This window comes from Helicobacter anseris (assembly GCF_003364335.1).
Lineage (GTDB): Bacteria > Campylobacterota > Campylobacteria > Campylobacterales > Helicobacteraceae > Helicobacter_H > Helicobacter_H anseris.
On record NZ_NXLX01000001.1, the window covers coordinates 57,672 to 173,014 of the forward strand.

The 115,343-nt window shown below is 32.2% G+C and carries 118 protein-coding genes, 4 tRNA genes and 2 pseudogenes (2 of these 124 cut by a window edge); 75 read left to right on the forward strand and 49 right to left on the reverse strand.

All coding sequences use genetic code 11. The features are described from left to right. Both CQA57_RS00275 and CQA57_RS00280 read left to right on the forward strand, forming a co-directional pair. A protein-coding gene (locus CQA57_RS00275; RefSeq protein WP_115578234.1) for an FAD-linked oxidase C-terminal domain-containing protein crosses the window boundary here: on the forward strand, window positions 1–1,278 show its 3' portion. 108 nt of this gene lie to the left of the window's left edge; 1,278 of the gene's 1,386 nt are visible here — the last part of the coding sequence; the start codon falls outside the window, past its left edge; it ends in the stop codon at window positions 1,276–1,278. Beyond that, on the forward strand, window positions 1,279–2,235 hold the full coding sequence (locus CQA57_RS00280; RefSeq protein ID WP_115578235.1) for an A/G-specific adenine glycosylase: 957 nt from the start codon (window positions 1,279–1,281) through the stop codon (window positions 2,233–2,235). Between the two features lies 1 nt (window position 2,236). Here CQA57_RS00280 and CQA57_RS00285 read toward each other — a convergent pair whose 3' ends face one another. The 3 genes from CQA57_RS00285 to CQA57_RS00295 are packed head-to-tail and all read right to left on the reverse strand — an operon-like array spanning window position 2,237 to window position 4,336. Further along, window positions 2,237–2,821, reverse strand: coding sequence for an RICIN domain-containing protein (locus tag CQA57_RS00285; RefSeq protein ID WP_115578236.1), 585 nt, complete (start codon window positions 2,819–2,821; stop codon window positions 2,237–2,239). A 9-nt stretch (window positions 2,822–2,830) separates the two neighbouring features. Then, window positions 2,831–3,646, reverse strand: a complete 816-nt coding sequence (locus CQA57_RS00290) for a cytolethal distending toxin subunit B family protein (RefSeq protein WP_115578237.1) — start codon at window positions 3,644–3,646, stop codon at window positions 2,831–2,833. A gap of 9 nt (window positions 3,647–3,655) precedes the next feature. Beyond that, window positions 3,656–4,336 carry an RICIN domain-containing protein gene (locus CQA57_RS00295; protein WP_115578238.1) on the reverse strand — a complete coding sequence of 227 codons (681 nt, stop codon included), beginning with the start codon at window positions 4,334–4,336 and terminating at the stop codon, window positions 3,656–3,658. A 181-nt stretch (window positions 4,337–4,517) separates the two neighbouring features. Between CQA57_RS00295 and CQA57_RS00300 the strand changes: the two genes are divergently transcribed. Further along, window positions 4,518–5,090: a hypothetical protein gene (locus CQA57_RS00300; protein WP_115578239.1), complete on the forward strand. Its 573-nt coding sequence runs from the start codon at window positions 4,518–4,520 to the stop codon at window positions 5,088–5,090. A 3-nt stretch (window positions 5,091–5,093) separates the two neighbouring features. Here the strand turns inward: CQA57_RS00300 and CQA57_RS00305 are convergent, their stop codons facing one another. Together CQA57_RS00305 and CQA57_RS00310 are read right to left on the reverse strand one after the other, a co-directional pair. Further along, the gene (locus CQA57_RS00305; RefSeq protein WP_115578240.1) at window positions 5,094–6,761 is read right to left on the reverse strand and encodes a DUF4435 domain-containing protein; all 1,668 of its coding nucleotides are present in this window, start codon (window positions 6,759–6,761) and stop codon (window positions 5,094–5,096) included. A gap of 18 nt (window positions 6,762–6,779) precedes the next feature. Then, window positions 6,780–9,243, reverse strand: a pseudogene (locus CQA57_RS00310) (hypothetical protein). Window positions 9,244–9,374: 131 nt separating this feature from the next. On the opposite strand from CQA57_RS00310, the gene CQA57_RS00315 reads away from it, so the two are divergent. Next, on the forward strand, window positions 9,375–10,355 hold the full coding sequence (locus CQA57_RS00315) for a Gfo/Idh/MocA family protein (protein WP_115578241.1): 981 nt from the start codon (window positions 9,375–9,377) through the stop codon (window positions 10,353–10,355). Here CQA57_RS00315 and CQA57_RS00320 read toward each other — a convergent pair. Genes CQA57_RS00320 through thrC form a run of 8 tightly spaced genes read right to left on the reverse strand, consistent with a single transcriptional unit; the run spans window position 10,338 to window position 17,377 of the window. Beyond that, entirely contained in the window at window positions 10,338–11,084 is a 747-nt protein-coding gene (locus CQA57_RS00320; RefSeq protein WP_115578242.1) for a hypothetical protein, read from the reverse strand. The genes CQA57_RS00315 and CQA57_RS00320 overlap by 18 nt on opposite strands. Then, a complete protein-coding gene (gene coaBC, locus CQA57_RS00325; RefSeq protein WP_115578243.1) occupies window positions 11,081–12,283 on the reverse strand; it encodes a bifunctional phosphopantothenoylcysteine decarboxylase/phosphopantothenate--cysteine ligase CoaBC in 1,203 nt (400 codons plus the stop codon). The genes CQA57_RS00320 and coaBC overlap by 4 nt, the downstream gene beginning before the upstream one ends. After that, window positions 12,280–12,870 carry an HP0838 family lipoprotein gene (locus CQA57_RS00330; RefSeq protein ID WP_115578244.1) on the reverse strand — a complete coding sequence of 197 codons (591 nt, stop codon included), beginning with the start codon at window positions 12,868–12,870 and terminating at the stop codon, window positions 12,280–12,282. Before CQA57_RS00330 ends, coaBC begins: the two co-directional genes overlap by 4 nt. Continuing rightward, complete coding sequence (locus CQA57_RS00335; RefSeq protein WP_115578245.1) at window positions 12,870–13,559, reverse strand: LPP20 family lipoprotein; 690 nt, start codon at window positions 13,557–13,559, stop codon at window positions 12,870–12,872. Before CQA57_RS00335 ends, CQA57_RS00330 begins: the two co-directional genes overlap by 1 nt. A gap of 56 nt (window positions 13,560–13,615) precedes the next feature. Beyond that, window positions 13,616–14,467, reverse strand: a complete 852-nt coding sequence (locus CQA57_RS00340) for an ATP-binding cassette domain-containing protein (protein WP_115578246.1) — start codon at window positions 14,465–14,467, stop codon at window positions 13,616–13,618. Then, window positions 14,464–15,144, reverse strand: a complete 681-nt coding sequence (modB, locus tag CQA57_RS00345; RefSeq protein ID WP_115578399.1) for a molybdate ABC transporter permease subunit — start codon at window positions 15,142–15,144, stop codon at window positions 14,464–14,466. Before modB ends, CQA57_RS00340 begins: the two co-directional genes overlap by 4 nt. 8 nt (window positions 15,145–15,152) lie before the next feature. Beyond that, on the reverse strand, window positions 15,153–15,872 hold the full coding sequence (gene modA / locus CQA57_RS00350) for a molybdate ABC transporter substrate-binding protein (protein ID WP_115578247.1): 720 nt from the start codon (window positions 15,870–15,872) through the stop codon (window positions 15,153–15,155). Window positions 15,873–15,931: 59 nt separating this feature from the next. Further along, the gene (gene thrC, locus CQA57_RS00355) at window positions 15,932–17,377 is read right to left on the reverse strand and encodes a threonine synthase (protein ID WP_115578248.1); all 1,446 of its coding nucleotides are present in this window, start codon (window positions 17,375–17,377) and stop codon (window positions 15,932–15,934) included. A gap of 144 nt (window positions 17,378–17,521) precedes the next feature. Here thrC and CQA57_RS00360 point away from each other — a divergent pair, with 144 nt between their 5' ends. Further along, complete coding sequence (locus CQA57_RS00360; protein WP_115578249.1) at window positions 17,522–18,094, forward strand: DedA family protein; 573 nt, start codon at window positions 17,522–17,524, stop codon at window positions 18,092–18,094. Window positions 18,095–18,167: 73 nt separating this feature from the next. After that, window positions 18,168–18,668: a flavodoxin gene (locus CQA57_RS00365; protein ID WP_115578250.1), complete on the forward strand. Its 501-nt coding sequence runs from the start codon at window positions 18,168–18,170 to the stop codon at window positions 18,666–18,668. A gap of 36 nt (window positions 18,669–18,704) precedes the next feature. On the opposite strand, the gene CQA57_RS00370 is transcribed toward CQA57_RS00365, so the two are convergent. The 10 genes from CQA57_RS00370 to pyrF form a co-directional block, all read right to left on the reverse strand. After that, a complete protein-coding gene (locus CQA57_RS00370) occupies window positions 18,705–19,379 on the reverse strand; it encodes a hypothetical protein (RefSeq protein ID WP_115578251.1) in 675 nt (224 codons plus the stop codon). A 15-nt stretch (window positions 19,380–19,394) separates the two neighbouring features. Then, window positions 19,395–20,102, reverse strand: coding sequence for a DUF3943 domain-containing protein (locus tag CQA57_RS00375; protein ID WP_245941818.1), 708 nt, complete (start codon window positions 20,100–20,102; stop codon window positions 19,395–19,397). A gap of 50 nt (window positions 20,103–20,152) precedes the next feature. Further along, a complete protein-coding gene (gene aroC / locus CQA57_RS00380) occupies window positions 20,153–21,235 on the reverse strand; it encodes a chorismate synthase (RefSeq protein ID WP_115578252.1) in 1,083 nt (360 codons plus the stop codon). Then, window positions 21,232–21,894 (reverse strand): ribonuclease III, encoded by a 663-nt coding sequence (rnc, locus tag CQA57_RS00385; protein WP_115578253.1) that lies wholly within the window; start codon window positions 21,892–21,894, stop codon window positions 21,232–21,234. Before rnc ends, aroC begins: the two co-directional genes overlap by 4 nt. After that, the gene (gene rnhA, locus CQA57_RS00390; protein WP_115578254.1) at window positions 21,869–22,318 is read right to left on the reverse strand and encodes a ribonuclease HI; all 450 of its coding nucleotides are present in this window, start codon (window positions 22,316–22,318) and stop codon (window positions 21,869–21,871) included. The genes rnc and rnhA overlap by 26 nt, the downstream gene beginning before the upstream one ends. Continuing rightward, a complete protein-coding gene (locus CQA57_RS00395; protein ID WP_115578255.1) occupies window positions 22,315–23,346 on the reverse strand; it encodes a tetratricopeptide repeat protein in 1,032 nt (343 codons plus the stop codon). Before CQA57_RS00395 ends, rnhA begins: the two co-directional genes overlap by 4 nt. Next, window positions 23,346–24,176 carry a peptidylprolyl isomerase gene (locus CQA57_RS00400; RefSeq protein WP_170126786.1) on the reverse strand — a complete coding sequence of 277 codons (831 nt, stop codon included), beginning with the start codon at window positions 24,174–24,176 and terminating at the stop codon, window positions 23,346–23,348. Before CQA57_RS00400 ends, CQA57_RS00395 begins: the two co-directional genes overlap by 1 nt. 65 nt (window positions 24,177–24,241) lie before the next feature. Then, window positions 24,242–25,435: an Opr family porin gene (locus CQA57_RS00405; protein ID WP_147288331.1), complete on the reverse strand. Its 1,194-nt coding sequence runs from the start codon at window positions 25,433–25,435 to the stop codon at window positions 24,242–24,244. Window positions 25,436–25,443: 8 nt separating this feature from the next. Then, the gene (panC, locus tag CQA57_RS00410; RefSeq protein ID WP_115578258.1) at window positions 25,444–26,274 is read right to left on the reverse strand and encodes a pantoate--beta-alanine ligase; all 831 of its coding nucleotides are present in this window, start codon (window positions 26,272–26,274) and stop codon (window positions 25,444–25,446) included. Continuing rightward, window positions 26,262–26,963, reverse strand: coding sequence for an orotidine-5'-phosphate decarboxylase (pyrF, locus tag CQA57_RS00415; RefSeq protein ID WP_115578259.1), 702 nt, complete (start codon window positions 26,961–26,963; stop codon window positions 26,262–26,264). Before pyrF ends, panC begins: the two co-directional genes overlap by 13 nt. Window positions 26,964–27,159: 196 nt before the next feature. Here pyrF and CQA57_RS00420 point away from each other — a divergent pair, with 196 nt between their 5' ends. Genes CQA57_RS00420 through CQA57_RS00445 form a run of 6 tightly spaced genes read left to right on the forward strand, consistent with a single transcriptional unit; the run spans window position 27,160 to window position 32,275 of the window. Continuing rightward, window positions 27,160–27,804, forward strand: a complete 645-nt coding sequence (locus tag CQA57_RS00420; RefSeq protein WP_115578260.1) for a carbonic anhydrase — start codon at window positions 27,160–27,162, stop codon at window positions 27,802–27,804. A gap of 5 nt (window positions 27,805–27,809) precedes the next feature. Beyond that, window positions 27,810–28,607, forward strand: a complete 798-nt coding sequence (gene kdsA, locus CQA57_RS00425; protein WP_170126792.1) for a 3-deoxy-8-phosphooctulonate synthase — start codon at window positions 27,810–27,812, stop codon at window positions 28,605–28,607. Continuing rightward, on the forward strand, window positions 28,604–29,068 hold the full coding sequence (ribH, locus tag CQA57_RS00430; protein WP_115578262.1) for a 6,7-dimethyl-8-ribityllumazine synthase: 465 nt from the start codon (window positions 28,604–28,606) through the stop codon (window positions 29,066–29,068). Before kdsA ends, ribH begins: the two co-directional genes overlap by 4 nt. Before the next feature lies 1 nt (window position 29,069). After that, window positions 29,070–29,465, forward strand: a complete 396-nt coding sequence (nusB, locus tag CQA57_RS00435; protein ID WP_115578263.1) for a transcription antitermination factor NusB — start codon at window positions 29,070–29,072, stop codon at window positions 29,463–29,465. Window positions 29,466–29,467: 2 nt separating this feature from the next. Further along, window positions 29,468–31,261, forward strand: coding sequence for a mechanosensitive ion channel family protein (locus CQA57_RS00440; protein ID WP_115578264.1), 1,794 nt, complete (start codon window positions 29,468–29,470; stop codon window positions 31,259–31,261). Between the two features lie 51 nt (window positions 31,262–31,312). Further along, entirely contained in the window at window positions 31,313–32,275 is a 963-nt protein-coding gene (locus tag CQA57_RS00445) for a hypothetical protein (RefSeq protein ID WP_115578265.1), read from the forward strand. A 123-nt stretch (window positions 32,276–32,398) separates the two neighbouring features. On the opposite strand, the gene CQA57_RS00450 is transcribed toward CQA57_RS00445, so the two are convergent. The 7 genes from CQA57_RS00450 to CQA57_RS00480 all read right to left on the reverse strand — a co-directional run bounded on the left by CQA57_RS00450 (window position 32,399) and on the right by CQA57_RS00480 (window position 36,630). Further along, a tRNA-Arg gene (locus CQA57_RS00450) sits at window positions 32,399–32,475 on the reverse strand. Between the two features lie 23 nt (window positions 32,476–32,498). Next, window positions 32,499–32,575 (reverse strand) — tRNA-Arg (locus CQA57_RS00455). A 41-nt stretch (window positions 32,576–32,616) separates the two neighbouring features. After that, a tRNA-His gene (locus CQA57_RS00460) sits at window positions 32,617–32,693 on the reverse strand. 24 nt (window positions 32,694–32,717) lie between these two features. Next, a tRNA-Pro gene (locus CQA57_RS00465) sits at window positions 32,718–32,795 on the reverse strand. Between the two features lie 64 nt (window positions 32,796–32,859). Continuing rightward, on the reverse strand, window positions 32,860–35,025 hold the full coding sequence (gene feoB / locus CQA57_RS00470) for a ferrous iron transport protein B (protein ID WP_115578266.1): 2,166 nt from the start codon (window positions 35,023–35,025) through the stop codon (window positions 32,860–32,862). Window positions 35,026–35,071: 46 nt separating this feature from the next. Beyond that, window positions 35,072–35,890: a S1-like domain-containing RNA-binding protein gene (locus CQA57_RS00475; RefSeq protein WP_115578267.1), complete on the reverse strand. Its 819-nt coding sequence runs from the start codon at window positions 35,888–35,890 to the stop codon at window positions 35,072–35,074. Between the two features lie 2 nt (window positions 35,891–35,892). Continuing rightward, window positions 35,893–36,630, reverse strand: coding sequence for a disulfide isomerase (locus CQA57_RS00480; protein ID WP_115578268.1), 738 nt, complete (start codon window positions 36,628–36,630; stop codon window positions 35,893–35,895). 92 nt (window positions 36,631–36,722) lie between these two features. On the opposite strand from CQA57_RS00480, the gene kdsB reads away from it, so the two are divergent. The 28 genes from kdsB (at window position 36,723) to CQA57_RS00620 (ending at window position 65,824) form a co-directional block, all read left to right on the forward strand. Next, window positions 36,723–37,439, forward strand: a complete 717-nt coding sequence (kdsB, locus tag CQA57_RS00485) for a 3-deoxy-manno-octulosonate cytidylyltransferase (RefSeq protein WP_115578269.1) — start codon at window positions 36,723–36,725, stop codon at window positions 37,437–37,439. A gap of 58 nt (window positions 37,440–37,497) precedes the next feature. Next, a complete protein-coding gene (locus CQA57_RS00490; protein ID WP_170126787.1) occupies window positions 37,498–38,526 on the forward strand; it encodes a hypothetical protein in 1,029 nt (342 codons plus the stop codon). Window positions 38,527–38,534: 8 nt separating this feature from the next. Then, window positions 38,535–39,683, forward strand: coding sequence for an MFS transporter (locus CQA57_RS00495; RefSeq protein WP_281270369.1), 1,149 nt, complete (start codon window positions 38,535–38,537; stop codon window positions 39,681–39,683). 62 nt (window positions 39,684–39,745) lie between these two features. Continuing rightward, a complete protein-coding gene (locus CQA57_RS00500; protein ID WP_115578271.1) occupies window positions 39,746–41,926 on the forward strand; it encodes a TonB-dependent receptor domain-containing protein in 2,181 nt (726 codons plus the stop codon). 44 nt (window positions 41,927–41,970) lie between these two features. Further along, a complete protein-coding gene (locus CQA57_RS00505; RefSeq protein WP_115578272.1) occupies window positions 41,971–42,435 on the forward strand; it encodes a phosphoribosyltransferase in 465 nt (154 codons plus the stop codon). Next, window positions 42,425–43,750 (forward strand): 30S ribosomal protein S12 methylthiotransferase RimO, encoded by a 1,326-nt coding sequence (rimO, locus tag CQA57_RS00510; RefSeq protein ID WP_115578273.1) that lies wholly within the window; start codon window positions 42,425–42,427, stop codon window positions 43,748–43,750. Before CQA57_RS00505 ends, rimO begins: the two co-directional genes overlap by 11 nt. After that, entirely contained in the window at window positions 43,722–44,729 is a 1,008-nt protein-coding gene (tilS, locus tag CQA57_RS00515; RefSeq protein WP_115578274.1) for a tRNA lysidine(34) synthetase TilS, read from the forward strand. Before rimO ends, tilS begins: the two co-directional genes overlap by 29 nt. Before the next feature lie 108 nt (window positions 44,730–44,837). Then, complete coding sequence (gene ccoN / locus CQA57_RS00520; protein ID WP_170126793.1) at window positions 44,838–46,292, forward strand: cytochrome-c oxidase, cbb3-type subunit I; 1,455 nt, start codon at window positions 44,838–44,840, stop codon at window positions 46,290–46,292. A 10-nt stretch (window positions 46,293–46,302) separates the two neighbouring features. After that, window positions 46,303–46,986: a cytochrome-c oxidase, cbb3-type subunit II gene (gene ccoO, locus CQA57_RS00525; RefSeq protein ID WP_115578276.1), complete on the forward strand. Its 684-nt coding sequence runs from the start codon at window positions 46,303–46,305 to the stop codon at window positions 46,984–46,986. A gap of 18 nt (window positions 46,987–47,004) precedes the next feature. Further along, complete coding sequence (locus tag CQA57_RS00530) at window positions 47,005–47,196, forward strand: cytochrome c oxidase, cbb3-type, CcoQ subunit (protein ID WP_115578277.1); 192 nt, start codon at window positions 47,005–47,007, stop codon at window positions 47,194–47,196. A gap of 12 nt (window positions 47,197–47,208) precedes the next feature. Further along, the gene (gene ccoP, locus CQA57_RS00535; RefSeq protein ID WP_115578278.1) at window positions 47,209–48,072 is read left to right on the forward strand and encodes a cytochrome-c oxidase, cbb3-type subunit III; all 864 of its coding nucleotides are present in this window, start codon (window positions 47,209–47,211) and stop codon (window positions 48,070–48,072) included. Between the two features lie 9 nt (window positions 48,073–48,081). After that, a complete protein-coding gene (locus CQA57_RS00540; protein WP_115578279.1) occupies window positions 48,082–48,282 on the forward strand; it encodes a DUF4006 family protein in 201 nt (66 codons plus the stop codon). A 115-nt stretch (window positions 48,283–48,397) separates the two neighbouring features. Continuing rightward, a complete protein-coding gene (locus CQA57_RS00545; protein WP_115578280.1) occupies window positions 48,398–48,997 on the forward strand; it encodes a hypothetical protein in 600 nt (199 codons plus the stop codon). After that, window positions 48,994–49,563, forward strand: coding sequence for a hypothetical protein (locus CQA57_RS00550; RefSeq protein ID WP_115578281.1), 570 nt, complete (start codon window positions 48,994–48,996; stop codon window positions 49,561–49,563). The genes CQA57_RS00545 and CQA57_RS00550 overlap by 4 nt, the downstream gene beginning before the upstream one ends. Next, window positions 49,550–49,843, forward strand: coding sequence for a hypothetical protein (locus tag CQA57_RS00555; protein WP_115578282.1), 294 nt, complete (start codon window positions 49,550–49,552; stop codon window positions 49,841–49,843). The genes CQA57_RS00550 and CQA57_RS00555 overlap by 14 nt, the downstream gene beginning before the upstream one ends. Next, entirely contained in the window at window positions 49,840–50,238 is a 399-nt protein-coding gene (locus CQA57_RS00560) for a hypothetical protein (protein ID WP_147288332.1), read from the forward strand. The genes CQA57_RS00555 and CQA57_RS00560 overlap by 4 nt, the downstream gene beginning before the upstream one ends. Next, complete coding sequence (locus tag CQA57_RS00565; RefSeq protein ID WP_115578284.1) at window positions 50,239–50,589, forward strand: hypothetical protein; 351 nt, start codon at window positions 50,239–50,241, stop codon at window positions 50,587–50,589. A gap of 1 nt (window position 50,590) precedes the next feature. After that, window positions 50,591–51,550 (forward strand): type IV pilus twitching motility protein PilT, encoded by a 960-nt coding sequence (locus CQA57_RS00570; RefSeq protein ID WP_115578285.1) that lies wholly within the window; start codon window positions 50,591–50,593, stop codon window positions 51,548–51,550. Further along, the gene (locus tag CQA57_RS00575) at window positions 51,540–52,547 is read left to right on the forward strand and encodes a glycosyltransferase family 4 protein (protein WP_115578286.1); all 1,008 of its coding nucleotides are present in this window, start codon (window positions 51,540–51,542) and stop codon (window positions 52,545–52,547) included. Before CQA57_RS00570 ends, CQA57_RS00575 begins: the two co-directional genes overlap by 11 nt. 370 nt (window positions 52,548–52,917) lie before the next feature. Next, the gene (locus tag CQA57_RS00580; protein ID WP_115578287.1) at window positions 52,918–56,283 is read left to right on the forward strand and encodes a helicase-related protein; all 3,366 of its coding nucleotides are present in this window, start codon (window positions 52,918–52,920) and stop codon (window positions 56,281–56,283) included. Next, a complete protein-coding gene (locus CQA57_RS00585) occupies window positions 56,276–59,203 on the forward strand; it encodes an Eco57I restriction-modification methylase domain-containing protein (RefSeq protein ID WP_115578288.1) in 2,928 nt (975 codons plus the stop codon). The genes CQA57_RS00580 and CQA57_RS00585 overlap by 8 nt, the downstream gene beginning before the upstream one ends. Next, window positions 59,196–60,422 (forward strand): GNAT family N-acetyltransferase, encoded by a 1,227-nt coding sequence (locus CQA57_RS00590; RefSeq protein WP_115578289.1) that lies wholly within the window; start codon window positions 59,196–59,198, stop codon window positions 60,420–60,422. The genes CQA57_RS00585 and CQA57_RS00590 overlap by 8 nt, the downstream gene beginning before the upstream one ends. Next, window positions 60,400–60,774, forward strand: a complete 375-nt coding sequence (locus tag CQA57_RS00595; protein ID WP_115578290.1) for an ASCH domain-containing protein — start codon at window positions 60,400–60,402, stop codon at window positions 60,772–60,774. The genes CQA57_RS00590 and CQA57_RS00595 overlap by 23 nt, the downstream gene beginning before the upstream one ends. Next, window positions 60,767–61,792, forward strand: a complete 1,026-nt coding sequence (locus tag CQA57_RS00600; protein WP_115578291.1) for a hypothetical protein — start codon at window positions 60,767–60,769, stop codon at window positions 61,790–61,792. The genes CQA57_RS00595 and CQA57_RS00600 overlap by 8 nt, the downstream gene beginning before the upstream one ends. Window position 61,793: 1 nt before the next feature. Next, the gene (locus CQA57_RS00605) at window positions 61,794–62,258 is read left to right on the forward strand and encodes a GNAT family N-acetyltransferase (RefSeq protein ID WP_115578292.1); all 465 of its coding nucleotides are present in this window, start codon (window positions 61,794–61,796) and stop codon (window positions 62,256–62,258) included. Between the two features lie 134 nt (window positions 62,259–62,392). After that, a complete protein-coding gene (locus CQA57_RS00610) occupies window positions 62,393–62,710 on the forward strand; it encodes an STAS-like domain-containing protein (RefSeq protein WP_115578293.1) in 318 nt (105 codons plus the stop codon). Window positions 62,711–62,762: 52 nt separating this feature from the next. Then, complete coding sequence (locus CQA57_RS00615) at window positions 62,763–63,404, forward strand: hypothetical protein (protein WP_147288333.1); 642 nt, start codon at window positions 62,763–62,765, stop codon at window positions 63,402–63,404. 137 nt (window positions 63,405–63,541) lie between these two features. Beyond that, window positions 63,542–65,824: a pentapeptide repeat-containing protein gene (locus CQA57_RS00620; RefSeq protein WP_115578295.1), complete on the forward strand. Its 2,283-nt coding sequence runs from the start codon at window positions 63,542–63,544 to the stop codon at window positions 65,822–65,824. A 57-nt stretch (window positions 65,825–65,881) separates the two neighbouring features. On the opposite strand, the gene CQA57_RS00625 is transcribed toward CQA57_RS00620, so the two are convergent. Continuing rightward, window positions 65,882–67,831 (reverse strand): DUF1561 family protein, encoded by a 1,950-nt coding sequence (locus CQA57_RS00625; RefSeq protein WP_115578296.1) that lies wholly within the window; start codon window positions 67,829–67,831, stop codon window positions 65,882–65,884. 132 nt (window positions 67,832–67,963) lie between these two features. Here CQA57_RS00625 and CQA57_RS00630 point away from each other — a divergent pair, with 132 nt between their 5' ends. Continuing rightward, window positions 67,964–68,533: a DJ-1 family glyoxalase III gene (locus CQA57_RS00630; protein WP_115578297.1), complete on the forward strand. Its 570-nt coding sequence runs from the start codon at window positions 67,964–67,966 to the stop codon at window positions 68,531–68,533. Between the two features lie 33 nt (window positions 68,534–68,566). On the opposite strand, the gene lon is transcribed toward CQA57_RS00630, so the two are convergent. Both lon and CQA57_RS00640 read right to left on the reverse strand, forming a co-directional pair. Then, window positions 68,567–70,957 carry an endopeptidase La gene (gene lon, locus CQA57_RS00635; RefSeq protein WP_115578298.1) on the reverse strand — a complete coding sequence of 797 codons (2,391 nt, stop codon included), beginning with the start codon at window positions 70,955–70,957 and terminating at the stop codon, window positions 68,567–68,569. 8 nt (window positions 70,958–70,965) lie between these two features. After that, entirely contained in the window at window positions 70,966–71,610 is a 645-nt protein-coding gene (locus CQA57_RS00640; protein ID WP_115578299.1) for an outer membrane protein assembly factor BamD, read from the reverse strand. Between the two features lie 169 nt (window positions 71,611–71,779). Here CQA57_RS00640 and fliW point away from each other — a divergent pair, with 169 nt between their 5' ends. Continuing rightward, the gene (fliW, locus tag CQA57_RS00645; protein ID WP_115578300.1) at window positions 71,780–72,202 is read left to right on the forward strand and encodes a flagellar assembly protein FliW; all 423 of its coding nucleotides are present in this window, start codon (window positions 71,780–71,782) and stop codon (window positions 72,200–72,202) included. Continuing rightward, entirely contained in the window at window positions 72,195–72,980 is a 786-nt protein-coding gene (proC, locus tag CQA57_RS00650) for a pyrroline-5-carboxylate reductase (protein WP_115578301.1), read from the forward strand. The genes fliW and proC overlap by 8 nt, the downstream gene beginning before the upstream one ends. Here the strand turns inward: proC and CQA57_RS00655 are convergent. Then, on the reverse strand, window positions 72,977–73,867 hold the full coding sequence (locus CQA57_RS00655; RefSeq protein WP_115578302.1) for a PDC sensor domain-containing protein: 891 nt from the start codon (window positions 73,865–73,867) through the stop codon (window positions 72,977–72,979). The genes proC and CQA57_RS00655 overlap by 4 nt on opposite strands. 140 nt (window positions 73,868–74,007) lie before the next feature. On the opposite strand from CQA57_RS00655, the gene mraY reads away from it, so the two are divergent. From mraY to CQA57_RS00745, 18 genes are all read left to right on the forward strand, one after another. Continuing rightward, window positions 74,008–75,075, forward strand: coding sequence for a phospho-N-acetylmuramoyl-pentapeptide-transferase (mraY, locus tag CQA57_RS00660; RefSeq protein ID WP_115578303.1), 1,068 nt, complete (start codon window positions 74,008–74,010; stop codon window positions 75,073–75,075). Next, on the forward strand, window positions 75,072–76,304 hold the full coding sequence (murD, locus tag CQA57_RS00665) for a UDP-N-acetylmuramoyl-L-alanine--D-glutamate ligase (protein ID WP_115578304.1): 1,233 nt from the start codon (window positions 75,072–75,074) through the stop codon (window positions 76,302–76,304). The genes mraY and murD overlap by 4 nt, the downstream gene beginning before the upstream one ends. A gap of 2 nt (window positions 76,305–76,306) precedes the next feature. After that, entirely contained in the window at window positions 76,307–76,912 is a 606-nt protein-coding gene (locus tag CQA57_RS00670) for a Crp/Fnr family transcriptional regulator (RefSeq protein ID WP_115578305.1), read from the forward strand. Further along, window positions 76,903–77,568, forward strand: a complete 666-nt coding sequence (locus tag CQA57_RS00675) for a hypothetical protein (protein WP_115578306.1) — start codon at window positions 76,903–76,905, stop codon at window positions 77,566–77,568. Before CQA57_RS00670 ends, CQA57_RS00675 begins: the two co-directional genes overlap by 10 nt. Beyond that, a complete protein-coding gene (locus tag CQA57_RS00680) occupies window positions 77,558–78,205 on the forward strand; it encodes an outer membrane beta-barrel protein (RefSeq protein ID WP_170126788.1) in 648 nt (215 codons plus the stop codon). Before CQA57_RS00675 ends, CQA57_RS00680 begins: the two co-directional genes overlap by 11 nt. Before the next feature lie 7 nt (window positions 78,206–78,212). Then, window positions 78,213–79,103 carry an outer membrane beta-barrel protein gene (locus CQA57_RS00685; protein WP_115578308.1) on the forward strand — a complete coding sequence of 297 codons (891 nt, stop codon included), beginning with the start codon at window positions 78,213–78,215 and terminating at the stop codon, window positions 79,101–79,103. A 44-nt stretch (window positions 79,104–79,147) separates the two neighbouring features. Beyond that, entirely contained in the window at window positions 79,148–80,551 is a 1,404-nt protein-coding gene (locus tag CQA57_RS00690; protein ID WP_115578309.1) for a M23 family metallopeptidase, read from the forward strand. Then, window positions 80,548–81,096, forward strand: coding sequence for a septum site-determining protein MinC (locus tag CQA57_RS00695; protein WP_115578310.1), 549 nt, complete (start codon window positions 80,548–80,550; stop codon window positions 81,094–81,096). The genes CQA57_RS00690 and CQA57_RS00695 overlap by 4 nt, the downstream gene beginning before the upstream one ends. Then, entirely contained in the window at window positions 81,093–81,980 is an 888-nt protein-coding gene (gene lpxC, locus CQA57_RS00700; protein ID WP_115578311.1) for a UDP-3-O-acyl-N-acetylglucosamine deacetylase, read from the forward strand. The genes CQA57_RS00695 and lpxC overlap by 4 nt, the downstream gene beginning before the upstream one ends. Beyond that, window positions 81,973–82,440 (forward strand): hypothetical protein, encoded by a 468-nt coding sequence (locus CQA57_RS00705; protein WP_115578312.1) that lies wholly within the window; start codon window positions 81,973–81,975, stop codon window positions 82,438–82,440. Before lpxC ends, CQA57_RS00705 begins: the two co-directional genes overlap by 8 nt. Before the next feature lie 20 nt (window positions 82,441–82,460). Beyond that, window positions 82,461–83,345: a homoserine kinase gene (gene thrB / locus CQA57_RS00710; protein ID WP_115578313.1), complete on the forward strand. Its 885-nt coding sequence runs from the start codon at window positions 82,461–82,463 to the stop codon at window positions 83,343–83,345. A gap of 13 nt (window positions 83,346–83,358) precedes the next feature. Continuing rightward, on the forward strand, window positions 83,359–83,631 hold the full coding sequence (locus CQA57_RS00715) for a DUF448 domain-containing protein (RefSeq protein ID WP_115578314.1): 273 nt from the start codon (window positions 83,359–83,361) through the stop codon (window positions 83,629–83,631). Continuing rightward, the gene (infB, locus tag CQA57_RS00720) at window positions 83,616–86,144 is read left to right on the forward strand and encodes a translation initiation factor IF-2 (protein ID WP_115578315.1); all 2,529 of its coding nucleotides are present in this window, start codon (window positions 83,616–83,618) and stop codon (window positions 86,142–86,144) included. The genes CQA57_RS00715 and infB overlap by 16 nt, the downstream gene beginning before the upstream one ends. Window positions 86,145–86,147: 3 nt before the next feature. Further along, window positions 86,148–86,489: a 30S ribosome-binding factor RbfA gene (gene rbfA, locus CQA57_RS00725; RefSeq protein WP_115578316.1), complete on the forward strand. Its 342-nt coding sequence runs from the start codon at window positions 86,148–86,150 to the stop codon at window positions 86,487–86,489. 14 nt (window positions 86,490–86,503) lie between these two features. Continuing rightward, a complete protein-coding gene (locus CQA57_RS00730; RefSeq protein ID WP_115578317.1) occupies window positions 86,504–86,944 on the forward strand; it encodes a ribosome maturation factor RimP in 441 nt (146 codons plus the stop codon). Between the two features lies 1 nt (window position 86,945). Continuing rightward, the gene (gene panB / locus CQA57_RS00735; protein WP_115578318.1) at window positions 86,946–87,731 is read left to right on the forward strand and encodes a 3-methyl-2-oxobutanoate hydroxymethyltransferase; all 786 of its coding nucleotides are present in this window, start codon (window positions 86,946–86,948) and stop codon (window positions 87,729–87,731) included. Then, window positions 87,731–88,723, forward strand: coding sequence for a Holliday junction branch migration DNA helicase RuvB (ruvB, locus tag CQA57_RS00740; RefSeq protein ID WP_115578319.1), 993 nt, complete (start codon window positions 87,731–87,733; stop codon window positions 88,721–88,723). The genes panB and ruvB overlap by 1 nt, the downstream gene beginning before the upstream one ends. A gap of 70 nt (window positions 88,724–88,793) precedes the next feature. After that, the gene (locus CQA57_RS00745) at window positions 88,794–89,975 is read left to right on the forward strand and encodes an NAD(P)/FAD-dependent oxidoreductase (protein ID WP_115578320.1); all 1,182 of its coding nucleotides are present in this window, start codon (window positions 88,794–88,796) and stop codon (window positions 89,973–89,975) included. Between the two features lie 14 nt (window positions 89,976–89,989). Here CQA57_RS00745 and CQA57_RS00750 read toward each other — a convergent pair whose 3' ends face one another. Genes CQA57_RS00750 through CQA57_RS00775 form a run of 6 tightly spaced genes read right to left on the reverse strand, consistent with a single transcriptional unit; the run spans window position 89,990 to window position 95,000 of the window. Beyond that, window positions 89,990–90,781: an enoyl-ACP reductase gene (locus CQA57_RS00750; protein ID WP_115578402.1), complete on the reverse strand. Its 792-nt coding sequence runs from the start codon at window positions 90,779–90,781 to the stop codon at window positions 89,990–89,992. Then, window positions 90,781–91,662 (reverse strand): 4-hydroxy-tetrahydrodipicolinate synthase, encoded by an 882-nt coding sequence (gene dapA, locus CQA57_RS00755; RefSeq protein WP_115578321.1) that lies wholly within the window; start codon window positions 91,660–91,662, stop codon window positions 90,781–90,783. Before dapA ends, CQA57_RS00750 begins: the two co-directional genes overlap by 1 nt. After that, the gene (locus CQA57_RS00760) at window positions 91,662–92,969 is read right to left on the reverse strand and encodes a M16 family metallopeptidase (protein WP_115578322.1); all 1,308 of its coding nucleotides are present in this window, start codon (window positions 92,967–92,969) and stop codon (window positions 91,662–91,664) included. Before CQA57_RS00760 ends, dapA begins: the two co-directional genes overlap by 1 nt. Beyond that, the gene (locus tag CQA57_RS00765) at window positions 92,966–94,018 is read right to left on the reverse strand and encodes a quinone-dependent dihydroorotate dehydrogenase (protein ID WP_115578323.1); all 1,053 of its coding nucleotides are present in this window, start codon (window positions 94,016–94,018) and stop codon (window positions 92,966–92,968) included. Before CQA57_RS00765 ends, CQA57_RS00760 begins: the two co-directional genes overlap by 4 nt. Window positions 94,019–94,068: 50 nt before the next feature. Beyond that, entirely contained in the window at window positions 94,069–94,590 is a 522-nt protein-coding gene (locus tag CQA57_RS00770; protein ID WP_115578324.1) for a gamma carbonic anhydrase family protein, read from the reverse strand. Beyond that, window positions 94,575–95,000: a DUF411 domain-containing protein gene (locus CQA57_RS00775; protein ID WP_115578325.1), complete on the reverse strand. Its 426-nt coding sequence runs from the start codon at window positions 94,998–95,000 to the stop codon at window positions 94,575–94,577. The genes CQA57_RS00770 and CQA57_RS00775 overlap by 16 nt, the downstream gene beginning before the upstream one ends. Window positions 95,001–95,140: 140 nt before the next feature. On the opposite strand from CQA57_RS00775, the gene fliP reads away from it, so the two are divergent. Genes fliP through glmU form a run of 3 tightly spaced genes read left to right on the forward strand, consistent with a single transcriptional unit; the run spans window position 95,141 to window position 99,205 of the window. Further along, on the forward strand, window positions 95,141–95,854 hold the full coding sequence (gene fliP / locus CQA57_RS00780; protein ID WP_245941819.1) for a flagellar type III secretion system pore protein FliP: 714 nt from the start codon (window positions 95,141–95,143) through the stop codon (window positions 95,852–95,854). A 10-nt stretch (window positions 95,855–95,864) separates the two neighbouring features. Then, complete coding sequence (gene ppk1, locus CQA57_RS00785) at window positions 95,865–97,895, forward strand: polyphosphate kinase 1 (protein ID WP_115578327.1); 2,031 nt, start codon at window positions 95,865–95,867, stop codon at window positions 97,893–97,895. After that, window positions 97,895–99,205 (forward strand): bifunctional UDP-N-acetylglucosamine diphosphorylase/glucosamine-1-phosphate N-acetyltransferase GlmU, encoded by a 1,311-nt coding sequence (glmU, locus tag CQA57_RS00790; RefSeq protein WP_115578328.1) that lies wholly within the window; start codon window positions 97,895–97,897, stop codon window positions 99,203–99,205. Before ppk1 ends, glmU begins: the two co-directional genes overlap by 1 nt. 17 nt (window positions 99,206–99,222) lie before the next feature. On the opposite strand, the gene argS is transcribed toward glmU, so the two are convergent. Genes argS through CQA57_RS00810 form a run of 4 tightly spaced genes read right to left on the reverse strand, consistent with a single transcriptional unit; the run spans window position 99,223 to window position 103,086 of the window. Next, window positions 99,223–100,800 (reverse strand): arginine--tRNA ligase, encoded by a 1,578-nt coding sequence (gene argS, locus CQA57_RS00795; protein WP_115578329.1) that lies wholly within the window; start codon window positions 100,798–100,800, stop codon window positions 99,223–99,225. Next, on the reverse strand, window positions 100,800–101,105 hold the full coding sequence (gene tatA, locus CQA57_RS00800) for a twin-arginine translocase TatA/TatE family subunit (RefSeq protein ID WP_115578330.1): 306 nt from the start codon (window positions 101,103–101,105) through the stop codon (window positions 100,800–100,802). Before tatA ends, argS begins: the two co-directional genes overlap by 1 nt. A gap of 50 nt (window positions 101,106–101,155) precedes the next feature. Beyond that, entirely contained in the window at window positions 101,156–101,767 is a 612-nt protein-coding gene (gmk, locus tag CQA57_RS00805; RefSeq protein ID WP_115578331.1) for a guanylate kinase, read from the reverse strand. Beyond that, window positions 101,767–103,086, reverse strand: a complete 1,320-nt coding sequence (locus CQA57_RS00810; protein ID WP_115578332.1) for a hypothetical protein — start codon at window positions 103,084–103,086, stop codon at window positions 101,767–101,769. The genes gmk and CQA57_RS00810 overlap by 1 nt, the downstream gene beginning before the upstream one ends. 75 nt (window positions 103,087–103,161) lie before the next feature. On the opposite strand from CQA57_RS00810, the gene CQA57_RS00815 reads away from it, so the two are divergent. Continuing rightward, the gene (locus CQA57_RS00815; RefSeq protein ID WP_115578333.1) at window positions 103,162–103,683 is read left to right on the forward strand and encodes a phospholipase D-like domain-containing protein; all 522 of its coding nucleotides are present in this window, start codon (window positions 103,162–103,164) and stop codon (window positions 103,681–103,683) included. Here CQA57_RS00815 and CQA57_RS00820 read toward each other — a convergent pair. Next, window positions 103,680–104,333 carry a GyrI-like domain-containing protein gene (locus tag CQA57_RS00820; protein ID WP_115578334.1) on the reverse strand — a complete coding sequence of 218 codons (654 nt, stop codon included), beginning with the start codon at window positions 104,331–104,333 and terminating at the stop codon, window positions 103,680–103,682. The genes CQA57_RS00815 and CQA57_RS00820 overlap by 4 nt on opposite strands. Then, window positions 104,320–104,766: a GatB/YqeY domain-containing protein gene (locus CQA57_RS00825; RefSeq protein WP_115578335.1), complete on the reverse strand. Its 447-nt coding sequence runs from the start codon at window positions 104,764–104,766 to the stop codon at window positions 104,320–104,322. The genes CQA57_RS00820 and CQA57_RS00825 overlap by 14 nt, the downstream gene beginning before the upstream one ends. A gap of 76 nt (window positions 104,767–104,842) precedes the next feature. Between CQA57_RS00825 and flgH the strand changes: the two genes are divergently transcribed. Genes flgH through pseI form a run of 5 tightly spaced genes read left to right on the forward strand, consistent with a single transcriptional unit; the run spans window position 104,843 to window position 108,590 of the window. Further along, window positions 104,843–105,538 (forward strand): flagellar basal body L-ring protein FlgH, encoded by a 696-nt coding sequence (flgH, locus tag CQA57_RS00830; RefSeq protein WP_115578336.1) that lies wholly within the window; start codon window positions 104,843–104,845, stop codon window positions 105,536–105,538. After that, on the forward strand, window positions 105,539–106,222 hold the full coding sequence (gene pseF, locus CQA57_RS00835) for a pseudaminic acid cytidylyltransferase (protein ID WP_115578337.1): 684 nt from the start codon (window positions 105,539–105,541) through the stop codon (window positions 106,220–106,222). 37 nt (window positions 106,223–106,259) lie between these two features. After that, window positions 106,260–107,102 carry a hypothetical protein gene (locus CQA57_RS00840; RefSeq protein ID WP_147288334.1) on the forward strand — a complete coding sequence of 281 codons (843 nt, stop codon included), beginning with the start codon at window positions 106,260–106,262 and terminating at the stop codon, window positions 107,100–107,102. Continuing rightward, entirely contained in the window at window positions 107,099–107,587 is a 489-nt protein-coding gene (gene pseH, locus CQA57_RS00845; protein WP_115578339.1) for a UDP-4-amino-4,6-dideoxy-N-acetyl-beta-L-altrosamine N-acetyltransferase, read from the forward strand. The genes CQA57_RS00840 and pseH overlap by 4 nt, the downstream gene beginning before the upstream one ends. Next, a complete protein-coding gene (pseI, locus tag CQA57_RS00850; RefSeq protein ID WP_115578340.1) occupies window positions 107,568–108,590 on the forward strand; it encodes a pseudaminic acid synthase in 1,023 nt (340 codons plus the stop codon). Before pseH ends, pseI begins: the two co-directional genes overlap by 20 nt. Here pseI and fur read toward each other — a convergent pair. Next, a complete protein-coding gene (gene fur, locus CQA57_RS00855; protein WP_115578341.1) occupies window positions 108,568–109,035 on the reverse strand; it encodes a ferric iron uptake transcriptional regulator in 468 nt (155 codons plus the stop codon). The genes pseI and fur overlap by 23 nt on opposite strands. Window positions 109,036–109,715: 680 nt before the next feature. On the opposite strand from fur, the pseudogene CQA57_RS08330 reads away from it, so the two are divergent. From CQA57_RS08330 to carA, 5 genes and pseudogenes are all read left to right on the forward strand, one after another. Further along, a pseudogene (locus CQA57_RS08330) lies at window positions 109,716–109,997 on the forward strand (methyl-accepting chemotaxis protein); the annotation flags it as partial. 54 nt (window positions 109,998–110,051) lie between these two features. Continuing rightward, window positions 110,052–110,504, forward strand: a complete 453-nt coding sequence (locus tag CQA57_RS08335; RefSeq protein ID WP_245941823.1) for a CZB domain-containing protein — start codon at window positions 110,052–110,054, stop codon at window positions 110,502–110,504. Window positions 110,505–110,513: 9 nt separating this feature from the next. Further along, complete coding sequence (locus tag CQA57_RS00865) at window positions 110,514–112,433, forward strand: transglycosylase domain-containing protein (protein WP_115578403.1); 1,920 nt, start codon at window positions 110,514–110,516, stop codon at window positions 112,431–112,433. A gap of 72 nt (window positions 112,434–112,505) precedes the next feature. Then, window positions 112,506–113,054 carry a DUF507 family protein gene (locus CQA57_RS00870; RefSeq protein WP_115578342.1) on the forward strand — a complete coding sequence of 183 codons (549 nt, stop codon included), beginning with the start codon at window positions 112,506–112,508 and terminating at the stop codon, window positions 113,052–113,054. Further along, window positions 113,054–114,172 (forward strand): glutamine-hydrolyzing carbamoyl-phosphate synthase small subunit, encoded by a 1,119-nt coding sequence (carA, locus tag CQA57_RS00875; RefSeq protein WP_115578343.1) that lies wholly within the window; start codon window positions 113,054–113,056, stop codon window positions 114,170–114,172. The genes CQA57_RS00870 and carA overlap by 1 nt, the downstream gene beginning before the upstream one ends. Here the strand turns inward: carA and CQA57_RS00880 are convergent. Both CQA57_RS00880 and CQA57_RS00885 read right to left on the reverse strand, forming a co-directional pair. Further along, window positions 114,162–114,449: a hypothetical protein gene (locus CQA57_RS00880; protein ID WP_115578344.1), complete on the reverse strand. Its 288-nt coding sequence runs from the start codon at window positions 114,447–114,449 to the stop codon at window positions 114,162–114,164. The two genes, carA and CQA57_RS00880, sit on opposite strands and share 11 nt — an antisense overlap. Further along, window positions 114,450–115,343, reverse strand: the 3' portion of a protein-coding gene (locus CQA57_RS00885) for an NFACT family protein (RefSeq protein ID WP_115578345.1). It continues 429 nt past the right edge of the window; the window shows 894 of its 1,323 coding nt (coding positions 430–1,323); the start codon falls outside the window, past its right edge; it ends in the stop codon at window positions 114,450–114,452.

Sequence of the window (115,343 nt, forward strand, 5' to 3'; positions counted from 1 at the left end):
AGTTTTGAACCTCAATGTGTTATCTTTCCGAAAAATGAAGAGCAAATCTCTAAGATTCTTTGTTATTGTAATGAAAATTTTATCCCAGTAGTGCCTCGCGGTGCTGGTAGTGGTATGAGTGGGGGTGCTATCTGTGCAAATGGTGGTGTGGTGCTTGCAATGGAAAAATATTTCAATCAGATTTTAGAAATTGATGAAAAAAATCTACTTGCAAGAGTGCAGCCTGCAGTTATCAATAAAACCTTTCAAAATGAAGTAGAAAAAGTGGGATTGTTTTATCCCCCAGATCCCGCATCTCAAGATTTTAGCACACTAGGTGGCAATGTGAGTGAAAATGCTGGAGGTATGCGAGCAGTAAAGTATGGCATTACAAAAGATTATGTTTTGGCACTTCGAGCAGTTTTACCAAATGGTGCGATCATTCAAACAGGAAAAAAAACCATTAAAGATGTTGCAGGTTATAATCTTAGTGGCCTTTTGTGTGGAAGCGAGGGGACATTAGCAGTTATTACAGAAATTACACTCAAACTGCGAGTAAAACCTAAATTTACTCAAATGATGCTAGGACTTTTTGCAAGTATTGATTCTTGTATGCATGTAGTATATAAGATTTTATCAAGCGGGGTTACACCTGTGGCAATGGAGTTTTTGGATACCTTGACATTAAAAGCTGTGCAAAAAAAAATGCATAGAGTTTTTAGAGATGATGCTAAGGCTATTTTGATTATTCAAGTTGATGGAGAAATCCCTGAAATAATGGATTATCAGATTCAAAAGATTCAAGAAATTTTTTCACAAAATGAGTGCTTAGAATCTCATATCGCAAAGAATACAACAGAGGCTCAAGAAATTTGGGCTATGCGTCGCAACGCTTCACAAAGTATCAGTATTTATGGCAAAAAAAAGCTAAATGAAGATATTACGGTGCCAAGAGGGAATCTCCCGTCTTTGCTTAAAGGTATAGAAGAGATTGGTAAAAAATATGGTTTTAAAATTGCTTGTTTTGGGCACGCTGGGGATGGCAATGTGCATACAAATGTGATGGTAGAAAATCCGCAAGATAATGCAGAATTAGAGAGAGGGTATCAAGCGGTTGAAGAGATTTTTAGGTTGGCAATTAAATTAGAGGGGACTTTGAGCGGAGAGCATGGAATAGGGTTGAGTAAAGCCCCATTTATGAAATTAGCCTTTAGTGATGCAGAAATGGAGCTTTTTAGGAATCTTAAAAAAGCTTTTGATCCAAATAATATTTTAAATCCAAAAAAGATGGGATTATAGTTGTTTGAAAAACAGCATAAGGCATTATTGCAATGGTATGATGTTTGTGGAAGAAAACATTTACCTTGGAGAAACTTAGGTTTTGTTAATGGGAGTTACGGGGTATATATCAGTGAGATAATGTTGCAACAAACCCAAGTAAGTAGTGTGCTTGGCTATTATGAGCGTTTTTTGCAAAGATTTCCAACATTGCATTCTTTGAGTTTGGCAAGTGAAGATGAGGTTTTAGTTTTGTGGGCTGGGCTTGGATATTATTCAAGGGCCAAAAATCTCTTAAAAACTGCCAAGATTCTAAAAGAAGCTTTACCAAATACAAAAGAAGCATTACTAAAACTTCCAGGAATCGGAGAATATACTGCTGGTGCGATATTATGCTTTGGTTTTGGGCAAAGTGTGGCATTTTTTGATACAAATATCAAAAGGTTTTTGATGCGATTTTTTGCACTTCAAAATCCAAAAGAAAAACAACTGCAAGAATTTGCACAAAAATTTTTAAATACAAAAGATTCTTTCAATCACAATCAAGCATTGTTGGATTTAGGGGCTTTAGTGTGTATTGCTTCAAATCCTAGATGTAATATTTGCCCTTTATATGATTTTTGTCAAGGAAAAAATGAGATTTCAAAACACACTTTAAAAAAACAAATATCTTATGAGCAAATTCAAATGCATTTGGGAATCTTTGAGCAAAATGGGCGTGTGGCAATGCTAAGAGATGAAAAATGGAATCATCTTTTTAGTTTTCCTGAAATCTCCCCAAAAGATAGGCAAGCATTTGCAACTCTTAAGCATACAAGGACAAAATATAAAATCCAAGTTTTACTTTATCATCTATCTGCACAGCCTACTGATACACAAATGATTGAAAAAGATAGTGAAAAATACCCTATGAGTAGCCTTAGTCTTAAAGTGTTAAAAGTTTTGGAGAAAAAAAGCTTAGAAAATCTAAGCTTTTAATTTATTTAGGAGTGATTACCTTTGAAGGAAGGTAAGGTGGAGCAATTGCGATAAGCACTCTAAGGCTGATGGAAAATACAGGATCAAAATCACAAGGCAAAAGACCATAAGCCCTACCACCTTGTAAGTGAGGATTATCAAAAATACCAATACACTCATCGCTATCATTTACAAGAGAGCGTATTTGCACCGCATCAGTTATTGTAGGAATGATAGAAAATACGGTTTCAAACTTTCCGCTATTGATATCATCATCGCAACCTTTTTGTGTAAAAAGTCCATCTTCACCTATGGCTAGACACAAAGAGCTGTCATAGGGTCTTAGAAACTGGATATATCCTAGAGGTGGGAGCTTGTCTTTGAGTTTATCCCTATTTTCCAAGCCTTTTGGCAATTGTCTTACCTCTCTTATTCTCCAATTAAGATTTGTAGGATCTTCTGGATTTGGATCTATTGTGAGAATATCTCCTGAGAAGATGCTACGCAAGGCAAATAATGGAGTATAGTCTGGTAAGTCTTCTGGTAAATCACGACAAAAAGCCGTGCTAATAAAAAGTATAGTAATTGTAAAAATTTTTTTTAGCATAAAAACTCCTTAAAATTTTCCAAAACGCACAGGAAAGTGATCTGAAGCTAAATAGCTTTTGAGTGCTGCATTCATCAAAAGGGCTACTAATGCTGGAAGTGGTCCTAAAGCACCGCCTTGCGTAGGGGTATTGCCAATCAATGCATAATCAAGAGTTCTTCCTCCGCTGTGAGTAGGGATTCTGGGATCTAAAATACGGATATTATTTAAAACTCTGCGATCTAATCCTGCTTGCAATTCTGCTGGATTGCGGTTGAAATCTCCACCAATAAGCCAAGTAATTTCTGGTCTTCCATTAAAATGATCATGCACTGCTGTGACAAGTGCTGGAGCATCATTACCGCCTCTTGCTAATGCATGCACATTAAAAAATGCGCTATTGCCAATCCTAATACCAATCGCAGGTCTTGTGAAGCCCGTAGTGATAGTTGTTTGATTGATAACAAATACTTCTTCTGCTTGCTGTCTTGAAACAATCGCTAGATTTACCCTTCTTGCCCCAACATCAATATTTGAATAATAGATAAAAACATTATTCGGACGGGAGATAGAGCCTAGATTCCAAGTGTATTCTGCTATGGGGGTTCCGCCTGGTTGGATTACCCTGCCAGTTGGGGTTGCGCTTTGAGGTAGATTTCCTGCTTCTTGCACAAGTAAAATATCCACGGCATTTTCTCCAGAGATGAGCTGACGCACACTTACATTCCATTTGCTCTCAGTCCCTGCTGATGCACCTTGTAGATTCCAAGTGCCTACTTTAAAATCTTCAATATTTGCAAAAATTGCATTGCTTAACAAAAAAAGACAAAGTAATATTTTTTTCATTTTTATCCTTTATTTTTTTAGTCTAATCAGTGGTGCTGAACCCTCTTGCGGAGGAATGATAGCCCATTGTTGATCAGAGTTTTGCACTCCTGGTTGTGCGCATTGCACTAAAGAGATTTGATAATAGACAGTGTGTCTAAAAAGTGGAGTTTGCATACAAGTGCCATAAGCGGCATTTTGTAACTGGACTGCTCCATTTTCAAAGTGATTGATTTTCCATCTTTGGTGTGAATCATTAGGGTTGCATTCTACATGAATCACGCCATTTACATATCCTGCAAGACAAGTGCGCGTAATGGTGTTTTTGAATTGTAGGGTGCCATCTGATCCTGTGATGACTTGCCAATCAGTTATACTGCCAATACCCACTGCATCACGAGGACCAAAACCAAAAATCCAATTCCCTGGAGCTGTTCCCCAAATAGTCAGAAGCCCTGCGCTGATGCTTACAATAGAAACTGTTCCTGTAATATCGATGGGGTCTTGTGGATTTGAAGAAGAGGTAAGAGTAGGCACTGAATTTGTCTGAGCGATTTTTCTATAACCTTTGAGATTTTCTAATCCTTGTTTTGTAGCTTCTGTGCGTTCTATTTTGTTTGATGGTGGGGTAGGCTCAATGGCATTTATATGGTAAGCCATTAAACCTAAACTCATCAAAAGAGTGGTGAATATTTTGTTGTATTTTTGCATCTATTTAAGCTCCCAATTTTTAAAATATACAAATTGAGATTGTATAGTAAAAAGATGGAATAAAAAATAAAAATAGATATTTCTAAAAATATTTTTATACAAACTCCAAAAAAAGCTTGAAAAAGACTAGGAATTTTTGATAACTTTTTGCAATATTTTAATTCAACATAAAGGGGATAAAATGTTTCAGATGATACAAAGTCAGTTGCAACCTACCCACGCTAAAGCGATGGGATATCACAATGAGAGTAATTTCAATAAAGCTCTTGAGGCTTTTAAGTCTAAAAAGACTCTTTTAGAATGGTTTGATAGTCAGTTTTATGATTTTGTGCATTTTCCACAAAGTTTTTATATTAAAGCTTCAGAAGTTTTAAAAATAGATGAAAGCAAAGTCCAAGAAGAGATGGATAAGGTCATCAAACATATTGAAGATAGAAAAAATTATGGCAAGAATGTATCTATCAAAACTCAAATCACACTTGATGAGATTAGAGCTAGGGGAGTGGGTTTCTTTAGCTTGATGGGTATAAATAACCAAAAAACGCTTTATATTCAAGATATTGAACGCTTTGTACTAAAACCTCAAGATGAAGTTATCAAGGGGTATGGTGAGATTGTCAAAAAGCACTATCAAGAAAATGCAGGGAAGCTTCAGTATCTAGGAGAGATATTGGAATATTGTGTGAATATTTGGGGGAAGGAATATCACTTTTCCCCACAAGGAGAGGTGGTGGAAGTTGTGGAGAGGGAATAATCATCATTCCTCCACTGATTCTATTTTGAATGGCATATTTTTTAAAAAAATTTTTCTTAAATCATCGTCTGTGTTTAGGTTGTGTAATATCTTTTTTGCATATTGATAATCTTTTTTCCAACCAAATATTTCATCAATATCTATAAGTAATCCTTTATGATTAAAAACCTTTAGAATTTCATAGTAATCATTGGTTTCAAATTTGTCAAGCACTTCTTTTATAATTTTTTCGCAGTCAATTTTTTCTACATGAGAGAGGATTTTATTCTTCAATTTCTCTTCATCTATGTTTTTCTCTATATCTAAATCAATCTTTTTTAAATGAAATTCAAGCTCATTTTTAATAGATTGTTGAATTTGATTATTTTTTAAATTTTTATATTTTGTTTCAATAACAAAATTTTTAAATTTTGAGAACAATTCATTAGAATCTTTATCATCAGCATATTTTCTTGCAAACCATAAAAAAACATCCTCAAGCAAAAATAGGTTTTCTACTTCAGCAACATTTAATGCAAAAATATTTTTTTCTTTAAGACATTGTAATTCATTTTCTGTTCTGAAATCCCTATCGATAATGCCATAGGCTTTATAGGTTTTATTAAAAATCTCTATTTCATTAAGTGCCTTTACCCTTTCAATTACTTTTTCACATCCTCCACAAGGGATTATAAAAAATTCAGAATAAAGTTTTTGATAGAGTTGAGTATCATAACTTTGTTTTTCTCCTTCAACAAACAAGACATTTTTTCTCCCACCAAGAATTTCAAGTAACAAATCTTCAGGGAAATCATTTTGATATTTAAGCTCCTCATAATCCCACTTTTTTACATTATTCTCAATATTAAAAGATTTAACCCATATTTTTTTAGAATCCTGATGAAGTGAGGCAAATTCAATATCATGAGTAATGTAAATAAACAAGCAATCTGGTCTATACTCCTCAAGTGCCAACCAAAGTTTATTCATAATGGATGGGTGCAAGTGCAATTCAGGCTCATCAATGATAATGGTTTTTCCCTCTCTAAGGCTTAAAACCTGTGCGATTAGATAAAGAACGGCTCTTTCTCCATCACTCATTTCTGTTGCAGAATATCTTGACTCTTCCTCTTTTTGACAAAAGAACTGATCGTTTTCTGCAATAATTTTCCTATGAGTAAAAACCTTTTTCCAAACTTGCTGAAGCTTATCTGTTGGACTTATGTAATTACGAACTATATTTACACATTTTTCATCTGAAGCTTTTTTGATTTCTTTTAACTTGTTTTTGGCTTCCACATTTTCTAATGCAATAAAAGTTGAAAGTGTAATATCAAAGTCATGCAAAAGAAAGTTTGTAGGTTCTGAAAGCCACCTGTGCTTTTTCTCTTTTTTAAAGTAGAATGGGTTTTCATTTGCTTTTTCATTTCCATATTCAAGCATATTTCTAGAGCTTTCTAGTGGTTTTAGTGTCAAATTTGGATTATATTTCAAGCTTCTCTGTCCCCCAACCCTATGGCAATTCTCACCTATTTCTTCCTCAATCCATGCTCCCAATCGACTTTTTCCTGCTCCATTTCCACCAATAATAATGATTGAGTTTGTTTCAGTGGCTTGCTCCATTGCATTACCATTATCATCAGGCAAATAGAATTTATACTCTTTTTTGTTTTGATTATTTTCTTGATTCATTTTTTACTCCTTTATTTCCTACTCCCTTAAAAATCCATACTCATAGATTTTTGGTTCTAGTTTTTTGGCTAGAGTGTTGAGAGATTCTGTGAGGGTAGAGATGAGGGTTTTGTAGTGGGAATCCTCTGCTTTGCTTGGGGGATTCATCTTGCCTTGTGGATTTCTGCCTTGAAAAAACTCTTTTATGTCATAAAGTGAAGCATTGACATTATAAGGCTTGGTGCTGAAGTCTTGGGCGTGATAGTAAGCATAGATTTCTCTCCCTGCTTCAAAAACTGCTTTTGCTTCATGGCTAAACTCTAGCTTTTCGCTTTTGCTCTTGTTTCCTAGAAGAGAATCTCTTGTATTATCAAGCTCTACTTTGCCATTTATAAAGCGTGTCATAAAATCACTTTCAAACGCACTTTTTGCTCCTATCTCACGCTCTGTGAAAGGGATAAAATGATTTATTCCATTTTGTCTAGAAATTTTATTTTGTCCGTGAAAGAGTGAAAATGCCAAGCAATCACTTTGAAATTCCCTATCCTCTTCCCACAGAGAGTTTGGGGCATAGAATTGATCCCTATCATTTATCCAAGTTGCACTTATTGCGTGGCGAACTGCAAGATAAATACAAGATATTGTTAAATTTCTAGGCGTAATAATGTTTGTATGATTGAAATTATTATCACTACTTATCCTAATATAATTTTGATTGAGAAAATCATTTCCTCGTGTATTCATCACTCCAATCTCAAATCCATTTTTATCGTAATAAAGACGATACCAATCATTGATATAGTTTTTTTGATTTTTACTTTCAGCATAAAAGCTCTTTTGCCCTAAAAAATAACTTTGGGAATCAAAAATATCCACTTTAATCTCTTGTATTTCTTCTTTTTTGTTTGTATTCCAAACCAAAAAACCGATAGGGAATTGTCCCTTCACATTGTCAAAAGTATCTGCTGGACTAATAAAACCACCAAGAAAATGAGACTTAAAAATTGAACGAAAAAGAATAAAATTTTTTGCATTTATGTACTTCATCGTTGAAAAACTTGCCAAAATACATCCTTTAATTTCACAATAAACTCTCATAAAAAATTGTGTAAAAAGCTCATTTTTTGCTCCCCCTAATTTATCGCAATATCTTTTTGCAATCCAACTTTCAGCAACTAAAGCTTTATTTGAGCCTGTTTCTGTGATTTGCGTTGTGCTTGCCGCTTCAGCGTAAGGAGGATTGATATAAATCACAAGTTTTTCCCTTTTTTTCTCATTTTTTAGAATCTCTTGGAGAGCTTTTGGTAATTTAGAAGCAATTATGCCCCCCCCCCCCTGAAGCATTAGTAGTATCAAAAAACTCATCATTGAGAAAATCAAATTGAAAGATATGATTTTCAAAGAGATTTGCTCCATTTTTGATCCTCTCTTTGATGACATCGACATCGGCTTGATCAAGGGTGGAGCAAAAGATATTTCTAGGGTTGCTAAGTCCTGAGAGGAGATTGCCTGTCCCGCCTGCACAATCCCATATATAATACTCCTCTTGCCAATCCTCTCCCAAAGCTTTGGCTAGATATTCTTGAGATTTTTGCACCCAAATTTTGGGAGTGAAAAACGCCCCCTTGCGTTCTCTGACATCTTGAGCTACTAGCAAATCTCTTCTCTCAATGATATAGCTCCAAAACTCCTCTCTTGGTGGGCGTTGATATATACTCCAAAACTTTTGATGAGCCTTTTGAGAATCTTTAAAACTAGCAATTTCATTGCTTTGAGTGCCTAGAAGAGTGAGTTTTTTGTTGAACTCATAGTAAGAGCCTTTGAGGAGTGTGTAGAGTTTGTCTGTGATTGTGCTATTTTCATTTGAGAGTAAATCAGCTAGGTAAAAGTCTGCATCGAGGATTCCTACTTGCTTGGCTCTTTCCCAATCAATACTTATAGTATCTTTGACGACTTCCACCCATTTGAAATACACGCTTACAAAGTTGTTTTTGTCTATCTCATATTTGCTTATCTCATCTGTAGTGAGGTTTGAGGTGATAAAGCTTGAAAGTTCTTTGCTTTGGTTTTCATAAGAAAAAAGAATTATTTCTTTTTCTAAGGTGGGTTTGAGTTGAGTGAGGAGTGAGAGGAATTGAGAGGTTTTGTGATTGCTTGGGGTTACGCTCCAATCAATATCATTTTGATAAAAAATCTCTTGAATGCTTGCATAGGGTAAAAATGCAAACTTCTGTGCATCAAAAGCTCCCAAGAATTTGGGCATTTGCTGAGTGTTGTATCGATGTTTTCCGATTGTAAGGATGAGCTGGATAAAAGACTCGTATATGCAAGAATCTTTGCCATTTTTGGCTTCAGCCCAAAGGAGGTTGATTTCTCCTAGGATTCCTAGATTTTGAGTGATACAAAAGTCGATTTTATCGCCAAAGTAGTTGAAGTCTTTGAAATAAAGATCTTTAATTTTGCTTTTTAGTTTTTCTTCTTTAAGTGTAAGTAGAGATTGCATTTTTCCTCATTTTTTCTAGAATTTTTTAGAATGAAAAATTTTATCAAAAGTAGTTTTAAGCCTATTTAAAATAAGTTTCTTTTCTAGCATTTTGCTAAAATTTTAAGCTAGTTTTTTTAAGGGAGTGATTTTTGGAAGTTGCGATTATTGGCTATGGATATTGGGGTAGAAATGTAGCAAAAGCAGTGCTAGATTCTGATTTTTTTACTTTGGGGTGTATTTTTGATATAGATTCTAAACAGGTGATGGAAGCAAAAAAGCTTTATGATTTTAGAGAATATGAAAGTATAGATGCAATTTTAAAAGATGATCAGATTCAAGCAGTTTTTATCATCACTCCTCCACAAAGTCATTTTGATTTGGCATTACAAGCTTTAAGGTGCAATAAGCATATCTTTGTAGAAAAGCCATTGTGTATGGAGAGCAAAGAGGCTGTAATTTTGTATCAAGAGGCAAAAAAGAGGAATTTAAGTTTGCATTGTGATCATATCTTTTTGTATGCACCACCTGTGCAGTGGCTTAAAGAAAATATCGATATTTTAGGAAATATCGTTTATATCAATGCTAGAAGAATCAATCTTGGATTGTTTCAAAATAGTGTAGATGTGATTTGGGATTTGGCTATCCATGATTTGAGTATTATTGATTATCTAATTGGGCTTGAGATAAAAAATATCGAAGTGTTCAAAAGAAAATATCAGGATTATCCTAATGATGCGATAGCAAATATCAATCTTGAGTTGCAAAATGGTGTGATAGTTACTATTAGTGTGTCTTGGCTTAGCCCTATAAAGGTTAGAGAGATGATTATAGGAGGGGAGCAAAAAAGCGCTATTTATGATGAAACAAAAAGTCAAAAATTGGCTATTTTTGATTCTGGAGTGGTGATAAAAGATAGGTTAGATTCCCAAAGTCTTTATCAAAAAATGGTGGAATATAAATTAGGAAGCACGCATTATCCCACTTTAAGCCCAAAATTAGCACTCAATAACTCTTTAGATGCGTTTGCCTTTAAGATACAAAATCTTACACACAAGCAACATCTCATCGATGAAGCACATACGCTAAGAATCATTGATGCATTGCAAAAAATATCAGCCTTTAAGATTTAATAAATGATCTTCAAAGCTAAAAAGCGGAGAGATATTTTCACTTTTTATAATATGCACTTGTGAAAATAAATCTAGTGATGAGAGATTTTTTTCTAAAAGATTTTTAATGCTTTCAAATTTTACTTCAAGTTTTAGTGTAAGATTTTTATCTGCATCAAGAGAAACAATGCCGTTGATATCCCCAAGGTGAGGATAGAGGGCATAAAATTCAAGTTGAGAGAGGGTTTTGTTTTTTTTGATTTGCAAAAGACTATCTTTGTTTTCTTCAGAGACAATGAGTGTTAGGATTTCTTTTTGTAGGGATAAAAGCATATTGCCAAAAAATAAAAAATCATTTTTGTTGCTTGCTTGCACAAAATGATCAAGCAAAAAATTTTTCCATTCTTGAGTGAAGTCTTTTGCATCTTTGCTAAGGAAGTTTTTTAGCTCCTCGTGTTTTAATTTTAAGGGTGCTTCTTTGATATCATCTAAAATTTTTGGATAAGGTGTGAGATTTGAAAGCAAGATAGAACCTACAGAGCTTTTATTGACATTTGCAAGGTATTTCGCACCTATGATTAGCTCTTTTTGACTTTTTGTTTTTGTTTGAAGATTCCCCATTTTGATGAGATAAGTATCTTTTCCTTCTTTTTTGAGGATATGTAATAAGATAGGAAGCGTGTTGTTGATCTCTTTTGTATTGGCTGATTTTGAGATATTTTGTAATAAAGAGCTGATTTTTTCTATCATATGGTAGTAATAAAATCTGCAATTTCAAAAGATATTTGAAGTTTGGAAGCAAGGGGAAGATGTTTTTTTGTTGTTTTTGAGATAAGAATCATCTCATTTTCTTTTGAACTAAAGGCATTGTGATTAGAGAGGATATTTAGACATACACAAGAGCAGCCTTTTTTCTCAAGCATTGAGCTTGCGTAATCTAGTGCATTTTCTTTATCAAACTCTGCTTTAAAGCCTATCTTGATAAGATTTTTTTGTGTGAGAGTTTGTAGGATATCTATATTTGCTTCAAGGGTGATGTTTAATTCTTTGAGATTTTGCTTTTTTATTTTTGATTTTTGTGGATTTTTGGGTATAAAATCTGCGATGGCTGCTGCCATTATGAGATAAGTGGGTGAGTTTGTAAGGTTGTTTGTAATAGAATCAAAATAATCTTTAGCACTTTGCACTTCTATAGTTTTAATATCTTGTGGTAAGACTTCTGGGAATACAGAGCTAATAAAAATAACTTCTGCCCCTAAAAAATAAAACGCTAAGGCAAGGGCACTTGCTTGCAGACCACTAGAGTGATTGCTAATGCACCTAACTAAATCAATTTGCTCTTTACTTCCACCCCCTGTGATGATAACTTTCTTATTTTGATAGGTTTGAGGAGAGAGCTTTTTGATTAGGCAAAATAAAATTTCTTGAGTTTGTGCTAATGCTCCATCACCAAAGGTATTGCAGGCAAGAAGGCATTCTCTTGTTTTGATAATCTCAAAACCAAGATTTTTAATTTTTTGGAGATTCTCTTGTGTTTGTGGTGCTTGTAGCATTTGAGTATTCATCGCAGGGGCAATAAGCTTTGGTGCTTTGGAGGCTAAAATAGTGGATAACAGGAGATTGTCTGCAATTCCATAAGAAATTTTTGCAATAGTATTTGCGGTGGCTGGAGCGATGAGAAAGACATCTGCCCATTGTGCATAGCCTATGTGATTGCAATCGCTATTCCAATCTTCACTTTCAGAATGTAAAACCTTAGAGTGTGTGAGTGCTTCAAAGCTAAGAGGCGTTACAAATTTTTTTGCCTCTTCACTCATTACTATTCTAATTTCTGCTCCTATTTTTTTTAGCATACTAATGAGATCTAAGACTTTATAAATGGCAATAGAACTACTAACCCCAATGAGTATTTTTTTATTTTTTAAAAGTGTGCTTTCAGAGAGAATCATTTTTTTTCATATTGTTTTGAGGGATCTACATAATCATCAAGAGATATAGTTACACCTGTTGAGAGGTTTTGAAAGAGTATATGCCCTTGTTTTCTTTCATAGTAGATAATCTGCCCACTTTGTTGGAATCTTTGGATTATGGCGTTGCCTTCTCCGACCATTTTTCCCTTGCCATCAAAAATATCTTTTCCAAGTAAGATGTCATCAAATAAGTTTGCATAAGCGACTTTACCAAAAAACTCTTTTGCACTCGGCCATTTTGGAGCACAATCATTCATAAAACAAATTTTTGTATCAAAAATACTAATATTGCCTATATTTTGTCCTAATTTGAAAAGTTCAATATAGATTGCGTCATCTTGAATTCTGAGTAAAGCATAGTCATAATAGCTAAATTTTGGGCTTTTAATAAAGAGTAGTTTAAAATCAGGAGGAGGCAATTCTTCTTTAGCAATTTGTTTTTGTCCTCTTACTGGTTTATTTGTGAAAAGATTCTTGGTGCCAGCACAAGAGCTAAAAAACAAAATAACAAGAGCAATGCTACAATAAGCAAAGCTCTTAAACTTAAGAAGGTTAAAAAAATTCATTATCCTCTATCACCACTTAAAGCACGATACCAAATTCTACCATCAAGTTTTAATTCCATACTTACTTGGCATAGACCATCTTTATAAACTGTTTCAGTAATTTCTGCATTGCGGATAAGTGCTTGCACTTTTGTTTTAACAGTAGAGTTTTGCAATACCATATCTCTTACTGTATCTTGTGCATTTACTCTAATACCATACATCTTTTCACCAAGTTGTCTATAAGCATCAACAATCGCAGCTCTTTTTGCAAGTGCTAAAGCTTGAGATGGAGAAATCGTAGATTCTGGAGCTACACCCATACCAACAGCACTAAGCTCAATGATATTTGTAGGAGTTAGGATTGGGCTATTTTGTATCATAGCATCTCCTGTTGGAACACCCGCTTGTGCATTTGCATCTACTGCTGGAGGAGTTGTAGGATTTGCTGGTGCATCAAATCTTGTATCTGGTAATGGTGCGTCAAATCCTGCTGGTGGTAGATCGTTTCCTGCCACAAGTCTTGGATTACTAAATCCTACTGGTGGATATGTAGGTGCTTGAACAGAACCTGGTTGATACATAGCTGATGGTGGAACAAGGCTTGTGTCATCTCCGCCCAATCCTCCAAAACTACCACATCCTGCAAGTGCTAATGTACCGCTTACAATAATTGAACCTGTAAAAAACCTTCTTGTTGTATTTTTCATAAAAATCCTTTAATAAAGTAAATATGCAGAACATTAAGCAAAACATATTCCACTTTTTAAACTTTTCTAATTTTATTGATAAAAAAATGATTCTGTATTGCTACAAAATCGTTATTTTCAAGGTTACACCCTTTTTCTAAGATACAAGAAAAAATCATATCTTGTATAATTATCTGTGCCTTTAAACCCTCATTTTCTTCTTTTATGCTAAGAATCTTGCCAAATATTTCTTTTTCTTTTTTTAAAAAAATATCGCTAGGCTTGCCACGCTTTGTAAATTTTCCATTCTCTAAAATCAAAACTTCTTGTGTTAGCAAAAACACTTCTGTTATATCGTGCGAAATTAAAAAAGTTGTAAAGTTGAAATTTTCTAGAATTTTTTTAAGTTCCATTTGAAGTGTCATTTTTGTCATTTTATCCAAACCGCTAAAGGGTTCATCTAAGAGTAGAATATCTGGATTGCTCAAGATGGCTCTACCAAGAGCTACTTTTTGAGATTGCCCTCCAGAGAGATTTTTGGGTTTTTTATCACAAAGATTCTCAAGATTAAGCATTGATATAATGGTATCAACTTGATTTTTCATTGTTTTATCTAAGCCAAAGACAAGATTTTTATAAACATTTAGATGGGGGAAGAGTGCATAGTTTTGAAACACAAAACCTATTTTCCTTTTCCAAGGAGATATATTGATTTTTTTATTTTTATCATAAAGGATTTGATTATTATGAATGATAGAGCCACTATCTGGGGTGCTAATTCCTGCAAGCATTTTGAAAAAAGTGCTTTTGCCACTACCTGATTTACCAAAGATTCCATAGATTTTTTTTGATTGAAATTCTGTGTGTAAATCTAATATGAAATCTCCCTTAGAGCCATTGAGTTTTTTTTGCAAACAGACTTTTATCATAATAAGCCTTTATTGTGCATTTTGTGGTTAATAAAAATCACAATAAATAAAAGTATAAAGCTTGTGATACTTAAGATAAGAGCATAGGAATGCGCGACTGAGTAGTTTAGCTGTTCTGCTTGCGTGTAGATTGCAATGCTTGCGACACGGCTGACACCAGCAATATCTCCTCCTATCATAATCACAACACCAAATTCTCCAATGGTATGTGCAAAAGTAGTAATAATAGCAAGAAGAATGCTTGAAGAAATATTGGGCAAGAGCACAAAAAAAAGTGTATAGAGTTTTCCTTTACCTAGTGTATAGCTCGCCTCTCTTAGATTCTCTGGAAGATTTTGCAGGGCATTTTTTATAGGATTTACCATAAAAGGTAGAGAGAAGATTACACTTCCAATCACAATGCCCAAAAAACTAAAAACAAGCTGGATATCAAAAGAATCTTTTAAGATTTTTCCAAGTAGGTAATTTGGTGAAAAACTAAGCAAGAGATAAAACCCTAGCACTGTTGGTGGTAGAATTAAAGGCATCCAAATCAAGGTTTCTAGAATAATTTTTATTTTTTGCCTACTAAAAGCAAGATAATATCCAAGTGCAATGCCAATGGGTAGTAATATTAAAGTAGTAACGCTTGCAAGTTTTAAGCTTAAATATAGTGTTTGTAAAAAATCAGAATCTATACTCATAATTAGGGTGCAAGATAACCATATTTTTTAAATAGTTCTTGAGAATTTAAGATAAAGGTCGCAAATTCTTTTGCAAGGGATTTTTCTTTTCCAATATTGGTGATAACAAGAGCCTGTTTGATTGGCGTATAGAGATGAGCATCTATGATAATAAAGCTAACTTCTGAATCTTTTTTATCAATCAGAGATAGGGCACCAAAACCTGCTTGAGCATTTTTGCTTTCTACCCATTGATGTGCTTGCGATATAGATGTGGCTTGTGATATTTTTGATTCAAGAGATTTGTAAAGGTGGGTTTTTTCTAAGACTTCTTTTGCTGCTCTACCATAAGGTGCTAATTCTGGGTTAGGAAGGGCAATATTTTTTATATTTTGATCTAATAAATCTTGCAAAGAATCTATTTTGTTTGTTTTGCTCCATAAGACTAAAATACCTTGAGCATAAATTTGAGGTTGCGTAGAGAGTTTTTCTTCAAAGAGTTTTTGAGGGTAAGCTAGGTCTGCAGAAACAAAAAGATCAATAGGAGCATTATTTTTAATTTGAGCATAAGCTTTTCCTGAGGAGAGATAACTGATATTTATTTGATGATTTTTGTGTGTGAGCAAAAAATCTTGTTTTATTTCTTCTAAAACTTTAGAGAGATTTGCAGCTGCTAAGATATTGATGGTATCTGCAAAAATTACTGAGCTAAATAAAAATATGCCTAAAAATATTTTTTTCATTTATTACCCTTGGGATAAAGATTAAAATCATTATATAAAAAAATATATAATGATTTTAATCACTGAAAAAGTTGAAGTATTTTATCTTGAACTTCTGTGATTCCTAAGACTTCTTGATGATTTATAGGTTTATTAAAAAGATTGGTAATATTTGTAGGCAGAGTAGTATTTGTATCTTTCAAGATAAAATCAATAGCGTCTTTATCACTAGTTTTTTTATCTAAAAGAGCCTGATAAATTGTAGGAGCAAATTTGCACCATTGTGCAGTGGAGCAGACAATATTGTGGGTAGATTGTAATTGCTGATATGCATAAATTGCATTTGCAGTATGTGGATCAATAAGGTGATTTTTTTGATAAAAGTCTTTGATGATAGAAAGACATTGTAAATCACTACAAAAAGTTGCTTCAAAATATTCTTGTAAAACAAGAAGCTCACTATTTGTTAAAACATAAAAATTCTTTTCTTGTAAATGGTGCATTAACTCACTTGTGCGTTGAGCTCCAAATAAGCTAAAAAGCACTCTTTCAACATTAGAGCTTTTTAAAATATCCATCGCAGGAGAGTAAGTGAGTAATAATTTTTTGTCTCTTAGATCATATTTTCCTGTTTGAATGAATTCTGTAAGTATGTTATTTGGATTTGATGCAATGACAATTTTTTCTATAGGCAATCCCATTTGTTTGGCATAAAAAGCACCAAGAGCATTGCCAAAATTGCCGCTAGGAATAATGAGTTTTATTTTTGTGCCAAATGAAAGGTTTTGTGCTTTGATATATTGGAGATAGCCCCAAATATGGTAGATAATTTGGAAGGCTATACGCCCAAAATTTACAGAATTTGCTGCTGAGAGATAAATATTTTTTTTGTTTAATTCTTCTTTGAATTTTGCATTATGTATCAGGCTTTTAAGTATGCTTTGTGCATCATCAAAATTTCCTTTGATACCAAAGATATGCAAATTATTAGATTCTTGTGTAGTCATCTGTAATTCTTGAATCTGACTTGTCCCTCCTTTTGGATAAAGACAGACAACTTGGATATTATTTAAATTTGCAAATGTATCAAGTGTTGCTGGTCCTGTATCTCCACTTGTAGCTGTTAAAATGAGATATTTTTTGTTATGCATTTGTGCAATTTTTGAAAAAAGCAAACCAAATGGAGCAAGTGCCATATCCTTGAATGCACGAGAACTTCCATGATAGAGCTCTTGGATAAAAAGAGAATGATTGATTTTAGTAAGGGGTGCTGGGTTATTTGGATCATCAAAGAAATCATATCTTTGGAGCGCTTCATCTAAAATATTTTCTTGGATGTTAAGTTTTAGATGTTCAAAGATTTTTTTTGTTAGTGTTTTGTAATCTGTGTTAGGAAATTGTGAAAAATCAATTTTTTGTAAAGAAATAGGAGCCCATAATCCATTATTTGGAGCGCTTGGATTTAAAATGGCATCAGAAAAATTACTAAAAGCTTTGGCATCTCTTGTGCTAGTAAAGTTTTGCATATATAACCTCATTTTTATTAGAATTTTAGCATATTTAGTGCATTAAGAGGCTTGTTGTAAAATAGGGGTTGTAATTTAATGTTTTATAAGATTTAATTATAGATATTATAATGATAAGTAATCTTATTATTAAAAAGGAATTTTATGGATACAATCCAATCGTTTCAAGAAAATCTGCAAAATTGGGGATATTTACTCTTATTTTTATATTCTTTGGGCGGGGGGTATGTGGCTATTGTAGCAGCTGGATTTTTAAGTAGTCTAGGAAGTATGGATATTACACTCTCAATATGCACAGCTTTTTTGGGTAATACCATAGGTAGTAGTGTTATTTCTTTGCTTATTAGGAATCAAAAGAAGGATTTTTTGGTTTATGTAAATAAGCATCGCAGGAAACTTGCTTTGGGTTTTAAATGGTTGCGAGCTTATGGAGTTGGTTTGATTTTCTTTAGTAAATATCTCTATGGAATCAAAACAATTGTCCCAATGGCTGTGGGTATTAGTAAATATAGTTTAAAAAAATATCTCTTCTTTAATGTTTTTGCTTGCTTGCTTTGGGCTTTGGTTGTGGGGTTATCTAGTTATTTTGCAAGTGAATTTGTAAGAAAAATTTTTATCAATTTTTCTATATTGCCATCTTATGCAATGCCATTATTTTTGATTGCAATAGGAAGTTTATTTTTTGTCCTTTTAAAAATTTATAGTAAAAAGAAATAGTTTAGTTTTTGTTTATTTTATTTATTTATAAGCTTGATGCAGAAATGCAGTTGAAAACTATTAAGGAATAAATATGAAAAAAATTGGTATTTTTTATGGAACTGATGGCGGTAATACACATAGCGTTGCAGATAAGATTGCAGAATACTTTGATGCTGAAAATGTAGTAGTTTCAGATATTTCAAAGTCTTCTAAAGAAGAGATTTTAGGTTTTGAAAATCTTATTTTTGCTAGTGCAACTTATGGATGTGGCGATTTACAAAGTGATTGGGAAGATATTATTGATTCTTTTTCTCAAGAGGATTTTAAGGGGAAAGTTGTGGCATTGGTCGGGTTGGGAGATCAAGATAGCTATGAAGATACTTTTTGTGATAGTTTGTTTTATCTTTATGAAAAAGTTAAGCTTGCAAAAGTTGTAGGACAAACTTCTTTTGATGGTTATGAATTTTCTTCAAGTAAAGCAATTGTTGATGGAAAATTTATAGGATTGGCTATTGATGAAGATAATCAAGCAGATTTAACAGATTCTAGAATTAAAAACTGGGTAGAAGATATTCAAGGTAATTTTTTATGAGCATAAAACTCTCGCAAATAGTTGTGAGAGTTTTGTTTAGAATTTAAAATTAATTCCTAATGCTGTGCTGATAAAATCTCCAAACTCTGACTTTTGACTCGTTGCACCGATATTTTGCGCAGTTGTATCTAAAGCTACATTTTTTTCTTTAAGGGTGCTATCCATGAAGCGTAATCTTAACTCAAGCTCCATATAAGGAAGTAGATTAAAAATCATTCCAAGGTTGATTCCAGCACTCAAAGCACTTTGAAAGCCCAGATGCTGTGTGTCTATGAGAATCCCACCGCCATTAGCACCAATAAATACTCCAATGAGATCGCTGACATTGTAGCGATAATCAACATTGAGTGTAATATTGTGTAGTATTGTATTGCCACTAGAGAGATTTGGAAATAAACTTGCTCCACTATAATCTGCGTAAAGTCTAATATATTGTTTTGGATGTATTAAAAAGTCATAACCAAATTTTATTGCGTAGTTTAATCCTAGAGTAGTTTTTGTATTTTCTATATTTTCAATTTCAATAAAACCCATGTAATAATCTGAATCTAAAGAAAGAATTTGGCTTCCAAGAAAAACACCAGCTATAAAATTGCCATTTTTTTGTGTTTGAATCTGTATGGCTTGTGGCGTATTATTATCAGCAACTTCTAGTGTTTCTTGAGCTAGTGCCAAAAAACTGATACAACATATAAAAAATAATTTTTTCATTAAATACTCCTTTTATTACCATGTAATTCTTAGACTAGTGAAAAATCCTTGTTGTTGAGGGATAAATAAAGTAGCGATATTTTTGTTCTTAATCCCCATTGCCTTAGCTACTCCAAAATCGCGCATTACAAATCCCACAGGATCCATCAAAAGTAAGCAGATGGTTCCAAGAATTTTTGATTTCCAAAGCTTGCCATTATTATTTTGTATATAGCGTGAGGCTCTAAAAAATCCCTCTCCTAAAATAGAACCCACTGCAGGTGTCATAATTAAATCTTGCCAACTTGGTATTTCTGCAAAAGCCTCTATACCATATTCCCAAAAAAATGTAGAAAAGAAAAAAGAAAATAGTGCAGATTCTGTCCAGCTAAATCCAGCAGTTCGTGGTTGCATATAATAAATTGCCCCAGCATAAGGATGTGCTATGAGATTTATCCAAAGCATATCAGAATCTACCACAGGTCCTTTGTTGATTTTTTTAACATAGTTGGTTCCAAGATTTGCGATATCCTCATCACTCCATTTGCTGATACTCTCTGGTAGGATTAGCAGAGTTCCAAAAGCTATTGCAGCTGTTGAGAGTAAAATACCTGTGCTGCCTAAGAGATATTTATATTTTAAATCTGGTTGAAAGAATGTAGTATCAGGGGTTTTATTTTGAGCAACCAAACTTTTGGATATAAAACAGCAAATACAAATTATAAGAAAAATTCTCCTTAACAAAATAAATCTCCCTCTTGAAATTAAACGCGTAATTTTATCAAAAAATATTTTCAATTCTTAGAGAAGTAGATTTTTTCTAAATACTCTATTTTTGCTGAAGTGTTGAGTAAGAGCATATCTGCTAGGATAAGTGCTAGTAAGTGTTCACATACAATACTACCCCTGATTGCAATGCAAGGATCATGTCTGCCTTTGAGATTGATATTTGTTTGTTGTCCATAAATATTTTGAGTTTGTTGAGTGATAAAAATGCTAGGAGTGGGTTTGAAATAAACCTTTAAATCAATATTCTCCCCACTACTCATGCCGCCTAAGATTCCTCCATGATTGTTGCTTGTAAAACCATTTTGATTCATCATATCATTATTTTGGCTGCCTTTTTTTTGAGAGCTTTTAGTGCCAAGTCCTATTTCTACAGCTTTAACTCCATTTAATCCCATCATCAAATTCCCAATTTGAGAATCTAATTTGTGATACAAACCTTCGCCAAGTCCTACTGGAATTTTTCCATAAGCTTGTATGAGGGCTATTCCACCAATGCTATCTAAATTCTTTTTAGTTTCTAAGATAAGTTCTTTTTGTTGGGGCTCTAATTGAGAATCAAGAGCATGGATTTCACTAGTTTTAGCAAAATTAAAATCAATATTTTGTGCGATAAGATTACCAATTGCAAAGATTCCACTATGAGTAAAAATTTCAAAATGCTCTAAAAGCATTTTGGCAATACTTCCTGCACAAACTCTTGCAGCACTTTCTCTAGCAGAGCTTCTCCCTCCACCTCTATAATCCCTTATGCCATATTTGTTAAAGTAAGTCCAATCTGCGTGTGAGGGTCTAAAAATATCTTTTATATTTTCATAATCTTTGCTTTTGATATCTTTGTTGTAGATGATAATAGCTATTGGAGCGCCTGTGCTATAAGATTGAAAAACTCCACTTAGGATTTCAAAATTTTCTGATTCTTTGCGCTGTGTGCTAAAATGCCCGCCTCCTTGCCTTCTTTGGAGCTCTTGAAAAATCCTTCCTTCATCTATATATAATCCAGCTGGTAAGCCATCAATAATACAACCAATAGCCTTACCATGAGATTCTCCAAAGGTGCTTATGCGTAATTTATGACCAAAGGTATTCATCGCATAAGCTTTGTATAGGCAATTTTTGCACATTTTTGCTGTGCGTCTTTTTTGCTCGTGCCAATCGCTTGAGCGTATTCTTGATTTTGGATATGCAGAGCCATTTTAAATTGTTTTTTGTGATCAGGTCCAATCTCTTCTAGCAAGATATAATCAGGAGTGACTCCAAATTTTGCTTGAGTGACTTCTTGGAGAGCTGTTTTGTAATCCATAAATAAGCTTTGTATATCAATTTTTGGATAAAGCTCTTCTAAAAGTTTGTAGGTAATTTTTTTTGTGACATTTAATCCACTTTCAAGATAGATAGCGCCAATAATTGCTTCAAAGGCACTTGATAGGATTGAGGCTTTTTTTCTACCATCATTAGCTTCTTCATTTGCAGATATTAAGATGCATTCATCTAGTTTTATGGCTTTTGCAAAATTCATAAAGCTTTGTTCATTGACCAAGGAAGCACGCATTTTTGAGAGATCACCTTCTTGCTTTTGTGGAAACTTTTTATATAGAAATTCTCCAATTAAAAGATCTAAGACAGCATCGCCTAAAAACTCTAATCTTTCGTTATTTACTTGGTTTTTGCAACTTTTATGTGTAAGTGCAGTAAGCAGTAGTTCTTGATCCTTAAAGTGATAATTAAGGATTTTTTGAAGATTTTGCATATTCCTCCTTTAGCTGCAAAGCCTCTTTTTTTGCGATTTTATCACATTTTTCATTTTCTGGATGGTTGTTGTGTCCTTTTATCCAAAAGGTTTGAATTTGATGGGGTTTTGATAGAGCGAGAAATTCTTGCCACAAATCAGGATTTTTAACATTTTTAAAATCTTTTTTTACCCAATTAAAAATCCATTGTGATATGCCATCACATACATATCTAGAATCACTATAAAGATGAATTTTGCAAGGTTCTTTAAGGCTTTTTAGTGCTTGAATAACAGCCAAAAGTTCCATACGATTATTTGTCGTATCAAAGACACCCCCACTAATAATTTTTTCTTGCATTTTATAGCGTAAAATAGCACAATATCCACCAAAACCAGGATTCCCAAGAGAGGAGCCATCACAAAAAATCTCTATTTGTTTCATTTTTGCTCTAAGGGCTTGAGTATTAAATCCATTTCTCCCAAATCTGAACAATTTGGACATCGCAAAGAATCAAAAGGAAAAATGCTTTTACAATTATGACAACGATACTCAAAATTTAAATTTATCTGTTTTTTTGAATAATGTCTTGCAAGATAAAGAATCTCTAACTCAAAAAACTCAAATTTTACTTCTTCTTCAAAAAAACCTTTAGCAACAAAAATCTCAAAAATATTTGGATATTCGTGGATATTTTTTGGAAGATTTTGCTGAGGGATTTCCCATAAAATATCAATAATATTTTTTGGATTATACATTGTTAGAAGATAATTCCAAAAGGCATTAAGATCATAGGTTTTTAAAAAGCGTAGAATATGTTTGCGAAAAATAGGATTATTATTGCCTATTGCAATTGCATTTTTTATTTTTGTTACAATGGGGATGGTGTGAGTATTTAGAAGAATCATAAGATAAAAGTAATTTTTATTATTTATAAAATTTTGATTATTTTGGGGTGTGATTTCATCAAGGCAATTAAGTGCTTCTAGAGCCTTTTGATATTCACCCATATTTTCATAAGTTTGCATTAAAGAAGACATTGCGTTGCTATTTCTTGGATAAGTTTTTAGAATCTGTGTAAAAATATCTTTAGCTCTTTGTAAAAAACCAGCATCAAGATAAGTGTTGCCCAAAGCCTCAAGAATATTGATTTTTTCTTTGGAATCTTTTATGGTTTCAAGTAGGCTTAGGTAGATATTGATAGCAGTCTGACTATCTCCACTTTGAGAATGTGCCTTTGCAATTAACATAAGTGAGGGTAATGCTTTTGGCGAGATTTGAACAAAATTTACAATATCTTGATTAAGTGTAGTATGTTCATAAGATTTTGCAAGATCTCTTAGGGATTTTGATTTTTTTTGGGCTTTGTATTTATTGTGAGAATAATCCAATAATGCAATTGTGGCAATGATAGCAATGAGAATTGCAATGCCAAACAGAGGGTCGCGGTAAATAAAGACGATATTGTCCATTAGTCTCTGAGTTTGATAATGGAAGCTTTTTGCTTTATTTTTTCAAAATAGTCTTCAAGAATCTTGTCTTGACGCTTTTCGGCAAGTTTTTGAGCTATAAAATTTTTTGCTTGTTGATATGGCACAATTTCTTCACCATTTTTTTCTTTGATTAAAAATGCCATAAACATACCACCTCCACCATTTAGTATTGTGGTAAAGTGATTGGTTTTGGTAGATGCAAAAACTTGTGCTATTTGTGGAGGTAGCGTATCTGTGGATATTTTTTCTTGAGCTCTCTCAACCCCGGCTATTGGAGTATTTGGAGTTTTGATAGCTTCTTGCAGTGTTTCCATTTTATTGGAGCTGTAGCGCACTACAACTACTTCTTTTGGTATATTGAATTCATCTTGATGCAAATTGTAATACTCTCTCATTTCATCTTCCCCAGCACTATTGTTTGAAAGAATACTGCGCATTAACTCTTGCGTTTGTATCTGTTCTTTGAGTTTTTTGGCAAACTCTTCGGCATTAAGCCCTTCTTGTTGCTTGACTTTTTTTAGAAAAACATCTTTTGAAAGATTGCTTCTTGATGCCATATCAAGAATTTCATTTTGGATTCTAGAATCAGACACATCAATACGCAATCTTTTGATTTCTTGATTTTTTATTTTTTCTGCAACAAGCATATCAATAGCCTGTTGTTTGGTAATTTTATTTTTTTGTTGCATTTCTTTGATTTCATACAATGTGATGGGATCTCCATTGACAGTAATTGCAACACCAGCTACCACCTTTTCTTCTGAAAAAAGAAAGGCAAATAGAATAAATAAACAAGCAAGCAAACGCATTATAAGCCTTTTTTTTGAAGTAAGTATGATTTTATCATTAAGAAGTTTATATGCAAAAAATATCATTAAAATTTTAATCTAATTCCACCATTGACTTGTGTTAGTGTGGGGATAATGCTTGAATCTAAATGCGTGTTTAAAATATTTAATAGCATAAAAACATTATTGGTAATGCCAACTTCAGTTGTGAAGTCAAACTCATTTTGTCTTTGATTGGTGCCAAAAGAAGTGCTTCCATAGGTGATGGAAAAGGTGAATTGCTGAAGTTTTGATTTAATCATTCCATAAAATAAATTACCATTGGGTTGAGTTTTAATAGCCTTTCCTCCCCAGATAAAAAATGGTGTAATTTGATCTCCCATAATTCCAATATTCCCCCAGCCAGATTCTTTGCTTGTATTGATGTATCCAGCTTTAAATTGGATAATTTCTTTATAACCCACAAAACCTGATAAATCAATAACATATGCATTTGAATGATGAGGAAGATGCTCGATACTATAGGTTGCTCCAAATTCTCCACCCATTTGGATATTGTTGTTCGCATAAGAACCATGAACTCTTGTGCCAAAGGCAGTAAATATTTCTGGAGCAAAATAGCTAAAGGCTTTAATCGTTAGGTTTTCATCTAAAATGTCATATTTTGCTCCAATGTTGGCAATACCAAAAATATTATAAGGATTGAGATCTCTAAAATCTGTCATTTGCCAATAATTGATTCTTCCATAACTTTTTGCCCAAAAAGTCTCAATAAGAAGCTTATCAATGGTCTTGTTTCTTATCCAAAAACCATCAGCAAGTGTGTTAATCCATTCATTTGCAATGCTAATTCTGCCTGCTTTAATATTGGTATCACCATCAAAATATTCAATAAAGCTTTCTCCTATAGAGGCTTGATTATGATTAAAGAAATCCTTTTGGGCATCAATATTTCCTGTTGAAGTTAAAAGATTTTTATGCTGATTAAAAATTACTATAGATGAAGCAAAGCTTATGGATGCACGCACATTTTTGTAAAATCCTGAAGTATAGCCTAAGCGGATATTGCCTAACAAATACCCACTATTTCCTAAATAACTATATGTTGCAAGATTGTTTGGAGTGAAGTTTTGGGCTTTTCCATAACTAAGTTTTTGATAATCTCCATAGAAGATTACATCTCCTTTGGTAACCCCATTTTTTAGGGCTTCATCAATATTTTCATAGCAAAATGCCAATGTATAAAAACTTAAAAATACTAAAAGTTTTTTAAAATCCATCAATTCCCTTAAAACCATAAATTATCCAATAATCTTGTTTTTCCAACTTTTCCAGCGATTAAAGCAATTGCTTCATTGTGTTTGGGAGTAGAGGTGATATGAAGGTTGTAATCTGTGATTGTAAAATAATCTAACTCTACATGAGAAATGCAAGTTTTTGCTTGTGCAATAAGCTCTTTGCTTGAATTGCATCCTTGTTTGAATAAAGTTTCCATTTTTTGAAGAGCTTTTGGTATTTCTAGGGCAATTGTACGCTCTTCTTCAGAGAGATAAATATTCCTTGAGCTTAGAGCTAAGCCATCAGCGTCTCTTATAGTTTCACAAGGAATAATTGTAAGTGGTAGAAACATATCTTGCACTAATCTTTTTAAGATTAGCAATTGCTGTGCGTCTTTTTGTCCAAAATATGCGAAATGAGGCTGGATAAGATTAAAGAGTTTTAAAACAACTTGCAAGACACCATTAAAGTGATTTTCTCTTACAAATCCTTCAAATACATATCCCATAGACTTTGGAGGATTGAGAGTAATTTCATCCTCTTTTTGATACATTTCTGTTATTTGTGGAGCAAATACGGCACTAACTCCTAGTTTTTGACAAATCTCACAATCTTTTTCTAAAGTGCGAGGATATTTGTTGAAATCTTCAGTTGGTCCAAATTGTGTGGGATTTACAAAAATACTTACGATTGTGTGGGTATTTTGTTGGATAGATTTTTGCATAAGGCTTTGATGACCTTTATGCAGTGCCCCCATTGTAGGGACTAATCCCAAAGTATCTTGATGGATTAGGGATTTTTTAAAATCTTTTAATTCCTGGATAGTTGTTAAGACTTGCATTTTTCTATTTCCTCATAGATTTTCTTTACAGTTAGTATGGGATTGGCACTTTTGTAGATAGGGCGGCCTACTACGATAAAATCTGATTGATTTTCATAGGCTTGTTGGATTGTTGCTACGCGTTTTTGATCATCAGCATCTTCTGCAAAGGGTCGAATCCCTGGAGTGAGGGTAAGAAAATCTTTGTGAGTATGTTGTTTGATACTTAAGCTTTCATAAGCTGAGCAGACAATGCCATCAAGATTGCTTTCATACGCAATTTTTGCAAGTAGTGTTGCTTGAGTGTCAATAGAAGTGTGATAAATTTCTTCAAAAGTAGAATTATCAAAGCTTGTGAGAGCTGTCACGCCAAATACAAGCGGTCGTTTTTGTAGAGATTTGAGACTTTGCATAAGCGCAGACATCGCAATTCTCCCACTACTTGTATGAATGGTAATCATATCTACATTTAGTTTTGCACATTCTAATGCAGAATCTATCATTGTATTAGGAATATCATAGAGTTTGAGATCCAAAAATATTTTAAATTCAGGATTGATTTGTTTGATGAGATTTAAAAAATTTTTTCCATCTCGGATATAACTTCTTAAGCCCACCTTTACCCATAGATTTGGGAAATTGTGCAAATTTTCTAAGAGTTTGAGGTTTTGCTCCTGATGTTCAAGATCTAAGGCTATACAGAGTTTCATTTTTTCTCCTAATGATTTGAGTAAAGTGGAGTTCAGATATCCTAAAAATGCCTAAAATAATACCAAAAAGTTAGAATTATTAAACTATGATATCTCTGCTTTATTTGAAAAATATATCCTTAAAAACTTTGAGATGATAAAGAATAGTTATGAGGTATAATTGCAGATTTTTAAACTATATTTTGGTGTGTAGCTTATGAAAGAATTATTTGATGGTGTTGTGAAGTTTCAAGAAGATGATTTTGTGCAATACAAGGATTTATATGAGAGTTTGAAAAAACATCAAGAACCTCATACACTTTTTTTAACTTGTGTAGATTCTAGAGTGGTGCCAAATCTTATTACAAACTCTCTGCCAGGAGATTTGTTTGTAGTGAGAAATATGGGGAATATCGTGCCTCCTTATAGACAAGATTCTAATCTACGAGATGGCTATCTTTCTACTACATCTGCCATTGAATATGCATTGAGCATTTTAGGGATAAGAAATATTATTATTTGTGGGCATAGTGATTGTGGTGCTTGTAGTGCTATTTATGAAGATGAAGAGACACTAAATAAAGCACCTTATGTAAAAAAATGGATTGAGCTATTAAATCCTGTTAAAGAAAAAGTTTTGGAGTTAAATCCTAAAAGCAAAGTTAAGAGAATGTGGCTCACTGAGCAAATAAATATAGAAAAGCAGCTTGAAAATCTAATGACTTATCCTTTTGTAGAAGAAATGTTTGATAGAGGAGAGCTAAGGATTTATGGTTGGTATTATATAATTTCTACAGGTCAGGTATTTAATTATAATATGATTACAAAAGAGTTTAAACCCATCAATAAGGATAAAAAATGAGTAAGATGATTTTTTTGAGTGGTCCTTGTGTGATTGAAAGTTATGAGAATCTAAGGCGTGTTGCAGAGGACTTAAAATTTTTAGCCACACATCCAAAGATTGATTTTTATTTCAAAGCAAGTTTTGATAAGGCTAATCGCACAAGTTTGGAGAGTTTTAGAGGTCCGGGATTAAAAGATGGGCTTGAGCTACTAAAAAGAATCAAAGAAGAGTTTGATTATAAAATTATTACAGATATTCACGAAAGTTATCAAGCAAAGGAAATCGCTCAAGTTGCTGATGTGATTCAAATACCAGCATTTCTATGCCGACAAACAGATTTGATTGTTGAGGTAGCTAAGACAGATTGTATTGTAAATATCAAAAAAGGACAATTTATGAATCCAAATGATATGCAATATTCTGTTTTAAAAGCAATTAAGACAAGGGGAGGAGGTCAAGCGACATACGAAGAAAGTAAAAAATATGGCATTTGGGTTACAGAGAGAGGCAATAGTTTTGGATATGGAAATTTAGTTGTAGATATGAGATCTTTGGTTATTATGAGAAAATTTGCTCCAGTCATATTTGATGCAACACATAGTGTGCAGATGCCAGGTGGTGCCAATGGCAAGAGTGGGGGAGATAGGACATTTGTGCCATATCTTGCAAAAGCTGCAGCAAGTGTTGGAGTAGATGGTTTTTTTGCAGAAACTCACTTTAACCCAGATGAGGCATTAAGTGATGGTCCAAATATGATACCTACAAATAATATGCAGGCATTAGTAGAAAAAATCTTAAAAATACAGGAGGTTGCACAATGAATATATTGGAAGGAAGAATAACATTAAGTGGTAATGAAAAAATTGCCATTATTGCAAGCAGATTTAATCATATTATCACAGATCGTTTGGTTGAGGGTGCAAAGGATAGTTTTTTAAGACACGGAGGTAATGAGGATTTCTTAGATCTTATCTTGGTTCCTGGTGCATATGAAATACCATTTGTTTTAGATAGGTTGCTTGCAGGTAACAAATATGATGGTATTTGCACATTGGGTGCAATTATAAGAGGAAGTACACCGCATTTTGATTATGTTAGTGCTGAGGCAACAAAGGGTATTGCTAATACAACATTAAAATATCAAACACCTGTAATTTTTGGAGTTTTAACAACAGAGACCATAGAGCAAGCCATTGAGCGTGCTGGTAGCAAAGTAGGCAATAAGGGCTTTGAGGCAATGAGTGGTCTTATTGAACTCATCAATCTTTACAAAAAGTTTTAAAATGGCTACAAGATCTCAAGCTAGAGAGGCTGTCGTAGGATTGCTTTATGCTTATGATAGTGGGAATATTGATATTAGGAAATTAGCAAAAGAGGTTTTGGAAGAAAAAAAAATCCGCAATAAACAACAAGAATTTGCCCTAGAGCTTTTTGATGGAGTGATTTCTAAGATGCAATTTTTAGATGATCAGATATCAAAACAGCTTAAAGATTGGGAATTAAGCAAACTTGGCGGTATGGAGCGAGCTATTTTGAGGCTTGGAGTATATGAGATTCTTTTTAGCCACACAGATAAACCTGTTGTAATCAATGAAGCCATAGAACTTGCTAAGAGTTATGGAGAAGAAATGGCTCCAAAACTTATCAATGGGATTTTAGATTCTATCAATAAAGAATAGAAATGCTAAAAAAGATATTATTTTTTTTCACAATCATTAGTTTTTTAGAATCTAGTGCCTTTGATAAAGCACTAGAAGATTTAATCTTTTTAAATTATCAAATCACTCAAAGTAAGAACAATCAAGATGTAGATAATATTTCTTTGCTAGAAGAAGAGAAGATTTATGAATTAAAAAAACTAACTTTAGAACTCTTGACATCAAAAGAAAACTTTAATGAAGCTATCAATGAGATTACAAAAAAGCAAGAGGAGATTAGAGGGCTTATCCAAACACAAATGCGAGATGATACTAAAAAGTCTTTGCTAAAGGAGCATTTGGAATTAGCCAATTTAGAGCTTGCAAGGATTATGCAGAGCTTTGCTTCTAATTTGCAAAAAAATATCGGGATTTTTTCTCAAGAAAAAGATGTTGTTTTTATCGTAAAAAATACACTTCAAGAGCTTAATAAACAACAAAATTTTAAAAATCAAACCAAAAATGAAGCCATCATAAGATACCAAGAAACTCTAAAAACTTATAAAGAAGTAGTGACATATTTTCTTGAACATCCAAGGACCCTGCTTCCTCAAAATGCTTTTTTAAATTTAGGTGTTGGCTGGATTTTGCAACAAATTGATATGTGGATTCCTATTAAGACTTTTGATTTGTTTTTTGCCAAATTGATTTTATCAGCAGTTTTATTGATTGTTTTATTAGCGTGTAGAAAAGTTTTAGCAAGATTGATTTTTTTTATGTTGAATTTTTTTATGCATATTGCAAAAAAAGATAGCAACCTAAAGGATACTATTTGCAAAGATATTGTAACCCCAATTACTTATGTTTTACTTGTGGCAAGTTTTGATATTGCAGTAAGTGTGCTTTATTATCCCAATGCACCATCAGAAAAAATAGAGATTTGGTTTGGGGTGTCTTATATTGTTTTGGGTGTATGGTTTTTTATTACCCTGTTACGTTCTTATGGTGTTGGTCTTATGGGGAGTATCTTGCAAAAAAAGGATGGTTTTAGGAGAGAAGCCATTAACTTGATTTTAAAAATTAGCTATTTTATTATTTTTCTAATCGGACTTTTGATTGCCCTAAAATATTTAGGTTTCAATGTATCCACCATTATGGCTTCTTTGGGTATAGGAGGTTTGGCAGTAGCATTGGCTCTTAAGGATATGTTGGCAAATTTTTTTGCATCTGTAATGCTTTTGTTTGAAAATTCTTTTTCTCAAGGGGATTGGATTGTTTGTAATGGGATTGAGGGGACTGTTGTTGAAATGGGATTAAGACGCACTACAATTAGGACTTTTGATAATGCTCTAGTGCTTGTTCCAAACTCCACACTTGCTAATGGCGCTATTTTAAATTGGAATCGAAGAAAAATGGGTAGGCGTATCAAGATGAGTATAGGGGTTACTTATGATTCTCCTATGGAAAATTTAAGGCAATGTATCAAGGATATTAGGCAAATGTTGCTGGATCATCCAAAGATTGCAAAATCAGATGAAAAAAATATTGAACTAGATCGCTATGAGCTTGCATTAAAGCAAAACATAGTTTCTATGCAAGATTTATTGGGCTATAAGGATAACTTATTTGTAGTGTTGGATACTTTTGCAGATAGCTCTATAAATATTTTAGTGTATTGTTTTAGCAAAAGCGTGATTTGGGGGGAATTTTTGGATATAAAGCAAGATGTGATGTTTAAGATTATGGATATTGTAGAAAAAAATAATTTGAGTTTTGCTTTCCCATCACAAAGTATTTATGTAGAAAGCCTTCCAGATAAAATGGGAGCAAAGCTTTAGGCTTTTTGAATTTTAGTTATAATTTTAAAAATTAGAGATTAGGAGCATATTATGAAAATACAACGTTTGGTAATGGGGGGGGGGATTTTATTTTGCTGCCTTTTAAGCAGTAATATTTTTGCACAAGATCTTGATGAGGAAATTCAAAGATTAGAAAAACAAAACAAGCTTTTAGAATTAAAGAAAAAGCAAAAACAACTTCAAAATGAACTCCAAGATGATAATCTATCATCTGATACTACACAGGCTAAAACAGAGAGTAATCAAAAAGATTTAAGCAAAGCTAAAGAAAAAAGTGGATTTTTCATTGGAGTAGAGGGAGTATTGGGAAGTGTGCAAATTAGCCAAAAGGATCCAGATTTAACCAATGGTGTAATTTCTTTGAATCTTAATAAAACTAGTAATAATTTTGCTTTTGATGGTGGTTTATTGTTAGGTTATCAAAAATATTTTGGAGAGAGTGCAAAACACGGATTGAAAATTTCTACTCATTTATATAGTGGAGTGGGTTATGAACTTTCATTAAAAGGGCTGTCTACTATTTCATCAAGATCAACTTCGGTGCTAGGAGATATTTCAACAACAGTAAACTATATTCCTATTAAAGTGGGCATTGACATAAAATATCTTTGGGATTTTTTAGAAAAAGGCAAATCTGCGTTGGGATTGAATGTGGGGTTTGGATATGAGTTTGATTATTATATTGGTAATTTCTCTTTAGAATTTAAAAGCTCTGTTCTTGATGCTGGCGGTTCTGTGTTGATTGATAATATTGCCTCAACAATTTATCCTACAATCGGGTTGCATTATGTCTATAATAAACATCATAGTTTTGAAATAAATTATCGCTTTGGTGGAATGATAACTTTTTTTGGCAGTAAAACAAGCAATCCTTCTTTGAAAACCACTTCAAAAATCAGTGGTGCTAATTATGTAATGTATTTTACAGATGGAATTAAACATACTATTGCTATGTCAAATTTCTTTATTTTCAACTATACCTATAAGTTCTAATTTCTTTATCTTTTTAGATAAAGAAAAATACATTTATCTCATATTGATATAGAAAAATCATTATTAGTAGAAATTAAAGATAATAATACAAAAACGATTGATAATATGGATTTAATTAAGGGGTGGTACGCCCGGCAGGATTCGAACCTGCGACCTACGGCTTAGAAGGCTGTTGCTCTATCCAGCTGAGCTACGAGCGCGTATAATAAATTTTTGAGTTAGGTGGTACGCCCGAAGGGAGTCGAACCCCTAACCCCCAGATCCGAAGTCTGGTGCTCTATCCAATTGAGCTACGAACGCAAGTCATTATTGTATAAATCATCTTATAATTTTTTATTTAATGGGGTGGATGATGGGGCTCGAACCCACGACCCTCAGAGCCACAACCTGATGCTCTAACCAACTGAGCTACATCCACCATTTAACAATAATAACAAGTTAATGGTCGGGGCGAAAGGATTCGAACCTTCGACCCCTTGGTCCCAAACCAAGTGCGCTAACCAGACTGCGCTACGCCCCGAATAAAGAAGCAAATTATACTCTAAGAGTGCTATTTTGTCAAGTTTTATACACTATATCTTTGATTAAGTTGCAAAGAAAAATAAGAGGTAGTTTGAAAGATAATATCCTATGCAAGCCAAAATATATGCCGTAAGTGTTGTGAAGGCAAAAAGACCTATAACAAATTTTAATCCACCAGCCTCTCTGCCAAAAGTAATAGTTGCCGCAAAACAAGGCATATAAAACACAATAAAAATTAAAAATGCAATTGCTGATGGCATAGATACAGAATTTTTGATGGCTGTTTGTAAATCTTGTGAGCTTGCATCTTGCGAATTTCCTAGAGCATATAAAACCCCAAGAGTTGAGACGACTACTTCTTTTGCTGCAAATCCTGTGACCAAAGATACAGAAAGTCTCCAATCAAAGCCCATAGGGGTAAAAATAGGTTCTAGCAACATTCCTATTTTTCCAGAGTAACTTTGTTTTAATAAAAGTTCATCTCTTTGATTCTCTAGATTTAATATTTTTTCATCTTGTTCTTCTTTTGAGAGATTTGAATGTTGTATTTGCATAATTTGTTGATTATAGATTTGTTGTATTTGAGGATTTTTGGGATATTGTGAGGCAAACCAGATCAAAATAGAGCCAAAAAGAATAAAGGTGCCAGCTTTTTTAAGATACATTATGACTTTTGTCCAAATGCTAAACCATACAATCTTATAGCTAGGGAATCTATATTTTGGCATTTCCATAACAAAAGGTTCATTGTTGCCAGCAAAGACTGTTAGCTTTAAAACTTTTGCCAGTATAAGTGCGATAATAGCACCAAAAATATAAACACCAAAAAGTATGATGCCTGCATATTTATCTGGAAAAAAAGCGCCGATAAACAACACATAAATTGGTAATCTTGCACTACAACTCATAAAACCAATCAAAAAAAGTGTAATCATTCTTTCATTTTTATTTTGCAAAGTTCTTGTTGCCATATATGCAGGGACACTGCAACCAAAACCAGTGACAAGGGGAATGAAACTTTTTCCATGCAATCCAAATTTATGAAAAATTCCATCAAGCAAAAAGGCGACGCGTGACATATATCCTGTTCCCTCAAGCAATGAGATACCAAAATAAAGAATAGCTATTAGAGGTAAAAATGAGATTACTGCACCTACGCCTTTGATAATTCCATCACCCACAAGAGAGGCTATCTCTTCGTGCTGTATCATTGTCTTTGCAAAATCTCCAAAGGAATCTAGAGCATTTTCTAAAAGATCTTTTAAAAATCCCCCCGCAAAAAAAGTAAGTTCAAATAAAATAAACATAAACAACAGGAAAATAGGAATGCCAAGATATTGATTTAAAAAAATAGAATCTAATTTTTTTGTTCGTGAGATATGGGTATTTTTTTGACTACTGGCTTCCTTGCTAGCACCTCTTGCAAAAGAGATGGCATCAAATTTGAAAATATTTTGAATATTTTTTTCTTGTGTGTATTTAAAAAGCTCAGAAAGGGATTTTTGAATATGCATATTGATTTCAAAATAAGAGGGCTTATCATGCAAAAAAGCATAGATATTTTTTTCTTGAGAGAGGAGTAGTATGGCAATATCTCGCAAGTTGTAATGAGGGTTTGTTTGCTGTATGAAATTTTTAATTTCAAGATATTGTTTTTGGGTAAGAAAATTTTGAATATTAGTAATTTGTTCTTCTATGTGATTGTTATAAAATCTTTTTGGTGCATAAAATGGTTTTTCAAAAACCTCAAGAATTGTATCTAGTAAGATTTTGTGGTTTTGATTGCTAGTAGCAGTTGTAGGGATGCAAGGGACACCTAAAATCTCACTTAGTAAATGCTCATTGATTTGAATGGATTCTTTTTGTGCTTCATCAAACATATTTAAAGCAATAATGGTTTTTTTCTTTAGGGCAAAAATTTCAGAACTTAAAACAAGATTTCTTTCAAGATTTGTAGAATCTACGACATTTAAGATGATGTCATAGTTTTGTGTTTGCAAAAAATCTTTAGTAATCTGTTCTTCAAGTGTAAAGTCATTTAGGGCATAAGTTCCAGGTAGATCAATGATAATAATTTGAGTATTTTTGTAGATAAGAGATGCTTGGGCTTTTTCTACTGTAACCCCAGTAAAATTGCCCACTTTGAGATGCGCACCGCTAAGATTGTTGATTAAAGAAGTTTTTCCTACATTTGGTTGTCCGACAAGAGCAATGGTAATGGTTTGCATACTTTAACCCTACAAAAAATTTGGGGTAATTATATCCTAAATAATACTAATTCTTATTATTTGTAGCAAGATAAATTTGATTATTTTTGATTTCAGCTTTTTTATTTTGTATGAGATCATTTATAGTTTTTTTAAAAAGTTTTTTGCTTATTCCAAAGGCATTTTGAATATCTTGAGGACTAGAATCAAGATTTAGAGATAGAGTTTTTTGTGTTTTAAGAGTATGGATTATTTTTTGTATTGCTTTGGAATAATCAAGCACAAGATCGAGTTTCCCATCTGGCCGAATTTTATTGATTTGAACTACTAGGGGTTTGAGTAATGTGATTTGCTCTTTTAAATCGTTTTGATAAAGTATTCCGTAATATTGATTATCTACAACACATCCAATTCCAAGTGGTGTTTTTTCAAATCCAAAAGCTGGAAGTTTAAGAAAGCGTTTGTGTTTTTTCTTAAAGGGTTTTAAGAAACTTTTAATTCCTAGTTTTGCAATTAGGCGATTTTGTTTATCAAGAGTAATAAATACACACACTTTTTCTCCCACTTTAAAGCGACTAGGGTTTTTTGTTGGCATAAAAATATCTTTATCCAAACCTATGTGCAAGAAACAACCAAAACTATCAATGCTTTTAATTTCCAAAATTGCAATTTCATCGCATTTTGCAAGAGGTTTTTGTGTGGTGGCAACAATTCTATCTTGAGAATCTGTATGAATAAATACTTCAATCAGATCCCCAATTTTTAAATCATCAGATAGAAATTTTTTTGGCAATAAAACTTCATTATCACCATTTTTACTCTCAAGATAAGCGCCATGTGCGCTAAATCTTTTGATGTGAAGAGAATTTATAGTGCCTATTTGCATATTTATTTATACTCATAGATAAAAGGCACACCTTTTATAAGACCTGAATCTGCTATTTTTTTTGTAATGTTTTCTACTTTTTTAATCTCTTTTGCATTAGATTCTTGAGCTTTAAAAGTTGTTGCATAGACTTGCTGTAAAAGATTTACTTTTTCTTTGGTTTCTTTTAGGGATTTAATTTTTTCTAAAATATTTGCAGCCTTGTTGATAGAATCTTGCCCCATATAAGCTACCAAAACCATATATACATTACTTTCCTTTAGCTTTTCATCAATATGTCGTAGTTCATCTTGACAGTGAGGGCACATAGGATCAGAAATGATATAGGTAATTTTTTGATTATTTTTTGTCGTAGAGTTTAATTTGATTACATAGTCATCAGGTATAGATTCTAAGAGTTTGTTAATCGCAGCAGAATTTACTTGCTTATCATTTTGACTTTGAATTTTTTGAATAATTTCTCCAATGAGTTTGGTATCTGCCTCATTTACACTAAAAAAAATATTAGTAAGAGCAAATAACATAGAGCCATCCTTATCTGTTATGATAGGAATTTGTGTTTTTGAGAGTGTATCTTCTAAAATCACTACTTTAAAGTTAGTATTAGCCTTTAAATCATAAGTTTGCATGACTTTAATGTCTTGCTTTGTTTTTTCTTTGATAAGCTTGGTGAGATTTTCTTGCATATTTGCTTGCATAAAAACAAAAGAAAACAAAAATATAAAGAAGAATTTTTTCATTGCAAAAGCTCCTTATTTGGAATATAAAGGTTAGAATTCTACATCAATAAGACAAATTCTAATTAAACCTATTTTATTAAAAAGGCTATAAAATGATTATTATTCCTGCAAGACTTGCCTCGAGTAGATTCCCACAAAAAATGCTTGCTGATATTTTTGGCAAGCCTTTGATAATAGCTACTGCGATGAATGCAGCTCAAGTAGATGATGTGGTGGTTGCGTGTGATGATGAAATCATTTTAGATTTATGCAAAAAGTATTATATTAAGGCTGTTTTAACAAATAAGGCGCATACTAGTGGAACAGATAGATGTGCTGAAGCTTGTAGAATCTTGAGAATTTCTCCAAATGAGATTGTTTTGAATGTGCAAGGTGATGAGCCATTTTTAGAAAAAGAAGTAATAAAGACGCTTCAAGGATTGGTAAAAACAAGTGATTTTATGGCAAGTTTGGCAAAAAGAATTACACAACAAGAAGCTTTGGATTCTAATCTTGTAAAAGTTGTTTTAGATAATTGCAATAATGCGATTTATTTTTCAAGAGCATCAATACCATTTAATCGTGATGGCATACAGGCAGTTGAATATTATGGACATTTAGGGTTATATGGTTTTTATAATTGGAGTTTGCAAGAATTTTGTAGTTTAGAAAAAACGCTTTTAGAGGATATAGAAAAGTTAGAGCAGTTGCGTGCAATTTATTATCAAAAATGCATAAAAATGGCAATTGTTGAAACAAAGAGTATAGGAATTGATACACCTAGTGATTTAGAAAACGCACTTCAAAAACAATCTTTTGTTGTGTTATAATCTAAAAATATCTTAATCTATGTTAAGACAATTTTTAAATTTAAAAATAAGGGCTTTTTTGAAAAAATTTATTTTTTACTTTATTGTTATGGTTTCTTTGGGTTATGCACAGCAAGATGGTCATATTGTAGCTACTGATATTAGGGATATTGCTCAAAGAGGGACAGAGAGTTTGGCTGCAGAATATAGCAAAAAGTTTAGTCAAAAGACAATTGCTTATGCTAATTTTATAGATGAAACAGGACATGATTTAGATGTTGGGTTGATGAATGAGGTTTTGCAACAAGATATCAAAAAAGAAACAAAAATTAAGCTTATAAAGCTTACAGAGGCAAAGAAAACGGATAATGCAACACAACCAGATTTATATTTGAGTGGCAGGGTTACGCAAAAATCTGTGAGTATTAATGAAGATTTAAAGAAAGTAGATTATACATTTTGGCTTACACTAAAAGACACAAAAACAGATACTGCTGTTTGGAAAAAAAGTTGGCAAATTTCAAGAATGATACAAAGACATGCAAATCGAAATCCTAATAAATTTACAAAATATCATTATGTGTTTCAAGGGGGAGTAGATAATACAAAATCAAAGGAAAAACAACAAGATTTCAGGCATTCTCGATTTCTCTTGAGTGTTGAGGGTGGTTTTAGACTTCATAGAGAAAGTGATAAGGAAAAAGAGTTTGATGATGCAAATCTTTATGTCTTAAGGGCTAAGAGTGGTTTTATGTATCGTTGGAATCCTAGTATTTCTCTGTCTTTGCATGGTATTTATGAGCTTTGGCAAGATAAAGTGCAATCTAACAATTCTTTACAAAAAGTCATTACTCAAGAGGTTGGATTGGGCTCAATGTTACAACTTGGAAAAATTTATTTTGGTGGAGGGGCAACATACGGAATCAATCATTTAAATAAAGATTCTTTTGATAAAAAGTATATGCATCCGTATGCGGAAGGTGGAGTAATGTTTCTTGGAAAAACTGTGGGTATAAATGTTGGTACAAGATATGTATTTGCTCCCAATGATACATCATATAAAAACAAAGGATTAGCAGTCTTTGTGGGCTTAATGTTTGCATTTTAGGAATTTTTGTGAATAAGCCTATTTTTATTTTAGCTTTAAGCGCATTTTGTATGGGGGTTGCTGAATTTGTAGTAGCAGGCATTTTGCCTGATATTGCAATTTTTTTTCAAAAAACTCAAGCGCAAGTTGGTTGGCTTGTTACAATTTACGCCATAGGAGTGGTCATAGGTGCTCCTATTTTAAGCGTTCCATTAAGTCATATTGATAGGCGTCTTCAGCTTTTGATAAATCTTGGGATTTTTATTGTTGCAAATTTAGTAGTCGCATTAAGCGATGAATTTATGCTAACTTTTTTTGCAAGATTTATAGCTGGATGTATGCATGGAGTATTTTTTGTAAATGCAACTTTAAGTGTATTGCAAATTGCACCAAAGGGTAGGGAAAATAGCTCACTTGCTTTTATGGTTTCAGGTTTAACACTAGCTCTTGTGAGTGGTGTCCCCTTGGGGACATTTGTGGGGCATAGTTTTGGTTTTAAAAGTGTTTTTTTTCTGATTGCTTTTTTAAGTTTATTAGCTTTTTTGGGTGCTTTTTTCTCAATGCCAAAGAATCTTACAAGCACCCCTTCAAGGATTAAAAATCTTTATCTTTCTATAAAAATACCAGCTTTATTAAAGGTATATGCTGTTACTGCAGGGACTTGTGGAGCTGCTTTTGTGCTTTATACTTATATTGCAAAATTTCTCTTAGATCTTGCTGGTTTTACTGAAGAAACTATGGGGATATTATTGTTGCTTTATGGATGTAGTGCTGTTTTGGGTAATTTGTTTGGAGGGAAGCTAACAGATTCTAAGGGGTGCATCATGGCTTTAAGGCTAATTCTAATAGCTCAAGTTATTTTCTTTGCGCTTATGGGAATTAGTGTTTATATTAAGCCTCTTGTTATTATCAATTTATTCTTAATAGGTTTTGTGGCTTTTGCAGGGATTGCACCATTAAAGTCATTTTCAATGATTAGAGCACAGAAATATGCCAAAGATTTTAGCGAGAGTGCAGTGAGTGTCAATGAAGCAGCTTTTAATGTTGGAATAGCTCTAGCTTCATTTATGGGGGGCATTGTGGCTTCTAGCTTTGGCGTTGCTTTTAATCCATTTTTTGCTTCTCTTTTCGCATTGCCTGCGTTAATACTTGTTTTACTTACTCCCCGTAAGGTTTAATTTTATTTTAATCTTTTTTAAACTATAATAATAATTATTCTTATTTTAAGGGTCATTATTTTATGAGAAAGATTTTTAGTTTTATTATTCTTATAAGTGTATTGTTTACAGAGGATCCTAAGCAATACAATATCAATAAGATTGTAACTTCTGCTTCTGGATTTAATCAAGAATTAAAAGATGCTCCTGCGTCAATTTCTGTCGTAACTGGTGAGGAGTTAAAGGATAAGCCTGTAAGAGATTTAGGAGAAGCGCTCTCTTTAGTTCCTGGAGTGAGTATTGATCAAGAAGTTGGAAAGACAGGAGGATATAACATCTCTATTCGTGGTATGCCTTCAAGTTATACACTCATTTTGATGGATGGAAAAAGGCAAAATACCACAACTGCAGGACTTCCAAATGGATTTACTGAAACTTTTACAAGTTTTATGCCTCCAATTTCTGCAATTGAGCGTATAGAAGTGATTAGAGGGCCAGCCTCTACGCTTTATGGAAGTGATGCAATTGGAGGGATTGTAAATATCATTACCAAAAAGCAGTTTGATAAATGGGGCGGTAGTTTGGTATTAGATTCTGTTTTGCAAGAAGAAAGAGCTTTTGGGGATTTGTATGGTTTGAGTTTATGGGCAGGAGGACCTTTAGATAAAAATAAAAAGTGGTCTTTAACCTTGAGATTAAAAGAGCAATATCGCACTAAAGTCCCAGATAGTGCATTAAAAGTTGTTCCTAGTATATCAGGGGATAATAGTTCTTTATCTCGCAATGGAGTTGTAGGATTAAGTCAAAATAATAATTCCAATCTTGGTATGCGTATAGGCTTTATACCAAGTAAAGAAAATTATTTTTATTTGGATATTGATCATGGATTGCAGTGGTATGATAATTCTCAAAGCTTGCTAGGAACAACAGGAATTAACGGTGGTTATGCAAAGAATCTATTTTTTACAAGAAATAATGTTGTCTTGGCACATCAAGGCAAATATGAGCATATTAGCACAGATACAAGTATTCAATATAATTCAACCCTAAATAGTGGTAGGCTTGTTACTCCAAGTGCTGTTGGAGCAGATAGTCCACTGGTAGGGGAAGATAGAAATTTACTTGGACAAGATGTTATATTGGATCATAAAAGCGTTTTTGGAGTGGGGGATTTTAGCAATATTAGTGTTGGAGGGAGGTATTGGTTTGCTTCTTTGTATGACAAGGTGGTTCCAGATCCTTTTATGTATCAGCATAATGTAAGTTTGTTTGCAGAAAATGAGACAAATCTCACAGAAAAGTTGGCCTTAACATTAGGTCTTAGGGAAAATTATAATTCTAGTTTTGGTTTTAATGCTTCTCCAAGAGGCTATCTTGTTTATAATGCCTTGCAAAATTCAAAAATTGGAGATTTGATTATTAAGGGAGGTATTTCTACGGGATATAAAACTCCTACAGTTTCTCAACTTGTTTATGGAGTTAATGGTTTAACATCTCAAGGATTGGTTCCAACTTATGGTAATCCAGATCTAAAACCAGAAATTTCAATCAATTATGAGATAGGCGTGTCAAATGAAACTAGCTTAACAGAAGTTTCACTAACTGCATTTTTTATTGAATTTAGAGATAAGATTCAAAGCACAAGCGTAGCAAGTGGAGAGATGGTGCCTGTAAGTGGTGGGGGCATTTGTAACGCAACAAGTAGTTGTAGTTATAATATCAATGCAGATACAGCGCAATCTTATGGTATTGAAACATTTTTTGGTTTTAAACCTTATGATACAGGATATGGAAACATAGGTTTTAACCTCTCTTATACTTTTAATAAAACAGAACAAACCTCAGGAAGTGCTAAAGGTTTGCCATTAACAGATATTCCAGAACATTCCTTAAATGGAGCTATAACTTATGCTATAAAAAATGCAAGTTTTTATTTAAGAGGAGAGTTTAAAGCCAAGCAACTACGCACTCAAGTATCTTCTAGAGTAGGCACTAGTGCTAGTAGTCTGAGTGCTCTAGAGACTTTTAGGAAAAATAACCCTAGTTTAAGTGAATATTACAATCCTTATGTGCTTTTGCATATAGGTGGAAGCTATCAAATCACTAAAAATTTGAAGCTACATTTTGGAATCTATAATCTTTTAAATCAAAATTTTGTAGATTATGTGCTTGCATCTGATGGTAAGAATTCTTTTTATCTAAATAATTATAATTATGTGAGAGAGGGAAGAAGATATTACCTTTCCTTAAATATAGATTTTTAGGTTTTCTTATGTATAATTAGCCTTTTTATGAGAGAGGTTGCTTTATGTATTATGCTTATGAAGATTTTTTAAAAGACTTGAAATTATTAAAAAAACAAGTAGAAGATAAGATTGGCGTGCCTGATGCTCTTGTTTGTATTGCTAGGGGTGGAATGACGATGAGTCATATGTTAGGACTTGCTTGGAATATTCGAGCAGTTTATAGTTTGAATGCAATTTCTTATAGCGATACAAAAGTTCAAAGTTCTCTTATTTTAGAAAATATGCCTTGTATTAAACAAGAACATAAAAATATTTTAATTCTTGATGAGATTGTAGATAGTGGAGAGAGTTTGAGTGTAGTTTTACAAAAGTTAAAGGATAATTTTAGTCATGCAAGATTCTCTTCTGCTGTAATTTTTCAAAAAAATAATGCAAAAATTAAAGCAGATTTTTTTATACGAGAGCCGGAAGAATGGGTAGATTTTTTCTGGGAAATTGATATGCTTGAGAAATCTAATGGCAAATAAAACTTTACACCTTATTTCTTTAGGATGCACCAAAAATCTCGTAGATTCTGAGGTAATGTTAGGAAAACTAGCAAGCTATGAAATTATTCAAGATTATACGCAAGCTGATGTAATTATTATCAATACTTGTGGATTTATCCAATCTGCAAAAGAAGAAAGTATTGCTACGATTTTGCAAGTGGCACAAAGTAGAAAAGAAGGTGCATTGATTGTGGCAAGTGGTTGCCTTACACAACGCTATCAAGATGAGCTTAAGGAATTGATACCTGAAATAGATATCATCACAGGTGTGGGGGATTATGACAAAATAGATAAGATGATAGAACAAAGAAAAGGAATATTATCACAAAGCGTCTTTCTTGCCAATGAAACCAAACAGCGTGTAATCACAGGTTCTAATATTCATGCATATATTAAAATTTCTGAAGGATGCAATCAAGCCTGTAGTTTTTGCTCAATCCCTAGTTTTAAGGGAAAATTACAAAGCAGAAGTATAGAATCTATACTTGAAGAGATAAAAGATTTGTGCAAGAGGGGATATAAGGATTTCACATTTATTGCTCAAGATTCTAGTTCATTTTTAAGGGATAGAGGGCAGAGTGATGGGCTGATAGAATTGATTAGGGCTGTGGATATGCAAGGTTTGGCAAGAAGTGCAAGAATCTTATATCTCTATCCATCAACAACAACCCTAGAGCTTATTGAAACAATCAAAAACTCTAAAATTTTTCAAAATTACTTTGATATGCCTATTCAGCACATTTCACAATCTATGCTAAAGAGAATGAAAAGAGGCGTTGATAAGCAAAAGCATATTGAGTTGCTTCAAGCAATGAGAGGGATACAAGATGCTTTTGTGCGAAGCACTATTATCATAGGCCACCCACAAGAAAGTCAAGAAGAATTTTTAGAACTTTGTGATTTTGTGCAAGATTTTGTCTTTGATAGAATCAATATTTTTGCTTTTTCTTCCGAAGAGGGGACATTGGCAGATACCATGGATGGTAAAATACCAACAAAGCTTATCAACCAAAGAATCAATCAAATTAACAAAATTATCAAAAAACAGCAAAAGCAATTACTGCAAGATATGGTCGGTAAAAAATATTCTGTTATCTTAGAGGGAAAAAGTGAAATTAGTGAATTTTTTTATAATGCAAGACTAATTTCTTGGGCTCCAGAAGTAGATGGCTCAATTTTGGTTAATGATAGTATGCTCGATGATTTGGTTTTAGCTAGTGGGTATTATGAGGTAGAGATTACTGAAGTAAAAGATGGATTGATTTTTGCAAAAGTCCTTAAAAAACTTGATTGACTTAGAATATCTTAGGGGCAAAAAAAATTTATTAGCTTTTTCTGCGGGAGTAGATTCCACAGCTCTTTGCTTTATGCTTTTGCAAGCAAATATTGATTTTGATTTTGCGATGGTAGATTATCAAGTGCGCGCGCAATCAAAAGATGAGGTAGAGTATGCAAAATGCCTTGCTAAAAAATATGACAAGAAGCTTTTTTTGCATCAAGCAAAAAAAATTGATAATGACTTTGAGAATCAAGCAAGAATAGTGCGCTATGACTTTTTTAAAAGTATCATTGAAAAATATGGATATGAAAACCTTATTTTAGCCCATCATCTCAATGATAGATTGGAGTGGTTTTTGATGCAATTTATCAAAGGAAGCGGCTTAAATACGATACTTGGATTTGAAAAGATAGAAGAGAGAGATACTTATAAGATTGTGCGTCCATTGTTTGAGATTTCAAGAGATGAAATTTTTGATTTTGTAAAAAACTATCAATATTTTGAAGACTTAAGCAATCAAGAGATGCACTTTTTGCGAAACAAAATTAGAAAAAATTATGCAAATTCTTTGATAAAAGAAAATAAAGAAGGCATTGTGCGTAGCTTTCAATATCTTTTTGAAGAAAAAAAAGCACTTTATTTGCAGCAAGAGGTTTTGCAAATCAAGCATATTGCTTATTTTAAAAGACGGGATATTTTAAATGATCTTTATATGGTTGATAGGATTTTAAAAACTTTAGGTTATGTATGGAGCAAGGAGCAAAGGCAAGAGGTAAAAAAGCAAGATTTTAGTATTCAATTAGCCTCAAAGTTTATTATTGATTCTAATGAGCAATATATTTTTGTAGCACCCATAAAATATACAAACATTGTAATGTCAAAAGAATTTAAAAATCAGGCAAGAAAACTTCTCTTACCTCAAAAGATTCGAAAAGAGTTTTTTGGTTTGATACAAGATTGTCAAATTGACTTAGAAAAATTTACTTTTTGTTAAAAAAAGTATGATTTTGAAAATTTTCTACCCCAAGTCTTGTGAAATAAGACTATAATTCCAGTTTGTAAAGTTATAAACAAAGGAGAATTGGTTATGCAAGAAGAAAAAATGTCTGTGGAGTATGATTATTCCATAGCTAAGCTATTTTTGTATTCAATGATGGCATTTGGTTTTATTGGAATGCTAATTGGTGTTGTCTTGGCACTTCAGCTTGCTTTTCCTAGCTTAAATTACATTGCAGGAGAGTATAGTATTTTTGGAAGATTAAGACCATTGCATACAAATGGAATTATCTATGGCTTCACACTAAGTGGAATCTGGGCTGCGTGGTATTATTTAGGACAGCGTGTTTTAAAAATTACCTACCATCAACATCCGTTTTTAAAGTTTATAGGTTTGATGCATTTTTGGACTTATATTGTATTGTTGCTTTTGGCTGTTGTAAGTCTTTTTGCAGGTTTGACACAATCAAAAGAATATGCAGAATTGATTTGGCCATTGGATTTATTGGTGGTGGTTGTTTGGGTATTGTGGGGAGTTAGTCTTTTTGGTAGTATGGGAGTAAGAAGAGAGCAAACAATTTACATTTCTCTTTGGTATTTTATTGCTACATTTACTGCTATTGCTGTTTTATATATTTTTAACAACTTAGCAATCCCAACTTATCTTGTTGCTGGTGTTGGAAGCGTTTGGCATTCTATTTCAATGTATGCAGGAAGCAATGATGCAATGGTGCAATGGTGGTGGGGACACAATGCAGTTGCTTTTGTATTTACTTCAGGTATTATTGGAATGATTTATTACTTTTTACCAAAAGAATCTGGTCAGCCAATCTTTTCTTATAAACTTACACTTTTTTCATTTTGGAGCTTGATGTTTGTTTATATTTGGGCGGGTGGTCATCACCTTATTTACTCTACGGTTCCAGATTGGATTCAAACACTTTCTTCAGTTTTCTCAGTAATTTTGATTTTGCCTTCTTGGGGAACAGCTATCAATATGCTTTTAACAATGAGAGGACAATGGCATCAACTTAAAGAATCTCCACTCATTAAATTCTTAGTGCTTGCTTCTACATTCTATATGCTTGCAACTCTTGAAGGACCAATTCAATCAATCAAATCAGTAAATGCCTTAGCACACTTCACAGATTGGATTGTTGGACATGTGCATGATGGAGTTTTGGGTTGGGTAGGATTTAGCATCATTGCAGCTACTTATCATATGCTTCCAAGAATCTTCAAAAGAGAAATTTATTCTAAAAAAATCATTGAGATTCAATTTTGGATTATGACAATTGGTATTGTGCTTTATTTCTCTAGTATGTGGATTGCAGGTATTACACAAGGTATGATGTGGAGAGATGTGGATCAATATGGAAATCTTGCATATCAATTTATTGATACGGTTACAAAATTACATCCATATTATGTGATTAGAAGTGTTGGTGGTATCCTCTATCTTGTAGGCTTTGTAATGTTTATTTACAATGTTTTAATGAGTATGAGTGCATCAAAAAAATTAGAGCGTGAGCCAAATTACGCTACACCAATGGCTGCTTAAGGAGGAAATGATGTTTAGTTGGTTAGAAAAAAATCCATTCTTTTTCACAGTAGCTTTCTTGGCAGTTTTTTCAATTGCTGGGATTGTTGAGGTTTTGCCAGACTTTGCAAAGTCTGCAAGACCTATTGAAGGATTAAAACCTTATTCTATTTTAGAAACTGCCGGAAGACAGGTATATATCAAAGAGGGTTGTTATAATTGCCATTCTCAGCTTATTAGACCATTTCCTTCTGAGGTAGATAGATATGGCGCTTATAGCTTAAGTGGTGAGTATGCTTATGATAGACCATTTTTGTGGGGTTCAAAAAGAACAGGACCTGATTTACATAGAATTGGCGATAGTAGAAGTACAGATTGGCATGACAATCATATGTGGGAGCCAGAGAGTGTAGTTCCAGATTCTATTATGCCTGCATATAAACATCTTTATAAAAAAGATAGTGATTTTGAAACTGCTTATGCAGAAGCACTTACTCAAAAGAAAATTTTTGGAGTTCCTTATGATGTTGAAGGTGGCGTAGCACTTGGTGATATCAATGAGGCAAAAGAGCTTTTTATGAAAGAAGCAGAGAGTATTGTGGCTGATATGAAAAATCAAGAGATTAAAGAAGCTTTCAAAAGAGGTGAGGTTAAAGAAATTGTAGCCTTGATTGCTTATTTAAATCACCTTGGTCAAAAAAGAATAGCAAAATAAGATTCTTGGAGTTTTAAAATGGTTGAATTAGAATTTGTGCAAGGCATTGCTTATTTTGTTATCACGATTTTGCTTGTAGTGTTTCTTTATAGTTATATATTTAGTATGTATAAGCGTCAAAGAAGTGGTGAGCAGGATTATGAGCGTTATGCTAATCTTGCACTAAAAGATAATTTAACAGATGAACCAATAGAAAAAAGAATGAAATAAGGGAGTGAATAGATGGGCTGGTTGAGTGATAATATCAATGTAATGTCTTTAATTGCAGCGATTGTAATTTTATTTTTAACAATTTTTGTTACATCTCTTTATATTAAAAAAATGCGTGATAGTAAAGCAGATGGAGAATTGACAGATCATAAATGGGATGGTATTGCAGAATTTACAAATAACCTTCCTATAGGTTGGGTAGTGAGTTTTATTGTATTGATTATTTGGGGTTTTTGGTATATATTTTTTGGTTATCCACTCAATGCATATTCTCAACTTGGAGAATACAACAAAGATATGAAAGAATACAATCAAAAATTTGAAGAAAAATGGAAAAATCTCTCACAAGAAGATATGATCAAAATGGGTCAAGGAATCTTCTTGGTGAAATGTTCTCAATGTCATGGAGTGAATGCAGAGGGTATAGATGGCAAGGCGCAAAATCTTACAAGATGGGGTAAATATCAAGGCATAGAAGATACAATCCATCATGGTAGTGCAGGGTTGGAATATATGGCTGGTGAAATGCCTCCAGTTGAAATGAGTGCGCAAGATGCAAAAATTGTATCTCAATATGTAATGTCTCAAATTTCTAATAATCATACAAAGTTTGATGGATTGGATATTAAAAAAGGTAAGGCACTTTGGGAGAGTGGCACTTGTTCTTCTTGTCATGGAGATGATGGTAAGGGTGCTGGTGGATTGGCAGCTGATCTCACGAAATATGGAACAGCTGAATTTTTAAAAGAAGTTTTAACAAAAGGGAAAAAAGGACATATTGGAAAAATGCCTTCTTTTGATTATGCAAACTTTAATGATGTGCAAATTGATGCATTAAATGCTTTTATCAATTCTTTGCAACCACTTGATGAGTAAGGAGAAACAATGAATAAATTATTTGGACTTAATGGATTATTTGGCTTTCTTATTGCTGTGGTTTTAGTCGTAGGTCTTGCAATTAGCTTGGGTTATGTGAGTGTTCTTGTGCAACAAAAAGAATCAACAAATCATTATAGTATTGATAGAAGTGCAGTTGAGATGAAGGACACTAAAAATACTCAATACTATAAACTTATTAAGGAGTAAAAATGAAATTTACAGCTTTAGAGAAGATTTTAGCTTTTTTTATCGTTTTGACAATTGTTGCTTCTTTGGTGATTTTGTTTATCCCTAATATGTTCTTACATATGGTGTAATTTTTTTGATAACACTATTTAAAAGGCTGGCAATATTACTTTGTTGCCTTCCTTTTTTTGTATTTGCTAATGTTTTTGTAATAGGTGATAAAGCATTGCTTAATCCAAAAACATTAGAGCTTATTGATACAATTGGCACAGAATTTTTCCAAAAAACAAAAATTTCTGTTTATGTGGCATTGAAAGAACAAAGCCACACAAAAGAGCAAAGACAAAGCTATCTCAATGAGATTCAAAAAGATTTGCATTCTCCTTATGTTTTGATTTATTTTTTCAAAGAAGATAAAAAGATAGATTTTTTATTAAGCAAAGATATGAAGAATCTGGTAGATGTAGATACTATCTATAAAGATTATATGGTTCCGCTTTTGCCAATAAAAAGGACAGATAGTCTTGATCAGAGTAGAATCTCAGCCATTATTCTTAATGGATATTCACATCTTATCAATGCCATAGCAGACAAGAAAGATGTAAAAATCTTAAGTAATATTGTAGATAGAAGCGGGGAATTGCTAGCTCAAACTGCAAGATTTACAATGCAAATTATGCTTTTTGTTATGATTTGTTTTGTTGTGTGGTTTTATATCATAAGGAGAAAAAAATGAAAAAAACTTTTTGGCCTTTTGGTATTTTATTGGTGATTGTTTTTGGAGTCTTGCTTTTGGTGGCTTTGGTGTATATATCTTTAATACAGCCAAATCCTAATGACAATGCCTATATGCAAAAATACCGCGATGTAGAAAAAAATATCGATGTGCTTTTATCAGATAGTAAGGTATTTTTAGAGAATTATAGTGTGTATTTAAGTGCCAATCAAAAATATACACTACAAGATGAGTTAATCCCCCCATATCTCATCAAGGCAAAAAAAATAGAAAAAACACAGCAAAATATTTTCTTGCAAACTCCTAGCAAGCTTTATCTCTTTTTGGTATCAAAAACAAAAAATCAAGAAATAAAAATCTTAAATTATCAAGTCTTTGCTACAAGATATTATGACAACGATTATAAAAACAAATTTGATTTGCTAGCAGAAGATGCAAATCTCAAGTCATTTGATTTTGCACCTCAAAAGCAAGGGAGATGGAAAATCACCCTAGAAATTACTTTCTTGTATCATCAAAAAGAATCAAAAGTTTATTTACAAAGAGATTTTGTTGTCAAGAACTAAAGCATTTATCGCTTTAGAACTCATCTTGGCGTTGTTGGTGATAATGTTTGCACTGCATTTGTTTTTTGATTTTTCTAAGCAATATCACACTTTATCCATAAACTCTAAGAATCTAAAAGATATTTCCAAAGCTCAGCTTGCCCTTATCCAAAAGCAAGAGATTTCACAAACAAAACTAGAACTTAAGACAAAAAAACTTCTATGCAATGCAATACTTTTGCAAAACGCAAAAAATAGTGATTTTATTTTTCAAAGTTATGAGATTTTAGAATGCAAATGAGAGCCTTTGCATTGCTTGAGTTTGTTTTTGGCATCGTGGTTTTAGGGCTTGTTAGCATTACTTGTGCAAAAATGCTTTTGCATTTAAAACAAAAAGAGCTTTTTGCACAAAATACAAGCATTCAGACTATAAGTCTTCAAAACACACTTTTGCAAATCAGCCATTTTTTAGAAAATGCAAAAACTATCAGCATAAAAGACAATGCTCTTTATTTTACTGATGATACTTCAAATCACTCAATCACACTAAAGAATCAAACGCTATTTTTAGATGACATAATGCTTTTAGATTCTCTAAAAAGTTTTGAAATCACTCCTATAAAAGATGACTTGCTTATCACTCTTTGTGCAAAATCTTTATGTTTGCAAAAAGTCTTTTTAAGATATGGGGATTAAATGCGAGCTTATGCGATGATATATGCATTATTTTTGCTTTTGGCAATTTTATTTGCAAGTCAGATAAGCCTGCGATATTTTGGAACTACCCTAGATTCTAGTAGCAATTTTTATGGGAGTTTGCAAAATGAGTTTTTTGCTAAAAGCACTTATGAAATAGCAAAAGCTTGTCTTAAAAAATACAATTTTGATTATTGCAAAGAAGATGCAATTACTTTTGGTGATTTTCAATCAAGTTATACAATCTTTGATGAAAAAGATTTTTATCGTATAGAGATTGTGCTTTTGCATACAAACCCTAGAAATTTGCATATAATAAGAAATTTTACAAATAAGAGAATAAAGAAATAGAATGCAAGATTTATTAGAGATATTAGAGGGCTTAAAGCAAGAAAACATAAGTGATATTTATGTCCATAGTAACCAAAGGCTTATTATAAAAAGCCAAGATAAACTCTTTGAGGCACAGGAAATAAGCCAAGAGACTATAAAACATTTTATTAATACGCATTTTTCAAAAATCCAAGAGCAAAAAATCTATGAAGGTATAGAGCAAGATATCAGTATCAAAACCCAAAAATATTTTTATAGAATCCACGCTTTTTTGTCTCAAAATCTCCCAGCACTTATTTTTAGAGTATTACCTCAAAGGATTTGGGAAATACTATCTTATCAAGAGTTTTTTGCTATCAAGGAGCTTTTGGATAAAAAAGGCTTATTGCTTATTGCAGGGGCTACTGGTAGTGGAAAGACTAGCAGTGCAAATGCTTTGCTTGATTTTATCAATACGCATTTTTCAAAGCATATCATTTGCATTGAAGATCCTATAGAGTTTTTTCATCAAAATAAGCAAAGTATTTTTACTTATCGTGAAGTAGGTAGAGACACTCAAAATTTTCATAGTGGCATCTTGAGTGCAATGCGACAAGATCCTGATGTGATTTTTGTAGGAGAGTTGCGAGATAAAGAAGCGATTTTATCTGCACTTTTAGCAGCACAAACAGGGCATTTACTCATCGCTACAATCCACGCAAAAGATGGCACCAATGCCTTAATGCGACTTTTAAACGCAGATAAAGAAAAACTAGATGATATTGCAGAATCACTTCTTGCTATCATCACACAGCAAAAATTGAATTATCAAGATTTTATTTTTGAGATTTTGTTGGCAAATAGTGCGATAAAAAATCTCATCAAAGAGCAAAAATTTCACCAAATCCAAAATCAGATTTTTCTCTCACAAGCTGAGGGTATGGTAAGCTTTCAAAAGAGTTTAGAGCTTGCAAAGCAAAGGAAAGAAAATGCCAAATAGTCTTATTTATATCAGCGTCATTTCTTTTATTATTGCTTTTTTGTGTATTTTTGGTGCAAATAGGCTTGGAATAGGGGTAGATTCTATTTATAGCACCTCCCCTCAAAAAATGCACCAAAAAAACACTTCAAGACTTGGAGGGCTTGGTATATTTCTAGCTTTTTGCATAGGGTATTTTTTCTTTTTTAATGAGCAGAGTGTCTTTTTTGTAGTGGTAGGGCTTTTTATTGTTTTTATCAGTGGATTTTTGGAAGATTTATATGGAATGATGAAACCCACAAGGCGTCTTGTTATCCAACTGCTTGGTGTGATGATGATGTTTTGGGGAAATCTTGGAGTGATACAAGATTTGCAACCTTTGGTTTTTTTGCCTCTTTATCTTGGAATCCTCTTTAGTGCTTTTGGGATTGTGGGGGTGTGTAATGCGCTAAATATCATTGATGGATTAAATGGTCTAGCAAGTGGTATTGCTTTGCTAGTTTTAGGAAGTATTGCTTATATAAGCAAAGATATGGGAGGATTTGTCTATATCTTTAGCCTTTTGGCTTTTATGGGAGTTTTGGGATTTTTTATTTTGAATTTTCCTTTTGGTAAGATTTTTTTGGGTGATGGAGGAGCATATTTTTTAGGGGCATTGATTGGATTTTTGCTTGGAGTGCTAAGCAATGAGGGGATAAGTGCTTGGTTTGGGCTTAGTGTGATGATTTATCCTGTGTGGGAAGTGCTTTATTCTATTTTTAGACGCAAGGTAAAGGGAAAAAAAGCAATGCAACCAGATGGCTTGCACCTACACTCACTACTTTTTAAACTTACAAAAAATAATCCTCTTAGCACCTTTATCATTTTGCTAGCTTATGGAATCTATCTTTTTTGTGTGCTAAATTTTGCAAAAAATGCAAATGATTTTATCATCGCTTCTCTTTGTTTTATGGTTTTTTATCTTTGTGTTTATGCGTTGTTAAAAAACCTTTTAAAGGCTAAATACAAGGATTTTTAGAGAGTTTTTATCTTATATAATTTTCTAATGGAAATTTAACTTCTTGCTGTATGTAAAAAAGGATTTGAGATAGAATTAAAAAGAGAATTTAGAGCATCTTCTTCTTTTGAAGTACCCGCTATTCATAGCAGTAAGATCTCTAAATTGCCTTGAATTATATATAAAATTTCAAAAAGATTTAGAAATTCTACTTCTTAGACTAGGTTACAATCTTCATAAGGCTTGTCAGATTCTAGATTTTCATTCTTGTGTTAATTTGAAATTTAAATATATCTAGAAATCAAATATTTAATTATTTTTGCTTGATTTTGAAAAAGTCGTTTTGATAGAATCTTGATTTAAAAAATCAATTTTTATCTTAAGGTTATTTATGGATAGACAGTTTCCTTTGCCGAGAGCAATGCTTGATAAATCGAAGTTTTATAACAATACAGAACCAAAAACACTAAAAAATAAATTTGAAACAATCTTAAGGAATCAGGCAATTGTAAATCTTGATTTTTTGGTAGGTTATTTTCGTATCAGTGGTTTTTTGCATTTATATACTCTTCTTGAAAAACGCTTTTTTAGTTTTAAAAGGATTAGAATCCTTGTAGGGCTAAATGTTGATAGTTTGATTGCAGAGCTTAATCAAGAAAATATCGATATTCAAAGTGTTGATAAGAGTAGATTTCTAAAAGTATTTGAAGACTTTCAGATACAAAACATACAAGAAGATACTTATGTGACCCAACAGCAAGTAGAAGATTCTGTGGATACCCTTATTCAAGCTATTGGTGAAGGTAAGATACAAATGCGTATTGTAAGGGATAAAAATGTCCATGCAAAATTTTATATCTTTAGTCAAGAACCTGTTCTTGATAGCACTAATAACGATCAATCTTGTATTTATACAGGATCGCTAATAGTAGGAAGCTCCAATCTATCGGAAAATGGTTTGATAAAACAATATGAATTCAATGCAGAACTTAATCAATCCGAAGATATAGAAACCGCGCTTTATGAATTCAATCAATTATGGGAACAAAGTGTAGAGATAACCAAAAAAGATATAGAAAATATCAAAAAAAATTCTTGCCTTGAATTATTAACACCAAAAGATATTTATTATAAATTTCTGATTGAATATTTTGGTAAAGATAGAATTCAAATTGATAGAAGTGTAGAATCTTTATTTCCTTCAGGATATAAGGCTTTTGAATATCAGGTAGATGCAGTGACAGATGGAATCAATAAATTAGAAAAATACAACGGCTTCTTTCTCTCTGATGTTGTGGGATTGGGAAAAACGCTGATTGCTACAATCATTGCTCAAAAAATAAAGCTTCAAGGCTATGTGCTTATTATATGTCCCCCAAGTCTTAAGAGGGGTTGGGAAGAGCATTTTAAAGCCGTAAGGGTTGCTAAACATTTTGAGATTTTTACTCCAGATACATTAGAAAAAATCATCAATCCAGAAGATTTTGAACTTATTATTGTTGATGAATCTCATCGTTTTAAATCTTCATCAACAAAACGCTACAAATCACTTAAGAATATTTGCCATAACAACAAAAGATTTACAAAAAAGATAATGCTTCTCTCAGCCACTCCTCAAAATAATTCTCCAGAGGATATAGAAAATCAAATCAATCTTTTTCAGTTTCCATCAAACATTTCTTTTGGCACACAAAATCTAAAAGACTTTTTTAGGGAAATCAAGAAAGAATATAAAGATATCAAAGAGCGATTAAAAGAATTGTCCAAAGACTATAAAAAAAACTTAGCATTCATTCAAGAACAAAAACAAAGACTAAAAGCATTGTCTGAAAAAATGCGAGAAGGTGTTTTGAAATATATCATGATAAGAAGAACACGCAAAGATATAGAAAAATCTTTTAATCAAGATTCAAAAAATAAAATCATTTTTCCTAAACTCAATAATCCTCAAACATTGCAATATGTTTTATCTAAGGAAGTAGAGATACTCACAAAAGCAACCCTAGATTTAATAACGCAAGAAGAAAATTCCACTAAAAAATACGGATATTATCGCTATTTGATTTATCCAAATCTTACACCACAAGGTAAAGAAATGTATCTATCACAGACTGATAGCAAAAAAGATGGAAATTTTTATGAGCAAACAGCAGACAGGCTAAAGGGCTTGATGAAATCTTTGATGTTCAAACGCTTTGAATCAAGTATGCAAGCTTTTAAAGAAACACTAGGAAATCAGATCAAAACTCTAGAGATTTTTATAGATAAGATTCAAAAAGATAAGCAAGTGCCAATTCCAAAGGATAATTTTAGTAATCTCGAGGCATATTATGAGGCATTGGATTGTGATGATGAAGAAGGCTATAATAAGTTTTTAGAGCAATATGAACATAAACTTATATTTTTAGAAATAGAACATTTTGCTAAAGACTATCTTTCAAACTTAAAATCTGATTTAGAAATATTAAAAGACTTAAAACAGAAGTGGGAAGCCATCACTGAGGATTCAAAATTAAAATGTCTAATAGAAAAGATAGAACAGGAGTTTGTAATACCTCTTGATTTTGATTCTAAAAAAATTTTGATTTTTACAGAGGCAACCACAACAGCAAAATATCTAAAAGAAAAACTAGATTTGATTTTTAAGGGCAAGGTCTTGCAAGTAGATTCTTCAAATCGTGATGATTATCAAGAGAAAATTAGAGAAAATTTTGATGCAAACTATGAAGATCAAAAAGATGAATATCAAATACTCATTTCTACTGATACTTTAGCAGAGGGTGTTAATATGCATCGCTCCAATATTCTAATCAACTATGATGCCCCTTGGAATGCCACAAGATTGATGCAAAGATCAGGGAGGATTAATCGCGTAGGCACAAAGCATAAAGAAATTTATATTTACAACTTTTTGCCAAGCTACTTAGGTGATAGGATTTTAAAACTTAGCGAACAGATATTTCAAAAACTCCAAAGTTTTCACTATACACTAGGCGAAGATTCTATGATTTTTAGTGATCTTGAAGATGTTAATACTGATGGTTTTGGAGCAAAAAAGACAGAAGATGATGAAATCAATGAAGAATTGCAATATCTTTCAGAGATTAGAAAGCTCTTGGAGCAAAATCCCAAAGAGTTTGAGCGTATCGCATTGCTAAAACAAAAAAGCAGATGTATTGTCTATGCACCACAAAATAGCTATATCTATTTTAAGCAAAAAATCTATGAAAAATCCCATAGACAACTAGTGATTGATAATGATCATTTTTATCATATCAAAGAAAAAAGAGAGGGGCTAATCACCCAAAGAGAACCAGAAAAAATTACTTTTTTACAAATGGCAAAGTTTTTGAAATCTCAAATCAAAAATACTAATATTTGCACGAATACTAAAAAGCACAATCAAGACATAGAACTCTTTTTAAAATTCCACAAAGAGGAGATGCAAAAAATCATAAATCCTCCGATTTTTAGCGAATCAAAAAAACTTACTTCAGATGAGCAAGAAGCAATTTTTGCCATAAGAAGCTCTACTTTATCTAGTGAGCAAAAAGAGTTTTTGCAATGTGTGATAAAAGAATCTAAATGTGATAGAGAAGATATAAAAAGCATTTTAGATTCTAAAGACTTGAGTGCAATTATAGAAAAATATCAAAATAGGCACGATGAGCAAAAGCTAAAGCAAGCAAATCAAACTAAGATGTTTTTAGCAGATCTAGAAATTCAAATCAGCTATAAAGGGATAGAAAATGAATAAAGCTTTATTAGATTTTGTCCAAAATCCATTTGATAATGGAGTGCATTTTAAAAAATTTGTAGAGGAGATTTTTTGCAAAGACAAAGAAAAATTAAATCAAATAAAACCTATATCACTAGATAATTCAAATCATATTTTAAGCTACGCATCAATAGCAAAAAAAATTTCTATCGATGATAAAGAATTGCATTTTTATATCTTTGAAGTATCTTCTATCAAAGCCAAGATTGGGCTACACACAGAGCTAAAAGAATTTGCTAAAAATATTTATGCAAACGCAATTTTAGCTTGCTTTTATGAAAAAGAAAATCAAGACAATTTCAGACTAAGCCTACTTACACTAGATTTTAAAAATCGAAAATTAGAGCATAGTAATCTCAAACGCCAAAGCTTTATCTTAGGCAAAGGAGCAAAAACAAGGACGGCTTTATCTTATCTTCCAAAGTTGAAGAATGCAAAAAGTATAGAAGATTTACAAGAAGCATTTGCAATAGAAACTCTCAATAAAGAGTTTTTTACCAAAATCTCTCAATTTTTTCTTAAGTTTATTGAAAACACTAGTTTGCCGACTTTGCAAAAAGATAGCCCAGAGAAGCGATCTTTTGTATTGAGGCTTTTTTCTAGAATCCTATTTTGCAAGTTTTTAGAAAAAAAAGAAGTTATCCCATTAAAGGTTTGGGATATAAGCTTATCAGCAAGCTATTATCACGATGTATTAGAATCTCTATTTTTTAAAGTCTTAAATACACCAAAAAACCAAAGAGATTATGGAGAAATTGATTTAGAAATCAAAAATATTTTGGAAGATATTCCTTATCTTAATGGAGGGCTTTTTGCTCCACATGATGATGATTTTTTTGCACTAGCATATCGCAATACTCTCAAAATCCCAAACGATATTTTAAGAGAGTTTCTTGAAATGATAGATGAGTTTCATTTTACCATTGATGAATCTACCCCTTTGGATCAAGAAGTGGGGCTTGACCCAGAAATGCTAGGAATGGTATTTGAAAATCTTCTCTCTGTTCTTTTTACCGATAATAAAGTCGATAATATTAGTAGTCTTAGAAAAAAAACAGGGAGTTATTACACACCTAGAGAGATTGTAAGCTATATGGTAAAAAGCTCAATTTTAGAACATCTAAAAGACAAGACAAATCTAGATGAAACAAAGCTTAAAACTCTTGTTTTTGATTACTCTCATAATTTTAGACATGGAGAAATTCTAAAAATCATGTCTTCTCTCCAAGATTTTAAAGTCCTAGATCCAGCTTGTGGAAGCGGAGCTTTTCCTATAGGAATGCTTCAGGAGATTTGCTCTATCTTAGAGGCTCTTGACCCTCAAGCAAAAGCCTTTTTTACTCTCCAATCACAAGAATTTAAAGAGCAAAATAAAGATAAAAGTCCTACCTATATCAGAAAGCTTTCAATCCTCCAAAATAATATTTATGGTGTAGATATCCAGCCAATGGCAACAGAAATTTCGAGATTGCGTTGTTTTCTCTCGCTTATTTGCGATGAGGATAAAAATCATATTACCCCACTTCCTAATCTTGAGTTTAAATTTATCACAGCAAATTCTCTCATCCCCATGCCAAAAAATGATAATCTTCTTATTCATGATGCCTACACCACTATTAAAAAAGTAATGACGCAGTATTTTGCAAGCCAAGATAAAGAAGCATTGCAAAAAAAGTATAGAGAGGCTCAAAAAATTATCGCTAAAGAATATGAGTTTTCTCCATTAGCAGAATATGACCCTTTTAATCCTCAAAGTGTAGCAGGATTTTTTGATAGTGAGCTAATGTTTGAAGTTAAAGAATTTGATTGTGTTATTGGAAATCCACCCTATCGAGATTATAGAAAAATAGACAAAAAAACAAAAGAAAAACTCAATAGAGTATCATGTGTCTATCAACAAGGGAAAAAGGGTAGTATTTTTGTCTATTTTATTGAAAGATCAAAACAATTTGTAAAGGAAGACGGTTTAGTTATCTTTATAAACCCAATATCTTACATTTGCAAACCAACAGATTTCCCAATACGAAATTTTATCAATAATCACCTTCAAGTCAAAATGATTGTAGATATTTCAAACCTAAAAATTTTCAAAGAAGCCGACACATATGCTTGTATCAATCTTTTCAAGAAAAGCGACTTTATTGAATTTTTTGAAATACAAGATATAAAAAACTTGTGGGATTTTTCTGCAATCAAGCTTCAAAAAATCAATATTGAAAATTTACCCTTCTCTTTGTATCCCTTGTTAAAAAAAATTCAAAATAACACAACAATTGGGTTGGCTAAAATTGCCAATATTTTTTGTGCTTTATCAAAGACTTTTAGGCAAGATATTTGCACAAATAAAGATAAAAATACCTACCAGATCTTAGAGTCTTCTAATATCTTTAAATACAAATTTTCATCAAATATTTATATTCAAAATATCAGCAATTATTACACAAAAGATAAGATAAAGCTTTTCTTGTCCAATCAGTTAGTTTTTATGGCAAGAATGACTAAAAATATTCGAGCTTGTATTGCACCCCAAGGTTTTTTTGGAGGTAAGGTAAATATTATATACAACACAAAAGTCAATCAAAAATTTCTACTTGGACTCCTAAATTCTAGAGTTATGGACTACTTTTATTCTAAAAGATTTTTTTCAACACATATGTCAGGAGGTGCTTTTGGTTTTGATACAGAAAGTGTAGGACAACTACCCATCCCCAAAATCACAGAATCCAATCAAGCCACAGCAGACAAAATCATTGCTTTGGTAGAGAAGATTCTAGCCCTAAAAGATTCTAACCCCAAAGCCGACACTTCAGCCCAAGAGAGAGAAATCGACAATCTTGTCTATACCCTCTACTCCCTCACTCCTGAAGAAATCGCAATCATTGAGGGAAGGGATGAGTAATATCAAATACAAAAAATTTGCAGATATCAATCTAAGAGATTCTTTTTTTGATAGCCTGAGAGAGGATTATCCTGAATTTGACACTTGGTATCAAAAAAAAGCCAAAGCAGAAGAATCGGCCTATGTACTTTATGAAGAAAACAAACTTGTATGCTTTGTCTATCTAAAAATTGAAAACTCTCTTGACACAAATATAATCCCCCCTCTATATCCCACAAGATGGGTAAAAATCGGAACGTTCAAGATCGAGGCTAGACGCACAAAGCTTGGGCAAAGGTTCATCAAACGTGCCTTTGATTTTGCAATATCTCACAACATCTTTGATTTATATGTTACAGCCTACGATAAACACATCGTTCTTATTGATATCTTAAAACGCTATGGTTTTGTAGAATATGGCAAAAAGGGTAATGAAAAAGTTTTAACTAAACATATTATTTCAAACAATGATTTGCTTACATTTTCAGAGGTTTGTGGGAAACTAGAGCAATGCCCTTTATTATCCAAGAAATTTAACAACCTCCCAATCTCTCAAAAAAATGTCATTAGCAGATATCGTCAAGATTTAAATTTTCAACTCTGTTGTTCAAAATGTGATCACTTTTTTCATTTTTATAAATCCCTTGAACTTCCTGATGATTTATCTTTTATCTTTCCTACAGTATCAACACGAGAGACAAAAAAGTATATTTTAAGCATATATCCCGAATATCATACACGAATGTTTTCAGATTCTAAACTTCACACAGAATCCGATTCAATTCTGTGTGATATCTCAGAATCAAATAGTATCCACAAAGTTTATCTCTCGGCAATTTCGGATACACAATTTCTTAAAAGAGGGGATTTACTTGTCATATATCGCACTAAGGATAAGGATGCTCCCTCAGCAAATTATTCAAGTGTTGCTACATCACTCTGTGTTGTAGAAGAATATAGAAGCATTTACTCCTTTGAGGATGAGGAGAATTTTATAAAATATTGTAGTCCATATAATATTTTCTCAACTAAAGAACTAAAACATTATTATGAGACAAAAAGATATCCCCATATTATCAAAATGACTTATAATATCTCCTTTAATAAGAGAGTTGTTTTAGATAAACTAAGAAAGATTATCCCAAATGTTTCATATTGGGGTTTTGTGGCTCTAGATATTCAACAGTTCTATCAAATCATACAGGAGGCAGAAATCAATGACAGCATTGTTGTCTATTAAACCTGAGTTTGCTGAGGCAATCTTTAGTGGAAAGAAAAAATTTGAATATCGAAAAAATATTTTCAAAAAAAATGTAAAAAAAATACGAGTCTATGCGACAAAACCTGTAGGAAAGATTATTGGTGAATTTCTTATAGACGAAATTCTTGAGGATACGCCAAACAATCTTTGGAAAAGTACCTATAGAAATAGTGGTGTAAAAAAAGAATTTTATATGCAGTATTTTCAAGGAAAAAAAATTGGATACGCAATCAAGATAAAAGAATACACACGCTATGCTGAACCACAATGCCCCTATCAAAAAAATCCAAGGTTTGTGGCACCGCAGTCATTTATGTATTGTCATGAGTAGTTTTTTAAGAGAATCAATAGCAATCAAATCAACCGACGAAGTTGCTTTAGAGATTCATATCAATATCTTTTTATCTCAAAAGGAGCATAAGAAAATATCATTTGAGATGGGGATTTGGGTAAAGAAAATTGATAAAAAAACATCTCAACAAACTCTCCAAATTATTTTCCCATACACACAAAAAGAAAATAACAACGACAAAAGTGAGGCACCAAAAATTGAGGATTTAAGCCACCTATTTAAGGATAAAAATAAAAATTTTACTAAACTAATATTTAATGAGGAACTAAAAGATATCAATGGAACTCTTGAGCTCAATAACAAGTTGATTTCTTTTCAAGAAATTACAAATGTAGATTTCCCCTCAATTAAAATCCAAGAAATAGAAGAAGGCAATTATTATCGCTTTAGAATTATTGATATTGAAATGGACGACTTGATTATAGAGCAACAATGCTCTAGTTTCATCGGAGATCCAATCAAACGAAGTATCAAAACTATTGGTTTCCATATAAATAATGAAAGAAATTTGAGGAACCTACAAAATAATGACAATAAGAATAGAGTTGAGAATGTTTTATTCGAATGCGTCAACACTTTTGTGGTTTGTAATATGGGGGTAGATATTCTTGACAGTATGCAAGAAAAAAGATCTTTTAGAGTTCTTGAAGATTACGAAGTATGGGGAGCATATCTTGATGGATGTGTAAATAAGAATGAAATTTCAAAAGCTGTTGTCTATCAATTTAAGAAAGAGGGGAAACTGAGTGACAAAGATAATCAAAACAAAAACGAGAGAGAAAAATTCAAGGATTTCAAGCTCTTTCTTAGATTTTTGGAAACAGAAAATAATAAATGGGGAGCTTTTCTTACAGGCTCAACAATCATAACTCTAGCTTTCATTACAAACACTCTTTTTTATTATGTGACTGAAGAAAATATAACGAGTAGTATAATAGTAGCATCTATCTTGCTTGTGGTTATAGTGATATTTTTTTATTCAAAATGGGAGAAGTGAAATGTATCTAGACCAAATGACTAATCATCAAACGATAATAGATATTAAACCTAGTTTTAGCGAATTGGCAATATACCACTATCTCTCTGAAGCGAAAAAATTCTATCCAAATTTTGATTTATGGTATTTTACAAATGTTCTCCCCTCACTTTTACGCAAAGAAAAGCAAATCCTAACGATAAAAGATGAGAAAAATCTCAAGGGTGTTGCTATTGTCAAAAATACACCAGAAGAAAAAAAAATTTGCACTCTCCGTGTAATAGAAAAATATCAAAATCGTGGAATTGGAATTAAGCTTTTTGAAAAGAGTTTTGAAGCTCTGCAAACCCGAACTCCTCTTTTGAGTGTTTCCGAAGAAAAATATCCAGACTTTAAGAAAATTTTTGACTACTATGGTTTTAAACTTACAAGCATTAAAAAAGACTATTACCGAATTGGAATACAAGAGTATTTCTTTAATGAATAGTTCTTGCGATACTTCTCCTCAAAAAAACAGTACGCAAAAACTCTATCATTCCTAGTTGATTCAAAACTATATTCTACTAGACATGGTTGGTGTAGTTTTTGTGTTACAATATGACAAAAATCTAAGGATATGAGATGCAAGAAAATGTTTTGCACATCAAACATCAGTTTAATGGGCTTGATTTTTTGGGTTCAAGAGGCTCTGGTGAAGTGCTTAGAGATTTGATATTGCAAGATATTGAGATGGAGAGAAGGGTAGTTTTAGATTTTGAGGGGATTATCGGTATTTCTCATGCCTTTGCTGATGAGGTGTTTGGGCTTCTTTTTGTCAAGATAGGATTAGAAAAAATTAAGCAATTTTTGAAAATAACAAATGCAGTTCAAATTATAAAAGATTTGGCAAACTTTGCCATCTTAGATCGCAAAAAATCCCAAAGTGTTCAATCTTTTTAATAAATCTCTAAAAAGTGGTATCACAAAAACTCACGATCTGCTTAAGTTTTTTATGGCTAAAGATTCCAAAGGAAAATTTTCAAAATGTTTTAAATTTTCCCAGAGGATACAGGTAGATGATATTGCATCACATTTATCAAATTTTATTGCAGAAAGTCTTAAAGATGAGATTTCTTTAAAGGAAACAAAAGAGTTTGTTTATTATGTTTCAACTGAAATTTTAAATAATGTTTGTGATCATTCTAATGCCTCTGGGTTAGCTCAAGCAAAATTTGATAAAGATGATTTTATGATTTGCGTATCTGATTGTGGTGTTGGGATACCAAGTCGGATTTTTTCAAGATTTCCAGAGATTAAAAAATCCAAAGATGCGATTCTGAAGTCTTTGGAGCGTGGGGTAAGCGTAAGTGAAAATAGAATCTATGGAGGGGAAAGAAATAGAGGTTATGGCTTTTTTATCACATCAGGTTTCTTGAAATATTTTGAAGATATGGAGCTTTTGATTGTTTCTGATGATGGTGTGATTTTTGCAAATCATCAAGAAACAAGAGCTTTATCTTTGGATACTTGTTTCAAGGGTGTGTTTGTTTGTATTAAATCTAGCTTTATGGGGATTGATAAACAAAATTATGAAGTCAGCTCAATTGTTCGCGATATTATTGGATTTGAAGATGAAGATAGTTTGATTTTTTGAGGCTTTCAAAAACTTTTTATACTCTATCAAAGAAAATGTATTATAAAACTTTCTTAAATATTTAAATAGTTTTTTAGAAAGATTTTTGGTTGATTTTGGAATTTTAAATATCTATATTTATTTTAAGGAGAGAAGTAATGAATGAAAAAACAGTAAAACATGTTACTAATTTGATTTTATCTGCAGATAGTGCAATGGAAGCTAAAGAACAAAAAGTATGTTTTGAATTGCTTAAGCAATTTGATGATTTTAAAAAACAAAATCAAGAATTTTTTAGGTCTGAATTTCCTATGGAACTTCAAAATAAAGAAGAATTTGAGCAAAAAGAGAAAAAACTTGCATCTTTTGTGTTTGAAAATTTTCTTGCAAAAAATTTAAATATCAATTTTGAGGATAAAAATATTGGAAATTTTAAATATCAAAATGGGGGTTTTGAAATTTTTGGGTTTAGGGGATTGATTATTTATGAGATACCCAATGATTTTAATTTTTATTTTAAGAATTGTGAATTTCAAGGTATTCCTGTAAGAGGTGCAATGGAAGATGATAAAGATAAAGATTGGAGTAATGATGCTATAAGTTTTGGAAGTGATTTAAAAAATGTTAGTTTTTATCAATGTAAATTTTTACAATTAGTGATTTTTAATCAATCAGAGATTTATGCTTCTTTTGATCAATGTCATTTTTTAGAAGGTATTTTATGCAAATCATCTACTAACATTTGTTTTAAGAAAGCACTTTTTAATCGATGTAGATTTTATAAAACAGCAGATTTTTCAAAAGTGAAATTTGATTGCAATTGTGATTTTTCATCCATTGTTGTTTGTGATGCAAATTTTTCAAATACTATTTTCTCAAACAAGGCTTTATTTAGTAGTGCAAAATTTATTGGTGTAAATTTTTTTAGCAGCACCTTTGAAGAAGATGCAGTTTTTAATAACACAAAATTTAGGTGTACTGCAATTTTTAATAAATCAAAATTTAAAAAGAATGCATTTTTTTCTAAAAGTAATTTTTATAAAATAGCAGATTTTACAAGAGCTTCATTTGGCACATCAGAAGAAAACTTCGAAATAGATTTTAAAGATTGTCAGTTTAAAGATAAGAGTATTTTTTCTAATGCAAGATTTTATAATAGTGTTTATTTTAATAACACTACTTTTGAAAAAGAAGTGGATTTTCACGAAAGTGAATTTAATAAAATCATATGTTTTTATGGGGTTGTTTTTCAAAAACCTTTTAATTTTTCTCATGCAGCATTTAGAGAAGGTGTAAATTTAGTAAATATAAAAATAGATTTTACTTTCTATAACTTGCAAGATTTTATTGAGGAAAAAATAGAGGAGAAAATACCTAAATATAAGAGTAATTTATCTTGGATTAAAAAACTTTTTTCTTTTGGTAGAAGAGATGCTAAAAAATATATAAATGATAGAGAGAGAAGTTTTGAGAGAGAAAAAATCGCAAATGATTATAGAGATTCTTTTAGAGTTTTAAAAAATACTTTGATTAAAGACAATAATATTCTTGATGCATCATTGTTTCATAAGCTTGAGCTTTATTGCAAAGAAATTGCACTAGTAGGTGCGATGGATAGAGGAAAAAAGGCAAAAGTCTATAATGATGTATATAAAAATTTAGAAAAAGTAAAAGATATTTTTGATAGATTACAATTAGCTTTTTATAGGCATTTGAGTGATCACCATACAAGCTTACTAAGGGTAGTTAATAATTTTTTTATTATTTTGATGACTTATTTTTTGATTATAGGATTTTTATTTGGTGAATTTGTTGGTAAAGATGATGAAGGTATAGCTTTGAGTGCAATAAAAAATTTTATAGTATCAGGAAATTGTATCAAATATTTTATAGCAATAATTTTGATCTTATTTAGTATATTTTTATTTTATTTCATCGTCCATGGATTTATAACTATAGTGCAGTATTTTTCTCCAAATAGAGTTAAAGATACAGTAAAGAAAATAAAGGAATCTATTTTAAAAATTTTAAAAGTAGCTTTTGAAGAATTGCGCAAGACTATAAAGTTGTTACAATTCGTCATTATTATGCTTATTTTGTTTATTGTTATTTGTTGTGGTGAAGATTTTTTTGGTATTAAAGCTAATGCACTTGATATTATTTTATTTTTGATATTGGCAAGCATTCCTGTATTTTTAATTTTGCTAGATGGTATTTTTATTAGAATATTATTAATACTTGCAACATACATAACCTTTCTATGCATATTTTTGCAAAATATTCCACTGTATTTTGAAAAAATGAATGTTTTTAAATTAGATTTTTATTGCGTTGAAGAACCATTATCTTATATTGTTGTTTTAGCTCATATGCTTTTGCAAGCCATAGTGATTTTTTCTCTCCAAAAAACAGCACGCAAAAACTCCATCATTCCTAGCTAATCTAAAATATTTAGATTAAAAAAAGTGATTGATAAAATCATCAATCACTTTAAATACTTATTGACAAAAGCCACTTTCACATTGATTGAGTGTTTGAGAGTTTAGTGGCGTCAGGCTTCCTCTAGCACTCGCTCCATCTCCAGAGCAATCATAAAATGATAATAACGCAGAGAGATTCCCCTCAAAAGCATTTCTAGGAGTTACTTGTATAGCAGAAATTGCTACCAAGTTTCTACCATCAGCCAAATGCATTCTAATCATTGCAGGATCTCTAGTAGGTGCCATTCCTCCTACAAAAGTTTCATAATCAATTTCTGCAAGATTCACAGGCACTACACGCACACCTTGAGAAGAGCTCAAAACAGGTTGGATATGTGCTCCCAAAGTCCCAGTTTCATCTCTTCTAAAGCTAATAACCATCCAAGTGCTACCACTAGGAGCAGATAGAATTCTTTGGATTTCGTTATTGATACTACTCTCATCTCGTGCTAGTCCATTATAGACAAAGTCATATTGCCCCAAAGTCATATCCAAAGTGCCTCTGACTACCCGCATCGTTCTATCAAGTATATCTTCTCCTTCAAATAGTGAAAATCCTTGCACATATGCAAAATATTGATAATTTGTAAAAAGATTGGGGAATAGACTGTGAAAAGAGATAAAAGGGTCTGTGTTGGGATTGTATGCAAAAAGATGAGGGGTAACAGGTAGATTAGGATACATTCCCAAGAGTTGGTATATCATCTCCATTGTTTGCAAGAAGCAAACTCCACATCCACCTACAGAAGTTCTCTCAGGGTTTTGAAAATCTGTGCTAATACCAATAGAATAAAGCAGTCTTAGCCAATCTTCATCAAAATTATAATCACTTGGGAATTTTACAGGATTGGTTTTGATTTTGTTTGCACCAGGACTTGGGCAATAATCTAGATTTTTAGAAAGATTTCCACCTAAAAATTTATAATAAGTGCGCAAGAAAGGATCTAGCACAAAATATGAAGTAGGGTGATTTGTCACATCTTGCTGGATATAAGAGCTATTTACTGTATATAAACTACCCCAATTTGGACCATATCTAGGAGTTCGCAGTATGTGTTGATTAGAATCTAAAAATGCACTTCCCAAATCAGCCTGATAAACCATATCCCATTTGAGATTATTTGCGCTATCTGTATCTAGGCACATATCTGTAGAAATCCAATTCCAAGAGCTAGTTTTGGTGGAATTGGAGATAATGCACTCAAATCTTCCTTCTATTTGATTAAAAGTAAAAAGATGTTTATTTTCTGGATTGTAGAAGAAATATATAGGCTCTTCACTACCTTTAATCTCTTTGCCAACAAAGTTTCTTTTGTCTTTGTAATACCATCCAATTGTGGTTTTGATATTAAGAGAATGCACTTGAGCTTTTGTTTCTACCCATTGTTTCATATTAGGGATAAGACTATGATCATAGTAGTCATTGGGATTACGAGAAATATAAAGATAGTATTTATAATCTTTGATTCTATAATTTCCTACCTTGCTATAAAAGCCACCATCTTTAAAATACCAAACTTGTGAGGGATCATTTATTGCACAAGGACGCAATCTAATATAATCCCATTCTTCTTGTTTGTTTAAAACAGAATAAGGTGCAGATAGACAAAGCCAAGTATCGCGACCAACATGCAAGGAAATTCTACGCAATACATCATATCTAGCTAGTGTTTGATACCTACAATTTTCTAAACTCACATAGCTTTCATTGGCGGTAAAAGTTGGGGCATAACAATATTCACTACCATTATGAGCTTTGATTCTAATAGCCCTATCTTGCGGTTTATCTGCTGGTTGTTGTATGACTTTTGGAATAGCTGAAATTTTTTTTGTTTGAGATTTATCCGGAACAAGACTATTTGTTTTAGCCGGGATGATAGTGTTTTTATCATCTTTTGCAAAGAGATTTGTGGTTAAAAATAATAAACATGTAAAAAGCATAAGTATTGATTTTCTAAAAAATATCATTTTAATATCCTAATGTTTGAGATTAAAACATTATATAAAAAAGTTAAGATTTTTCTATTAGATATCACTATTTAAATTTTATTAGATATCACTCTATACAATGCACGCATAATTTTAAAAAAAGGATACAAGATGAGTAAAAAAGTTTTAATCCCTCTAGCAGATGGCTTTGAGGAAGCAGAATTTATCGGTATAGCAGATGTTTTAAGAAGAGCAAGTGAAATGCACAAAGATTTAGAAATTATCATCGCATCTTTAGATGATAAGCTTTTGGTAAAAGGTGCAAATGGTATTTTTATCCAAGCAGATACGACGCTAGATTCTCTAGATTTGTCATCTCTTGAGGCTATTGCTCTTGCAGGTGGATATGGTGGTATGAATAATCTCAAGAATTCTTCAAAGATTATCCAAATTATCAAAGATTTACACTCAAAAAATAAGCTTGTAGCGGCTATCTGTGCTTCTCCTATGGTATTAAATCACGCAGGAGTATTGCAAGGTGATTTTACTTGCTATCCAGGTTGTGAGGCAGGCTTGAATGGAAATAGAGTAAATCAAGCAGTGGTTGTAAATGGTAATGTTATCACTTCAGCAGGACCAGCTACTGCAATTTTATTTGGATTGGAAATTGTGCGTTATCTAGTAGGAGAGGAAACTTACAAGGCACTTTATGAAGGCTTGCTTATCCCTCTGACAAAATAATACTTCAAAAGATAGAATCTTTATGATTCTATCTTATAAATCTAGCAATGTTTGCTCTAAAACTTCTTTGATATCTCTTACGCTAATGATTTCTAGCTCTTCTAGCACCTCTTGAGGAATATCGCTCAAATCTCTTTCATAATTTTTTTGAGGAATTAGCACTTTTTGCATTCCTGCTTTATGTGCAGCGATAAGTTTTTCTTTCAATCCCCCAATAGGCAAGACACTGCCACTAAGTGTGAGCTCTCCAGTCATTGCAATTTTAGAATAAATTTTTTTATTGGTGAGGATAGAAGCAATCACGCTTGCCATAGCAATCCCTGCGCTAGGACCATCTTTTGGTGTAGCACCTTCAGGGACATGTAAGTGGATATCATAGAGATTATAGATTTGTTCAGGATTCTTATCTTTTTTCTTTTCTTTTTTGAGATTGAAAAATTTTTCATCAATCAATACTTTGATGACAGAAAAAGCAATATGTGCGGATTCTTTCATCACGTCTCCTAGACTTCCAGTAAGCTTGAGATTTCCTTTACCTCTGATTTTGATAGCTTCTATTTTTAGCACATCTCCGCCTACACTTGTCCAAGCAAGCCCATTGATGATACCTACTTTGTCCTCATTATCACTTTTTTCTATCTCAAAGACAATCTTATCAAGATATTGTGCGAGATTATCAGGAGTGATACTAATCTTTTTTGCTTTTTCTTGCAAAATTTCTTTTGCTGCTTTTCTTGCTAGAGTGGCAATTTTTCTACGTAAGTTTCTTACTCCTGCTTCTCTTGTATATTTTTCTATCATTAAAGTGATAGCATCATTGCTGATTTGTATTTCAGAGGTTTTTAGCCCGTGTTTTTTTAATTCTTGAGGAATGAGATATTTTTTTGCAATTTGCTCTTTTTCTTGCGGGGTATAGCTTGAAACCTCTATAAATTCCATACGATCACGCAATGGTGCTGGAATATTTGATATGTCATTTGCTGTAGCGATAAAAACAACTTGAGAAAGATCTACATTGAAATTTGCATAGTAATCTCTAAAGTTAGTATTTTGCTCAGGATCTAAAATCTCTAGCAATGCACTTGTAGGATCTCCTCTCATACTGCGACCTACTTTATCAATCTCATCAAGCACAACTACAGGATTCATTTCTTTAGCTTCAATAAGCCCTTGTATGATTCTTCCAGGCATTGCACCAAGATAAGTGCGTCTATGTCCTCTAAGCTCATTTACATCTTCCAATCCTCCAAGTGCTATACGAACCAAAGGGCGTCCTATGGCTTTTGCGATAGAATTTGCAAGGCTTGTTTTTCCTACCCCAGGAGGACCAAAGAAACAAAGTATAGTGCCAATATTTTTATCTTCTTTTTGCTCTCTTTTGGCTAAGAGTTCTTTTACTGCAAAAAATTCGATAATTCTTTCTTTTGGTTTGATGAGTGAGAAATGATCTGCATTGAGTTGTTTTTCCACATTGCTAATAGCAGGCTTCTTTTTGGAAAATTTTCCAAATGGGATTTCTAAGACCCACTCAATATAATTTTGTATTACATTTGCTTCAGAGCTATCTTGGTGCATTTTGCTAAGTCTATCAATCTGCTTTTTTATCTCTTTATAAGTATCTTCATAGACAAAAGCCTTGATAGATTCTAATTTTTTATTGTAATTTTCAATTTCCTCATCTCTTTGTTTGTCTAATCCTAATTCTTTTTGGATTTGCTTGAGTTGTTCTCTCAGGAAATATTCTTTATTAGTTTGCTCCATTTTTGTATGGACTTTATTTTTGATTTCTTTTTGAAGTTTTTGAGTTTGGGTTTCTTCAATCACAAAATCAATAAGCATTAGCAATCTTTTTTCTGTGTCATTGCTTGCAAAGAGGTGATAAGATTGATCCTTTTTTAGTCGCAGTATAGAAGCAATGAGATCTACAATACGATTTGGCTCTTCATTTTCATCGATAGTTTTTAAGATATCAGGGGGGAAAAATTGACTAATATTTGCCAAATGACGCACTTTTTCTCTCAATACAGCCATAATCGCAGAGATTTTTTCTTCATCAAAATCCTTATAAGTGATGATATCTACAACACCTTCTAGAGGATCAGCATTTTCTATTGAGAGTATTTTGCCTTTTGTGATTCCTTGAAAGAGAATCTTTACTTTGCCATCAGGAAGATTTACTTTTCGCATAATACTACCAATGACACCCACATCATAAAAACTCTGTGCATCTTTTGTGCTTTGCTTTGTGCTTTTTGCACATCCAACAAAGACAGGTTCTTTGTTTTCTAAGGCTTTGTTGATTGCCTTTATGTTTGCACTATCAGAGATAAAAATAGGTGCAATCATAAAGGGATACATAAAGCTTTCTTCTTCAATAATGATGGGTATGATTGAAGGGAATTTTTTTTGGTTTATTAGTTGCATTTTTGCTCCTACCAGTTAAAGATTTTTACATACCAAGGTATATGAGATGGAGTGGGCTTACTCTCTTCTTCCAATGTATTATCAATGCGATTTAAATAAAGTTCTTTTGCATCTGTCTTTTTTTGTTTGGAATAAACATTTGCAATTGCTTTGTTTAGTTCATTTTGCCCAAGGGTAAGGCGCATTTGTATGGTTTTTGCTAATTCGTAATATCTGCTATTTGGAAACTTGATAAGAAAATTTTCTGCTTCTGATACAGAATTTTCTAAAAATTCTTGATCTTTGCTGTAATTGATAAATGCTAAATAATGAGTTTTGAGTTTTAAGAAAGCAATATAATCTAATACATCTTGTGTGCCGTAGCGTTTCAAATATTCATCAAAATAATAATCTGCCAAAATAAACTCTTTTGCATCAATATGAGCTTGCCCAAGGATTAGCATTGCATCAGGGAGTAGGGGAGAATTGATGTGCTCACTTTGCAATGAAGAAAAGAAATTATCAGCATTTTCTAGACTACCTACTTTGATTTCTTTAAGTATTGCTTGATACCAATATGAAGCTGGTTTGTTGTATTCATTGTCTTTAGAAGAGCAACCAAAAAAGAGCGTAAAAATAACAAAAGAAATAAGAAAAAATAAAGTATTTTTCAAAAACTACTCCAGAATCTGTGCTTGTGATTGAAAATTATATTATGAAAAAGTTAAGAAAAATGACAGAAACTTTGTTTTTTAAGTTGATTTTTGAGTGTAAAATTGGATAGAATAGCAACTATATTGAAAATCTAGGTATGTCGGATATCGGTATTTTAGGGGTAAAAAGATGATTTTTGAGGTAAAATCTCCAATTTTAGGCTTTGAAAAAGTAAAAAAAATGAAGCTAGAAAAGATTGATGAAGTGTTTGTGCGTTTGAGTAATGCTGAGGATAATTCCCCTGTTTTTACGCTTATCAATCCATATGTGCTCAGAGAGTATGAGTTTGAGGTTCCTGAAGCAGTAAAATTACTTTTAGATTTAGAAAATGCTAAGAATGTGTTTATTGCAAATATAATGGTAATACAATCTCCAATACAAGATTCTACGGTAAATTTTTTAGCACCTGTTGTATTTAATTTTGACAATCAAACAATGGCTCAAGTAGTTTTAGATAGCTTGAAATATCCAAATTATCATCTTGCAGATCCTATTTCAACATACTACAAAGACGAAAAAGTCGCAAATAATATTGAGAAGATAGGTGAATAAACAAAAGATTCTATTTGTTGGCTATGGCAATATGGCCTTAGCCATTATTCAAGGTTTTATTCACTCCAATCTTTATAAACTTTATAATATAGAAGTTTGCGGTCGCAATACCAAATGCGCCTTAGAATTTATCTCCGCTAATAATCTAAATAATTTTGTAACCATCTATAATGCTAATAATATGCTAGATATTGAAAATAAAATTGTTTTTTTGTGTATCAAGCCAAATGGTTTGTCTAGTTTTGTTTTTAATGGACAGGCAAGAGGTGTTGTTAGTGTGATGGCTGGAGTAAAAATTTCTGTGCTTAGAGAAAATATAAGATCCTACGGCTATGCAAGAGTGATGCCAAATACTGCTGCAAAATATCAAAAATCTTCAAGTGCTATGTATATAGAGGATTTGGATATTGAGGTTTATAAAAATATGATTGAGAGTTTTGGTAGGGTGGTCTTGGTTGATAGGGAAGATTTGATTGATGCATCTATTGCCACAAGTGGAAGTGCTCCTGCTTTTGTGGCAATGATGGCGCAAGCTTTAATGGATTCTGGTGTGAGAGAGGGATTGGGTTGTGTGCAAAGTCAAGAGCTTGTAAGAGGAATGTTTGAGGGTTTTGCATTGCTTTTAAGGGATAAAAAACCTCAAGAAATTATCGATGAGGTTGCAAGTCCAGCGGGCACAACAATTGAGGGTTTAAGTGTATTAGAATCTAAAGCCTTTAAAGGCATTGTAATGGAAGCTTCGCATAAAGCAGTAATGAAAGCCAAAGGGAAAGGTTAATTTCCCTGATTTTCTTTTTTATATGCAAATTTGACATAAATAGATAATCCGACAAGTAGTGTTGAAACTCCACCTATAAGATAAACAGCATAGAGTATTTTATCTGGTTCGCTAATTGCAAATTTAAAAACAAGCATTAAAGATTCAATAGCAAGTGCAATAATGATTGAGCCTAGAAATCTAACCATAGTTTGTTGGAGTGTTTGTGCATTGTTTTCTGTATTTTTGCCTAAAACTTCGCTCTCAAAAATTGCTTTTACTAAATCAAAAATTGCTAGAGCTAGGGTAAGTTGGATAATAGCTTTAAAGATTTCATCAATGTCAAAATTTTTAAAATGTCCTAATGCTATATAAAAACTAAATGCACCCTTACAAAACAAAAGCAAGCAAACTAAGGTAAGACAAACAGAAAGTAGTCCATAAATACCTATGCTGATATTTGCACAAAAGTTAGAAAATTTTGATGGAGCTGATATGCTTATGGCAGTTTTTAGAGCCAAGTCAATGCATACGACATAAATAAGCTCATGGTTTTGATTATACACAGGATAAGAAGCAGTAACTACTAGTTTTCCACTATTGCTTGTAGGATAAGGATTTGTAATAATGCATTTTCCCTCCCGCACAGCTTCATAATAAAAAGCCCTATCAGAAAAGTTTTCTGTGCAAGCAATTCCATTGGCACTTATTTCATTACCAGTAGCATCTAGGATATAGATTGCATCAAAAGCTTCTATTTCATCTTTAATTTTCTCGATACCATTTAAAACATTCTTGAGATTTGTGCTAGGCATATAATTTTGAATATTTTGTGTAAAGAGGTAACACATATAAGCACGCAGTTCATAACGTATTTTTCTATAAACTAAAATATCTTTTGATAGCATTTTGCACCTTTGTCAAAAATTTTTTTTAGTATTTTACTGAAACATCTAAAAGTTAGTATATAAAGATTTGCATTTCATTATTAAAGGAACCTGTGGTAGAATCAAAACCTTTTTAAAAAGATTGCAAACAAGGAATAACATTGCTTTATTATCTTTATTCAGAATTTGGAATTAATGTTTTTCGTTATATAACTTTTCGTGCAGGTATTAGCTTTTTTTTAGCTTTTTTTCTTTGTGTTGTTTTAATGCCATATTTTATTGCTTGGGCAAAGAAGCATAAGGCAAGTCAGCCAATCTCTGAGTTTGTTCCTGCTCATAAGGCAAAGAGCAATACTCCAACAATGGGAGGAATTGTTTTTGTTTTTAGTGCAACTTTTGCTTCTCTTGTAAGTGCGCAAATTACTAATAGTTTTGTGATTTTGGCATTGATTGCAATGGTAGGGTTTTGTTTTATAGGAGGGGTTGATGATAATGCAAAGATTAGTGCAAGAAATAATAGTGGAATGAGTGCTAGGGTAAAAATGCTATCACTTTTTATCCTCTCTCTTGCAATTGCTTTGTATTTAAGCTATGCAATTGGTTTGGATTCTAGTTTATATATACCTTTTATGAAAAAACCATTACTTTATCTTGGGGATATCCCTTGGGCAACTACTATCTTTTGGATTTTGGTATTTTTGGCTACTACAAATGCAGTAAATATTACAGATGGTCTTGATGGATTAGCCACTGTTCCTAGTATTTGTGCCCTACTTTCTCTTTCTATTTTTGTATATATTGCTGGAAACTATGAATTGGCAAATTATCTTTTATGGCCAAGAGTAGTGGATGCTGGAGAATTGTTTGTAGTGTCAGTGGCATTGATTGGGGCACTCTTTGGATTTTTGTGGTATAACTCACATCCAGCACAAGTATTTATGGGTGATAGTGGAAGTCTAGCAGTCGGAGGTTTTATTGCTTATATGGCGATTGTCTCTAATAACGAGATTTTATTGATTTTAATAGGTTCTATTTTTGTTATCGAGACATTTTCTGTAATTTTGCAAATAGGAAGCTATAAGACCAGAAAAAAGAAAGTGTTTTTAATGGCACCAATCCATCATCATTTTGAAAAAAAAGGTTGGGCAGAAAATAAAATTATTGTGAGATTTTGGATTGTTGCTATATTGAGCAATATTATTGCACTAATGAGTTTAAAAATTAGATGAGAAAATTTTTAATCATTGGTTATGGTGTAACTACCAAGCCTCTAGTAGCATTTTTGAACACACAAAATATAGGTTGTGAGATTTATGATGATAAATTTCAAGAGGTTATACAAGAGGACAAGAATCTCTTTTTGCCTGCTTGTAACTTTAAGGACACAAAAACAGAACTTACAATTACAAGTCCAGGCATTCCTCCTTATCATCCTCTTATTGTTAAAGCAAAAAATCTTATAAGTGAATATGATTTTTTTTATGATTTATTAAAAGAAAGGCCTTTAAGCGTATGGATTAGTGGGACAAATGGAAAAACGACTACCACACAGATGCTAGAATTTTTATTAAAAGATAAAGGTGCAAAAAGTGGAGGGAATATAGGATATCCATTGACAGAGCTTTATTTGCAAAAAGCTCCCATTTGGATTCTAGAAACTAGCTCATTTATGCTTCATTACACAAAAAGAGCCATTCCTGATATCTATGTTTTATTGCCAATAAGAGAGGATCATATCAGTTGGCATGGGAGTTTTGATGAGTATATTACGGCAAAATTAACTCCTCTTAAAAGAATGCAAGAGCATCACATTGCTTTAATACCTCAAGAATTAGCAAATCATAAGATTTGTAAAAATGCTAAAGCAAAAATTATTTTTTATACATCAAGTCAGGCATTAGCAGAACAAATGGATATAGATATACAAAATTTGGTTTTTAAAGAACCTTTTTTATTAGATAGTCTTTTGGCTTTGAGTGTAGAAAAAATACTTTTTAAAAATGCTAGTATCCAATTATTAAATAAGTTTAGTATTGGTGAGCACAGAATTGAGGAATTTTATGATTCTCAAAAGAGACTTTGGGTTGATGATAGCAAGGGAACTAATGTAGATGCCACCTGTGAGGCAATTAAACGCTATAAAGATTCTAAAATCCTCTTGATTTTGGGAGGTGATGATAAGGGGGCAAATCAGGAGCCTATATTTGAACTGATAAAAAATTTGGATATTAAGATTTTTCTTATTGGAAGTAACGCAGATAAGTTAGAAAATTTAGCAAAGCAATATAATATTCAGTATCACAAGAGTATGGAGCTAAAAAATGCAGTTTCTATTATCAAGCAAGAAAGAAGTCATAAAGATGTTGCCTTACTTAGCCCAGCTGCTGCTAGTTTAGATCAATTTGAATCTTATAAGCAAAGAGGTGAAATTTTTCAACAACTTGCTCTTCAGGTGTGAAAATGCAATTTTCTGAAGAATTATTAAGTTTTTTTGAAGCTATAGGCAAAAAACAAGAATATAAAAAAAATGCCATTTTGTTTTATGAGGGGCAAAAACCAAAGGATTTATACTTGCTTTTAAAGGGATGTGTGCGACTTTATAAGACAGATGAAGCAGGGCTAGTTATTAACATTCATTTTTTGCAAAGTCCTAGCTTTATAGCAGAAATGCCTGTTTTTGAAGGATTGTTATATCCTGCTAGTGCAAGTTTTGAAAGTGATAGTGTGGTTTTAAAAATTGATTTCCAAAAGTTTAAAGAAAAGCTTTTTGCACATCAAGAAATTTGTATGCTTTTTATCAAATCTTTGATGCTTAAAATAAAATTTTTGGAGTATTCTATCAATCAGAATTTTACAATGAGCGTAAGGCTTCGCTTCATTAAGTTTATTATTGGTCGCAAGGCGGAGCTTGAGAATTTTGCTCAAAAAGAAATTGCTAGATTTATCAATACAACTCCTGAAACACTTTCTAGAACAATAAAAAAACTTAAAGAAGAAAGATTGATTGATACTTGTAGTGGCAAGATAAAGATACTGGATTTAGAGGCCTTGAAACAATGTTTGTGAGATTTTGCTGTTGTATATTATTTTTGTTTTATTGTGTTTTTGGGAATCAAGCAAAAGTTGATTATGAAAATTTGGATTTAAAGTATTATCCTTACATTGTTTTTTATGGAGCTGCCACAGATGATGAGATATCAAGTGTTATAAAGGCTATTGATAAGGGTGAGGAAAAGACAGGATTGTTTTTGGGGGCAAATTTAGGTGGAATGAGCGTTGTGTCTAATCAAATCGATGATGAGAAATATGCATTTGCTTATGGTGTGCGTTTGGGCTATCAGTCATTTTTGCCTTCATTTTTTGATAGATTATCAAAAGCTGGGGTTTTTGGAAAAAGAATCTATGTCCAATATATTTCATCAATGTCTAACAATGGGATTTTTGGTCGTGATAAGTTTTCTTCAATTTTAATTGGCGGAGATATTCTTTTGGAATTTCCTGTGATTAAAAATGTAGATTTGGGAATTATTGTTGGAACAGGTGTTGGAAGTATGACTTACAACTCTCGCGCAGATTCTGATTTTTCTTTTTTGTTAAATATGGGTATTGGAACTTCTTTTTTAGAGCATCATCGTATGGATTTTGAGATGAAGATTCTTACCAATAGTAGTGTTGATTGGTTTGGGGCATTATTTATGATTGGATATGGCTATGTATTTTAGAGTTGTAATATTTTTTATATTTAGTCTTTTTGCTTGGTGCAATGAGGTAGAAAATGATATTTCAGAAAAACAAAAGGAGATTTATTTTTTAAAAGGACAGCTCTGGAATATAGAAGAGCAAAAAAAGAATCAAGAAAATTTAAAGCTTAAAAATGGCTTTTTTGTGGGAGCTACTATTGGGAATAGTGCTTTTGAAATAAAAAATATTTTTTCAAATGTTTACCACCCTTTTTTGTTTGGCATAAGAGGAGGATATCAAAAATTTTTTGAAAATACACAAGCTGGGTTTCGGGCATATTTGGATTATTTGATTGGTGCTGGTTTTGTAGAAAGTGATAAATATATCTATCAAAATGCAACAGTAAATTTTGATGTAATGGCTGATGTAATGTTTGATAAAAATAAAAAGTATGGCATTGGTTTTTTTGGTGGCTATGGTATGGGTATTTTAAGCACTCAGCTTGAATATACAAAAAGCTTTTTAGATTTGGGCTTATTTGTAAATTTTGGTATTAGTGTTATTTTGGATATTAGACATCGCATCGATTTGCATTTAAAGGTGCCACCAATTAAAAATTTTGGAAATACTTTAAGTACAAAAAACTTGTATCTTATTACATATTACTACAATTTTTAGGATTGCAATGAAGAGAATAATATTTTTTCTATCTTTTTATTTTCATTTTATGATTGCTTTTGATGGTTTAGATTCTCAATATGCTTCAGAACAAGATTTAAAAGAGAAATTAGACACAGAGATTGAAAGATTGCAACAAGAGATTGGATCTTATGGTTATGAGCCTCAAGATAAAATTTTAAAGCAACAAGAGATTTTAAAACAAAAAGATTTTTATTTAAAAAATGGATTTTTTCTAGGAATCTCAATAGGTATGGGAACTATTTATAATGCCTATGATGATGGCAAATATAATAGAAAAAATAATGTTGAGGGTGCAAGTAATACAGGAGTTTTATTGCAAAACTTTGATACTAGTGCAACAGAGTTTCTTTTTGGGGGCAAGATGGGATATCAAAATTTCTTTTCTGAGTATTTTGGAACAAGGATTTATGGAGATGCTCTTTTGGGTAGTGGAACTATAAAATATCATAGCAACTCCATTGGAAAAAATACTTATATGCTAGGAGCATTGAATTTTGATTTTTTGGGGGAATATCCTATCGGTAAAAAATTTGATGTTGGGGTATTTTTAGGATTTGGCTTTGGAATAATGTTGATGAGTGAAGAAGGTAAAAATATAAATGAGTTATTGCTTGATAAAAGTTTTGTAAGTGAAAATATCTTATGGAAGAATTTTTTGCAAATTGATTATGCTTTTAATATTGGTTGTAATATTTCTTATCTCAAAAAACATCGCTTTGAATTTGGTCTTAAGGTTCCTGTGAGTTTTTTGCGTCTAGGACTAGAAAAGACAGCTATATATTCCAATGGTAGTGAAGAAAAAGAATTAATGTCTCAAGATATTGATTTTAAACGATCAAGTTTTTTTACTCTTGGTTATATTTATGTATTTTAATTTTTTAGTGTAAAATTCCCTAGTTATAAATAGGAGAGTGGCAGTTGCGTTTAAAATTTTTATTTCAAATGATTATTCTTGCAGGAATAGGTTTTTTTGGCTATTGGATTTACCACTCAAAGTTTTTTGAAAAAGTTCCTCCAAAAGTAAAGCTTGTAACTCAAATAGGTTCAGAAGAAAAACTTGTCACTGAGGGGGAAGCTTTTTGGAATTTTAATCGTGATATGTCAATTTATATGAGTGATGAAAGTGGGATTAGAAGTTATAAAATATTAGCTAGAAATGCTGAGGGGAAGGTAATAGTAGATAAGCAAGAAGCTATTGTTAAGCGTCCAAAAAATATTAAAGTCGCCTTGCCAAAACCAAATATAATCCTTAAGGATAACGACAGGGTTTTTTATGAAATTATAGTAAATGATTGGAGTAATGCTAACTTCTTTGGTGGAAATACCACAAAGCTTCATTTTAATTTTACTATTGATACAGAAGCACCTATTGTGAGAATGATTGCTAGCTCATACAAAATATCCTATGGTGGGAGTGCATTGCTTATTTTTAAAATCAATGACAAAAGTACACAAGAAGTAATTGTGACAAATGGAACAGATGAATTTAGAGCTTTTCCTTTTTTAAAAGAAGGGTATTATGCAGTATTGATTGCTTGGCCTATTAAAAATAAAATTTTTGCAGGAACAATTACGGCAATTGATAAGGCTTGGAATGCAAAAAGAGTGGCTATACCTATTGTAAAAGATTCTAATATTAGATATCGTTTTTCAGATATTAAAATTACTGATCAGTTTTTAAATACAAAACTTGATGGTTTGATTGAAATTATAGGAGAGAGGTCTCCAAATAGTTTTGATAATTCTTTAGAAAAGTTTAAGTATATCAATGAATTGATACGCAGTAAAGATGAAAATATTATTTCCAGAATAACAGGCAATATCTCTCCTCAAGGTTATCTAAAACCTATGAATTTTAATGTTTTCTTGCCACTGAAAAAAAGTCAAGTAGTAGGGAGTTTTGGCGATCATAGGACCTATCTCTATAAGGATAGGAAGTTTTCAAAATCAATGCATTTGGGTTTAGATATTGCAAATTTTAAGCATGCACCAGTTATTAGCACAAATGCTGGTAAAGTTGTGTTTAATGGATTACTTGGTGTTTATGGTAACACAGTAATTGTTGATCACGGAGTTGGGTTGGCTTCATTATATTCGCATTTATCATCCTTTAGTTGCAAAAGTGGTCAAGAAATTCTAGCATATACTCAGATAGGGAATACGGGTCAGACTGGTTGGGCTTTTGGCGATCATTTGCATTTGGGTATATTGATACAAGGGCAACCAGTAAGAGTGGTAGAATGGATGGATGCAAAATGGATAAAAAATAATATTACAGATGTATTTTTAAGAGCACAAAATATTATAGAGGCAGAGAAATGATTCAGACCAAACAAAGAAGTATAAGAGTATTTGAAATTGATAATACAGACTTAGAAGAGTGTCTGGATTTTCTTCAAAAACACTCTTTATTGCTTAAAGATTATCTAATATTTTTTGCACATACACCCCAAAAAGAGCTTGAAGAGCTTGCTTTGCAATTAGGACTTACTTATTTTGTACCTAATCACTCCTTTGCACCCATAAAGGTTGAAAAAAGTAGAGAGGTAGAAAAATTAAAAATTATTTCAAAACCTGTTCGCAGTGGTGAGGATATTGAACACCAAGGAGATTTGATTATCTGTGATAATGTGCATAATGGTGCTAGGATTTCTGCAACCGGCTGTATTTCAATATTTGGTAATTGTGAAGGAAGAATTGAGTGCGATGGAGCATATTTGATTTTAAAAAATATTCATGCTAATCATATTATTTTTAATGGTCAAATTTTTTCAAAAGAGATGTTAGATAAGATAAATTCAAATCCTCAAAACTTAAAGCTTGTGATTAGAAATGGAGATTTTATCACCATTAAGGAATTAAAATGAAACAAAGAACGATTGCAAAGAAAGTAGAATTAGTTGGAATAGGGCTACATAAGGGGGTTCCTGTAAAAATGGTGCTAGAGCCTTTAGAAGCTGATAGTGGTATTGTGTTTTATAGAAGTGATTTGGGTGTAAGCATTCCTATGTGTCCCCAAAATGTTACAAATACAATGATGGCAACGGTATTAAGTAAGGGAGAGGCAAAAATCTCAACCATTGAGCATTTAATGTCTGCTGTTTATGCTTATGGTATTGATAATTTAAAGATATCAGTAGATAATGAAGAAATACCTATAATGGATGGTAGTTCTATTGGTTATTGTATGATTTTAGATGAGGCTGGAATAAGGGTTTTGGATGCAAATAGAAAGATTATGGCTATTAAAAAACCTATAGAAGTAAAAGATGGTGATAAATTTGTGCGTATAGAACCTAGCCAGCAAACTATTTTTGATTTTTCTATCGATTTTGCACATCCTGCAATTAGGCAACAAAGCTATAAATTTGTTTTTAGCAAGCAGGGGTATAAGGAGGAGATTGCTAGGGCTAGAACTTTTGGTTTTTTGCAAGATGTGAATTATTTGAGATCTCAAGGACTTGGTTTAGGTGGAAGTTTAAATAATTGTATTGTGCTTGATGAAAATGGAATCTTAAACAAAGAGGGATTAAGATATAAAGAAGAGTTTGTGCGTCATAAAATTTTAGATGCAATTGGTGATATGGCTATTTTGGGAATGCCACTTTTAGGAAGCTATGTTTCGTTTGCAGGAAGCCATAAGCTCAATTCTCTTTTAACAAAAAAAATTTTAGAAGAAGTTGATGCGTATGAATTGGTGGAAGAGACAGAAGAAGTCGCAATTATGGAATTGGTAAAAGAGTTTGAATAAAAAACAATCTGATTTGGTGCTAGTTGCCACAAAAACGGGGGTTTTGTATGGATTTTATGAGAATCTAATTCTTGTAGATTCTAAAAAAGAGACATTAAAAACATTGGATGCATTAACAAAACTTTGGTTAGAGGCTAAAGCCAAGGTTAGTGTAGAGCGTATTTTTTATGCAAGGGGTCCTGGAAGTTTGAGTGCAATAAAGCTCTTGCATATTTTTATACAAACACTTGTGGTTGTATCTGAAATAAAGGCATTTGCTGTGGATAGTTTTTATTTTAATAAGAAAGGGATAATTCATGCTTTTGGAAATCAATATTTTCAAAAAGATGAAAAAGGACAAATTGCTTTGATTGCAACAACAGCACAAGTAGGTGATGATGATTTTACTTTACCGCAAAAACTAATTCCTCAAGATTTTAATCAGCCTCTTGAACCTTTGTATGTTGTCCCACCAGTTTAATAAATTACAAAAGGAAGAAAATGATAATTAGTGTTCCTGCAACAAGCGCAAATTTAGGTCCTGGTTTTGATTGTTTGGGTTTGAGTTTAGATTTTAGAAATTATTTTTGTATAACAAATTCTTGTCTTCAAACCATTGATATTATCGGCGAGGGTGAAAATTTTAATAAATTGAAAGCAGATAATGTTTTTGTGAAAATTTTTTCAGAAAACTTAAAAAAAATGGGAATATCTGATCGAACTTTTGCTTTTGAATTTCGTAATAAGATTCCAATTTCAAGAGGACTTGGTAGTAGTTCAGCGGTAATTAGTGCAGCATTGGGTATGGCACACTTATTAAAATATGGAAAGATTGATAAACAAGAGATATTAAATCTTGCTTTGCAATATGAAAATCATCCAGATAACATTACCCCTGCAATTTTTGGAGGTTTTAATGTTGCTGTCGTGGATAATGGCAAGGTATTGCATTTAAAGCAGAATATATCAGATGATATTAGAGCTGTGGTAGTGATACCAAATAGGGCAATATCAACAAAATATTCAAGACAAACTTTGCCAAAAAAATATACCAATACTGATAGTGTGTATAATCTTTCACGATCTTCATTGATGTGTATGGCCTTTATGCAGGAGAAGTGGGATATGTTGCGTATAGCAAGTAAGGATAAGTTTCATCAATATCGTAGAATGAAGCAATATCCCGTATTGTTTGCTGTGCAAAAAGTAGCTTTAGAAAATGGTGCTTTAATGAGCACTCTATCTGGAAGTGGGTCTTCATTTTTAAATATTTGTTTTAAGGATGATGCGCAAAAAATATTAAAAGCAATGCAAGCGAGATTTTCAAATTTTAGAGTATTGGACTTGGCTTTTGATAATCAGGGCTTGCAAATAGAGAAAGAGTGAAATTTTAGATATAATGCCTCGTGTGATTTTTGAGAAAGATAAGCCCATAAGAATGTGCGTAGTTTGTCGCACTAGATTTATTCAAAGAGAATTGATTCGTTTAAAAGTTTTAAATGAAAAGTTAGTTTTTTTTGATGGTTTTGGCAGGAGTATTTATTTGTGCGTGGATTGTCTTGGGGATCTCAAAGTGCATCATAAACTTCAGAAATTAAAACAAATTTCAAAAGACAAAGAACAACTTTATTTAAATATTCAGGAGATAAGAGAAAAATGTCAGATAAAGTAAAGATATCAGAGGTTGCACAAGAGATAGGAAAAACTTCAAAAGAAGTTTTAGAGCTTGCAAAAGAATTGGGATTAAGCGTGAAGGCAGCTTCAAGTAGTGTAGATGTATCAACCGCAGAATTATTTATTAGTTTTTTTATGGGGCAATTAAGCAAAGATGAGTTGATGCAAAAATTTCAACCAAAAAAAGTTGAGAAAAAATCAAAAGAAACAAAGAGTAGTGCCAAGATTCCTAAAAATGATGAGGTGGAAAATAAAAAAGATATTCAAGAGATTAAAGAGCAGCAAGAAAATGTGCAACAACATGTAGCTAGGCGCACGGGTATTAGGATTGTAAAAAAACATAATGAAGAAGCCTTAGCGCCAAAACCAGAGGCAAAGAAAGCACATTACAGCGTTAAAGAAATGATGGATACTTTGAAAGAAGATTCTTCAGAAGTAAAAGTTGAGCAAAAAAAGAAAGTAAAGGTAAAGCAGCCTCAGGTTTCACACAAGCATAATGAGCAAAAGATTGATTTGCTTAAAGATAGAGAAATTTTAGATTATGAAGAAGAAGATAATGAAATTATGCTTTTTGATTTACATGAGCAAGAAATTATAGATGAAGAAAAAGATGCTCAAGTAAAGCAAGCAATGGTTGATCGAATTAAGGTTCAAAAAAAGAATCCTTGGATGAATGAGGGGGGAATTAGCCGTAAAAGTAAAAAGAAAAATAAGGCATTGCAAACAGAAAAAAAAGAAAATTTAGATAAGAAGGAAATAATAAATATACCTGAAGAAGTTCGTGTATATGAGTTTGCTGATTTGGCAGGTCTTAAGTTAAATGAAGTAGTAAAGGTTTTGTTTAATCTTGGCATGATGGTTACTAAAAATGATTTTTTAGATAAGGATGCTATTGAAATTTTATGTGAAGAATTTCAGATAAGTTTTAATCTGCAAAATAATACTGATGATTTTGCTTATTTTGATCAAGAAGATACGGAGCAAAATAGTGCAGATTTTGTTGTAAGACCTCCTGTTGTAACAATTATGGGGCATGTTGATCATGGTAAGACTTCTTTGCTAGATAAAATACGCAATAGTCGTATCGCAAGTGGGGAATCTGGGGGAATTACGCAACATATTGGTGCATATAGTGTTGAAAAAAATGGACATATGATTTCTTTTATCGATACTCCTGGACATGAAGCCTTTACAGAAATGAGAAGTCGTGGGGCTCAGATTACAGATATTGCAATTATAGTGGTAGCTGCTGATGATGGAGTAAAACAACAAACGATTGAGGCCTTTAATCATGCAAAAGCCGCTGGTGTTCAAATTATTGTTGCTATGAATAAAATTGATAAAGAAAATATCAATATTGATAAGCTTAAGGCTGAGTGTTCAGAGATTGGCTTTACTCCAAATGATTGGGGCGGTGAGTATGAGTTTATTGGCATTTCTGCAAAGACAGGAGAGGGAATTGAAACATTGCTTGAAACAATACTCATTCAAGCAGAAATTTTGGAGTTAAAAGCTAATCCTAAAAAGAGAGCAAAGGCTATAGTTTTAGAGGGTAGTATGGATAAGGGTAGAGGACCTGTTGCTACAGTGATTGTTCAGGACGGGACATTAAGAGTAGGGGATTCTATTGTAGCAGATACTACTTTTGGCCGTGTAAGGGCTTTGATTGATGATAAGGGTAAGAATATTCAAGAGCTCGGACCTTCTGGCGTTGCTGTTGTTGTAGGGTTGGGAGAGATTCCTAGTGCAGGCATTGTTTTAGCTAGTGTGGAGAGTGATGCTATTGCAAGGGAGTATGCACAAAAAAGAAGTGCGTATCTAAGACAAAAAGAGCTTTCAAAGACGACAAAGGTTTCTTTTGATGAGCTTGCAGAAATGGTTGCAAAAGGTAATTTAAAGTCTTTGCCTGTAATTGTTAAGGCAGATACTCAAGGAAGTCTTGAGGCAATTAAGGCAAGCTTGCTTAAATTAAATAACCAAGAGGTTGAAATCAATATTATTAGCTCTGGGGTTGGAGGTATATCAGAGAGTGATGTTTCTTTGGCTGCGGCCTCAAAAAATTGTATGATTTTAGGTTTTAATATTCGTCCAACAGGTGTTGTGAAAACAAAGAGCAAGGAGCTTGGCGTTGAGATAAAAACTTATTCAATTATCTATGCTTTAATTGATGATATTAAAGCGTTAGTATCTGGTATGATGTCTCCTGTATTTGAGGAAGAACACACCGGTCAAGCAGAAGTCAGAGAAACATTTAGTATTGCAAAAGTTGGGGTTATTGCTGGATGTATGGTTGTGGATGGCGTGATACAAAGAGGTATTAAAATACGCTTAATTAGAAATGGTGTTGTTATACATGAAGGTATTATTGCATCCTTAAAGCGCTTTAAAGATGATGTTAAAGAAGTCAATAAGGGTTATGAGTGCGGCATTATGCTTGAGAATTTTAATGATATTCAAGTAGGAGATGTATTTGAAACCTACAAAGAGATAGCCAAGGCTCAAAAAATTTAATCAATGAAAGATATAAAGATACAAAGAACACAATCTTTATTGCTTGAGCTTTTAAGTCAGGCTTTGGTAAATTTGAGTGATACTCGTATCAATAGCCTAACAATCACAGAAGTCCTCTGTTCTAGGGGTAAGCATAATGCAGATGTTTTTATTTTATTTGATACTCAAGATAAAGAAGAGCAAAAAAAACTATTGTCTTTATTGCAGAAGGCACAAGGAACTTTAAGAGAGTATGTTTTAAGCTCTAGTGGGTGGTTTAGGTGTCCTAAATTTTGCTTTAAGGCTGATGAGAGCTTTGGTCGTGTAAATAATCTAGATAGAATATTTGAAAAAATTAGTAAGTGATATATGGGGTGTGTATGGTAAGTTTGGAACTTGAGCAAAAAATTGAGAAAGTTATTCAGAGTTTTGGATTTGAACTTTATGATATTTCTTTTTTAAAAGAAAATAAGAATGATATTTTTAGAATCTCCATTGCTAGCAATACAAAAAGGGTTACACTTGATGTGTGTCAGGAAATTAGCGAAGTATTATCGCCATTGCTTGATGTATATATTCGTGATGATAAACCTTATTTTATGGAAGTAAGTTCTCCTGGTATTGAGAGGATATTAAAGACACCAAGACATTTTTCTTTGTCATTGAATCAAAAAGTTTTGGTTCGATTGGATAATAAAGAGGAATTTGAGGCAATTTTGAAAGATTTAAATGATGACAATGTGACTTTTGAGATTGATGGCGTTAATCAACAATACCCTTTTGATAGATTAAAAAAAGTTAAGACAATTTTGGAGTGGTAATATGAAAGTAACAATCAATACTTTACAAAAGAAAAAAAATATAGAGAAAATAACTGCTATAACTGCCTATGATGCACTTTTTGGCAGAATATTTGATGGAGAGGTTGATGTAATCTTAGTAGGGGATAGTCTTGCACAGAGTTTTTGTGGTTTTAGTGATACTTTGGCGATAGGCATTGATGAGATGATTTATCACACTAAGGCTGTTTGTAGAGCAGTAAAACAATCATTTGTTGTTGGAGATATGAGTTTTGGAAGTTATCAGAATCAAAGGGAAGCAATAAAAAATGCAGTGAGATTTTACAAAGAAACCAATGCTTCTGCTATAAAACTTGAGGGGGGATTAAATCGTGTTGGCATTGTAAAATCTATCATTGATGAGGGTATTGCGGTAATGGGACATATTGGGCTAATGCCTCAATTTGCAAGAAGTGAGGGGGGATATAAAATAAAGGGTAAAAATGAACTTGATGCACAAAGATTGATGGAAGAAGCATTAGCATTGCAAGAAGCTGGTGTTTTTGCAATTGTTTTAGAAGGTATAAAACAAGAAGTAGCTACACAAATTACTCAAATGCTTAAGATACCTACAATTGGTATAGGTAGTGGTGTTGATTGTGATGGACAAATCTTAGTTTGGAGTGATGCTTTTGGTTTCTTTAAAGATTTTAAACCAAAGTTTGTGCGTTATTATTTAGATGGTGAGGAATTATTAAAAAAAGCAATTAGAAGTTATACAGATGACGTAAAAACGAAAAGATTCCCAAGCATTGATGAAAGTTATTGATGGAAAAAATTTCCTTAGATACACGTATAAGCAATGTTGAGAAAATTAAATTTGAGGAGAGGGAAGAGAATGTTTTGCGTCCAAGTATATGGGAGGATTATGTAGGTCAAGAACAGATAAAAAAAAATCTTGATGTATTTATTAGAGCAAGCAAAAAAAGAGGAGAGGCTTTAGATCATATCCTTTTTTTTGGGCCACCAGGACTTGGAAAAACAACATTAAGTTACATTATTGCATCAAAAATGGAGACAAATATTAGGGTAACTGCTGCTCCACTGATTGAAAAATCAGGAGATTTAGCGGCAATAATGACAAATTTAAGTGAGGGGGATATTTTATTTATTGATGAGATTCATCGCTTATCTCCTGCAATTGAGGAGATCTTATATCCTGCTATGGAGGATTTTAGATTGGATATTATTATCGGATCTGGTCCTGCTGCTCAGACAATTAAAATTGATTTACCGCGTTTTACGCTTATTGGTGCTACGACACGCGCAGGGATGTTGAGTAATCCATTGAGAGATAGATTTGGTATGAATTTTAGAATGGAATTTTATACTAAAGAAGAGCTCGCATTGATTTTGCAAAAAGCAATTTTAAAACTTGGTAAAAGAATCTCAAATGAAAGTGCATATGAAATAGCAAAGAGGTCAAGAGGGACGCCAAGAATTGCTTTGAGGTTACTAAAGCGTGTAAGAGATTTTTCTGAGATAAATGATGAAGAGGAGATAGGTATAGAGACAACAAAGTATGCACTCAATGAACTTGGAATCAATGATTTTGGTTTTGATACTCTAGATTTGAGATATTTTGAAGTTTTGAAAAATGCTAAGGGGAAGCCTATGGGGTTAAGCACTATCTCTGCTGCAATGAGTGAGGATGAAATGACAATCGAAGAAGCCATTGAACCATTTTTACTTGCAAATGGTTTTATAGAAAAGACTGCAAAGGGTAGAATACTTACACATAAATTTTTTAATTCCCTTTAAAACTAATTTTGAGATAACTTTTTAGATACTTTTTAGTAGAATCTTTTTGTCTTTAAAAAGGAGAAGAAGAATGAAAAATGTTGTTGTGCTTGGTGCTGGTTATGGAAGTATTTCTTTTTTAAAAAAATTACACCCTAAGGTATTTGATTTTGCGAAAGTGACATTGATTAGTAAGTATGATTATCATTATATAAGCATATTGTTACATGAAGTTGTGGGAGGGATAAATAATGAGACTACTTTTTTAATAAGGGATATTATTCCTAATCAAGTTTGTTTTGTTAATGATGAGGTTGTTGAAATTACACAAGATAAAATTATTTGCAAAAATGAGCATTATGCGTATGACTATTTAGTGGTTGGACTTGGTTTTCAATCTGATGATTTTGGCATTCAAGGTGTTAAAGAGTTTAGTTTTCCTATAGAGGATTTTAAGAATGCATCTTTATTGAATCAAAAGATAGTGAGTCAAATTGATAGATACAAGCAAACAAAAGATGAAAGTGATTTGCGATTTATTGTTTGTGGTGGGGGTTTTAGTGGAATTGAAACAATAGGGGCTTTGCTTGTGGGATTAAAGCAAATTTGTTTGCAAAAATCAGTAGATTTTAATTTGGTGGAAATTGTATGTATAGAAGCAATGCTAGATATTTTGCCTATGTTTCCAAATGAACTTGTGAATAAAGCAAAAATATTTTTAAAAGATTGCGGAGTTAAGCTTGCTACAGGATGTAAGATTTTAAGATGTGAAAATCGCAGGGTAGTTGTTCAAGAAAGTGAAAAAGAGAGAATCTTTGATGGAGGATTGATTATTTGGACTGCTGGAGTGAAGGGGAATTTAGTAATTGAAAAATCAGAATTCTTTACATCTCATAGATCAAAAGTAGAAGTAGATTCTTATTTACAACCCATTGCTCAAAAGAACCAAGACTTAATGAAAAATATTTATATTATTGGTGATTGCTGCATGTTAAAAGACCCTGATACAAATAGATTCTATCCCCCAACAGGTCAGATTGCAATTAAACAAGGAGAGTATTTGGGAAAAGCATTTAGCAATAGAATTTTAGGTCTAGGAGTGGAAAAATTTACATATAAATCTCAAGGAACAGTGTGTTCTATAGGAGATAAATACGCGATAGGTCTAGTAGGAAAAAATAAAATTAGTGGTTTCTTTGCAATGAGACTAAAAAGGGTGATTGAGAAAAAGTGGTTATTTAAAATACTTGGGCTTAAAGGATTATTTAAATAATCCTTTAAAAGATTTTATTTGAAAGTTGTTCCACCATCAATAACAATTGTTTGTCCAGTGAGCCATCCACTTTGTGTTTTATCACATAAAAATAGAGCTGCACCAGCTAGATCTTCAGGAGAACCCATTCTTTTTAATGGGGATTGTTCTTCTACTTTTGCCTTTACTTCATCGTAATCTGGGAAAGCTCTTAGTGCATCAGTATCGATAGGACCACCGCTTACTGCATTAACACGAATGCCAAATTCCCCAAGCTCAGTAGCAGCATATTTTACCATTGTTTCAACGGCATTTTTTGAATTGCCATGACCTGCATAATTTGGCATATAGACAAGATTTCCAGTTGAGCTAAGAGAAACTATTGCTCCACCACCTACTTCTTTCATCCTTTTTGCTGCTTCTTGTGCCCCAACCACAAAAGCTAAAACTGTTGCTGTATAAATATTATTTAATCCCTTTGGTTTTAATCTCATAAATGGAGCAAAGCCACCTACAACACTACGACCATAAATAATAGCATTGCTAACAAAAAAGTCTACCCTATCAAAATCTTTATCGATTTGTTCAAAAAGGGTGGTGTATTGCTCTGGCTCTAAAACATTCAACGGGTAATAACAAGCTTTGATACCAAATTTTTTTATTACATCCTCGGCAATTTTTTGCGCCTCTTCCTCATTTTTGTTGTAAGTGAAGGCAATATTAACACCACATTCTGCAAATCTATATAAAATAGCTTTTCCAATTCCTCTTGTAGCTCCACTAATTACAAGAGTTTTACCTTTCATATATTCCATTGTTGCATTCATCATTTTAACACCTCATAGTTTTGTAAAGTATTTTCAATTAACCTCATATTCTCCCTGCTAGGTTGGAGAAGTGGTAATCGATACTCTAGGGTATCCAATAGACCAGCGATAAACATTGCTGCTTTTATTGGTATTGGATTGCTTTCGCAAAATAAAACTCTATTTATATCATAAAGTTCATTATTTATTGCTTTAGATTCTGTTAATTTTCCATAAAGAGCATATTCTGTAAGTTTTGAAATTTTATCTGGAAGTAAGTTTCCAGTGACTGATATTACTCCTTTTCCGCCATTAGCAAGTATAGGATAGTTGATTGCATCATCTCCGCTAAATATCAAAAGATCTTGAGCGTGGGTATTGAGTTCGACGATAGTATCCATATGTCCATTAGCTTCTTTGATAGCAAAAATATTTTCAATATCTTTAAAAAGCCTAATTGCAGTTTGTGGTTCTATATTTACACCAGTTCTTCCTGGAACATTGTAGAGCATCAATGGAATTTCTACAGAATTTGCCACAGCTTTGTAATGTTGATATAGCCCTTCTTGCGTAGGCTTATTGTAATAAGGGCTAACACACAATATGGCATCAGCACCACATTTTTGGGCAAATTGTGCAAGCTCTATTGCTTCTTGAGTGCAGTTGCTTCCAGCACCAGCTAGCACTTTAACCCCCTTATTTTTACAGGTGCAAACAGCAATTTCAATACATTGCATATGTTCTTTATGACTAAGGGTTGCAGATTCTCCTGTAGTTCCTACAGGAACACAGGCTTGCATCCCGTATTTTATCTGTCTTTCTATCAATCTAATGTAAGTTTGTTCATCAATTTTATTATTTTTAAAAGGGGTGATTAGAGCACTCATAGCACCAGAAAGCATTATTTCTCCTTGCTTGGTTTTAAAATTAAACTTGTTGATTGATCTAAAATAAGATATTTGTTTGCAACATCAACAAGATCTTTTATTGTAAGTTTTGCGAAGTCTTCTTCATAGTTTAATAGTGGTTTAATATTGCCTCTAGCAAAATAGCTACCAAATAAGTCCGCAACACTTGATGCATCTTCAAGGCTATAAATAAAGTCTGCTTTAGTATTGATTTTTAATTTATCTAATTCCTCTTGAGAGATGTCCCCAGATTGAATTTTTTTAATAATTTTTAAAATTTCTTTTTTAATATCTTCTGCTTGTATATTTTCATTTGCAGAAGCAATAAACATAAATACACCTTCATCAATTAGATCCATATTGTATCCATAAATTTGGTTAGACATTCTTTTGGAATCCACAAGTTCCTTATAAAGCAGGCTACTTTTTCCATTGCTCAGAAGGCTTGATAATGCACTGAGTGCTACTTGATCTTTAGAATCAAAACTTGGTATTTTGAAACCAAAGGCAAGCCATTGTAATTGCGTATCTCTATAAATAACAACTTCTCTTGGTCCATCTTGTTTTGGTTCTTTTGTAAAAACTATAGGGATGGGTGCTGTATTTTTGATGTTATTAAAATATTGAGTAGCTTTTTTGAAAACTTCTTGAGGGGAAATATCCCCAGCAACAATAATAATTGCATTATTTGGTTGGTAAAAAGTAGAATGAAAATTTCTAATATCTTGGATATTCCAATTTAATATATCATCCATAAAACCAATAGGAGTCCAATGATAGGGATGGTAGATAAAAGCAGTGTTAAAGAATCTAAAATAAAGATAACCAACAGGATTATTATCTGTTCTCCATCTTCTTTCTTCAGCTACTACATCTCGTTCTGGTAAAAATTCATCTTCTTTAAGGGCTAGATTTTGCATAAGTTCTGCAAATAAATCAAGAGATTGATCGAGATTTTGAGCACTTGATTTGATAAAATAGTGGGTGTAGTCAAAACCTGTGGAAGCATTGGTAATGCCACCAAATCTTTTTACAATTTCATCAAATTCTCCAGCCTTAAGATTCTTAGTGGATTTAAAATTTAGATGTTCAAGCATATGTGCAATGCCACTTTTTCCCATAAATTCATTTCTTGAACCAACCTTATAAAAAACACTTGTTTGAATCACACCACTTTTGTTGTTGATGGGTATGACAACAACTTCTAATCCATTGTCTAATTTAATACTTTCATATTTTGGTAAGCTGCTAGCAAAATGAACACTCATAATCACTCCTAAAAGAAATAAAAACTTCTTCATAAATCAATTCCTATGATTTCTGAAATATTTTCAAAACCATCATTTTTTATCATTTGTGCAAGATTTTGATTTATATTTTTGCAAATACTAGGACCTTCAAAAATAAAAGAAGTATAAAGTTGGATAAGTGAAGCACCGTGTCTTAGTCTTTTGTATGCTTCAGTTGCATCTGAAATACCTCCAACGCTAATGAGGGTTGTTTTTTTAAAAAAGGCTTTGGCTAGGACCTTAAAAACTTCAAAACTTTTTTCTTGTAATGCCTTGCCACTAATTCCTCCAATATTTTTTGGTGATTGGACAAGTGAATAATCAATCGTAGTATTGGTAGCAATAATTCCACTTGCATTTTTATCTATAGCTTTTTGACAAACTTCTAGCATAGAATCTAGATTCATATCAGGAGATATTTTTAAAAAGATAGGTTTATGAGTTTTTTCTCTAGCCATACTAAAGAGCTCATCTACAAAAGTTGTATTTTGCAAATCCCTTAAATTTGGAGTATTGGGAGAGGAAAGATTAAAAACAAAGTAATCACCCAAATTAACAAAGACTTCTAATACATCTTGATAGTCTTTTAGAGCGTCTTTTTGTTCTATCTCTTTATTTTTTCCAAGATTGATACCAAGGGGAATGCTAAAAGGATAAAGTTTTTTTAGTCGTGATGAGATAACTTGAGAGCCTTCATTGTTAAATCCCATTGCATTTTGGATACTTTCCTCTTGAATATGTCTAAATAATCGAGGCTTAGGATTGCCATTTTGAGGTTTTTTTGTAATTGTTCCTAGTTCTAGATAGCCAAAACCAAGTGTAGTTAATCCTTCAATCATTGTGCAATTTTTATCAAATCCAGCACCTATGCCAATTGGATTGTAAAAATCCAAACCACAAATTTTGTTTGAAAGCATAGAATCTTGGTAGTAGAAATTTTTTGCCATTAAATCTTGAATAATAGGTTGATTTGCAATATATCTTAGAAAAAATTCAACAAGACTATGTGCCTTCTCTGGGTCTATTTGAAACAAAACTTTGCGAATCTTTTTATACATCACAATTCCTTTTTAGAATCAAATTTAAGTATTTTAATTTTACTTAAAAAAGCCTAATTCTTATAACTTTTTGCAAGCTCTATATAATGTTGTGCAGAAAGTTTTATAGAAAGTATTTCTTCTTCACTAAGTTGTCGGATAACTTTTGCTGGATTTCCCATAATAAGGGAATTTTTTGGGAAAACTTTATTTTTTGTAATAAGGGAATTAGCCCCAATGATACAATTTTCTTCTATGATGGCATTATCCATAACAATGCTTCCCATACCGATTAAAACATTATCATAAATTTTACAAGCATGGATAATACAATTGTGTCCTATGGTGACATTTTTTCCAATGCTAACATTTCCATTTTGCGGATGATAATCCACGTGTATTGTGCAAAGATCTTGTATATTGCTTCCTTCATCAATAAAAATTTTATTAACATCACCCCTTAAGACACTTCCAAACCAAATGCTGCAATTTTTTTGTATTTGCACATCGCCAATAAGACAGGTATTTTCAAATAAAAAAGCCTCTGGATGTATTTTTGGATTTTTATTTTGATGAGATTTTAATACTGGTTCCATATAATTGTCTCTCCATTTTCTTTTAATGCCAATACTTTAAAAGATTCTTTGAAGTTTCCTTGCTCCATCCCAGGACTTCCTATAGGCATACCAGCAACAATCAATCCTAAAATATCCTTAGGTTTTTCTGATAAAAGTTTTTGAATATCTTCTGCTGGTACATGTCCCTCTATAAAATATCTATCAACAATAGCGGTATGACAGCTTTGTAGATTTTCAGGGATATTAAAATGTATTTTGAGTTTGTAGAAATCTGGTGTTTTGACATCTTTTGTTTTAAATCCATTTTCTTGAAGATGTTTGCTCCAGTATTCACAACATCCACAGCTTGGACTTTCATAAACGATGACTTGAGGATTGGCAAAAACAAAAGATAAAAGAGAATAAAGAATGAAGAGTATTTTTTTCATAAAAAACCTTTGAGATTGGGTTGGATTTATCAAACTTTAACATAAAAAGATTTATACTTATGTAACTAAAATATATATCTAAAGATGATAGTTGATTCTGGAGCTTGAAATTGAGATTAGCAAGGTTTATAATTTTCGTATTGTTTTGTAGTTGCATTTTTGCGTTTGCAGCAAATCCTACTATTCCAACAGTAAATTTATCATTGACTGCACCAGATACACCAAAACAACTCGTTACTACTTTAAATGTTGTTTTGGTATTAACGCTTCTAGTATTGGCTCCATCTTTGGTGTTAGTGATGACTAGTTTTACGCGTTTGATTATTGTTTTTGCATTTTTAAGAACTGCTTTGGGGACTCAGCAGTCTCCTCCTACGCAAATTTTGGTTTCTCTTGCATTGGTATTGACTTTTTTTATTATGGAGCCTGCAATGAAGGAATCTTATAATCAGGCAATCAAGCCTTACATGGATAATAAGATTTCTTATGAAGCTGCTTTTGATAAGGGGATACAGCCTTTTAAGGATTTTATGTTAAATAACACAAGAGAGAAAGACTTGGCTTTATTTTTTAGAATACGTGATTTGCCTAACCCCCAAACAACACAAGATGTTCCTTTGAGTGTTTTAATACCAGCTTTTATGATTAGTGAGTTAAAGACAGCATTTCAGATAGGATTTTTGTTGTATTTGCCTTTTTTAGTAATTGATATGGTTGTGAGTTCAATTTTGATGGCTATGGGGATGATGATGTTGCCACCAGTAATGATTTCTTTACCTTTTAAAATATTGATTTTTGTTTTAGTAGATGGGTTTAATTTACTGATAGGTAATCTTGTTGCAAGTTTTAGGTGATATTTAAATTATGGAGCATAATGCTTTTTTTAATCGCGAACTTTCTTGGTTGCGATTTAATACTCGTGTATTAGAACAGGCTAAAAGAGAAGATTTTCCACTTTTGGAGCGTTTAAAATTTTTGGCAATTTATAGCACTAATTTAGATGAATTTTATATGATTCGTGTTGCTGGACTTCAGAGATTGTATGCAAATCATATTGTTGAAATTGGTGCTGATAAATTAAGCGTAAAAGAACAGCTTGAAAAGATTGAGCATTATTTAAGAGAAGAGCAAAAAGAATTTGAAAATATCTTTACGCAATTACAACAACAACTAGCTTTAGAGGGTTTTTTTATCAAAGAGTATTCTGATTTAAAAGAGGAAGTTTATCAGAAGAAGATGAAAGATTATTTTGATAATCAACTCTATCCAATTATAGTTCCAATGGTAATTGATTCTACAAATCCTTTCCCACATCTTAATAATTTAAGCTTTGGTATTGTTTTGAAATTAAAAAAAAGAGAAGATGGGGCAATGTATTATGGAATCATTCGTATTCCTAGAATCTTAAAGCGTTTTTTTTGTGTTGATAAGGGCTTGTTTGTAAGCATTGAGAGTATTATCGGGGCTTTTTCTCATACACTTTTTTTTGGATTTGAAGTTCAAGAGTTTTTGGCATTTCGTGTTACTAGAAATGCTGATATTGAAATTGAGGAAGAAGAGGCAGATGACTTTATTGAGTTAATGAATGAGGGTATTAAAGCTAGACGCAATGGAAATTTTGTGCGTTTAGAGTTTTGTGGAGATGAAAGGGCAAGAGATTTGCAAGATTTTATCAAAAAGCAAACTCAAATTCAGGATAAAGATGTTTATTTTTATAAAACTTTTTTGAATAAGGCGTCATTGTGGGAACTTATGGACAAGCAGGATTTTGCCCATTTAATGCTCCCGCCATTTGTTCCAAAGAATATAGGATTATTAGAGAATAAAAACAATATATTTGAAACAATAAAAAAGCAAGACTTTTTGTTGTTTCATCCTTATGAATCTTTTGATGCTATTAGTGAGTTTATACATCAAGCAAGCAAGGATCCTGATGTGCTCTCTATTAGAATGACACTTTATCGTGTTGGTAAAGATTCTCCAATTGTAGAATCTTTAATACGAGCTGCTGAAACAAAACAAGTCACTGTTTTGGTGGAACTAAAGGCTCGTTTTGATGAAGAAAATAATTTACATTGGGCAAAAGCATTAGAAGAAGCAGGGGCTCATGTAATTTATGGGATTTTTGGCTTAAAGGTGCATGCTAAAGTTGCCTTAGTCATTAGGCAAGAAGGTGAGAAATTGCAAGGATATGCGCATTTAAGTAGTGGAAATTATAATCCTGTGAGTGCAAAAATCTATACAGATCTTAGTTTTATGAGCTCAGATTCAAAAATCGTAGAAGATATTATTCAATTTTTTCATGCATTATCAATAGGAATAGCATATAAAACTTCATTGCAAAAACTCTATATGGCGCCTACGCAAATCAAGCATAAAATATTAGACTTAATTGCCCAAGAAGCACAATATGGGGAAAAGGGGTATATTATTTTAAAAGCAAATGCTTTGGTAGATAGTGATGTGATTAAAGCACTCTATCATGCTTCATCGTGTGGTGTGAAAGTGGATTTGCTAATAAGAGGGATTTGCTGTTTGGTGCCACGAGTTAATAAAATGAGTGAGAATATTCGAGTGTTTTCACTTGTTGGAAAATATCTTGAGCATGCTAGAATATATTATTTTAAGCATTGTCACGCTATCTTTTTTTCGAGTGCTGACTTGATGCCTAGAAATTTAGAAAGACGCGTTGAGATTTTAACACCTATCACTTCTTTAGAGTGGAAGGAAAAAATGTTAGATATTTTAAAAATGCAGTTAAGTGATGATGTAAATTTATATCAATTAGATTCTATGGGTAATTATCACAAAGTTAAGCAATATAAAAAAGTAAATGCGCAAATTTTTTATGAAGAAAATATACAAAGACAAGATTATTTTAAAGAGAGGTTGTGATGAAAAATTCAGTTGTTATAATGGCTGCTGGGAAGGGCACAAGAATGTATTCTCAATTGCCAAAAGTATTGCATAAGGTATGTGGAAAACCTTTGTTATTTTATATTATTCAAGAGGCTTTAAAGATTAGTGATGATATTCACTTAGTTTTAGCACATCAAGCAGATTTGATACAAGAAAAAATACAAGAAAACTTTCCAAAGAAAATTACTTTTCATTTTCAGGATTTATCGAAGTTTCCAGGCACTGGTGGAGCTCTTATGGATAGTGGTTTGCAAAAGCCATTTAAAACAAAATATGAAAAAATATTGATTTTAAATGGAGATATGCCATTGATTTTAGCTAGTGATATGCAAAAACTATTGCAAGCACAAGGTGATATTGCCCTTAGTGTCATCAAACTTGCTAATCCAAGTGGATATGGGAGAGTTCTGATTGATCAAGATAGGGTGATGGCAATTAAAGAGGATAGGGATTGCACAGAAGAGCAAAAGAGAATCAATCTTGTAAATGCTGGAGTTTATGTGGTTGATAGAAAGATTCTTGAAGGTTTTTTGCCAAAACTTACCAATAATAATGTACAAAGCGAATATTATCTTACAGATATTATCTCTTTTGGAATAAAAAATCATTTAAAAGTTACGCCTCTCATTAGCGAGAGTGATAATTTTCTTGGTGTAAATTCTAAACTTGATTTATCTTATGTGGAAGAAAAGATGTTGGATAGAATTAGGAAAGATTTAATGTTAAGGGGTGTGATTTTACATCTTCCACATACTATTTATATTGAGAGTGAAGTGGAATTTGAGGGAGAATGCGAGATTGAGCAGGGTGTGAGGATTACAGGAAATAGCAAAATAAAATCAAGTTTAATAAAATCTCATAGTGTTATTGAATCAAGTGAGATTATCTCAAGCGATGTAGGACCATTAGCGCATATTCGTCCAAATAGTGTTATTTCAAATACTCATATTGGAAATTTTGTTGAGGTAAAAGCAAGTAAATTGGATGGAGTTAAGGCTGGCCATTTGAGTTATTTGGGTGATTGTGAAGTTCAAGAGGGGAGTAATATTGGTGCAGGTGTTATTACATGTAATTATGATGGTGTTAAAAAATCTAAAACTTTTATAGGAAAAAATGTTTTTATTGGCAGTGATACCCAACTTGTAGCACCTCTTTGTATCCCATCAAATGTTTTAATTGGTGCTGGAAGCACGGTGACAAAAGAATGCGATGAGGGTGACTTGGTTCTTTCTAGAACCCAACAAAAAAATATTAAAAAAGGTTTCTTTAAATTCTTTAGTAAATAAACCAAAATAAGGTTTATTTACATCTTTATTTTTGCCTTGATTCCTAAAAGGCTTAGTCCTAGTGTAAGCGAAGTGCTTACAACTTTGCATATTTTTAAGATTTGTATTTCCTCTGATGAGCCTAGAATCTTATGTGCATTATAAAAACTATGAAAGTCTGCGGCAAGATTTTTTAGATACTCACAAACTTTTTGCAAGGCTCTTTCTTCAAAGGCATTTTCTAAAACTTTTTGTATTTGCATTGCTTGGAATAAAAGATTTTTTGCACTTTGATTTTTTAATCCAAGAAGTGAGGTGCTATCAAAATTTTGTTGTGCAGTTTTTTCAAATAATGTATGAATTCTAGCATTGGCATAGTTGATATAAAATACAGGATTGCTAGAATCTTGTTTATCAAGATCATTGACATCAAATTCTAAGGCAGTGTCAAGTTTTTTTGATAAAAAGATAAAGCGTAGAGAATCAGAGCCAATGTCTTTAGTTACATCTTTCATTAAAATAAAATTACCCGCACGCTTACTCATTTTATAGGGCTCCCCACCTTTCAGTAGGCTTACCATTTGAGCCAAAATTATCTCTAGTTTTTTACTATCAAAATTTAAAAATTCTAGACTCGCTTTAATGCGATTGATATATCCATGATGATCTGCACCCCAGATATTGATATAATGATCATAGTGTCTGATAAATTTATCATGATGATAAATAATATCCCCTGCTAAATATGTAGGCTCTTTATTTTCTCTAATAATCACCCTATCTTTTTCATCACCTTTTTCTTGGGAGTTTAGCCAGGACTTTCCATCTTTTTCATAGACTGCCTTATTTTTTTGCAATTTTCCAAAAATATCATTCCATTCTTGATAGAGTGATTGCTCACTCACGAAACTATCAAAATAAATACCAACTTCTTGAAGATTCTCTTGTATTTCTTTGAGCATAAGATCTTTGCCAAAATTACCAAGGATTTGAAGATTTTTTTCATCAAAAATATCTAAACCAAAATGTTGTGCAGCAAGTTGCGCGATATCAATAATATATTCACCTTTGTAGTAGTTCTCTGGATATGTAACTCGTTGTTTTAGAATATATTCCTGCCCTGCTAAAAGAATAGATAAGCCAAGCATAGATATTTGAGCACCAGCATCATTGATATAATACTCTGTTGTGATATCATAGCCCAAATATCTTCCTATTTTAGTAAGGCTATCCCCAAAAACAGCTCCTCTTGCATGCCCTATGTGTAATGGTCCAGTGGGATTTGCACTTACATATTCTAAAAGTATTTTTTGTTTTTTTGGAGAGGATATTTTTGATGGTTTTAAAAAGTTTGCTACTTGAGAATCTAAAAATTTATCTGATAGTGTAAGGTTAATATAGCCATTTAATACATCCACTTTTTCAAAGGTATCTTCACTAGAAATCTTTTTAGCAATCTCTTGAGCAATGGCAATAGGAGGTTGTTTTAAGGTTTTTGCAAGACTAAAGGCTACTGGAGTTGCAAAATGTCCATATTCTTTATTCTTTGGAGTTTCTAGAATAATCTCATCAACTCCTATAATATCTTGCAGTAATTGCTTAATGCACTGATGCATTAAGCCTCCTTAGTTTTTCTTGTGGTAGTCTTTTTTGTAGCAGTCTTTGTGCTCTTCTTTGTAGATGTGCTAGAGGTTGCGCGCGGCTTTCTTGGAGCACTTACTTTTTTTGGTTGTTCTTTTTTTATTTCCTGAGCTTGTATGATATTTTCTTCTTCTTCATCATCTTCTCGAACAGCTTTTTTAAAATTTTTAATACCGCTGCCTAAACCTTTTGCCAACTCTGGTATCTTTTTTGCACCAAAAAGCAAAATAATTACAAGTAAAACAATTACCCAATGCCAAATGCTACCAAATCCACCCATTCTTAGTCCTTTGTCATTAAATTGATTATTTGGGATTATACAACAAAAAACTACTTTTCAATAGTTTTCCATTTTGCACAAATTGATTTTGCATCAAATCTTGTGCAGGGTAATGTATGTGCAATTGCTAAAATTTTGCGTATAGATTCTTCAATATTATCATTGATGATGAGATAATCAAATTCATCAATCGAGAGCATTTCTTGATATGCGTTTTTAATGCGAGTTTGTATAATCTCTTCAGTATCTGTATTTCTTTGTTTCAAACGACTTTTTAACACAAGATCATTAGGAGTAGTGATAAAAATAGATTTTGTTAATTCCGGATAATATTGCCTAATATTTTTATGTCCTTGCACATCAATATCAAAGACAACTAATTTTCCTTCTTCTAGTGCTTTTTCAACAGGTATACGTGAAGTTCCATAATAATTATTATGCACTTTTGCCCATTCAAGAAATTTATTTTCACGAATATCTGCCAAAAATTCTTCTTTAGAGGTAAAAAAATATTCCCTCCCATTTTTTTCGTTAATTCTTGGTAGCCTTGTGGTGGTGGATATTGAGAAAAAAAGATTTGTAAAATTTTCTTTTAGTGCATTGCATAGGGTGCTTTTTCCACTTCCACTGGGTCCAGATAAAACTAAGATATGTCCTTGCATTATTTTGTAAAGTCAATTTCCAAAGTTATTTTTGAATTATTAAAGATTTTTTGAAGCTTTTCTTCAGGAGTGTTTTTTATAAAATCAATAAAATCTCTACTTGAACATGAAAAGTTTTTTAGTGTAGAGAGTGGTTGATTTAATGCCTCTAATATATCACTTTCTTCAAGAGTGATACTATCAATATCTGTATTAAGATCTTCAAATGGCATATCAAACTCTTGTTGTAAGTGTTCTTCAATACTTTGATGTAAGTCTTTATTAAAATCTTTAGAATCTTCTCGTGTTTCATAAGATTCTTGGCCAAAGTCTTCATAAAGAGTGTTTTCTTCTTGAATATTTGTTTCCTCTAGGAGTTTTTTTACTTCATTAATTTCAGAGAGATTGAGAATATTGGAGTTTTCTAAGTTTTCTAAGTTTTCTAAGTTTTCTAAGTTTTCTAAGTTTTCTAAGTTTTCTAAGTTTTCTAAGTTTTCTAAGTTTTCTAAGTTTTCTAAGTTTTCTGGATTTTCTGGATTTTCTGGATTTTCTGGATTTTCTGGATTTTCTGGATTTTCTGGATTTTCTGGATTTTCTGGATTTTCTGGATTTTCTGGCGTTGCAATATCTAAATCAAAAGTATCTAAAAAATCCCCTTTTGCTGTATCATCCAAGGCAAAATCAATATCTTCTTCTTTAGGATTTAAGTCAAGATCATTTAAGTCAAAGTCTGTAAAATCTTTATTTTCAAGCTCACTAGTTGCCTCAGCAATATAATTATTTTCTTGAATAACTCCTCTGTGATTTAAATTTTCTTCTTTTAAAATTTCTTGAGTATTGAGCGTAACTTCTTGTATGTTTGTATCTGATTCTTGTAAGATGGGTTCAATGGCTTCTTTTTTATCTTCTATTTCTGTTTCAAGATCTGGAATCTTAAAATCATCTGTATTATCAAAATCTAATAAAACCTCATTGTGATAAGGCGATGTTTCTTTAGCAAAAACTTCAGTATTTTGCGTAATAGTAGATTTGGGTATTTTTGGTCTAATAAAATCAACAATTTCAGTAGGCAAAAATGGTTTTTTGATATAGTGATCAAATCCTTTGATAGGCTGCGAAGTTTTCCTATAAATAAGGATTTTTTCATATTCTAAAGGGGGGATACCTGTGATGTTGGGTATGCTGTCATCAAAGAAAGCAATAATATTTTCATCTTCTGAGACATCAACAAAAGAGACATCAAAATTATCATAAACATGTAATGAAAGATTTAGATTCCTTACGCTATTTTCTATTATTTTTATAACCATAGAATCTTTACTAAAAAGATAAATTTTCAAAAGATGCCCCATGCTTTGATCTAATTTGTTGTTAAAATTATAGCATACAAAAGAAGTTTTCTTTGGGTTGTGATTATGAATAAGTTATTGGTTTGTTTGTTATTTTGTTCTTTTTTGTCATCAAAGGAGAGAATTTTTTTTATGCCTGATGAGCAAGAGCAAGCGTTGTATCATTTAAAAAAAACATTAGAAAGTGCTAAAGAGAGCATTGATATTGCAATTTATAGTTTTACTAATAAGGAAATTGCAAAGGTTTTAAGGGATAGGGCAAAAAATGGTGTTAGGATTGCAATCATTTATGACAATGAAGCAAATGTAAAAAATAAATATTCTACAATAGGCTATTTGGCGATATTAAATAATGTTAAGGTATGCACCCTTAAAGGCGTATACAATGAACAAAAAAAATATTATGGGATAATGCATCAAAAACTTGCAATTGTTGATGGCAAAAAGGTTGTTTTTGGATCTGCAAATTGGAGCAAGGGTGCTTTTGAAAATAATTATGAGATTCTCTATTTTACTGACAAAATAGAGATTGTGCAAAAAGCAAAAAGTTTTTTTAATAAGATGCAACAACAGTGTTTGGTTTTTTAAGAAATTTTAATAGGATGTCTAATAATAGTTTTTAGTTTGTGCATTTGTGTTTTTCTTGGATTGCTAATATAAATTTCATGATGTGTTCTTTTCTTGTTGAAATCTAGTTTGAAGCCTTTTAGATTTGCATATTCATGCATTGTCTCTACTGTTTGAATTTCACTTTCATATGATCCTAAATGCATGCATTGAACACAAAGTCCCTCCTGATAGGATAAGAATCTAATCTTTGAAAAATCTTTCGTTTTATCTTTTTTAGCTTCGTTTAATGCCCAATAAAAATCTTTCATATCTACAAAATCGGGCATTCTGATGGCTGAAATAAATCTAAAATGTTCTTTATGTTGATAATCAACACCATGAACTCCATCTTGCCACCAAAATCCCTCAAGAGGAGGTACAATAAAATCAAAGAAATTTTTTATAAAATACCCTTTTTTTGAACTCATTTTAATTTTATAGGCAATATTATAAAGTAGTCCAATAGATTGTTGATATTCTCCATTTTCTATATTTGGATCACCTTTACCTTTAACAGCAATAAATTTCATTTTTGGAATCTGTATAATAGAGGGGGTATTTTTTGGTTTATAAAGATGGCTATAAACTTTCTTATAATCAAAAATACTTTGTTTTTTATGCAATTGCATTCAAAAGATCCTTGAGCATACTAGAGATTCGTCTACCATCAGCATTAAGATTTTTTGCAATTGCCATTACTTTACCCATATCTTTTGCTCCGCTAGCCTGTGTATCTTTAATGATTTGTCTTAAGGCTTGTTCTAATTCTTCGTCATTGAGTTGTTGTGGCAGGTATTGTAGTATTAGTTCCATTTCCTTGCTTTCTTTTTCAAAGAGATCTTCCCTTCCACCTTTTTTATACGCCTGTGCAGCATCTTCTCTTTGCTTATAAGCAGATTTTAAGATTTTAATCACATCTTCGTCACTAAGTGTTATTCTTTGATCAACTTCCACTTGTTTGAAAGCACTATTTAGCATTCTTAGAGTATCTCTTCTAAAAACATCCTGATTTTTCATTGCTTCTTTTAAATCCTGATTAATCTTTTCTTTAATAGTACTCAAAGTATCTCCTTGTAGTATTGGAATAATTGTTGCTTGATTATAACAGAAAAATTTTGATTAAAAGGATTTAGCGGTGATGAAAAAAGGATTGCTCTTTTTGATGTTTTTGTATTTACAAGCCTATCAGCCAGAAATTGATATGAATCCTCCAGAGTATGTTGAGGAAATGCCTTCAAGAGATTTTATCCCTGAATTTAATAAACCAGGTAGCTTGTTTGGTCAGGGTGATAAGCCTCTGTTTTCTGATAGAAGGGCAATGAGGCCTGATGATCTTATTACAGTGATTATTAGTGAAAATTCAAGTGCTAATTATTCTTCTTCTAAGGCATATAATAATAATTCAAGTGGTAACTCTACAGCACCAAGATTGCAATACAATGGCGCAGATGAAGATAAAAAGAAAACTACTCAAGAACTAGATGATAGGACAAATTATACTTTTACAAAACCGACAAATAATACTACTTTTAAGGGTGGAGGAACTCAAAGCAAAACCGAAGCCTTAAATCTTACGGTAACTGCACGCATTATAAAGGTTTTGGAAAATGGAAATTATTTTATATTTGGCAATAAGGAAATTTTAGTAGATGGGGAGAAGCAGATTATTAAAGTAAGTGGTGTTGTGCGTCCCTATGATATCAATCGTAATAATACAGTAGAATCAAAATATTTAGCAGATGCAAAAATTCAGTATTCAAATTTAGGTGATTTGAGCAATACAAGTAAAAAGAAAGTTGCCAGTGATGCTATTGAGAGTGAGTATCCTTACTAAATGAAAAAGGTAGCAATTATACCAGCAAGAGGTGGTAGCAAAAGGATTCCTAGAAAAAATTTGAAATTATTTTGTGGTATTCCTATTATTGCTTATTCTATCCGATTGGCTCTTCAATGTGAAATTTTTGATATGGTTGTGGTGAGTAGTGATGATGAAGAGATTTTAGATTTATCAAAGAAATATGGAGCACATCTTGCTATCAAGAGGTCTGAGGCATTAAGTGGTGATAATGTTGCTACTTTACCAGTTATTGCTAATGTCATTAGCACTTTGCAACTAAAATCTAAAGATATGGTATGCTGTATTTATCCCACAGCTCCACTTTTAGAAACACAGTATATCCTTGAGGGCTTTAAGTTGCTTCAAGAGAGGAGTGATAAAAATTATGCTTTCTCTGCGGTAGAGTTTGATTCTTCCCCCTTTAGAGGATTTTGCATACAAGATGAAGTATTGACATTGCTTTTTCCACAATACCAGCTTTTTAGATCTCAAGATTTAAGAAAAGTTTATCATGATGCTGGGGGATTTTATTGGGGATATGCACAAAGTTTTTTAGAAGAGCGAAGAATTTTTGAAAAAGATTCTATTCCTGTGATTTTGCCAAGAATGTTGGTTCAAGATATTGATACTCTTGATGATTGGAATTTGGCTGAGATTAAATATAAAATAAAATATGCTTAAGGTTGCCATTTTTTGTGAGTATGGAGTTGTTTTTGGGATGGGGCATTATTCTCGTTGTTTGCTATTGAAGCAAAAGCTCCATACACTTGGTTTTGAGGTTGTTCTTTTTACCTATAATCAAGATAGTCGGTTTGATCAAGCCTGGTTTTATGGGGATAATATTCTTTCTCATTTGGAAGGTATAGATTTTGTTGTTATTGATAGTTATCAAGCAGAATCTAGAGTGTATGAAATAGCCTTACAAAAAGTTAAAAAAGTAATTGTGATTGATGATGTCGCAAGGATTCCTTTTCCTAGAGATTGTGTTATTTTTAATGGAGGGATTGATACTAAGGATTTATATATTGCATATCCTAATGAAGTTTATGCAGGAATTGAATTTATGATTTGTGATGAATTATTTTTTCAAGAAAAAAAAGTTCAAAGCGATAAGCTGATTATTTGTTTTGGTGGGAGTGATGAGGGGAATCTTACGCAAGCAGTTTATGATAAGGTGCGGGATTTTTTTTCTGAAATTATCGTAATTTTGGGACCTTGTTACAAAGCACATTTTTATGGGGATTGTAAGATATATCGCAATATTGATGCAAAGAGTTTGTGTGAGCTTTTTGCTACTGCAGGATATGCTATTACAGCAGGAGGTAGAATGTTAAATGAGCTCTTAATGTCAGAGATTCTTTCAATAGTTATTCCTGTGGCAAAGAATCAAATGCATCAAGTTGAGGCATATGCAAGATATAATGTTATTATTCAGACGACATTAGAACACTTACAAGCAGATATTCAAAAGACCAATTTACTTTCAAAAGAACAAATATACCAATTTAAAAAAAAGTTTGGCTCTCAGTTAAATGATAAGTTATTGCAGGTTTTAAAATGATAAAGGAGCATTTTTTTATTGAGGATATAGAAATTATTAACTTTGTTAATTTGGATAGGGATGATATATTGGAGGTTTTTAGGCTTCGTAATCATCCAGAAATTTCAAAGTGGATGTTTCATAAAAATTTTTCATTACAAGAACATTTTAATTTTATAGAGACATTAAAAAAAGATAAAACAAAATTTTTCTATCTTCTAAAACAAGAGGGGATTATTTTGGGGGTAGTTTCATTAGTAGGAGTAGATTTTCTAGATAAAAAATCATACGCAGGTATCTATAAAAATCCTATTTTTTCTAAAGTAGGAGATAAGATTTTGGCGATTTTAGAAATAATTGCTTTTGAAAGAATGCAACTAAAAACCATTATTTTAGAGGTTTTTTCTCATAACTATCATGCTATTTCTTGCTATGAAAGAAATGGATATATAAAATGCAAACAAAATTCCAAGGAGATTTTGATTTATGAAAAACACAAATTGTAAGCCTCTGATAGTTGCAGAGATTAGTGCAAATCATCAACAAAATTTAGAGATTGCAAAAAAAAGTATTTTAATGGCAAAAGAAGCTGGAGCAGATAGTGTAAAGATACAAAGCTATGATCCTTCTTGCTTGACTTTAGATTCTAAAAGCGATATTTTTCAAATTAAGTCAGGACTATGGAAAGATAAGAATCTTTTTGAATTGTATAAAGAGGCATTTTTGCCTTGGGAATGGCATAGTATTTTATTTGATTATGCCAAAAGTATAGGAATTGAAATTTTTAGCACACCATTTAGTCAAAAAGCACTTGAGGTTTTAGAAGACTTAAATTGCCCACGCTATAAAATTGCAAGTTTTGAACTCATCGATTCTTTTTTTATTTATGAAGTGGCTAAGACAAAAAAACCTATAATTCTTTCTACAGGGATTGCTACAGAAGCTGAGATACAAGAAGCAGTCTTGATGTGCAAAAAGGCTGGCAATAATGATATTACGCTTTTGCAATGCACTAGTGAGTATCCTGCCTCAATAGCGCAAGCTAATCTTTTAGCAATGCCAAATCTAGGAAAAACTTTTGGAGTTAAGTATGGTTTATCGGACCATACTTTGGGTAATTTATGTGCAGTTGTAGCAACTACTCTTGGGGCAAGTTTGATAGAGAAGCATTTTATTATTGATAAGAAATTAGGAGGAGTAGATAGTGCATTTAGTATGGATTTTGAAGAATTCAAACTTCTTGTAAAAGATATCAATGATACTATCTTATCTCTTGGAGATGGCACTATTGGCAGGGATGAGCAGGCATATAAAAATCAAAGAAGTTTTGCAAGAAGCCTTTTTGTTAAGAAGAATATCAAAGCTGGAGAAATATTGAGTAGAGAAAATATCGGATCTTTTAGACCTTATGCTGGTTTGCATCCAAAGTATTTAATGCAAGTATTAGGGAAGAAAGCAAAAAGAGATTTGGATTTTTCCAAACCTCTTAGTTTTGATGACTTTGAGTAGTTTTTTGACATTTGCTACAAACGACAAAAAGTCTCATATCATGACTAATAAGTTTGCAACCATTTAATGTAGCAATTTTAATTTGTTGCTCTTCAATGGAGGTATCAACAAACTCTTTGATTTCACCGCATTCAAGACATATAATATGATCATGATGTTCTTTTGCTGCTATCTCGTAGCGTTTTCCGCTTTTATCAGTTTCTAGTGTTGTAATAAATTTCTCTTTTTCTAAAAAATTCAAGATTCTATAAACAGAGGAGATGCTAGTGCTTTTATCTTTGATGCGTATTTCTTGAGCTATCTCTTCTGGGCTTAGATGTGTGCGATTTTTATAAAGAACAGAGATAATTTCTTCTCTTTGTTTTGAATTTTTCAGACCATTTTTTTTGATTGAAATTCTTAATCTTTCTAAGATGGAATCTAAAGTTTCAAGACGATTTGACATGATGTAACCTTGCTGTTTCATTTAATTTCTAGGTAATTGTAACATATTCTCACAATACCTTATGTAATAAGATAATCTTAATAATATTGTAATATAATTGTCAAATCAATAAGGTTAAGGTAGTAAAAACTAAAGGTATTTGAGACTTTTGGAGCAAGGAGATATTTATGTTTGGAAATTCTAAGAGAGTTCAGCTTGAAGTGGCTCAAAAAAATTCAGAAATAGAAAAGTTAAAAAAAGAAAATGCTATTTTAAGGGAATTGGCAGGCTTTAGTGCTCAAGAAATTGTAATAGGTGTGAAAGATGGAGAGATAGTCTTTATGAATAATATTGCAAAGATGCTCCATAAAGGGATTTTAGAAAATCTAGATTTTAATGCGCAGAGAGTTTTTATTGATGGTTTTACCTATCAAATTAAGAGTATGTATTTAGATGATATCACTTATTATGCAATTTTTAAATCTGATTTTAGAAGTGAAATTGTTGATAGTGTAGATTTATTTGCTGTATATCATCAAAGTTTAAAAGATGGAATCTTAGAGGCTCAAGGCTCTTTGCAGAGTATTTTGACAGAATTAAAACAAATCCTACAAGAATCTCAAAGAGGGCAAGAACTTAGCACTGAAGGATTAAATTTAAGTAAGCAGGCTTCTGATAATGTTCAGGCATTGCATCAAAAAATGCAAGGAGCTATTGTGCTTGTGGATTCTTTGGCTCAAAGAAGTAGCGAGATTACAAGTGTGATTTCTTTAATTGATGATATTGCTGAGCAGACAAATTTATTGGCTTTAAATGCAGCTATTGAGGCTGCAAGAGCTGGTGAGCATGGAAGAGGTTTTGCAGTTGTTGCAGATGAGGTAAGAAAACTTGCTGAGAAGACACAAAAAGCAACAAAAGAGATTGCTATTGTTGTAAAATCAATGCAACAAGAATCTAGTGATATTCAAACAAGCATTGAAGAAACAAATCAAGCAACACAAACCATTAAAGACAAAATTGAAAAGCTTTATTGCAATATGAATAGTTATAAAGTAGGTTCAGAGATTGCAAAATATACAGTTCAAAATTCAAATAATAGAGTTTTTTGTGCACTTGCTAAATTGGATCATACAGTATATAAAAATAATCTTTATGCATTTGTATTTGATATTGCTGATGATTTTAAACAAGTTGATCATACGCAATGTCGTTTGGGTAAATGGTATTTTGAAGGTGATGGAAAGAATAGTTTTGCGGATACACAAGGATATAAAAAACTTGATAATCATCATTTGGGCGTCCATAGTAATGCAAATGCACTTGCACAGATTCTAAAAGATGGCAGAGATAAGGCTTCTAGGGAAGTGATTAACACAAAGGTGCTTGGAATGGAAAAAGCAAGTAGTGGAGTGATTGATTGTATCAATGAAATGTTTGAAGAGAAGCAAGAAGAAATTGAAAAATCAAAAAATAAAATTAGAGAAAAATAATTGAGTTCTTTGCCCTTTAAGAAAATATTTATTACATCAGCTTTTGCTATCTTATTTTTTGGAGCATTGTGGATTGTATTTGTTTGGCTAGCCTTGCAAGATGATGTATCAAAACTTAAAAATTATCAACCACAGCTTACGACTCAAATTTTGGATAGAAAAGATAGGTTAGTAGCAAACATTTATGGCGATCAATTTAGATTTTATGCCAATTTTGATGAAATACCTCCACGAATGATAGAGGCTTTAGTGGCCGTAGAAGATACGTTGTTTTTTGAACACCACGGAATCAATTATGATGCGATTTTTAGGGCTATTTTAAAAAATTTAAAGCACGGAAAATATTCTGAAGGAGGCAGCACACTCACACAACAACTCATCAAAAATACAATTTTAACAAGAGATAAAACGCTTTATAGGAAAGTTAAAGAAGCGATTTTGGCTATACAAATTGAGCTAACTTTAAGTAAAGAAGAGATTTTAGAGCGTTATTTAAATGATACATTCTTAGGTCATGGTTACTATGGTGTTAAGGCCGCGGCACAAGGGTATTTTAAGAAAAACTTAGATCAATTAACCTTGAAAGAAATTGCAATGATTGCAGGATTGCCTCGTGCACCAAGTTTTTATGATCCTACTAAGAATCTTGATTTTTCATTAAGTCGTGCAAATAATATTTTAGAGAGAATGTATACATTAGGTTGGGTGAGTGAAAGTGAGTATAAAGAAGCGCTTGCTGAGATTCCGGAGGTTTTTAATCAAGGATTGGCACAAAATCAGGCACCATATGTTGTGGATATGGTGGTGAAACAGCTTTCGTATTTACCAGATTTAAAGACAGCTGGTTATGTCATAAAGGTTAATTTAGACTTAGATTATCAAAAGATTGCACAAGAGGTTTTTAATAAAGGGTATCAGAATGCAATAAAGTTAAATAGATTGCAAGACAAAGAAAATACTCTAAATGGTGCAATGATTGTAACGCATTCAAGGACTGGAGAAATACTTGCATTGATTGGAGGCATTGATTATAATAAGAGTGCATTTAATAGAGCAACTCAAGCAAAGCGTCAGATTGGTAGCACGATTAAGCCTTTTATTTATCAAAATGCTTTTGACGCTGGATATTCTCCAGCTACTATGATTCCAGATGTGGCAAGAAGTTTTGGAAATGACGAGGAGTATTGGCGACCAAAAAATGCTGGAAATTCTTTTAATGGGATTGTGAGCTTGCGTTATGCATTGATTCACTCTTTAAATCTTGCTACGATCAATTTGGTAGATATGGTTGGATTTGATAAAACTTATAATGCAATCAAATCTTATGGTTTTAATCCTAGTGCAAAGAATCTAACTATTGTTTTGGGGAGTTTGATTGCTGCACCTATGGATTTAGCAAAGACTTATTCTCTTTTTTCTAATGAAGGAATTATTTTAGAACCTCAACTTATTTCCCAGCTTATTTCTAGAGATGGGAAAGTTGAAACCTTTTATACAAAGCAAGAAGAATTTACAACACCGCAACAAGCATATTTAGTAACTTCTATTTTGCAAGAAGTGGTAAATAATGGTACAGGCAGAAGGGCAAGGGTAAGGGGTGTAGATGTTGCAGGAAAAACGGGAACGACAAATAATAATAATGATGCATGGTTTTGTGGTTTTACCCCAGATACTCAAGTGATTATTTGGTTTGGTAATGATAATAATGGATCTATTGGAAATATTGGAGGAGGGACAAACATCGTTGCTCCAATATTTTCTGATTTTATCAATGGAATACTAAAAATTGATCCAAGCTTAAAAAAACGCTTTGTAATTCCTGAAGGGGTATATCAAAAAACAATTGATAAAGTAAGGTATTTTTATACCGATACTTCCAAATTACCAGATAAAAAAATTACAGAAGAAGAGAATAAGCTTATCTTTTAATTTTTTAATAAAACATTTAAGCAAAACTCGTTAAAATCATATAATTTTTTTATTTATATTAAGAGGTGTGCAATGAAATTAAAGTTAAATCATATTCCCTATGTAGCCAATAAAATAGCTCTTGACATTGCAAATTCTAGTTTAGTAGAAATGAAGACTTCTTTAGAAAAGATTACTCAAGTTGCTAAAGAGGTATTAGAAGAGGATTTAAAAAAAGAAAGTCATATTGATACTAGGGCTAAGGAGATATTAGAAGAGAATCTTGAAAATATAGAGTTTATGCGAGCTGATGAAAAACAAATGTTTTGGATGATTAAAAAGCAAATTGCACAGAGTGAAAATTTTTCATTATCTTGGGAAGATAGATACAACGAGCTTTCTCATAAGATGTTAGATGAGTTGATTTTAGAAGGTTTTATAAAAACTAAAGTGAGTGAGAATTTAGTAAAGAATCTTATTTTTAAATCTATTGATATGTATGCACAGATATATGGTGATATTGAAAGCGTTGTAATTGATAAAATAAAAAACTATAAAAGAAAGTTATTGGTTGGAACAGATGAATATGAGTTGATGTTTGATAAGATGTATCAAGAAGAGCTGAGAAGAAGAGGTTTTTAATGCAAAAGGCTTGGGTGTATTTTGAAAATGGTGTTTTTATTGAAGCTCAATGTTTTGGTGCTAGCGGAACAAGCATAGGAGAAGTAGTTTTTAATACTTCCATGAGTGGATATCAAGAGATTATTACAGATCCAAGTTATGCGGGTCAATTTATTGTATTTAGTATGCCTGAAATAGGTATTGTTGGGGTAAATGATTTTGATAAAGAATCTCGTGGAGCGTATTGTAAGGGTATTTTAGTAAGGGAATATAATACAAGGTTTTCAAATTTTAGAGCTAAAGATAGTTTAGAAAATTTTTTAAAGCAATCAAATATAATGGGATTGTGTAAAATAAATACTCGTGATATTGTCAAAATGATAAAAAAAGAAGGGGCAATGATGATGATTGCTTCAACGGAAATATCTGATCCTGAGATTCTTAAAAAACTTTTAAGCGAAGCTCCGCATATACAAGAAATTAATTATATTGAGATTGTTTCGACAAAAAAGCCTTATATTCATCAATATGCCACTTTTGATTTTAATACATTTGCATACAAAGAACCTAATACTATAAAAAAAGTTGTTGCTGTTGATTTTGGAATTAAAACCAATATTTTAAATGAATTAACAGATGTTGGGATTGAGGTGGAGGTAGTGCCATATTCTTTTGAGGCAGATGTGCTTATAGAAAGATTTAAGAAACAAGAAATTCATGGAATCTTTTTGTCTAATGGTCCAGGAGATCCTATGCTGTTGCAAGATGAGGTGGCGCAAATTAAAAAATTGATTAAGGCTAGAATTCCTATGTTTGGTATTTGCTTAGGTCACCAACTTTTATCAATAGCACACGGTTATAATACTTTTAAGCTTAAATTTGGGCATCATGGTGGGAATCATCCAGTAAAAAATATTATCACCGGAGAAGTTGAAATTACTTCGCAAAACCACAATTACTCTGTTCCAGAGGAAATTGCTGATATTGCTGAGATAACCCATCGTAATCTTTTTGATAATACGATTGAGGGGATAAGATATAAAGATGCCCCAATATTTTCTGTTCAACATCACCCAGAATCTAGTCCTGGACCAAAGGAAGCTAGAAAGCTTTTTGCAGAGTTTGCTTCTATGCTTTAATATCAAGAAGATGTGTTGATATCACTTCATCTAATGCTTCATCTTCTTGTTTTTTTGTTTCTTGATGTTGTTGTTGAGGTGTTTGCCCATTTCCTTGAGAATCTTTATCAATAGTGTGTGTTTCTTCTGTTGCTCTAGTTTCTTGTATATCATTAATTTTATCTTCAAATTCTTGAATATTGATTGGAGTGGTATCGATTCTATTTTGGATATTTTGAACATTTGCTTGGGTATTTTGATTGATATAAGTGATGTTGCCAATAGGTGAAATAGCCATCTAACCTTCTTTTTTATAAACTAATGTTTGGTATTTTGCATAAGACACATGAGCATTCTCTTTAATCTTTACAAATTTCCTTAATGTATAATCGACTTCAAAATTGCCTCTTAAAATTTCATTTAATTCCACGAGTATTTCTCCAGCTTTTTGAATAATGTATTGAGGAGGTCTTGTTTTTCCGCAATGAATAATCATGTGAGATGAGGGAATATTTTTGATATGTAACCAAATATCATTTGCTTTTGCCATTTCTAGTAGGGCTTGATTTTCATTTTGATTTTTTCCAATTGATATTTTGTAATTTTCAATAAAAAAGCTTTCAAACTTTATATTTTTTTCTTTTATTCTTTTTTGTGGTTCTAAGATAGAGATATTATCCAGAGAATTTGTTTTTTGAATAAAGCGTATTTCTTGTTGCAAAAAATGTATTTTATTTTTTAAGTTTTGCTCTTCGAGATGGATATTTTTAGCTTTTTTAGAAAGCTTTTTGCTTTGTGTAAACATATGATTGATGCAATCTTGTGGCAAGTGATAGGGTTTTGGAATCTCAATTTGTATTTGCTGGTCATTGAAATCTTTTAGTATTATGTATTTGTCAAAAGGTTTAATGAGATGCAGGTTTGATAACAATAGATTTGCTTCATCGCGAAGTTTCTTTGCTTGATTTTCAAGCCCTGCTACTTGAGGTAATTCCTTAAGAAGGCATTGATATGTATATATCTTCTTATCAAGCTTAGAGAGGACTTTTTGCTTATATTGAAGTAATTTTTGAGTATTTATTTTATGATAATTTTCTTGGAGAAAATAAAATATTTGTTCTTTAGAGTAAAATATTATTTTTTCTGAGGTATTTTTTTGAAAGAGTGGAATAAGTGGTTGATTTACTTTAAT

Coding starts and splice junctions, on each gene's coding strand:
- CQA57_RS00285 (WP_115578236.1), bottom strand. CDS start 2,821: ATGCTAAAAAAAATTTTTACAATTACTATACTTTTTATTAGCACGGCT.
- CQA57_RS00290 (WP_115578237.1), bottom strand. CDS start 3,646: ATGAAAAAAATATTACTTTGTCTTTTTTTGTTAAGCAATGCAATTTTT.
- CQA57_RS00295 (WP_115578238.1), bottom strand. CDS start 4,336: ATGCAAAAATACAACAAAATATTCACCACTCTTTTGATGAGTTTAGGT.
- CQA57_RS00300 (WP_115578239.1), top strand. CDS start 4,518: ATGTTTCAGATGATACAAAGTCAGTTGCAACCTACCCACGCTAAAGCG.
- CQA57_RS00305 (WP_115578240.1), bottom strand. CDS start 6,761: ATGAATCAAGAAAATAATCAAAACAAAAAAGAGTATAAATTCTATTTG.
- CQA57_RS00320 (WP_115578242.1), bottom strand. CDS start 11,084: ATGATAGAAAAAATCAGCTCTTTATTACAAAATATCTCAAAATCAGCC.
- coaBC (WP_115578243.1), bottom strand. CDS start 12,283: ATGATTCTCTCTGAAAGCACACTTTTAAAAAATAAAAAAATACTCATT.
- CQA57_RS00330 (WP_115578244.1), bottom strand. CDS start 12,870: ATGAATTTTTTTAACCTTCTTAAGTTTAAGAGCTTTGCTTATTGTAGC.
- CQA57_RS00335 (WP_115578245.1), bottom strand. CDS start 13,559: ATGAAAAATACAACAAGAAGGTTTTTTACAGGTTCAATTATTGTAAGC.
- CQA57_RS00340 (WP_115578246.1), bottom strand. CDS start 14,467: ATGATAAAAGTCTGTTTGCAAAAAAAACTCAATGGCTCTAAGGGAGAT.
- modA (WP_115578247.1), bottom strand. CDS start 15,872: ATGAAAAAAATATTTTTAGGCATATTTTTATTTAGCTCAGTAATTTTT.
- thrC (WP_115578248.1), bottom strand. CDS start 17,377: ATGCAAAACTTTACTAGCACAAGAGATGCCAAAGCTTTTAGTAATTTT.
- CQA57_RS00360 (WP_115578249.1), top strand. CDS start 17,522: ATGGATACAATCCAATCGTTTCAAGAAAATCTGCAAAATTGGGGATAT.
- CQA57_RS00365 (WP_115578250.1), top strand. CDS start 18,168: ATGAAAAAAATTGGTATTTTTTATGGAACTGATGGCGGTAATACACAT.
- CQA57_RS00370 (WP_115578251.1), bottom strand. CDS start 19,379: ATGAAAAAATTATTTTTTATATGTTGTATCAGTTTTTTGGCACTAGCT.
- aroC (WP_115578252.1), bottom strand. CDS start 21,235: ATGAATACCTTTGGTCATAAATTACGCATAAGCACCTTTGGAGAATCT.
- rnc (WP_115578253.1), bottom strand. CDS start 21,894: ATGCAAAATCTTCAAAAAATCCTTAATTATCACTTTAAGGATCAAGAA.
- rnhA (WP_115578254.1), bottom strand. CDS start 22,318: ATGAAACAAATAGAGATTTTTTGTGATGGCTCCTCTCTTGGGAATCCT.
- CQA57_RS00395 (WP_115578255.1), bottom strand. CDS start 23,346: ATGGACAATATCGTCTTTATTTACCGCGACCCTCTGTTTGGCATTGCA.
- CQA57_RS00400 (WP_170126786.1), bottom strand. CDS start 24,176: ATGCGTTTGCTTGCTTGTTTATTTATTCTATTTGCCTTTCTTTTTTCA.
- CQA57_RS00405 (WP_147288331.1), bottom strand. CDS start 25,435: ATGGATTTTAAAAAACTTTTAGTATTTTTAAGTTTTTATACATTGGCA.
- panC (WP_115578258.1), bottom strand. CDS start 26,274: ATGCAAGTCTTAACAACTATCCAGGAATTAAAAGATTTTAAAAAATCC.
- pyrF (WP_115578259.1), bottom strand. CDS start 26,963: ATGAAACTCTGTATAGCCTTAGATCTTGAACATCAGGAGCAAAACCTC.
- CQA57_RS00420 (WP_115578260.1), top strand. CDS start 27,160: ATGAAAGAATTATTTGATGGTGTTGTGAAGTTTCAAGAAGATGATTTT.
- kdsA (WP_170126792.1), top strand. CDS start 27,810: ATGATTTTTTTGAGTGGTCCTTGTGTGATTGAAAGTTATGAGAATCTA.
- ribH (WP_115578262.1), top strand. CDS start 28,604: ATGAATATATTGGAAGGAAGAATAACATTAAGTGGTAATGAAAAAATT.
- nusB (WP_115578263.1), top strand. CDS start 29,070: ATGGCTACAAGATCTCAAGCTAGAGAGGCTGTCGTAGGATTGCTTTAT.
- CQA57_RS00440 (WP_115578264.1), top strand. CDS start 29,468: ATGCTAAAAAAGATATTATTTTTTTTCACAATCATTAGTTTTTTAGAA.
- CQA57_RS00445 (WP_115578265.1), top strand. CDS start 31,313: ATGAAAATACAACGTTTGGTAATGGGGGGGGGGATTTTATTTTGCTGC.
- feoB (WP_115578266.1), bottom strand. CDS start 35,025: ATGCAAACCATTACCATTGCTCTTGTCGGACAACCAAATGTAGGAAAA.
- CQA57_RS00475 (WP_115578267.1), bottom strand. CDS start 35,890: ATGCAAATAGGCACTATAAATTCTCTTCACATCAAAAGATTTAGCGCA.
- CQA57_RS00480 (WP_115578268.1), bottom strand. CDS start 36,630: ATGAAAAAATTCTTCTTTATATTTTTGTTTTCTTTTGTTTTTATGCAA.
- kdsB (WP_115578269.1), top strand. CDS start 36,723: ATGATTATTATTCCTGCAAGACTTGCCTCGAGTAGATTCCCACAAAAA.
- CQA57_RS00500 (WP_115578271.1), top strand. CDS start 39,746: ATGAGAAAGATTTTTAGTTTTATTATTCTTATAAGTGTATTGTTTACA.
- CQA57_RS00505 (WP_115578272.1), top strand. CDS start 41,971: ATGTATTATGCTTATGAAGATTTTTTAAAAGACTTGAAATTATTAAAA.
- rimO (WP_115578273.1), top strand. CDS start 42,425: ATGGCAAATAAAACTTTACACCTTATTTCTTTAGGATGCACCAAAAAT.
- ccoN (WP_170126793.1), top strand. CDS start 44,838: ATGTCTGTGGAGTATGATTATTCCATAGCTAAGCTATTTTTGTATTCA.
- ccoO (WP_115578276.1), top strand. CDS start 46,303: ATGTTTAGTTGGTTAGAAAAAAATCCATTCTTTTTCACAGTAGCTTTC.
- CQA57_RS00530 (WP_115578277.1), top strand. CDS start 47,005: ATGGTTGAATTAGAATTTGTGCAAGGCATTGCTTATTTTGTTATCACG.
- ccoP (WP_115578278.1), top strand. CDS start 47,209: ATGGGCTGGTTGAGTGATAATATCAATGTAATGTCTTTAATTGCAGCG.
- CQA57_RS00540 (WP_115578279.1), top strand. CDS start 48,082: ATGAATAAATTATTTGGACTTAATGGATTATTTGGCTTTCTTATTGCT.
- CQA57_RS00550 (WP_115578281.1), top strand. CDS start 48,994: ATGAAAAAAACTTTTTGGCCTTTTGGTATTTTATTGGTGATTGTTTTT.
- CQA57_RS00560 (WP_147288332.1), top strand. CDS start 49,840: ATGAGAGCCTTTGCATTGCTTGAGTTTGTTTTTGGCATCGTGGTTTTA.
- CQA57_RS00565 (WP_115578284.1), top strand. CDS start 50,239: ATGCGAGCTTATGCGATGATATATGCATTATTTTTGCTTTTGGCAATT.
- CQA57_RS00570 (WP_115578285.1), top strand. CDS start 50,591: ATGCAAGATTTATTAGAGATATTAGAGGGCTTAAAGCAAGAAAACATA.
- CQA57_RS00575 (WP_115578286.1), top strand. CDS start 51,540: ATGCCAAATAGTCTTATTTATATCAGCGTCATTTCTTTTATTATTGCT.
- CQA57_RS00580 (WP_115578287.1), top strand. CDS start 52,918: ATGGATAGACAGTTTCCTTTGCCGAGAGCAATGCTTGATAAATCGAAG.
- CQA57_RS00585 (WP_115578288.1), top strand. CDS start 56,276: ATGAATAAAGCTTTATTAGATTTTGTCCAAAATCCATTTGATAATGGA.
- CQA57_RS00590 (WP_115578289.1), top strand. CDS start 59,196: ATGAGTAATATCAAATACAAAAAATTTGCAGATATCAATCTAAGAGAT.
- CQA57_RS00595 (WP_115578290.1), top strand. CDS start 60,400: ATGACAGCATTGTTGTCTATTAAACCTGAGTTTGCTGAGGCAATCTTT.
- CQA57_RS00600 (WP_115578291.1), top strand. CDS start 60,767: ATGAGTAGTTTTTTAAGAGAATCAATAGCAATCAAATCAACCGACGAA.
- CQA57_RS00605 (WP_115578292.1), top strand. CDS start 61,794: ATGTATCTAGACCAAATGACTAATCATCAAACGATAATAGATATTAAA.
- CQA57_RS00610 (WP_115578293.1), top strand. CDS start 62,393: ATGCAAGAAAATGTTTTGCACATCAAACATCAGTTTAATGGGCTTGAT.
- CQA57_RS00615 (WP_147288333.1), top strand. CDS start 62,763: ATGGCTAAAGATTCCAAAGGAAAATTTTCAAAATGTTTTAAATTTTCC.
- CQA57_RS00620 (WP_115578295.1), top strand. CDS start 63,542: ATGAATGAAAAAACAGTAAAACATGTTACTAATTTGATTTTATCTGCA.
- CQA57_RS00625 (WP_115578296.1), bottom strand. CDS start 67,831: ATGATATTTTTTAGAAAATCAATACTTATGCTTTTTACATGTTTATTA.
- CQA57_RS00630 (WP_115578297.1), top strand. CDS start 67,964: ATGAGTAAAAAAGTTTTAATCCCTCTAGCAGATGGCTTTGAGGAAGCA.
- lon (WP_115578298.1), bottom strand. CDS start 70,957: ATGCAACTAATAAACCAAAAAAAATTCCCTTCAATCATACCCATCATT.
- fliW (WP_115578300.1), top strand. CDS start 71,780: ATGATTTTTGAGGTAAAATCTCCAATTTTAGGCTTTGAAAAAGTAAAA.
- CQA57_RS00655 (WP_115578302.1), bottom strand. CDS start 73,867: ATGCTATCAAAAGATATTTTAGTTTATAGAAAAATACGTTATGAACTG.
- murD (WP_115578304.1), top strand. CDS start 75,072: ATGAGAAAATTTTTAATCATTGGTTATGGTGTAACTACCAAGCCTCTA.
- CQA57_RS00670 (WP_115578305.1), top strand. CDS start 76,307: ATGCAATTTTCTGAAGAATTATTAAGTTTTTTTGAAGCTATAGGCAAA.
- CQA57_RS00675 (WP_115578306.1), top strand. CDS start 76,903: ATGTTTGTGAGATTTTGCTGTTGTATATTATTTTTGTTTTATTGTGTT.
- CQA57_RS00680 (WP_170126788.1), top strand. CDS start 77,558: ATGTATTTTAGAGTTGTAATATTTTTTATATTTAGTCTTTTTGCTTGG.
- CQA57_RS00685 (WP_115578308.1), top strand. CDS start 78,213: ATGAAGAGAATAATATTTTTTCTATCTTTTTATTTTCATTTTATGATT.
- CQA57_RS00695 (WP_115578310.1), top strand. CDS start 80,548: ATGATTCAGACCAAACAAAGAAGTATAAGAGTATTTGAAATTGATAAT.
- lpxC (WP_115578311.1), top strand. CDS start 81,093: ATGAAACAAAGAACGATTGCAAAGAAAGTAGAATTAGTTGGAATAGGG.
- thrB (WP_115578313.1), top strand. CDS start 82,461: ATGATAATTAGTGTTCCTGCAACAAGCGCAAATTTAGGTCCTGGTTTT.
- CQA57_RS00715 (WP_115578314.1), top strand. CDS start 83,359: ATGCCTCGTGTGATTTTTGAGAAAGATAAGCCCATAAGAATGTGCGTA.
- infB (WP_115578315.1), top strand. CDS start 83,616: ATGTCAGATAAAGTAAAGATATCAGAGGTTGCACAAGAGATAGGAAAA.
- rbfA (WP_115578316.1), top strand. CDS start 86,148: ATGAAAGATATAAAGATACAAAGAACACAATCTTTATTGCTTGAGCTT.
- CQA57_RS00730 (WP_115578317.1), top strand. CDS start 86,504: ATGGTAAGTTTGGAACTTGAGCAAAAAATTGAGAAAGTTATTCAGAGT.
- panB (WP_115578318.1), top strand. CDS start 86,946: ATGAAAGTAACAATCAATACTTTACAAAAGAAAAAAAATATAGAGAAA.
- ruvB (WP_115578319.1), top strand. CDS start 87,731: ATGGAAAAAATTTCCTTAGATACACGTATAAGCAATGTTGAGAAAATT.
- CQA57_RS00745 (WP_115578320.1), top strand. CDS start 88,794: ATGAAAAATGTTGTTGTGCTTGGTGCTGGTTATGGAAGTATTTCTTTT.
- CQA57_RS00750 (WP_115578402.1), bottom strand. CDS start 90,781: ATGAATGCAACAATGGAATATATGAAAGGTAAAACTCTTGTAATTAGT.
- dapA (WP_115578321.1), bottom strand. CDS start 91,662: ATGCTTTCTGGTGCTATGAGTGCTCTAATCACCCCTTTTAAAAATAAT.
- CQA57_RS00760 (WP_115578322.1), bottom strand. CDS start 92,969: ATGAAGAAGTTTTTATTTCTTTTAGGAGTGATTATGAGTGTTCATTTT.
- CQA57_RS00770 (WP_115578324.1), bottom strand. CDS start 94,590: ATGGAACCAGTATTAAAATCTCATCAAAATAAAAATCCAAAAATACAT.
- CQA57_RS00775 (WP_115578325.1), bottom strand. CDS start 95,000: ATGAAAAAAATACTCTTCATTCTTTATTCTCTTTTATCTTTTGTTTTT.
- ppk1 (WP_115578327.1), top strand. CDS start 95,865: ATGGAGCATAATGCTTTTTTTAATCGCGAACTTTCTTGGTTGCGATTT.
- glmU (WP_115578328.1), top strand. CDS start 97,895: ATGAAAAATTCAGTTGTTATAATGGCTGCTGGGAAGGGCACAAGAATG.
- argS (WP_115578329.1), bottom strand. CDS start 100,800: ATGCATCAGTGCATTAAGCAATTACTGCAAGATATTATAGGAGTTGAT.
- tatA (WP_115578330.1), bottom strand. CDS start 101,105: ATGGGTGGATTTGGTAGCATTTGGCATTGGGTAATTGTTTTACTTGTA.
- gmk (WP_115578331.1), bottom strand. CDS start 101,767: ATGCAAGGACATATCTTAGTTTTATCTGGACCCAGTGGAAGTGGAAAA.
- CQA57_RS00815 (WP_115578333.1), top strand. CDS start 103,162: ATGAATAAGTTATTGGTTTGTTTGTTATTTTGTTCTTTTTTGTCATCA.
- CQA57_RS00820 (WP_115578334.1), bottom strand. CDS start 104,333: ATGCAATTGCATAAAAAACAAAGTATTTTTGATTATAAGAAAGTTTAT.
- flgH (WP_115578336.1), top strand. CDS start 104,843: ATGAAAAAAGGATTGCTCTTTTTGATGTTTTTGTATTTACAAGCCTAT.
- pseF (WP_115578337.1), top strand. CDS start 105,539: ATGAAAAAGGTAGCAATTATACCAGCAAGAGGTGGTAGCAAAAGGATT.
- CQA57_RS00840 (WP_147288334.1), top strand. CDS start 106,260: ATGGGGCATTATTCTCGTTGTTTGCTATTGAAGCAAAAGCTCCATACA.
- pseH (WP_115578339.1), top strand. CDS start 107,099: ATGATAAAGGAGCATTTTTTTATTGAGGATATAGAAATTATTAACTTT.
- pseI (WP_115578340.1), top strand. CDS start 107,568: ATGAAAAACACAAATTGTAAGCCTCTGATAGTTGCAGAGATTAGTGCA.
- fur (WP_115578341.1), bottom strand. CDS start 109,035: ATGTCAAATCGTCTTGAAACTTTAGATTCCATCTTAGAAAGATTAAGA.
- CQA57_RS08335 (WP_245941823.1), top strand. CDS start 110,052: ATGAATAGTTATAAAGTAGGTTCAGAGATTGCAAAATATACAGTTCAA.
- CQA57_RS00870 (WP_115578342.1), top strand. CDS start 112,506: ATGAAATTAAAGTTAAATCATATTCCCTATGTAGCCAATAAAATAGCT.
- carA (WP_115578343.1), top strand. CDS start 113,054: ATGCAAAAGGCTTGGGTGTATTTTGAAAATGGTGTTTTTATTGAAGCT.
- CQA57_RS00880 (WP_115578344.1), bottom strand. CDS start 114,449: ATGGCTATTTCACCTATTGGCAACATCACTTATATCAATCAAAATACC.